The following is a 110780-nucleotide window of genomic DNA, read 5'->3' as shown; positions in this document are numbered from 1 at the left end:
GGCGGACCGAAGTCCGCCGGGCCTGTCCCGGTGCGTGCGGAGGCTAGGCGCCCATGCGCGTCTTGAGGTTGTCGCTGATCGACTCGAGGAACTCCTCGGTCGTCTGGAAGGCCTGCTCGGGGCCGACCAGGAGCGCGAGGTCCTTGGTCATCTTGCCCTCCTCGACCGTCTTCACGACCACGTCCTCGAGGGTGTGGGTGAAGTCGATGAGCTCCTGGTTGCCGTCGAGCTTGCCGCGGTGCGCGAGGCCGCGCGTCCAGGCGAAGATCGACGCGATCGGGTTGGTCGACGTGGCCTTGCCCTGCTGGTACTGGCGGTAGTGACGCGTGACGGTGCCGTGCGCCGCCTCCGCCTCGACGACCTTGCCGTCGGGGGTGGTCAGCACCGACGTCATCAGGCCGAGCGAGCCGAAGCCCTGCGCGACGGTGTCGGACTGCACGTCGCCGTCGTAGTTCTTGCAGGCCCAGACGTAGCCGCCCTCCCACTTGAGGCTGGAGGCGACCATGTCGTCGATGAGGCGGTGCTCGTAGGTGAGGCCGGCCGCGTCGAACTTCTCCTTGTACTCGGTGTCGAAGACCTCCTGGAACAGGTCCTTGAAGCGGCCGTCGTAGGCCTTGAGGATCGTGTTCTTGGTCGACAGGTACACGGGGTAGTTGCGGTCGAGGCCGTAGTTGAACGACGCCCGGGCGAAGTCGCGGATCGACTCGTCCTGGTTGTACATGCCCATCGCGACACCGGCGCCCGGCGCCTGGTAGATCTCGAACGACTGGGCCTCGCCGCCATCGGCCGGCTGGAAGCTCATGGTCAGCGTGCCGGGGCCGTCGAAGGTGAAGTCGGTGGCGCGGTACTGGTCGCCGAAGGCGTGACGGCCGATGATGATCGGCTTGTTCCAGCCCGGGACGAGCCGCGGGATGTTCGAGATGATGATCGGCTCGCGGAAGACCACGCCGCCGAGGATGTTGCGGATGGTCCCGTTCGGGCTCCGCCACATCTTCTTGAGACCGAACTCCTCGACGCGCGCCTCGTCCGGCGTGATCGTCGCGCACTTGACGCCGACGCCGTGCTTCTGGATGGCGTGCGCCGCGTCGATCGTGATCTGGTCGTCGGTCTCGTCGCGCTTCTGGATGCCCAGGTCGTAGTACTCGAGGTCCACGTCGAGGTAGGGGTGGATGAGCGAGTCCTTGATCGCCTGCCAGATGATGCGGGTCATCTCGTCGCCGTCGAGCTCGACGACCGTTCCTTCAACCTTGATCTTGTCCACTGGTTCTCCTGCTTCTCTGCCGTTTTCAGCCGGAGACAGCTTACCTGAGCCAAGCAACTATCTTGACATCGAGACACTTTGCCTCCGGGGTCGCGCACCCCGGAGCCGACTATGCCAGTGTCCCCCGGGCAGGTTACCCTTTCGTCATGGCTGAGTTGAGACTGGAAGAGCTGAGCGCGCGCACCGTGGTCGCGGCGAACGCGCTCACATTGAAGCCGGGGCAGGAGCAGTTCATCGCTCCGGTCTCCTACTCGGCCGCGGCCGCCGTCGCCGACCCCACCACGTCCTGGCAGCGCGTCGTCCTCGACGGCGACGAGGTCGTCGGCTTCATCATGGGCGACTTCAACGCCGAGTCCGAGCACGAGGAGTTCAAGGCGATCCTCTGGCGTATCAATGTGGACGCCGACGACCAGGGTCGCGGCATCGGCACGTTCGCCGTCCGCGCCCTCGCCGACGAGGCGCGTCTGCGCGGCCACGGCCGGCTCTACGTGATCTGGGAGTCGGGCGAGCTCGGTCCCGAGCAGTTCTTCCTGCGCAGCGGTTTCCAGCCCATCGGCGAGACCCAGTACGGCGAGACGATCGGTGCCCTCGAGCTCTGAGCGGGTCCCTGCCGGAGGGGAGGCCGGCGGCGCGGACGGCGCCGCCGACTCGTTCGTCGAACGCGTGCTCGGCGTCGTGGAGTCCATCCCGCCGGGACAGGTGATGACCTACGGGGACGTCGCCGCCGTGCTGGGCTCGCGCGCGGCGCGGATGGTCGGTCAGATCATGGCCTACTACGGCTCGACGGTCCCCTGGTGGCGCGTCGTGCGCGCCAGTGGACACCCTCCCGCCGACCACGAGCACCTCGCCCTGCCGCACTACCGGGCCGAAGGGACGCCGCTGCTCGGCGGCCCGCGCGCGGACGGCACGACGACGGCCTATCGCGTGGATTTGCGTACCGCCCGGTACGAATCGCGCTAACATCATCCTTCCGGCCGATGAAGCGCCCAGCTTGATGGTGTTGACTGATTCGGATCGCATTCCGCCACACCCCAGGAGCTGTCCGTGCCCCGTCCCCGAACCGTCGGCCTCGTCGTCGCGGCGTCCGTCGCCGCCCTCGCCCTGTCCGGATGCTCGGTGATCGCCGCGTTCGCCCCACACGTCGATGCGCAGATCTACGACTCAGCGAAGGAGATGAAGGCCGCGAAGACGTCGACCTTCGGCTCGCCCCAGTTCGTCCCGGATGACGCGACGATCATCCGTGTCGACTACAACACCGAGACCGGTGCGGCGATCATGACCTACACATCGCCCACGCTGCTGGCCAAGGACGTCTGCTCCGGCGAAGTCGCGACGCCTAAGCCCGGGATCCAGGACAGCTGGTGGCCGATCGACGGCGCCCCCGAGAAGGCCTCGAAGTGCCCGGGAGGCTGGTCCGCGTTCGCGATCGGCCAGCAGGTCTACGCCGCACTGCCCGCCAAGACGAAGTAGGCGCTACGAGCGCTCCGAGCGCTCCGAGCGCTCCGAGCGCTCGGGTGCGGCCGTAGGCACCGCGGGCTCACTGTCGGACCGCGGGAGCGGGATACTCAGCTCCAGGATCGTCCCGAGGCCCTGCACCGACCGCAGTTCCGCGCGCCCGTTGACCGCCTCCACCCGGTCGCGGATCCCCTCCAGCCCTCCGCCCGGCTCGAAGCGCGCGCCACCCGCCCCGTCGTCCTTGACCACCACCACCACGGTCTCGTCGCGTTGCGTCACCAGCACGGCGCAGTTGCGTGCACCCGCATGCTTGGCGGCGTTGGCGAGACACTCCGAGACCGAGTAGTAGATCGTCTCCTCGATGACGTTCGCGAACCGCACAGACGTCTCGACGTGCACCTCGACCGGCAGGTGACTGCGCTGGGCCAGCTCCTCGAGGGCCGAGGCCAGGTCGCCGTCGGTGAGCACCGTCGGGTGGATGCCGCGTGCGAGCTCGCGCAGCTCGCGCAGGGCGTCCGCGAGTTGGGCGGAGGCGCGCTCGAGGTCGGCCGCGACCTCGCCGTTGCCGGCGGACTCCGCCTTCGCCGTGGCGATCCGCAGGCTGATCGCCAGCGAGACGAGCTGCTGCTGCGAGCCGTCGTGCAGGTCGCGCTCCAGCCGTCGCCGGGCCAGGTAGCCCTCCTCGACGATGCGCAGGCGGGACTGCCGCAACTCCTGGATGGTGCGCTCCAGCCGATCGCGCAGCCGGTCGTTGTCGACGGAGAGCAGCAGGGCGGAGGAGACGGCGTCGAGCAGCCGGTCGTCCTGGCTGAGGGCGACATCGTGCTCGATGAGGGCGATCGGTCCCTGGTCGGAGTCGATCGCGAGAGTCGAGCGGCCGGGCCGGGCGTCGTCCGGGTCGTCGGGGACGTGGTCGCCGGCGCTGGTCAGGAACCCACGGCGCTGCTCGTCCCACCAGAACACCCGCAGTGAGTTGTCGTGCAGCGTGCGGGCGAGGCTCGACTCCCACAGGCCGCGGTCGACCTTGTCGCGCGCGACGATCACCAGGTCGGCGACGCGGGAGCGCAGCCCTCGGGCGTAGAACACCCCGCCGATGAACGCCGGCGGGATGAGCGCGATGGCGAACGGCGGAATGAACTGCAGCCAGCCGCCGTCCCAGCCGAAGGTGAAGCTCAGCGAGTCCTGGACGGTGCCGTAGCACCACAGCGCGATCGCCAGCGGCATGACGAAGGACACCCGCCTGGCCGGCAGCGAGCTGGTGAACCACCGCACCGCGAGCCGGACCGCGACCGTGATCATCAGGGCGAGACCGACCGCACGCCAGGCGACGCCGAGCCAGAAGTCCGCGTCGTCGCTGGGCAGCACGGCGAACGTGTTGTGCACGCACCCGCAGGCCGACGGCGCGGGCGAGGTGAAGAGCAGGGTGCCGATGAAGCGGACGAGGAACGCGGCGCTCACCGCGAGCACCACGATCCGGTCGAACCGCGCGACGAACCGGCCGGTGGGATAGCAGAGCACGAGGGCGCCGACGAAGACCGCCCAGAGGTCGGTCACTCCCGCCAGCGGCGGCCACAGCCAGCCGATCCCGCGGGTGAGCGGGTACCAGGCCCCGGCCGACCAGAACAGGGCGGCGCCGATCATCAGCCACCCCGGGACCGGGCTGCGGACGACCCGCCAGGCCACGACCGCGCAGACGACATAGATCACGGCGACCGCGACGAACACGATGGCCCAGCCGAGTCCGGCCGGTCGCGGGCCGTAGTTGCCGGTCACCCCGCTGGCGACCTGGGCCAGGACGTTCGACGTGACCGTGACGGTCACGGCGAGCGCGCGGAGCCAGGTGCGCGCCACGTTCACTGTGCTCAGCCGTCCTTGCCGAGGAATCGCAGGACCGCGAGCACGCGGCGGTGGCCCTCGGCCGAGTCCTCGACACCGAGCTTCGCCATGATGTGCCCGATGTGCGACTCCACCGTCCGCAGGCTGAGGTGCAGCTCGGCGGCGATGCCGACGTTGGACTTGCCCTCGGCCATCCGGCTCAGCACGTCGCGTTCGCGCGCGGAGAGCGACTCCACCGTGCGCTCCGACGAGCGCGACGACACCAGGAGCTGCACCACCTCGGGATCGACGACCGAGCCGCCTGAGGCGACCGTGCGGACCGCGTTGACGAGCGACTCGCCGTCGGCGACCCGCTCCTTGAGCAGGTAGCCCGTTCCGCTGCCCGCCGTCATCGCGCGGATGGCGTAGGCCGCGGTCGTGTACATAGACAGCAGCAGCACGCCGACCGTCGATCCGTCCGCGCGCAGCGCTTCCAGGGCGCGCAGCCCCTCGTCGGTGTGGGTCGGCGGCATCTTGATGTCGAGCACGACGGCGTCGATCGCATCGTCCGCCGCGACGAGGCCGAGCACCTCCTCGGCGGTGTCGACGGAGGCGACGACCTCCACACCGCCCGCGCGCAGGATCTGGCCGATGCCTTCGCGGAGCAGAACCGCGTCGTCGGCGATCGCGACCCGAAGCGGGCGGGAAACAGTGCTCTCTCCCGCTACCACGGGCTTACCGTAGCAGACTGCGGATCGCCGGGCCGGTCAGGTCCCCTTTCGTGATGAATCCCTCTGCCCCGCTGTCCGCCACACGCCTGCCGTAATCGCGGTAGGAGCGGCTGGAGGTGAGCACGACGGCGGCGCCGGTGGCGTGCATGTCGGCGACGAGATCGAACCCGCTCGCGTCGGGCAGGCCGACGTCGAGCAGAACGACGTCCGGGGCCAGGCGACGGCTGAGCTCGACCCCGCGAGCCCCGGTGTCGGCGTCGCCGACGACGGCGAACCGTTCCAGCTGGAGCAGTTCCGCCGCCTGTGCACGGAAGCGCGCGTGGTCGTCGACGATCACAACGCGGAGGTACATGCACCCATCCTTGCTCCCACGTCGCGCCTCCTCATCCGTGGACGCACGCAATCGGTTCGGGTGGCCCCCCGGATGCGGGCCATCTCCGCCCCCGAGGATCATCTGAGACAAGCTCAACAATCCCGAGGAGAACCCGATGCCCGCCGTCACCCGAACCGCCGACCCGACCGGAGCCGTCACGGCCCCGGCGGCGGGGACGGCGGGCGACACCGGCGACCTCCCCCTCGTCGTGATCGACGTCGAGCGGGCGGCCGGACGCTACCTGGGGCTGCGCGACGCCTTCCCCTGGGTGGACGTGCACTACGACGTGGCTGCGCTCTCCCACCCGGCCCTCCTGGACGCCATCGCGGCCGCTCAGGGCGCCTTCGAGGTGGCGCACCCCGCGGCCCTCGACGCGGTCCTCGCCCGGGAGGCGCACCCGAGGCTCCTCCACACGGCGCCGATCGGGCAGTCCGGCGACGTCGACGCGGCATACCGCGCCGGCGCGCGCCGCTTCGTCATCGACGGACCGGACGAGCTGGAGGCGTTCGCCGCCTCCCCCGAGGACGTGCGCGTCCTCCTGCGGCTGCGCCCGGTCGCCGCCGCGGGTCCGGCGCATCGCGCGGTACGGGGACTGAGGCCCGACGAAGTCGTCCGCACCCTGCGCGCGGCGTCGGAACGGGGTGTGTGCGTCGGCGGCTTGTCCCTCCAACCGCCGACGCACTCCTCTACGGCCGGATACGTCGCCGAGATCGCCCACGCCGCCGCCGTCGCGGCCGACGTCCGTTCGGCGAGGGGCACACGGTTCGAGGTCCTGGACCTCGGCAGCGGGTTCCCCGGTCGCGCCGCCACCCGGGAGGCCGAGCGGGACGAGCTCGCACGCGCCATCCGTGCCATCGTCGCCCCGGCGACGTCGCACATCTCGATCATCGCCTCGGCCTCGCGCGCAGTCACGGCCGGCTGCCTGAGCCTGGACGCCGGCACCGGCCGGCGCGAGGTGGAACCGGCCGAGGCGAGCGAGTGCATCGATGCCGGGGCCGACGTGCTGGTGCTCGTGGACGATCTGCGCTCCGGCCTCCGCGAGCGCCTCTCCTTCTTCCGTGGCGGCGCCGAGCGGGGACATCGCGTCCTCCGCCCGCGCCGCGCACGAGCGACCTGGTCTCCCGCGGGCTGACAACCCCTACCGTGGGGGATCACGGCGGAGGGGCGACGCGTACCATTACGCGCCGCCCCTCCGGAACCACGGCCTCCCGGCCCGGCCCTCCCGGCTAGACCAGGGAGTCCCGCCAAGCCGCGTGCAGCTGGGCGAAGCGGCCGGTGCCGGCGATCAGATCGTCCGGAGTGCCGTCCTCGACCACGCGACCGTGCTCCATCACGAGCACCCTGTCCGCGATCGCGACCGTCGAGAGACGGTGGGCGATGATCACGGCGGTGCGGTCGGCGAGCAGGGTCTGCAGCGCCTCCTGCACCAGGCGCTCGCTGGGGATGTCGAGCGAGCTCGTCGCCTCGTCCAGGATGAGCACCGCCGGGTTCGCCAGGAACGCCCGTGCGAACGAGATCAGCTGACGCTGACCGGCGGACACCCGGCCGCCGCGCTTGTTCACGTCGGTGTCGTAGCCGTTCGGCAGACCCTCGATGAACTCGTGGGCACCCACCGCCTTCGCGGCCTCCACCACCTCGTCGCGCGTCGCGTCCGGCTTGCCGAGCGCGATGTTGTCCGCGACCGAGCCGCTGAACAGGTACGCCTCCTGCGTGACCATCACGATGGCACGACGCAGATCCTTCGGATGGAGGTCGCGCAGATCGACGCCGTCGAGCGTGATCTCACCCGCGCTGGGGTCGTAGAACCGCGAGATGAGCTTGGCGAGGGTGGACTTGCCCGCACCGGTGGACCCGACGAGGGCGATGGTCTGCCCGGCCGGCATGTCCAGACTGAACTCCGGCAGGATGACGCGGTCCTCCTTGTAGGCGAAGGTGACGCGATCGAATCGCACGTGCCCCTCCGCCGTCCACAGGTCGACCGGCTTGACCGGGTCCGGGACGCTCGGCTCCTCCTCCAGGACGCCCGAGATCTTCTCGAGCGCGGCCGCGGCCGACTGGTAGGAGTTGTAGAACATCGCCATCTCCTCCATCGGGTCGAAGAAGCGCCGCGTGTAGAGCAGGGCCGCCAGCAGCACGCCGATGGCGAGCTGCCCCTCCGCCACGCGGAACCCGCCGACCAGGAGGACGACGCCGACCGTCAGGTTGCCGATCATCACGAGCCCGGGGTCGAAGATCCCGAACAGCTGGATGACGCGGGCGTTCACGTCGCGGTAGTCCTCGACGAGGTCGCCGAACTCCTTCTCGTTGCGCTTCTCCTTGCGGAACGCCTTGACCGCGCGGATGCCCGTCATGGTCTCCACGAACTGCACGATCAGCTTCGCCGACGCCACCCGCGAGATGCGGAACAGCACCTGCGAGCGCTTCTGGAACCAGCGCGTGAGCAGGTAGAGCGGCACCAGCGAGCACAGCAGCACGACGCCGCTCACCCAGTCCATGACGAACAGGGCGATCCCGATGAACAGCATGTACAGGAACCCCTGCACCAGCTGGTTGATCCCGGAGTCCAGCAGCTCGCGGATCGAGTCCAGGTCGCTGGTCTGCCGCGAAATGATGCGGCCGGACGTGTACGACTCGTGGAACTCGAGCGAGAGCTTCTGCGTGTGCAGGAACACCCGCTTGCGCAGGTCGATCAGGATCGCCTGGCTGATCCGCGCGCTCAGGATCGTGTACCAGGCGATCAGGACCGCGCCGATGATGCCGGTCAGCAGGTAGGCGACACCGGCGGCCGCGACGGGCAGCCAGTTCTGCGAGCGCAGAGCCGAGATGCCGTTGTCGATGCCGAACGCGATGATCGCCGGTCCCGCCACCTGCCCGGCCGTGCTGATCACGACGACGATCGCCGTCAGGATCAGTCGGACGCGCAGGGGGTGCAGCAGCGAGCCCAGCAGACGCAGCGAACGTCTGCGGACCTGCCTGCTCTCGGCTTTGCTGAGGTCGTTGCGCTCTTCGCCTTCGACGCCCAGGACGGTCGTGCTGCTCACAGGTTCACCTCCTGCAGGATCTCTTCGTTCTCGTCGTCCTCCAGGCTGGAGATGACGAATCGGTAGTGCTCGCTCGAGGCGAGCAGGTCGTGGTGCGTTCCGACGGCGGTGATGCGACCGTCCTCGAGCAGCGCCACCCTGTCGGCGAGCATCACCGTGGACGGGCGGTGCGCGACGATGAGGGCGGTGGTGGAGGCGAGCACCCGTCGCAGTGCAGCCTCGACGAGGGCCTCCGTGTCGACGTCGAGCGCCGAGAGCGGGTCGTCGAGCACGAGCACCAGCGGAGCCGCGGCGACCGCACGCGCGAGCGCGAGCCGCTGCCGCTGGCCGCCGGACAGGCTGAGCCCTTCCTCGCCGACCTTGGTCTCGAGCCCCTCGGGCAGGTCATACACGAAACCGGCCTGGGCGATCTCGAGCGCCTCGGTCAGCACGCGCTCGGCCTCCGGCGACGCCGGGTCGAGGTCGTCACGGCCGAGGAGCACGTTGTCCCGCACCGACGCCGAGAACAGCGTCGCGTCCTCGAACGCCATGGCCATCGCCTTGCGGAGGTCGTAGCGCGTCAGGTCGCGCACGTCCACGCCGTCGATCCGCACCGCTCCGCCGGTCACGTCGTAGAGACGCGTCGTCAGGGCCGTGAGGGTCGACTTGCCGCTGCCGGTCAGGCCGACGAGGGCCATGGTCTCCCCGGGCTCCACCGTCAGGCGCACGCCGTCCAGCAGGTCGGGGAACCGCTCCGGCGAGTCCTGGTAGCGGAAGTGCACGTCGTCGAAGACGAGTTCGCCCTTCGGATCGGTGATCGTCTTCGGCTCGACCGGGTCGGTGATCGTGTTGACCTCGTCCATGACCTCGAAGAAACGGTCGGCCGCGGTGCGCGTGTCGAACGTCATCGAGAGCAGGAAGCCGATCGACTCGATCGGGAACCGGAGGACCGTCGCGGTCGCGAAGAACGCGACGAGCTCTCCGACCGACAGCTGCCCCTGCGCGGACAGCCAGACGCCGACCACCAGGCTGATGCCGAAGGCGACGTCCGGGATGAGCAGGAGCCACAGCCAGATGCCGGCGATGGCCTTCGCCTTCTCGATCTCCGTGCCGCGCAGCTGCTCGGCCTGCGACTCGAAGTTCTTGAGGGCGTGCTTGCCCCGGCCGAACGCCTTCAGCACGCGGATGCCGTGCACCGACTCCTCCACCGCGGTGGCGAGGTCGCCGGCCTGGTCCTGGCTGCGCCGGGCGATGACCGAGTACTTCGCCTCGAACACGAACCCGTAGATCCACAGCGGGATCGAGCAGACCAGGAAGATCAGGCCGAGGATCCAGTTCCAGCTGATCAGGATGGCGAAGCCGATCACGATGGTGACGACGTTGACCACGAGCAGCACGATGCCGAACGATAGCCAGCGCCGGATCAGCCCCAGGTCGCTCACCGCACGCGACAGCAGCTGGCCGCTCGGCCAGCGGTCGTGGAAGGCGACCGGGAGGTCCTGGAGCTGCTCGTACAGGCCGTTGCGCATGCGCGCCTCGACGTGTGTGCCCGGGGTGAGCACGAACCAGCGGCGCAGCGAGATGAACACGGCCTCGGCCGCGCCGAGACCGACGACGAGCAGCGCCGCCGGCCAGACCGCGGACGGGTCGCCGGTGGACAGGGGGCCGTCGACCAGCCAGCCGAGCACCTGCGGGATGCTGAGGGCGACCAGGCTGGCCAGCAGCGCCGCGACCATGCCGAGCACGATGCGCGGAGCCGCCGATTTGGCGAACGGCAGGATGCGCAGCAGGGTGCGGATGGTCCCCTGGCGCTTCTTCTTCTCTTCTCTTTGAGGTGGATGCTGATGCGTTTCAGCCACTGACATGAGACTTCCGATTTCTTGAGTGTGCTTTTCCGACGTCATTGCCGGGTCACCGAAGACCCGCTTGAGGATGCTGAGAGGTCGCCGCCGGGGGTCGCCGAAGGCACACCGAAGTGTGCTCGACCCCCGAGAACAGTGCCATCAGAGGATGGCCGGCGACGATCAGCCGGAGACGCGAACCTTCCTGGGACCTACCAGGCGGGAGCCGGCTCCGAAGACGCGCGCGCGACAAGCCCGAACACCGTCACGATCCGTGCGTATCCAGTCTTATTCATTGCGTCCTCCCGGCCTCGATGCGTTCACGATTTTGCCGCGACAAGGCAGCCCTACAGCCTATTGCCAGGGTTGCCGATTCCGCAACCATCCATTCGAGCGCATGGATGCGACGAGGGGCACGTCGTGGCGCTCATTCCGGCGGAATGACGACCACGACGTGCCCCTCGGCGCGCCCAGGCCAGCGGAAGCGGGTCAGCGGATCCGGATGGAGAGACAGGTGACGCAGCCCTCGAGCTTCTCGAACTCGGAGATGTCCACCGGAATGGTCGTGTAGCCCAGGTCGTTCAGCAGCTCGGCCGTCTGCGGCGCCGCCGCGGAGATCAGCAGGGTCTCGTCGTCGAGCACGACGACGGCGGTGCCGTGCGCCTCGGGGACGGGGAGGAAGCGCTCGAACAGACGGGGCTCGTCGACGAGGGGCTCGTAGCCGATGACCGTGCCGTCGGGCAGCGCCGTGACGGCGGTCTTGAGGTGGAGCGCCTTCGTGACCGGGACGCCCACGACCGTGTAGCCGAGCGGCGCGACGATCGCGCGCAGCTGCCGGATGCCCTCGCCGTTGGTGCGGCCGCCGCGGCCGACGTAGACGGTCGAACCGATCTTGAGCACGTCGCCGCCCTCCAGGGTGCCCGGCTCCTCGATCCGCTCGAGGTGCAGGCCCTGGGCGCGCAGCGCGGCCTCGGTGCCGGCGACCTCGGGCTTGCGCGAGTCCGCGCCCGGACGCGTGATCACGGCGGTGTCGCCGAAGACGACCGCGGTGTCCTCCACGAAGACCGAGTCGGCGAGGGTGTCGGCGGAGGTGACCTCGACGGTCTGCCAGCCGGCCTGCGAAAGGGCGTTGACGTAGCCGTCCCACTGGGTGTCGGCGAGCTCGGCGTCCACGGTCGTGCGCTCGAGATGGGTGACGAGGCCGTCCTGGAGGTTCTTGGCCGGGATGCGCACGAGCGCGATCTTGCGGTCGGTCTCGAAACGGCTGCGGACACCCTCGAGCGCCCGGAACAGCCACCGGCCGAAGGTCGGGGTGAGCGCCGAGACGGCCACCGCGTACAGCAGGTTGATGCCGAGGAGGGTGCCCAGGACGGCGACGATGAGCTCGCCGCTGAACGGCGAGCCGCCGGAGGTCGCCGTCACGAGGGTCCCGACCGCCGGCGAGAGGAACCCGGCGACCAGGCCCGCGATCAGGGCGGTCCACCAGCGGTCGAAGGCGCCGACGACGCCCGCGATGAAGAGCAGCACGAATGCGATGACGCTCGTCAGCGAGAAGTAGTTGCTGACGGCGACGATCAACGCCCCCGATGGGGCCGACGACCCGGCGAGACTTCCCACGTAGAACGCGGCGATCATCGCCGCGTGCACGACGAGGGCCACCACGAAGGCGGCGACAAGGGATGCGATGAGCCGGCGGCCCCACGAAGACGTCATGGGAACCAACCCTATCGGAGCGTTTCTATGCGTTCGCTGGTTCGCGCAGGCGGGCGAGGGCGAGCTCGTCGGCGGCCTCCAGCGTGGTGATCCCGCGCTGCTCGGCGACCGCGAACACCTCGGCGACGATGTCGCCGATCCGCTCCACCCGCTCGGCCGTCGCCTCGGCGGACGGGTGCTCGTCGTTCATCATCGCCAGGAAGATCACACCCCCGGCGTTCACGACGAAGTCCGGCGCCCACAGGATGCCGCGCGCGGCGAGCCGGGCCGCGCCCGAGCGGGCGGCGAGCTGGTTGTTCGCCGGCCCGACCACGGCCTTCACCCGCAGCTCGTCGATGACGGCATCGGTGAGCACGCCTCCCACGCCGGCAGGGACGAACAGGTCGCCGTCGACGCGGTGCGCCTCGCCCGGCTCGACCCAGGTCGCGCCGAGCGCCTCGGCGAGCGTGCGCTTGGCCGGGTTCACGTCCGTCACGGTGAGCACGGCGCCTTCGGCGGCGAGACGCATCGCGAGGATGGACCCCACATGCCCCAGGCCGAGCACGGTGATGCGGCGCCCGGCGACGTCCCGCGTCCCGACGGCGCGTTCCAGCGTCGCGAGCAGGCTCGCATAGACGCCGGCCGCCGTCGCATCGCTCGGCTCCCCCACGCCGCCGTCGGCCGACGGGAGGCCGCAGACATGGGCGGTGCGCGTGGCGACGACCGCCATGTCCTCGGCGCTGGTGCCGACGTCCTCCGCCGTCATGTAGCTGCCGCCGAGGGTCTCGATGGCGTCTCCGAGGTCGAGCATCGCCTCGTAGCGGAGCGTGGGCGTGAGCTCGACGCCGCGCGGGACGTAGACGACCGTCTTGCCGCCGCCGCGGTTCAGGCCCGCGGCCGCGTTCTTCATCGTCATCCCCTCGGCGAGGCGCAGCGAATCCGCCACCGCCTCGAGCCAGGAGTCGTACGTCCACACCCGGCAGCCGCCGAGGGCGGGGCCGAGGACGGTGGAGTGGACGGCGATGCTGATCGTGAGACCGCTCCGCCTCCCCTTGACCACATGCAGTGTCTCGTGCGGAAGGTCTGTTCCGGTGGTTTCGACCAGAGCGGCGGGCAGGACGGACATCGGTGTCTCCTCGTGGGATCGCGGTGGAATCTGAGCGGTCTTGTGGACCGCCCTCCATTCTCCCGTGACCCCACGAGGGGCGCAACGTCAGTGGAAGAAGTGACGCTCGCCGGTGAAGTACATCGTGACGCCGGCCGCCTTCGCCGCCGCGATCACATCCTCGTCGCGGATGGAGCCGCCCGGCTGCACGATCGCACGCACGCCCGCGGCGATCAGGATCTCCGGGCCGTCGGCGAACGGGAAGAACGCGTCGGAGGCGGCGACCGATCCGGACGCCCGCTCGCCGGCACGGCTGACGGCCAGGTTGCACGAGTCCACGCGGTTGACCTGTCCCATGCCGACGCCGACCGAGGCACCGTCGTGCGCGAGCAGGATGGCGTTGGACTTCACGGCGCGGCAGGCCTTCCAGGCGAACTCGAGGTCCGCACGCGTGGCCGCGTCGGCCTCGTCGCCCGAGACGAGCGTCCAGCCGGCCGAGTCGAACTCGTCGAAACGGTCCGCGTCCTGCACCAGCACACCGCCGGAGATCTGACGGAACTCGGTGGTCGCGCGCGCGTAGCCCTCGGGGAGCTGGAGGATGCGGAGGTTCTTCTTCGTCTGCAGGAGCTCCAGCGCCGCGGGCTCGTAGCCGGGGGCGATCAGCACCTCGGTGAAGATGCCCTTGACCGTCTCCGCCATCGCGAGCGTGACGGTGCGGTTGGCCGCGATCACGCCGCCGTAGGCCGACACCGGGTCGCACTCGTGCGCCTTGCGGTGAGCATCCGCGATGTCGTCGGCGACCGCGATGCCGCACGGGTTCGCGTGCTTGATGATCGCGACGGCGGGCTCGGCGAAGTCGTAGGCGCTGCGGAGGGCCGCGTCGGCGTCGACGAAGTTGTTGTACGACATCTCCTTGCCGCCGAGCTGGGTCGCCTGCGCGATGCCGCGGCCGGCCGGGTCGGTGTAGAGCGCCGCCGCCTGGTGGGAGTTCTCTCCGTAGCGGAGCGCGTGGGACAGTTCCGCGCGCACCTCGAAGCGCTCGGCGAAGTCGTCTGTGCTCGGCACCTCTCCGGCGAACCAGGCGGCGACCGCGCCGTCGTAGGAGGCCGTGTGCGCGAACGCCTGCGCGGCGAGCGCCCGGCGCTGCTCGAAGGTGGTCCCGCCCGCGGCGACCGCCTGGGCGATGTCCGCGTAGTCGGACGGCGACACGACGATCGCGACGTTGGCGTGGTTCTTCGCCGAGGCGCGGACCATGGCCGGGCCGCCGATGTCGATCTGCTCGACGACGTCGTTGCCGACCGCACCCGAGGCGACGGTCTCGACGAACGGGTAGAGGTTGACGACGACCAGCTCGAACGGCTCGATGCCGAGCTCCTTCAGCTGATCTTCGTGGGAGGCGAGGCGCAGGTCGGCGAGCAGCCCCGAGTGGATGGCCGGGTGCAGCGTCTTCACCCGCCCGTCGAGCGACTCCGGGAAGCCCGTCACGCTCGCCACGTCGGTGACGGGGTGGCCCGCATCGCGGATGGTCTGAGCGGTGGAGCCGGTCGAGACGATCTCGACACCCGCCTCGGCGAGCGTCTGCGCGAGGTCGAGGAGCCCGGTCTTGTCGCTGACCGAGATCAGCGCGCGGCGGATCGGGACGACGTCCCGTTCGCGGTAGAGGCTGGCGTCGTGGCGGGGTCCGCTCATGCTCGGGAAAGCTCCTTGAGATCGATGTGTCCGTTGGCGATGTCGAGGACGGCGTCGATGAGAAGCCGTCGCTCCACGGGTTTGATGCGGTCGTGCAGGGCGGCCTCGGTGTCGCCCGGCAGGATCGGCACGCGCTCCTGGCTGATGATCGGACCGGCGTCCACTCCGTCGTCGACGACGATGAGGCTGGCACCGGTCTGCGTGGCGCCGGCGGCGAGCGCATCCCGCACGCCGTGGGCGCCGGGGAACTCGGGCAGGTAGGCGGGGTGAGTGTTGATCAGGTTCGGCGAGAACGCCTCCACGACGCGCGGCGGAACGAGGCGCATGAATCCGGACAGGATGACGAGGTCCGGCTCCCACTGCCGCAGCTGGGCGAGCAGCTCGTCGCCCCACTCCGCGCGGCCGTCGAACGACGAGTACGGAACGGTGAACGACGGGATGCCGAACTCCTCCGCGTGGGCGAGGCCGTCCGCGTCGCGGTCGGCCCCGACGGCGACGACCCGGGCGGGGAACTCCGCATCCTGGGACGCCTCGAGCAGTGCGCGGAGGTTCGAGCCTCCACCGGAGATCAGCACGACAATCGAGAGCACGCGACCAGCCTACCGGCGCTCGGATGAGCAGTCAGACCAGCCGGAGCCGCCAGCGGGCGGGGGCGATGGTGTAGATCTGGCGGAAGAGCGCCGTCCCGACGAGCACGCCGAGCGCGATGGACACGATCGAGCCCAGGAGGTTCGGGATGCTGCTGGCGTCGAAGTCGACACCGGTGGCGCTCTGGGTGAGCCGGATCAGGCCGGTCGCCCCCGGGACCAGCAACCAGAACGCCGGCAGGAAGCAGACCACCGCCGGTGGGGCACCGGGCACCGACTGGACCAGATAGGCGACCACGGTCAGTGCGAACGCCCCGAAGAACCCGCTGAAGACGTTGCCCATCAGCACCGCCCCCAGCAGCTGACCGCCGTAGGCGACCAGCAGGACCAGGGTCAGGAAGTACAGGGAGCGCCGGGGCCCGCAGTAGTACAGGAAGATCCCGACGGAGAACAGGACGACCCCGGCCCAGGGCTGGAACGCACCGAGCGGCGGCTGGGTGCTCAGCAGCGCGGCCGAGGCGGGGACCCCGGTGATCGTGAGCGCGGCGAGGATCCCGATCGCGAGGAAGCCCAGCTGGGCGATGCCGGAGACGAGCCGGCTCGCGCCGGCGACCATGTCGCCGGCGGCCAGCTCCTGGATGCCGGTGGTCAGCAGTGCCCCCGGCAGCAGAGTGACCAGGGGCGGGATGAGCACCTGCAGCGGCTCTCCGACGACCACCGTCTTGCCGAGGGCGAAGACCACCAGGGCCAGCAGGAAGGCGGTCGCAACGGGGAGGAGGATCGCGGCGTAGGTGCCGGGCCGCACGAGCAGCTTCGCGGCGCCGACCAGCATCCCGAGCGCGAGCGCGTAGAGCATGCTCGTCGTCTCGGCGCCGAGCAGGACGAGGGCGACCCCCGCGGAGGCGAGCCCGTGCCCCAGCACGCGCACCCAGCGGGTGAAGCGTGGCTTGGCGGCGACGACCTCCTGCACGGCCGTGATCCCGTCCGCGGCCGAGATCGTGCCGGCCAGTGCGCGGTCCACGATCCCGTAGACCCGCGCGGCACGGTCGAACCGCACCTCTCCCCCGGTGGGCATCGCCACCTCGAACCGGGTCTGCGTCTCCCCGGGCATCCCGACGAAGATCAGGGTCGGGAAGACGATGAGGCTGGCCTTCGGCGATCCCAGCGCGACCGCGACCCTGGTCAGGGTGTGCTGGATGTCCGTGGAGGCGGTTCCGACGGCCAGCAGGGCGCTGCCGAGCAGCACGAGGAACTCCTGGAGCTGGGCGGACGGGGTCTCGACCACCTGCTCCGCGTCCACGGACCGCCGACGGAGGGTGAGCCTCGGGAGGCGGAACCGCGGAGGCCAGAGGCTCATCTGCGCGTCCGCCCTCCCGCCAGGAGCCCGATGACCGCCGCGACGGCGACCTCCGCCGCCGCGATCGCACCGACCAGCCACGGGTTCGGCCCCACGTCGTGCAGCCGGCCGGGGCCGAGCGCACCGGAGGACCACCAGGCCAGCAGTCCGAGCTCGATGCCCGCAACGATACCGATCCCGACGGCGGTGGCCAAGAGCCCGAGCGCGCCCTCCGGGAGGAGCCGTCCGGCACGGGAGCGCAGGAGCACCGCGGAGAGGAAGCCGGCGAGTAGGGGCACGACGATGCCGACCAGGCCGAAGGCGAACCCGCCCGGCGGGATCACGCCGAACAGCGGGAGCGCCGGCACCGGCCCGAGGGCCGTCCCGATCGGGCTGACGGAGGATCCGGTGCCGATCGCGAAGCCCGGCCCGACGAGCCACGACGCCATCCAGATCACCAGATTGGGCAGGAACGCCAGCTGGCCCAGGGTGAGCGCGATTCCGCCGACCGCGCCGGCCTGCAGCTGCTCGTACATCGTGATGATCGTGCCGTAGTTGCCGACGATCAGCAGCGTCAGGATGAGGGCGGCCGCTCCGATCACGATCGCGGTGGCGGAGGAGCCGGCACGGACGGCCCCCAGGGCGGCGGACCGCCAGAGCACCGGCACGGCGGCGAGCCGTTCGCGCGCCGCGCGGAGCAACGGGGCCACTGCGGCGGGTCGGGGGCCGTCGTCGGCGCCGCCCGCCTCGGCGCCGGAGCGCCCCGAGCGCAGGGCCGCGAATCCGAAGCCGATCGCGATCCCGACGGCGTAGACGAACGGCGGGAGGACGATCCCCTGCCACACGGACGGCCGCACCGGCGCGCTTCCCGCCGTCAGAGTGACGAGCACCGCGATCGCGGCGAAGGCGGCGAGAGCGCTCAGCGCACCCGTCAGCCGGAACGGTGTCTCGGCGGCACGGGAACCCGTGCGCACACCGAGTCCGGCCGTCAGGACGGCGAAACCGAGCAGGGCGATGGTCACCTGGAACGGCGTCCCGGCTCCCGGGAGCCCGAGCGTCGCCACCGTCTGCGGGTCGAGCGCGACGGTCAGGTTCGTCCCGTGTCCCACCAGCCAGATGTCCGCCGCGGCGCGCCAGACGACGAGCCAGTCGGCGCCGAGCTGATACTGCGCAGCCCAGAGGATCGTCAGCGGGACCACCGCGATCGCGAGGCCGATCGCGGCCACGATGACCGCCTCCAGTGCGGCGAGCAGGGCGACGGTTGTGCGATTCATGACCGGATGGAGCCTACCGGGCGCCGACCGCCGCCCGTCCGCGACACTTCGGCGGTCAGGAGACGGTCATCACCGGTGTGTCGTCGCCCGCGTTCTCCGGCACCGTGATGACGGGGCGCTGGACGAGCTCCAGCACCGCGATCACGAGGGCCGAGACGACCAGGGTCCACACGATGAGCGGCGTGGTGAGCGGACGGACGAAGAGCACGAGCGCGGCGGCGATCAGCGCGACCAGGACGCGCAGCAGCACCCGCTGGGCGTAGATCCACTCGCCCGTGCGTCCCGTGCTGATGCCGTGCCGCTCGGCCGACTCGCGCACCCAGGTGACGCCCGCCCCGAAGAACCCGCGGAGTCTGCGTGGGACGGCGAACGGCCCGGAGTACCAGCCCACCAGGGCGACCACGATCGCCAGCACCAGGACGGCCACGCCGGTGTCCTGCATGGCGGTCGTCAGCGTGCGGTAGATGGTGTCCGCGACCGCCGCAGGCAGGAGCGACGGCGACACCGAGCCCACGAACACCAGCCGCCCGATGCCGATCCCGGCCACGACCACCACCATCGACAGGGCGAGCGCCACGGCGGCCCAGACCAGGGCGAGCGACCGCCGGCGCGCGACGACGACTCCGAGGACGAGGAAGGCGAGCGAGATCCAGATCAACCAGGCGCCGGCGGCGACCGCCACCCCGTAGAACAGCTGGATCGTCGGGATCGAGGAGTTCTGCGCGATCGTGATCGTCCGGTCGATCGTCGGGATCTGGGAGGCGAAGGTGAGGCCCTGATCGACCAGCAGCTGCTTGACCCGGTCGATGATCGGGCCGAGCTGCACGCCGACGGAGCCGTCCGACCCGACCGCGACCGCCGCCTTCGGGTCGTTCTGCATGGTGGCGATCAGCTGCGCGTGGGTGGTCCGCAGCGCCTCCTCCCACACCTGGGAGAACGCATCGGACGAGACGAAGTTCGCGATCGTGGTGTGGACCAGCGAGACGATCCCCTGGGCGAGCGGACCCTTCAGCGCCTCCAGCGCCTTGGTCGCCACGGGACCGGTGCCGAGCTCGGTGATGCCGTCGACGACCTGGGACGTCACCTGGGGGATGTCGACGTTCTCCTGGATCACCTTCACGGCCTGGTCGGTGACGTAGGCCTGCACCGAGGCGTTGTGGGACAGCGGGGCGTACGTGTCGACGAAGCTCTGCGTGTCCGTCAGCTGCGCCTTCGCCCAGGACGCGACGACGGCGACCGGGGCGAGGATCGCGCCGATCACGATGAGCACCGTCGCGAGCAGCGTCCAGGCCCAGCTGCGTCCGTGCGGACGGCGGGGGGCCGATGCCGATGCCGATGCGGCCGCTGCGGCGTCGGGCGTGGTCGAGGCGTCGCCCAGCTCGTCGCGCAGTGCGGCGTTCTCCGCCTCCAGGGCGGCGACGCGCTTCAGCAGGTCGGCGTTGGTCGATCGCGGCATGGCGGCCCCTTCGTCCGGACGGATACAGCTCGGATCGTGCTCACTGTAGCGCCGGGTGCGTGCGCAGCGTCAGAGGGCTGTTCACCGGACGACGCGGCGACCGGGTGCTGCCGGCGGCGACCCGGTCGGGCGGGGCGGACACGCGGAGAGGCCGGACCCTCCAGGGATCCGGCCTCTCCGGTCGTGCGTGCGCCGCGGCGCCGCGGCTCAGAGCGCCGCGTACACCTCGCGCAGCAGAGCGGCGGTCTCGGACGGCGTCTTGCCGACCTTCACGCCGGCGGCCTCGAGGGCCTCCTTCTTGGCCTGCGCCGTGCCGGCCGAGCCGGAGACGATGGCGCCGGCGTGGCCCATCGTCTTGCCCTCGGGCGCGGTGAAGCCCGCCACGTAGCCGACGACCGGCTTGGTGACGTTGGCCTTGATGAAGTCGGCCGCGCGCTCCTCGGCGTCGCCGCCGATCTCGCCGATCATGACGATCGCCTTGGTCTCCGGGTCGGCCTCGAACGCGGCGAGCGCGTCGATGTGGGTGGTCCCGATGATCGGGTCGCCGCCGATGCCGATGGCGGTCGAGAAGCCCAGGTCGCGCAGCTCGTACATCATCTGGTAGGTCAGGGTGCCCGACTTGGAGACGAGGCCGATCGGGCCCTTGCCGGTGATCGTCGCCGGGGTGATGCCGACCAGCGACTCGCCCGGGGTGATGATGCCGGGGCAGTTCGGGCCGATGATCCGGGTCTTGTTGCCCTTCTCCTTGGCGTAGGCCCACGCCTCGGCGGAGTCCTGCACCGGGATGCCCTCGGTGATGACGACGAGCAGCGGGATCTCGGCGTCGATGGCCTCGACCATCGCGTCCTTGGCGAACGCCGGCGGGACGAAGATGATCGACACGTCCGCGCCGGTCTTCTCGATCGCCTCGACGACGGTGCCGAACACCGGCAGCTCGACGTCGCCGTGGGTGACCGTGGTGCCGGCCTTGCGGGCGTTCACGCCACCGACGACATTCGTGCCGGCCTTCAGCATCAGCGCGGTGTGCTTGGTGCCCTCGCCGCCGGTGATGCCCTGGACGATGACCTTGGAGTCCTTGTTGAGGAAGATAGACATTCTGTATCGCGCCCTTACTTCGCAGCCAGCTCGGCGGCCTTGTCGGCGCCTTCGTCCATGGTGAGTGCGAGGGTGACCAGCGGGTGGTTCGCCTCGGTGAGGATGCGGCGGCCCTCCTCGACGTTGTTGCCGTCGAGACGCACGACCAGCGGCTTGTTCGCCTCGGTGCCGAGGATCTCGAGCGCCTTGACGATGCCGTTCGCGACGGCGTCGCAGGCGGTGATGCCGCCGAAGACGTTCACGAACACGCTCTTGACCTGCGGGTCGTTCAGGATGACGTCCAGTCCGGCCGCCATGACCTCGGCCGAGGCGCCGCCGCCGATGTCGAGGAAGTTGGCGGGCTTGACGCCCTGGTGGTTCTCGCCGGCGTACGCGACGACGTCGAGGGTCGACATGACCAGGCCCGCGCCGTTGCCGATGATGCCGACCTCGCCGTCGAGCTTGACGTAGTTGAGGTCGGACGCTTTGGCCTTGGCCTCGAGCGGGTCGGCGGCGTCCTTGTCCTCGAGAGCCTCGTGCTCGGGGTGGCGGAACGCGGCGTTCTCGTCGAGGGTGACCTTGCCGTCGAGGGCGATGATGTCTCCCTCCTCCGTGAGGACGAGCGGGTTCACCTCCACGAGGGTGGCGTCTTCGCCGGTGTACACGGCGTAGAGCTTCACGAACACGTCGGCGACCTTCGCGACCAGCTCGTCCGGGAATCCGGCGGCCTTCGCGATCTCGGTGGCCTTCGCGATGTCGAGGCCGCCGCGGGGGTCGACCTCGATGCGGGCGAGCGCCTCCGGCTTCTCGACGGCGAGCTGCTCGATCTCCATGCCGCCCTCGACGCTGGTCAGCGACAGGTAGGAGCGGTTGGCCCGGTCGAGGAGCACCGAGAAGTAGAACTCGCGCGCGATGCGCGCGCCACCGGCGACCATCACGCGACGGACCACGTGGCCCTTGATGTCCAGCCCCAGGATGGAGCGTGCCGCGGCCTCGGCCTCGTCCGGGTTCTTGGCGACCTTGACGCCACCGGCCTTGCCGCGCCCACCGACCTTGACCTGTGCCTTCACGACGGTCACCCCGCCGAGCTTCTCGGAGGCGGCGCGCACCTCCTCCGGGGTGTCTGCGACGATGCCCGGAAGTACCGGGACCCCGTACTTCTCGAACAGGTCTCTGGCCTGGTATTCGTATAGATCCACGGTTATCCAATCCGCTGCTGGTCCGGGCTCGCTGTGGCGATTCCGGTCGTCATCTGCTGGCGGTCGGCGCGAGAGAATAGCTCGACGCCGAGATAAATTCGCCAGTGAGAACTTTAGCGCCTCCGACTGTGCGACCCGTAAACGGGAGGCGTCACGTTCTCCCCAGATCGCCCCGAGTCCGCAGTCTCCACCGGTTTCGCGGAACCCGCCGCTGCCGCCGTCCACCCGGCGAAGGTGGTGGTCATGACACACCGCATCAATCATCTCCTCACCGCTGCGGCCCTCTCCGGACTGGCCGTCTTCCTGGGCGTCCTCCAGGCCCTCGTCCCTTCCGCCGGGGCTCAGGCGCTGACCGGTATCGGGCACGGGCCGGGCTACCTCTCGGCGGACGGCTGGTGGCTCGGCACCTATCGGCTGGACGACGGGGCGCAGGGGTTCTGCCTCAACGCGGGCCGGCAGAGTCCGACCGGCCACGAACTCGACTACACCGACGGAGACGCGCTCGGCTGGTTCTCCGAGGAGCAGGCCGCTCGGCTCGCATACATCTCGCGGACGTGGGCGGGCACGGACGACCGGATGACCGCGGCCGCCGGGCAGATCGCCACCTGGATGGTCTCGGGCCTGAACGGCCATACGCCGGAGAGCTACGCGGCGCGGGCGGGAGGCGAGGCCGCGGCGGTCCTCGCGCTGGCCCACTCCATGGCGGAGGAGTCCGCGCGTCTCGCAACGACCTCCGTGCGTGCGGAGGCGGTGGTCGAGCTCGCCGAGACCGGACCGGGGCGTGTGCGCGTCGAGGTCACCGCCGACCGCCTCTCCGGAAGCGAGCTGCTTCCCGCGGCCGCCCACTCCGCCGACGTCGTGCTCACGGGTGCCCGCTTCGCCGACGGCAGCACCACGGCGACGATCGAGACCGGTCGCGACATCGCCATCGTCCCGAGCGGGCAGGAGGCGAGCGTGTCCGTGCTCGCGACGGCCACCCTCGACCGGCTGCCCTACGGCACCGGGCTCCGGATCGCCGTGCCACGCTCGGATGTGCAGTCCCTGCTGATGGCGGTCCCCGCGAGCACGACGGCGAGCGCGGGCGCGAGTGTCGCCGGTCCGTCGCCATTGCCGTTCCAGCCCCGGGTGGAGACACGAACGAGCACGGCGACCGCCACCGTCGGCGACCGGATCACGGACCTGCTGCGGGTCTCGGTCGACAGCGGCGAGGGGCTGCTCCCGACCTGGGGCGTGCACGCCTCCGACGACGGCTTCCTGCCCGTCGAGGTCATCGTGGAGAGCACGCTTCTCGGGCCGTTCGCGGAGCCGATCGAGCCGGCGGAGTCCGCGCCGGAGGGCGCGCCGATCGCGTGCACCGTCGAGACCGTCGTGGCCGGCGTCGGCGACGCGGAGACGCCATCCTGCGTCCTGACCGCGCCGGGGTACTACGTGTGGGTCGAACGGATCGACCCCGAACGACTGACACCCGATCGGGGCGGCGAACGGGTACGGCCCTGGCGCTCGACGTTCGGAGTGGCGTCCGAGATCACGCAGGTGCTGCCGGTCCCCGTTCCTGCCCCGGTTGCGCCGGTGGGCGCCGCCCCGGCGACGGCGCTGGCACGGACCGGCGCGGATCCCGTCTCCGCACTCGGATGGGCGACCGCCGCCGTCGCCTCGGCGGGTCTCGGTCTCGCGGCGGTGGTGACGGGGACCCGCGGCGCTCGCTCACGGCGGATGCGGCACGGAGCGCACAGCGCATGAGCGCCGTCCGTTGCGCACTCTCGCAGAGTCCCCGGGCAGGATGGCCGTGTGGTGAAGCGAACACGGAGCCCGGGGACGGCGACCGCACCGGTCGACCTGCGGGTCGTCGCCGCCGAGGTGCTGCCGCTCATCGGCGGCGGGCGGGCGCTGCTCCTGCAGGTCGCACTGCCCGCCGTCGGGCGCGGTGTGGTCGAGCACAGCGACTTCGCCGAACGGGCCATGGATCGTCTGCACGCCACGATGACGTTCATGTGCGCGGCCGCCTTCGCCTCACCCGACGATTTCGCGGTCGTCCGGCGCCGGGTGAACCGGGCGCACGCGCCGGTGCGCGCCGACGCCGACGGGACCGGACCGGCCTACAACGCCTACGACCCCGCGCTGCAGCTGTGGGTGGCGGCCACCCTCTACCGTACGATGATGGACCTGCACGAACGGGTGTTCGGCTCGCTCAGCCCGGCGGAACAGGAAGGCGTCTACCAGGAGTACGTCCGCCTCGGCGCGAACCTGCAGATCCCACCGTCGAGCTGGCCGCCCACTCGCGCCGCGTTCGACGACTACTGGGACGCGATGCTCGGCCGGTTGGAGGTCGGGGACGCGACCCGCGCGCTCGCCCGGCAGATCCTCTACCCGCGCAACGTCCCCCTGTGGATCCGCCTCCTGCTGCCGGACGCCCGCCTGGTGACGGCCGGGCTGCTGCCGGCCGCCGTCCGCGAGGCCTTCCGGCTCCCGTGGGACGACGAGCGGCGACGACGGTACGAGCGGTGGATGCACCGGTTGGCCCGCTGGTACCCCCGGGTGCCGCAGCGACTCCGGCACGCACCCCGCGACGCCTACCTCCGCCGGGTGCAGCGGCTGGTGCGCGAGGAGCGCGCCGCGGCCGGCGCACGTGCAGGAGCCTCCGGGCGGTAGCGCCGCGACCGCTACGCGGCGAGGCCCCTCGCCCGTTCGAGCGCACGGGCGAGCAGGACGAGCACGATGCCGATGCCGGCGCCGAGCACCGTCTCCAGCACGCGGTCGATGACCAGGGTCTCCAGCGGGGCGGGGCTCGCGAGATGCGACACGGCGAGCGCCATCGGGGTGATGAAGACCAGGGCCGATCCGTAATGGCGGCCGACGAGCATCTCGGCGAAGAACTGGCACACGACGATCACGAGGATCACCACGAGCGCCGGGGGCGACCAGAAGAGCAACGCGGCCGTCACCGCCACGCCGACGATCGTTCCGATGATGCGGTGCAGCGACCGCGAGATCGAGTGCGCCGCGCGAGCGGGCGGGATGACGGCCACCAGGCTCACCACCGCCCAGTACGCGTGGCCGAGCCCGAAGACGAGGGCGGCCCCGCCGGCGAGGAGCACGCCGACGACGTTCTGGGCGACCGTCAGCCAGACGCGCGGATCGCGGAGGACCGTGCGGTCGACCGCGGGGCGCCTGCGCAGCTCCTTGAGCAGGGCGGAACGCCGGTCGCCGGCGAGCCGTCGCACCAGCCAGCCCGACATCGTGAGCGCCCACGAGAAGGTGGCGACGACGGCGGCGAGCCCGATCCGCGGCCAGGCGTCCACGCCGGCGGTGGGGATGTTCGCGCACACCAGGAGCGCGAAGACGAAGAAGAGCGGCTGGGCGGGCAGGAGCTGGAGTGCGGTCACGAACAGCGTCCCGCCGGCGACGATGACCACGAGGGCGATCGCCAGCAGACCGAGCGGCTCGCCCAACACGGCCAGCCACACCCCGAGCGCGATACTGGCGAGCAGCGCGAGGCCGGCGACGGAGACGCTCCGGATGCGCAGCCGATACGGCTCGTTGCGGCCGTACAACGCGGTGAAGGCACCGAAGGTGGCGTATGCGGCCAGGTCCAGTCGCCCGGCCCACCACAGCAGCAGCAGGGGGACCGCGACCGCCGCGGCCGCACGGAAACCGACCTCGATGCTCACCGAGGCGAGCCCGGACGGCTTCACAGCTTGTCGATCGGCGCGATCTTGATGAGGAGCTTCTTCGCGCCCACCTTCTCGAACTGGACGTGCGCGACGCGCTTCGCCCCCTCGCCCGTGACCGCGGTCACCCGGCCCGGGCCGAAGTCGGCATGGCTGATCCGGTCCCCCGGCGCAAGCTCGAGGTCGCCGTTGTCGCGCACCTTGCCGGTGACCCGGTTCGGCCACTCGGCCTTCGGCCGCTCGGGCGCGGAGAAACCGCCCGAGCCGAAGCTCTCGTTCCAGCGGGAGCCGCCCGAGCCCGAGCCCAGGCCCGGCTTACGTGCGTTCAGCGCACGCGACTGGGTGCCGCCGCGTCCGTTCGCCGAACCGGGCGACTGCCGCCACTCGACCAGATCGGCGGGGATCTCTTGCAGATAGCGGCTCGGCATCGCCACCGCGGTCTCGCCGAACTGAGCACGGGTCATGGCGAGGGAGAGGAACAGGCGCTTCTTGGCACGGGTGATGCCCACGTAGAACAGGCGACGCTCCTCGGCGGGGCCGCCCGGCTCGTTCGCCGACATCCGGTGCGGCAGCAGGTCCTCCTCCACCCCGGTCAGGAACACCGCGTCGTACTCGAGACCCTTCGCCGTGTGCAGCGTCATCAGCGAGACCGAGCCGCTCGAGTCGTCGATCTCGTCCGCCGCCGCGACCAGCGACACCTCGGTCAGGAAGTCGACCAGCGTGCCGTCCGGGTTGTTGCGGGCGAACTCTCGCGTGACCGCGACGAGCTCCTCCACGTTCTCCGCCCGCGCCTCGTCCTGCGGGTCGCGGCTGTTGCGCAGCACGTCGAGCAGGCCGCTTCCGTCGAGCAGGAAGGTGAGCACGTCCGCCACCGGGGAGACACCGGCCGGGTTCTCCGGGTCGGTCTTCGCCGACGCCTCGTCGAGCAGCGACGAGAGCTGCAGGATCGCCGCGGTCACCTTCGGGCCGAGTCCGAGGGACCCGGCGTCGCGCATGGCCTCCCGGAACGTCATGCCGTTGTCGTCCGCGTAGCTCGCCAGCTGGGTCTCGGTCGCCGGGCCGATGCCGCGCTTCGGCGTGTTCAGGATGCGGCGCAGCGCGAGCGTGTCCTGCGGGTTCGCGACCGTGAGCAGGTACGCCATCGCGTCCTTGATCTCGGCGCGCTCGTAGAACTTCGTGCCTCCCATGACCCGGTACGGCAGCGCCGAGCGGATGAAGATCTCCTCCAGCGCACGTGTCTGCGCGTTGGTCCGGTAGAAGACCGCGATGTCCTTGTAGTCCATCCCGGCGCCGTGCAGCTTCTCGATCTCGTCCGCCACGAACTGGGCCTCGTCGTGACCGGAGTATCCGGTGTAGCCGACGATCTTCTCGCCGTCGCCCACGGCGGTCCACAGGTTCTTGTCCTTGCGGTCGAAGTTGTTCGCGATCACGGCGTTCGCCGCACTCAGGATGTTCTGCGTCGACCGGTAGTTCTGCTCGAGCAGGACGACCTTCGCCCCCGGGAAGTCCCGCTCGAACTCCACGATGTTGCGGATGTCGGCGCCGCGGAACGCGTAGATCGACTGGTCGGAGTCGCCGACGACGGTCAGCGACGCCCCCGGGATGACGCCGACGGCGTCGCGCATGCGCTCGACGTGGTGGCCCTGCGCCTCCAACTCGTCGGCGATGTCCGGTGCGATCGGCATGGTCAGCTCGCGGATGAGCGAGTACTGGGCGTGGTTGGTGTCCTGGTACTCGTCGACCAGGATGTGCCGGAACCGGCGCTGGTACAGCGCGGCGACCTTGGGGAAGGCCCGGAACAGGAACACCGTCTCGGCGATGAGGTCGTCGAAGTCGAACGCGTTCGCGGTGCGGAGCGCGCGGGTGTACTGACGGAAGATCTCGAGGAACATCACCTCCTGCGGGTCGCTCAGGTTGGCCGAGCGGGCGAAGGCCTCGATGTCGGTGAGCTCGTTCTTGAGCTTCGAGATGCGACCCGCGGCCCCTGCCACGGTGAAGCCGAGGGTGTCGGCCGAGAGCTCCTTGATGATCCGCTTCAGCAGGGCGCGGGAATCGCCGGAGTCGTAGATGGTGAAGCTCTGGGTCTTGCCGATCGTCTCGGCCTCCCGTCGCAGGATGCGCACGCAGGCCGAGTGGAACGTCGAGATCCACATGCCCTGCGCCTTGCCCCCGAGCAGCCCCTCGACCCGCTCGCGCATCTCGTTCGCCGCCTTGTTGGTGAACGTGATGGCCAGGATCTGGCTCGGCCACGCCTCCCGGCTCTCGATGAGCCCGGCGATGCGTCGGGTGAGCACGCTCGTCTTGCCCGAGCCGGCCCCCGCGAGGATCAGCAGGGCGGGGCCGCGATACTCGGCAGCGATGCGCTGCTGCGGGTTGAGCCCGGCGAACAGGCGGTCGTCCGCGTCGGCTCCCCCGGGGGCGGCACCTCCGCCGCGCGAGCCGCCGGAGCGGTCGTCGCCCTCCCAGCCGTCGAGGATGATCGGCACGGAGGAGGAGGGGCCGGAAGGGGCGTCGGGAAGGCTCGTCATGTCTCCACCGATTTTAGCGGCCTCCACCGTCATCCGGCTCCGGACGCCGACCGGGACCAGGCGTCAGAGCCCGTCCCGCACGGCGACGGCGAGATCGGGGTGATCGGCGAAGACGCCGTCGACGCCGGAATGCAGCAGGATCGAGAACAGCCGGCGCCAGTCGCCCCACTCGTCGTCACGCCCGCCGCTGCGGAACTCCGGCGGCAGCATGGCGTTCTCGGGCCGCAGCGTCCACGTGTAGACCGAGACGCCCGCCGAGTGCGCGAGGTCGACGAGATCGGAGGTCACCGCTCCGATGTCGAGGCTCCCGTCGTCGTCCTCGAAGAGGGAGACGGCGACCGACCCGGACGCCAGCACCAGCGAGGTCTCCACGCTGATGCCGTCGACGCGTTCCGCCGCGGAGGGCGCACCGGATCCGAGCGCGTAGAGGCCGCGGAGGGTGAGATCGGTGTCGTACCCGGCGGCCGCCGACCCGGCCGACGCGACGCGGTCCGCGGGTGCACCCGTGTCCTCCAGCAGGTAGACCCGCCGTCCGGGGAACCCGCGGTCGTGCAGCTGCCGCAGCACCGTCGGCTCGAAGCTCTCGATGATCAGGCCGGACCGCTCGGTCCAGCCGGCGTCGGCGAGGTCGCGCATCACGAGCTCGTCCAGAGGCAGGCCGGCCGCCGCGAAGTGGGTCGCGTGCTTGATCTCGGCGACGACCCCGAGCGGCCGTCCCGCATCCTCCGAGACGCGGTCGACGAGGTCGAGCAGATCGCGGAAGCGGAGCAGCGGGGAGCGGTCGTCGAAGGTGGCGCTCGCCTGCCGCAGCCGGGGCAGCCGCTCCCTGGCGTGCAGGGTCGCCAGCTCCGCCCAGGTGAAGTCCTCGGTGAACCACCCGGTGAGCGGCTCGCCGTCCACCTCCCGCGTCGTGCGGCGGTCGGCGAACTCCGGCCGGTCGGCGACGTCGGTGGTCCCGGAGATCTCGTTCTCGTGACGCACGACGAGCACGCCGTCCTTCGTCGCGACGAGGTCCGGCTCGACGGCGTCCGCGCCGAGCGCGAAGGCGAGCTCGTAGGCCGCGCGGGTGTGCTCGGGGCGATAGCCGGGCGCGCCCCGGTGACCGATCACGAGTGGGGCGGGGCGAGCACGCATGGAGCGATCCTAGCCCGCGGTCGGGGGCTGACGACGGCCCCACTGCGGATGACAGAATCGACGGGTGTCCGCCGCCGAGAGCGCCCCCCGAACCGGCCCCTGGCGCGAGCCGGCCTCGATGCTGCCGCTGCGCTGGGGCTCGTATCGTCCGCGACTCGTCACGGGCATAGTCATGCTGGTCGTCGGCACCGGCTGCATCCTCGTGACGACCGCGTACAGCCTCCCCTTCCTGCTGGTCGGCTCCCTGATGCAGCCCGGCGCCTGGGCCGTGCTCCCCTCGACCATCGGCCGCCGCGTCGCCGTCGCCGTCCCGGTGCTCGGCTTCACCTGGCTGATGCTCGGCGGCTCGGGCTTCGCCTGGTGCTACGCCGTCACCCTGGCGGCCTGGCTCCTGGTGCGTCTGCGCCCGCTCGTCTCGTTCGCCGCCCTCCTGCTGCCGATCGCCTCCAGCGTCGTCATCCCCTTCTTCGTCACCACGTACGAGCAGGGCTGGATCACGATCGTGGCCAGCACGGTCGCCGTCGTCGCCGGAGCCTGGGCGGCACGCGCGCTCGCCGTCGGGTGGGATTCCCGGCAAGCTGTCAGAACTCTCAGAAAGTCGACCGACTAGATTGGTCTGACGAGACCATTCCCCACAGAACGAGGAACCCCATGGCACTCACCAACCCGGCGTTCTCGACGAACCCGGCATTCAAAGAGAACGGGCAGTCCGCCGCGACGGCCACGCTGAGCGCCGAGAAGCTCGAGCAGATGTACGACGCGCCCTCGGCGACGTCGACCGACACCGACCGCATGACGGTCGAGGACACGATCGTCAAGACCGCCGTGTGCTTCGCGTTCCTGCTCGCCGGGGCCGTCGTCGGCTGGATCGTGCCCGCCCTGGCCATCCCCGCCGCCCTGGTCGGTTTCGTGCTGGCGCTGGTCAACATCTTCAAGAAGAAGCCGAGCCCGGCCCTCATCCTGGCCTACTCGGCCGTGCAGGGCGTGTTCGTCGGCGGCATCTCGTTCGTGTTCGAGTCGCAGTGGCAGTCCATCGTCATCCAGGCGGTGATCGGCACGCTCGCCGTGGTCGGCGTGACCCTCGCGCTCTTCGCCTCCGGCAAGGTCCGGGCCTCGAAGAAGGCCACCAAGATCTTCCTGATCGCCATGTTCGGCTACCTGGCCTACTCGCTCGTCAACGTGATCCTGATGTGGACGGGCGTGACGAGTGGCACGTTCGGGCTGAGCAGCGACGTCCGCATCTTCGGAATCCCGCTCGGTGTCGTCATCGGCATCGTCGTGGTGCTCCTCGGCGCCTACTCGCTGGTGCTCGACTTCGATGCGATCAAGCAGGGCGTCGCCAACCGCGCGCCGCGCATCTACGGCTGGTCCGGTGCGTTCGGCATCATGGTCACCGTCATCTGGCTGTACCTCGAGATCCTGCGTCTCCTCGCCATCGCGCGAGACTGAGACGGCGAGGCCCGTCCGCCGCCGGACAGCGGCGACGGGCCTCCACAGAGAAGAGCCCGGGATGCGAACGCATCCCGGGCTCTTCTCATGTCGCGGGGATCACTCCCACTCGATGGTCCCCGGCGGCTTCGACGTGACGTCGAGCACCACGCGGTTGACGCCGTCCACCTCGTTCGTGATGCGGTTGGAGATCTTGGAGAGCAGGTCGTACGGCAGGCGCGTCCAGTCGGCCGTCATGGCGTCCTCGCTGGAGACCGGGCGCAGCACGATCGGGTGGCCGTAGGTGCGGCCGTCGCCCTGCACGCCGACGGAACGCACATCGGCCAGCAGCACGACGGGGCACTGCCAGATCTCGCCGTCGAGGCCCGCCGCCGTGAGCTCCGCGCGCACGATGGCGTCCGCGTCGCGCAACAGGTCGAGACGATCCTGGGTGACCTCGCCGACGATCCGGATGCCCAGCCCCGGGCCGGGGAACGGCTGACGACCGACGATGACCTCGGGCAGGCCGAGCTCCCGGCCGATCGCACGCACCTCGTCCTTGAACAGGGTGCGCAGCGGCTCGACGAGCTCGAACTGCAGGTCCTCCGGCAGGCCGCCGACGTTGTGGTGGCTCTTGATGTTCGCGGTGCCCGTGCCGCCGCCCGACTCCACCACGTCCGGGTAGAGGGTGCCCTGCACGAGGAAGCGGATGGGATCTCCCTCGCCCGCGGCCTCGGCGATCAGGTCGGCCTGCGCCTGCTCGAAGACGCGGATGAACTCGCGGCCGATGATCTTGCGCTTGGTCTCCGGGTCGCTGACGCCGGCGAGGGCGTCGAGGAACTGCTTCTGCGCGTTCACCGTCACGAGACGCACACCGGTGGAGGCGACGTAGTCGACCTCGACCTGCTTCGCCTCGTCCTTGCGCAGGAGGCCGTGGTCGACGAAGACGCAGACGAGCTGGTCGCCCACGGCCTTGTGCACGAGCGCCGCGGCGACCGCGGAGTCCACGCCGCCGGAGAGGGCGCACAGCACCCGGCCGGTTCCGACCTGGGCGCGGATGGCCGCCACCTGGTCGGCGATCACGTTGCCGCTGTTCCAGTCGGCGGGGATGCCCGCCGCCCGGTGCAGGAAGTTCTCGAGCACGGCCTGGCCGTACTGGGAGTGTTTGACCTCGGGGTGCCACTGCACGCCGTAGAGCTTGCGCTCCTCGTTCGCGAAGGCGGCGACCGGGGTGTCCTCGGTGGACGCGAGCACCTCGAAGCCCTCGGGGGCACGGGCGACCGAGTCGCCGTGGCTCATCCACGCGGTCTGCTCGTCGGGCTGACCGGAGAGCAGGCCGTTCGCCTGCTCCGCGGCGCCGTCGACGACGCGGACGGCGGTCGAGCCGTACTCGCGACGGCCCGTCTTGGCGACCTCGCCGCCGAGCGCCGTGGCCATCACCTGGAAGCCGTAGCAGATGCCGAGCACGGGGACGCCGAGCTCGAGGATCTCCTCGTCGAGGCGCGGGGCGCCCTCCTCGTAGACGCTCGACGGGCCGCCCGAGAGGACGATGCCCGCCGGACGCTTCGCGGCGATCTCGGCGGCCGTGACGGTGTGCGGCACGATCTCCGAGTAGACGTTCGCCTCGCGGACGCGTCGGGCGATCAGCTGCGCGTACTGCGCGCCGAAGTCGACGACGAGGACGGGACCGGTCGGGTTCGCGGCGTCGGCCGCTCCCAGCAGGTCGGTGAAAGGTGCGTCGGTGCTAATTTGTCGCCTCCACGAGGTTCGCGGCCTCGGCCTCGCGGCCGGCCAGATAGGTCTTGACCTGCTTGGTGATCCGGGTCTCCACGAAGAACGACAGGAACGGCACGACGCCACCGAGGGCGATCATGACGAACTTCGTGAAGGACCAGCGCATCAGACTCCACAGGCGGAAGTCGGAGAAGAGGTACACCACGTACAGCCAGCCGTGCGCGATGAGGATGCCGGTGCTCAGGTCGACACCGGTCGGGGCGACGGCGGTCTTCACCGGGACGAACGTGAGCGCGCCGTAGTTGCTGAACGCGAAGAGTTCGTAGCCGAAGCCGTACTTGACGATCATCTCCGCGCAGAGCAGCAGGAGCATGATGCCGGTGACGTAGGCGAACACCTGGTAGAACCGGAGCGCCCCGCGGATCTTCGGGAAGTCTTCGAGTTTGGGAGCGAGGGGCATGGGGCTATTCTACTTTGCCCGCGGCGGCCGACGACCCGGCGCCTTCCGAGGGCTCGGCGGCCACGGCCTCCTCCAGGGAGCGGATCTCGTCCTCGCGCTCCTTGGCGTCCTTCACCAGCCGGTACCAGAGGAAGATCGCGAAGCCGGCGAAGATGATCCACTCCGCCGCGTAGAAGATGTTGAGCCAGTTGAGCTCGGTCTCGGCGATCGGCGGCGGCGAGTAGATGGCGTCGAGACCGTCCACGCCGCCCCGCTGCACGACATAGGCGGAGTACACGTCCATCCCGTCGACGCCGGTCCACAGGTTGTAGAGCGCTCCGACCCCGACGGTGCGCATCTGCGTGGGGTCGCTCTTGTCCTGCGGCACTTCGGGCTGCTCGTCCGGGAGGATGCGTCCCACGATGCTCATGGGGCTCTCCGGCTCGGCGGCGAGCCGGGCGACGGCGGACTTCGCGGTCGCCTCGTCGGGCGCCCAGCCGCGGGCCACCGCCATCGCGACCTCGGTGCCGTCCGACGCGGTCAGATTGGCGTGCCCGACGACCCACCAGCCCGACCTGCCCTCGTTGAGGCGGCCGTTCAGCAGCTGGTAGTCGCCCGGCACGAAGGTCCCGGTGAACTCGACGAGCTGCCCGACGGCCTTGTCGGTGATCGGGCCGCCCGGCTGAGCGATGCCGGCGAGCGGCAGCACCGTCTCGCTCGGAGCCTCGACGGCCTTGCCCGACTCGATCGCGCGTTCGAGCTGCCACTGGCCGAGCGCGGCGAATCCGGCGGCGAGCGCGAGCGCGAAGACGAGCGCTCCGATCCAGCGCGGTCGGAGCATCATCTGGAACAGCGTGGTCCCGCCCGTCGTCGACGGGTGGTCGGGGGTGGTGTCGATGGGTCAGTCCCGCTTTCGGTCGCCGCTCGTGTCTTCTTGTCCCATGGCCTGCTGCTGCATGGCCTGCTCGACGATCCGGTCGACCGCTGCGCGCGTGTGGTCCGCGCTGGAGTCGTCGCGGCGCGCATCGGAGTCGAGATCGGCGGTGGCCGCCTCGACGAGCGCGATCTCCTCGTCGAGCATGGGATCGCGCTTCTTCTTCCGACCGCGTCGCTTCGGCTTGCCGGTCCGTAGGATCATCGCACCGATCCGCTCGGAGTTCGCTGCGAGGATGGGGCCGAGCACGGCCATGATGAGCACGTAGAGGCCGGCGAACGGCTGGATGCGCTCGTCCAGCCCCGCGCTCAGCGACAGGGTGGCGAGGATGAGCGCGAACTCTCCGCGGTTCTGCAGGATGACGGTGGTGTTGATGCCTGCCTGCGCGCCCATGCCGTTGATGCGTGCCACGAACTGCCCGGCGAGCACGTTGAGCACGATCGTCATCGCGACCGCGATCAGCACCGGCCCGAGGACGGAGGGGAACTTCGCGGGGTCGAGCTCGAGACCGAAGTTCAGGAAGAAGAAGGCGGCGAAGACGTCCCGCAGCGGGATGGCGATGTGCTCGATCTTGTTGCGGAACTTCGTGGCGCCGAGCACCAGACCGATCAGGAACGCGCCGATCGCGTCGGTGACGCCGAGGATCTCGCCAACACCGGCGAAGAGCACCGCGAGCCCGAAGAACAGGATGGTGAAGAGCTCGTCGTCCTTGGTGCGGAACAACCGGGAGACGAACTTGCCTCCCCACCGCGCGAGCGTGAACATCACCACCAGGAAGGTGAAGGCGATCGCGAGCTTGCCGACCACCGGCCACAGCTCGGTCTCACCGCTCAGGACGACGGAGATGATCGCCAGGTAGATGGCGAGGAAGATGTCCTCCACGACGGTCACGCCGAGGATCATCGGCGTCTCGCGGTTCGGGAGCCGCCGCAGCTCGATGAGCAGTTTGGTGACGATCGCCGAGGACGATGTGGCCGTCATGCCCGCGATGATGAGCGCTTCGCGCGTGCCCCAGCCGACCCAGAAGCCGAAGGCGAGCCCGACACCCATGTTGATCAGGATGTACGAGCCGCCGGAGATGATCAGCTTGCCGAAGTTGCCGAAGAACTCGTCCTGGTCGAACTCCAGTCCGAGGTTGAACAGCAGCAGGATCAGGCCGAAGACGGCGATCAGTTCGATGTAGTGGCTCTCGAAATCGAGCGGGAACCATCCGGTGTGCGGGCTGGCGAGCAGCCCGACGATCATGTAGATGGGAATCGCGGGGAGACCCACCAGCTTGCCGAGGCGACCGAGCACGTACGCGACGAGCAGGAGGAGGCCGAGAACGATGAGGTCTTCGCCGAGATGCATCGGTTCAGCCTCCCGGCGGAGCGTCGGCGGTCACACGGACGGGCATCTCACCGGTTCGGAAGAACGCGAACGCCTTCGCCACCTTCTCCGGCGTCCCGGCGACGACGAGGGTGTCGCCCGGGAAGACCTTGAAGTCGGGAGCGGGAGCCGGGTTGGCGGAGTCCCCGCGCACCACGGCGACGACCGTGAGGCCGACGAAGCCGCGGTCGCCGGGCGCGCCGAGCTGCTGGCCGGCGATGTGGTCCTCGTAGTCGACGGTGAACCAGTCGATGCTGAGCCCGGGGATCTGGTCGAGCGCGGTGAGCGACTCGGTGATCTGGGTGCCGCCGAGGAGCTCCGCGAGGGTGTGCGCTTCGTCCTCGTTCAGACGCAGCGACACTTTGGTCACGTCCGCGCCGTCCTCGTCGTCCGAGAACGTGATGAGGTCGCTGTGCCCCGAGCGGTGGGCGATGACGCCGACCTTGCCCCCGTCGTCGGTCACGAAGGTGTGGAGCACCCCGACCCCGGGTAGCTTGACCCGTCGAACGTCAACCATGGTCCGTCTCCGATCCGTCTGAGGCGATGCCTCCAGCCTACCGGAGGCCGCCGCGGCGGTTCCCCGTTGTCGCGGAGAGCGAACGGGCGCACCAGGACGACGACGGACCGGCGGGACATCGCACCGCCGGCGTCGGCGCGCCGGCGGTCGGAGAGGATGCCGCTCCCGTCGTCACCGGCATCCGGTTCCGGCGGGAGCAGCCCTCGACGGGCCGGTCGCGCGCGTCAGCCGTCCGTCGGCGTCGGCTTCGCCGTCGCCTTCGGAGCACGCGTGCGCGGTGCCGACTTCGTGCTCGGTGCCGCGGCGTTGGCCGCCGCCGCGGCCATGTCGACGTCCACGATGTCCGGCGCCTCCAGTCGCACCCGGTCGGCCGACTGGTCGTCCGGCTGCAGCTGGCTCTCCCGTTCGGCGATGACGCGCTTGAGGTAGGTCTGCACCTCGCGCTCCTCGCGCGCCGCGTCCCAGCCGAGGACACCCGCCAGCAGTGAGGCCGCGACCGGCGCCGCCGAGACCCCGCGGTCCCACGCCTCGATCGAGATGCGGGTGCGCCGGGCGAGCACGTCCTCCAGGTGCAGGGCGCCTTCGTGGGTCGCCGCGTAGACGACCTCGGCTCCGATGTAATCGTCCGCCCCGGGAAGCGGCTCGGCCAGCGACCGGTCGCCCCGGATGAGGTCCAGGATGTCCTCGGACATCGTGCCGTAACGGTTGAGCAGGTGCTCGACCCGCGCGATGTGCAGCCCGTTCTCGGCCGCGATCCGCCCGCGGCGGTTCCACGCGGCCTGGTATCCCTCCGCACCCACGAGCGCGATCTCGTCGGTCGTGCTCTCGGGGATCTTGCCGTCGAGGGCGTCCACCGCGGCGTCGATCGCGTCCTTCGCCATGATGCGGTAGGTCGTCCACTTGCCGCCGGCGATGACGACGAGCCCCGGGACCGAGTGGGCGACGAGGTGCTCGCGCGACAGCTTCGACGTCTGCTCCGACTCTCCGGCGAGCAGCGGCCGGAGTCCGGCGTAGACGCCCTCGACGTCCTCGCGGGTGAGCGGGACGTTGAGCACCTCGTTGACGTGCGCGAGCAGGTAGTCGATGTCGGCGGCCGTCGCCGCCGGGTGCGCCTTGTCGAGGTGCCAGTCGGTGTCCGTCGTGCCGATCAGCCAGTGCCGGCCCCACGGGATGACGAAGAGCACGCTCTTCTCCGTGCGCAGCAGCAGGCCCATCTTCGACTGGAAGCGGTCGCGCGGCACGACGAGGTGGATGCCCTTGGAGGCACGGACCTTGAACTGGCCGCGCTCCCCCACCATCGACTGGGTGTCGTCGGTCCAGACGCCGGTGGCGTTGACCACCTGCTTGGCGTGGATCTCGAACCGCTCGTCGGTCTCGAGGTCGCGCGCCTGCACGCCGACCACCCGCTCGCCGACCTTGAGGAAGCCCTCGACGCGGACCCGCGGCGCCACGTGGGCCCCGTAGTGCGCCGCCGTGCGGGCGAGGTTGGCGACGTACCGGGCGTCGTCCACCTGGGCGTCGTAGTAGGTGATGCCGCCGACCAGCGCGTCCGGCGCGATGCTCGGGATCGCCTTCAGCACCTGCCGCCGGCTGAGGTGGCGGTGGTGCGGAACGCCCGGGGGACGCAGGCCCGTGTACGAGAAGATGTCGTACAGCATCATGCCGGCGCCGATGTAGAGGCGCTCGAACACGCGCTTGTGCAACGGGTAGAGGAATCGCACCGGCTTGACCAGGTGCGGGGCGACGCGCTGCAGCAGCAGGCCGCGCTCGATGAGCGCCTCCCGCACCAGCCGGAAGTCGAGCTGCTCGAGATAGCGGATGCCGCCGTGCACCAGCTTCGAGGAGCGGCTGGAGGTGCCGGCCGCGAAGTCCCGCGCCTCGACGAGTCCGACGGAGAGTCCGCGGGTGACCGCGTCGACCGCGCTCCCGGTGCCGACGATGCCGCCGCCGACCACGAGGATGTCGAGCTCGTTCTCCTTCAATGCCGCGATCGCCGCGGCGCGCTCGGCCGGTCCGAGCCGTGACGGGTACGTCACGGCGGGGTCGGACGTGGATCGTGATTCAACCATCGTTGCCTCCCTCTCCTCGGCCGCCTTCGGCCGCGGGTCTAGTGCGCTTGGTACGGTGCGACGACCACCTCGACGCGCTGGAACTCCTTCAGGTCCGAGTATCCCGTCGTCGCCATGCTGCGGCGCAAGGCTCCCACCAGATTCGCAGTCCCCTCGGCCACGGGTGCCGGACCGTACAGGATCTCCTCCAGCGGGGCCACCTGGCCGACCTGGACGCGGTTGCCGCGCGGGAGGTGCGGGTGGTGCGCCTCCGCACCCCAGTGCCAGCCGCCGCCGGGGGCGTCCGTCGCGCGGGCGAGCGTGGAGCCGAGCATGACCGCGTCGGCGCCGCAGGCGATCGCCTTGACGATGTCGCCCGAGCTGCCGAGGCCGCCGTCCGCGATCACGTGGACGTACCGGCCGCCCGACTCGTCCATGTAGTCGCGGCGCGCGCCGGCGACATCGGCGACGGCGGTCGCCATCGGCGCGTGGATGCCGAGGGTCGAGCGGGTGGTGGAGGCGGCGCCGCCGCCGAAGCCGACGAGCACGCCCGCCGCGCCGGTGCGCATCAGGTGCAGGGCCGCGGTGTAGGTGGCGGCGCCGCCGACGATGACGGGCACATCGAGCTCGTAGATGAACTTCTTGAGGTTGAGCGGTTCCACGTTCTTCGAGACGTGCTCGGCCGAGACGGTCGTGCCGCGGATGACGAAGAGGTCGACACCGGCTGCGACGACGGTCTCGTAGAGGTCCTGGGTGCGCTGCGGCGACAGTGCCCCGGCGACGGTGACCCCGGCCTCCCGGATCTCGGCGAGACGCCGGGTGACCAGCTCCGGCTTGATCGGCTCCGAGTAGATCTCCTGCATCCGCGCCGTGGCCTTCGCCGCCGGGAGCTCGCGGATCTCGGCGAGCAGCGGCTCCGGGTCCTCGTAGCGCGTCCAGAGGCCCTCGAGGTCGAGGACGCCGAGGCCGCCGAGCTGGCCCATCATGATCGCCGTGGTGGGCGAGACGACGGAGTCCATCGGGGCGGCGAGGAACGGGATGGAGAACTGGTACGCGTCGATGCCCCAGGACACCGAGACGTCCTCCGGGTCGCGGGTGCGCCGGCTGGGCACCACCGCGATGTCGTCGAAGGCGTACACGCGGCGGGCGCGCTTGGCGCGTCCGATCTCAATCTCCATGCTCACCCGTCCAGTCTATGGCCCACCCCTCGGCCGCCCCACCTGTCGTCTCTCGGGCGGGCCTGGCAGAGTGGAGGGATGAGTGTCGACGCCGAGCCCCTGGACCGACTCCGCCGGCGCACCAGCGAGAAGTGGCGCGCCTACCCGTCGGACGTGCTGCCGCTGTTCGTGGCCGAGATGGACTACCCGCTGGCCGAGCCGATCGCCGCCGCGCTGCACGCGGCGGTCGACCGCTCCGACACCGGCTACGTGGGACCGGAGCGCGGGATGGAGACCGCGTTCGCCGCGCATGCCCGCGACTCCTGGGGCTGGGAGGTGGACCCGGCGCGGGTGCGGACCTCCACCGACATCGGCGTCGTGGTGGTCGAGGCGCTGCGCCGGCTGATCGGCCCCGGAGACCCGGTGGTCATCACGCCCCCGGTGTACCCGCCGTTCTTCTCCTACATCCCCGAGGCCGGCGGCGTCGTGGAGGAGGTGCCACTGATCGACGACGGGGCGGCGTGGTCGCTCGACCTGCCCGGGATCGAGCGCGCGTTCGCCGCCGGCGCGCGGGCGCTGCTGCTGTGCAACCCGCACAACCCGCTCGGGCTGGTGCATCCGCGCACGCAGCTGGAGGCGGTCGCCGAGCTCGCCGCCCGCTACGACGCGCATGTCGTCGCCGACGAGGTGCATGCGTCCCTCACCCACCGGGACGCCGCCTTCACACCCTTCCTCAGCGTCTCGGACGACGCCCGCCGAGTCGGCATCGCCGCGCACGCCGCCAGCAAGGCCTGGAACCTGGCCGGCCTCAAGTGCGCCTTCTTCGTCGCCGCCGGCAAAGCGATGGCGGAGGTCGTGCACGGCCTCCCGGTGGAGATCGAGGAGCGCACCAGCCTGTTCGGCCGGATCGCCACCGAGGTCGCCTACCGCGACGGCGGCCCCTGGCTCGCCGGGGCGCTGGAGGCGATCGAGGCGAACCGGCGCCTCCTCGCAGATCTGCTGGCCGAGCACGTGCCGGAGGCCGGATACCGCGCGCCGCACGCCAGCTACCTCGCCTGGGTGGACCTCCGCCCGCTCGGCTGGGGGGACGATCCGGCGCAGCACATCCTCACCGAGGGGAAGGTCGCTCTCGGCAACGGCCCCGCCTTCGGCCGCGAGGGCGCCGGCCATGTGCGGATCAACCTGGCCTGCTCGCCCGCGGTGCTCACGGAGGCGGTGACCCGCATGGGCCGGCTGCGCGCGGCCGACTAGCGCGCCCGCGTCACCCGCTTCTCGTCCCAGACCGGCTCGTCGGCCTCGTAGACCTCGCCGTCGGCGCCGAACACCAGGAAGCGGTCGAAGCCGCGGGCGAACCAGCGGTCGTGCGTGACGGCGATCACGGTGCCCTCGTAGCCGGCCAGGCCCTCCTCGAGCGCCTCCGCGGACACCAGGTCCAGGTTGTCGGTCGGCTCGTCGAGCAGCAGCAGCGTCGCGCCGGAGAGCTCGAGCAGCAGGATCTGCAGGCGTGCCTGCTGGCCGCCCGAGAGCGACTCGAACGCCTGCTCCGCCGATCCGGCGAGCCCGTACCGGTCGAGCACGCGGCTCGCGGCCTCCCGCGGCATCCCGTCGCGGCGATCGTCGCCGCGGTGCAGGATGTCCAACAGGCTGCGCCCGACCAATTCCGGATGCTCGTGGGCCTGGGCGAAGAGCCCCGGCGCCACACGCGCGCCGAGCTTCGCCACGCCGGTGTGCGGCACCGGTGCACCCGCGTGCTCGGCCGCGGCGAGGTGCCCCGCCCCGGGGTCGGGATCGGTCCCGCCCGCGGCCAGCAGACGCAGGAAGTGCGACTTGCCGGAGCCGTTGGAGCCGAGCACGGCGACGCGTTCGCCGAACCAGATCTCGCCGTCGAACGGCTTCATCAGCCCGGTCAGCTCCAGACGGTGCAGTTCGGCGACCCGTCGGCCGGTCCGCGCACCCGTCAGACGCATCCGCACGTTCTGCTCCCGGGGGCGTGCCTCGGGCGGGCCGGCGGCCTCGAACCTCGCCAGGCGCGTCTGGGCCGCCTGGTACGCGTTGGCCAGATCGGAGTTGTACTTCGCCTTCTCCTTGAAGCGCAGCACGAGGGCCTTCAGCTTGACGTGCTCCTCATCCCAGCGGCGGCGGAGCTCCTCCAGGCGCGCCATGCGCTCCTCGCGCGCCCGGTGATACCCGCCGAAGCCGCCGCCGTGCGTCCAGGTGCTGTTGCCTGCCGCGCCGAGTTCGAGGGTGACGATGCGGTCGGCCGCGTTGGCGAGCAGCTCTCGGTCGTGCGAGACGAGCAGGACCGTCTTCGACGTCGCGCGCAGCTGCTCCTCCAGCCAGCGCTTCGCCGGCACGTCGAGGTAGTTGTCCGGCTCGTCGAGCAGCAGCACCTGCTCGGGCCCGCGCAGCAGCGCCTCCAGCACGAGCCGCTTCTGCTCGCCGCCGGAGAGGGTGCGCACGGAACGGTACTGGGCACGCTCGAACGGGACGCCGAGCGCCGTGACCGTGCAGTTGTCCCAGACGACCTCCTGGTCGTAGCCGCCGACGTCGGCGTACTCGGCGAGCGCGGTCGCGTAGCGCAGCTGGGTGTCCGTCTCGTCGCGCTCGATGATGGCCTCCTCGGCCGCCGCGAGCTCCTCCGCGGCCCGCCGCACGGCCGCGGGGGCGACGCCGACCAGCAGGTCGCGCACCGTGCGGTCGTCGCGCACATGGCCGACGAACTGGTCCATGACGCCCAGACCCCCGTCGATGACGACCCCGCCCGACTCCGGCCGCAGCTCGCCGCGGATGATGCGCAGCAGGGTGGACTTGCCTGCGCCGTTCGCGCCGATCAGCGCGGAGACGGTGCCGTCGCCGACGCGGAACGCGACGTCGTCGAGCAGCGGTCGCCCATCGGCGAGTGTGTATGAGACGCCGGAGACGTCGATGTGACCCACGGTGGAACTCCTGGAGGACGGGTGACGATACGCCTCGCCGGTGGGCAAAGCCTTCCAGGATAAACGACACCGCCGCCCGCGTCGAGCGCGGGCGGCGGTGTCGGGGACGGCGTCTAGCGGCGGTAGTTCGGCGCCTCGGCGACCATCTGGATGTCGTGCGGGTGCGATTCCTTGAGCCCGGCCGGGGTGATCCGGACGAACTTGCCCTTCTCCTTCAGCTCGGCGATGGTGCGGGCGCCGACGTAGAACATCGACTGACGCAGGCCGCCGAGCAGCTGGTACGCGACGGCGGAGAGCGGGCCGCGGTACGGCACCTGGCCCTCGATGCCCTCGGCGATGAGCTGCTCGTCGCTCGGCACGTCCGCCTGGAAGTAGCGGTCGCGCGAGTACGAGGTCTTCTTGCCGCGGGTCTGCATCGCGCCCAGCGAGCCCATGCCCCGGTAGTTCTTGTACTGCTTTCCGTTGACGAAGACGAGGTCGCCGGGCGACTCCGTGGTCCCGGCCAGCAGCGAGCCCAGCATCACGCTGTCCGCACCGGCGACGAGTGCCTTCGCGATGTCGCCGGAGTACTGGAGGCCGCCGTCGGCGATGAGCGGGACACCCGCGGGGCGAGCCGCCAGAGACGACTCGTACACCGCGGTGACCTGAGGCACGCCGACGCCCGCGACCACGCGGGTGGTGCAGATGGAGCCCGGTCCCACGCCGACCTTGATGGCGTCCGCCCCGGCGTCGATGAGGGCCTGGGCGCCGGACCGGGTCGCCGCCTGCCCGCCGATCACGTCGACGTGCGACGCGCGCGGCTCGTGCTTGAGTCGGCTGATGATGTCGAGCACGCCGCGGCTGTCGCCGTTCGCGGTGTCGACGACGATGACGTCAACGCCCGCGTCGACCAGGGTCATCGCGCGCTCCCAGCCGTCGCCGAAGAAGCCGATCGCGGCGCCGACGCGCAGCCGGCCCTCGTCGTCCTTCGTGGCGTTGGGGTACTGCTCGCTCTTGTCGAAGTCCTTGACCGTGATCAGGCCGCGGAGCTTGCCGTCGGCGTCGACCAGGGGCAGCTTCTCGATCTTGTGCTCGGCGAAGATCGCGATGGCCGAGTCGGGGTCGATCCCCACCGGCGCGGTGATCAGCGGCGAGCGGGTCATCACGTCGCGCACCAGCGTCGTCGAGCGTTCGAAGGGCGAGACGAACCGCATGTCGCGGTTGGTGATGATGCCGACGAGGGTGCCGTCGCCCTCCACGACCGGGAGGCCGCTGACGCGGAACTGGCCGCACAGGATGTCGACCTCTTCGACGGTGGCGTCGGGCGTCGTGGTCACCGGGTTGGTGATCATGCCCGACTCGGAGCGCTTGACCTTGTCGACGTGCGCCGCCTGGTCCTCGATCGAGAGGTTGCGGTGGATGATGCCGATGCCGCCCTGGCGCGCCATCGCGATCGCCATGCGCGACTCGGTGACGGTGTCCATCGCGCTCGAGAGCAGCGGGGCGGCCATGCTGATGCGCTTGGTCAGGCGCGTGGAGGTCTCAGCCTCGCTCGGGATGACGTCGGTGTGCCCGGGGAGCAGCATGACGTCGTCGTAGGTCAAACCGATGAATCCGAACGGATCCGCCTGGTCCATTTCACCCCTATCAAGATGCGCGTATGTGGATGTCCCATGGTAACGGCTTCGCCTGGTGCTCTATTCCGAAACGGCTGGGCGCACGCCCCGGAGTCCGTCCGGGGTGCGCCCTCAGAGCACGCGCGAGAGGAAGTTGCGCGTGCGCGGGCTGGTGGCGCCGTCCACGGTCAGCTTCTCCGACGCCCCGGTCTCGACGATGCGGCCGTTCTCCATGAAGACGAACCGGTCGCAGACCTCACGGGCGAAGCCGATCTCGTGCGTGACGATCACCAGGGTCATGCCGGTGGAGGCGAGCCCCTTGATCACGTCCAGCACCTCGCTCACCAGCTCGGGGTCGAGGGCGCTGGTCGGCTCGTCGAAGAGCATGAGCTTCGGGTGCATCGCGAGGGCGCGCGCGATCGCGACGCGCTGCTGCTGGCCTCCCGAGAGCTGGGCGGGGTAGGCGTCGGCTTTGTGGTCGAGGCCGACCTGCTGCAGGAGTTCGTGCGCCTCGGCGAGCGCCTCCGCCTTCGGCCGGCGCAGCACGCCGACGGGGGCCTCGATCACGTTCTGCAGCACCGTCAGGTGGGCGAACAGGTTGAAGCTCTGGAAGACCATCCCGATCTCCTGGCGCTGGCGGGCCTCTGCCCGGCCCGAGAGCTCGCGCATGACGCCCTTGCGTGGTCGCCAGCCGAGCTCCTCGCCGTCCAGGACGATGCGGCCGCGGTCGATGCGCTCGAGCATGTTCATGCATCGCAGCAGGGTGCTCTTGCCGGCGCCGGACGGACCGAGGAGGACGACGGTCTCGCCCCGTTCCACCTGGAGGCTCACATCGTCGATGACCGTCACTCCGTCGTAGCGCTTGGTGACATCGGTCACCTGGAGGAAGGGGCTCATGCGCGGTTCTCCTTCGGCGCGTCGGTGGCGCCGGCGGCGCCGGCCTCGGCGGGGGTGGCGGCATCCGGCAGACCCGGCTCCGCGTCGATGGTGCGCCGGCCGACGCGCGACGGCGACGAGCGCAGCGCCCGCTCGATGAAGTACTGCCCGATCGACAGGATCGAGACGACCACCATGTACCAGAGCGTCGCCACGATCAGCAGGGGCACGATGCGGAAGTTCGACGAGTAGATCTGCTGCACGGAGTACATCAGGTCCGGCACGGCGATGAAGGCGACCAGGGAGGTCGACTTGAGCAGGTTGATGGTGTCGTTCGCGATCGGCGGCAGCGCGACCCGGAACGCCTGCGGGAAGACGATCTTCATCATGGTGCGCGTGCGCGTCATCCCCAACGCGGCGGCGGCCTCGCGCTGACCGACGGGCACCGACTGGATGGAGGCGCGCAGCACCTCCGACGTGTACGCCGCCTGCTGCAGAGAGAAGGTCACGATGGCGGCGACCATCGGATTGATGAGCTCCTGCGTGTTGATCGAGAGGAACACCGGCCCGTACGGGATGCCGATGTCGATCGTCGGCCAGAGCAGCGACAGGTTGAAGGTCAGCACCAGCAGCACCAGCAGCGGGACGGAGCGGAAGAACCAGACGTAGAGCCAGGAGAGCCCGCGCAGCACCGGATTGTCCGACAGCCGCATCGTCGCGAGCAGCGCTCCGAGGATGACGGCCACGACGATGGAGACGGCGGTGATGAGCAGCGTGCGGCCGAGCCCGGCCAGCACGTCGTAGTTCAGGAAGTACTGCCCGATGGTCGGCCAGTCCAGGGCCTGGTTGAACGCCAGGCCCTGGAGCCAGCCGAGCAGGAGGAGCACGAGCAGGGCGGCGATCACCCAGCGCGCGATGTGGCGGTTGGGGATGTGCGGCGCGAGGGCCGCCGATCCCTGTTCGTGTTCGGGCATGAGGGTGCTGTTACTTTCCGACGTTGGGGTCCGGGTTGACTTCTGCCTTGTCGATGGCGTCGCCCTCGACCCCGTACTTCTCGAGGATCTTCGTGTACTCGCCGTTGGCGATGAGCTCGTTGATGGAGTCGGCCAGCGCCTGGGCCATCCCGTTGCCCTTCTTCGTGGCGATGCCGATGAGGACGAACTGGTACTTCGGGCCACCGATGGTGAACTGACCGGACGACTGCTTCGAAATGTACCCGAGGTTGGTCAGCGTCGCGGTGGTCGCGTCGACCTGCTTGCTGCTGACCGCGAGCGTCGCGGCCCCTTGGTCGGCGAACGTCTGGACGTTGATCTCCTTCTTCCCCGCGGCCGTGCACTTCGTGGACTGCGCCTGGAGCACCGGGATGGCACTGTCGGCGGCGACCACCGAGATCTTCAGGCCGCACAGATCGTCCAGGCTGGAGCCGAGGTCGGCGCCCTTCAGCCCCATGAACTGGTAGTGGTCCTCGAGGAAGGAGACCTGATCGAACGTCTTCTCGCGCTCGGCGGTGACGTCGGCGCCGAACGCGCCGAAGTAGGTGCCGCTGTTGACGCCGAGGAGCGCGTTCTCGAAGGAGTCCTGCTTGAGGGTGACCTTCGTGCCCCAGGGGCCGCCGACGGCGGTGGCGAGGTCGGTGCTGATGCCGACGATCTTGCCGCCGTCGAGGTAGGCGTAGGGCGGGTAGCCGGTGACGGCCGGAGCCACCAGGTCCTTGCCCGCGAACGACGACGGCAGCTTCACCGTCGCCGCGGAGGGCGTCGAGGAGCCGGAGCCGGACGAGGAGGCGGGTGTGCTGCTGCAGCCGGTGAGCAGCGCGGCCGCTGCGGCCGCGATGCCGATGCCCGCGGCGAGGGGGCCGCGGAGCCGTGAACGTGTGATCGTCATTCGATTCTCCCGATGGTGAGTCGCTTCAGTCCGATGGTGCGGGTCTCCTGGCACGCCGCGGCGAACTCTTCGAGTCCGCTGGTGATCGACGCCCAGATGGTGCAGGGGGTCCAGCCGAGGGGGCCGAAGATCCGGCCGCCCTTGCCGTAGAAGATGCCGACCTCCCACAGTTCGAAGTCCAGCCCGGCCATGAGCTCCTTGGGCTGGAAGAACCAGACCAGGTCGCCCGCGGCGGGGATGACCTGCTGGTTCTCCGCCGGGAGGGCGGTCGGGTCGAACGTCTGCGCGCTCTGCGGCAGCCCGAACATGATCTCGGGTCCGGCGTACATCGCGTGCATCACGTCGTCGCTCACGGGCGACTCGAGCGCGCTCCAGATCGCCTCGGCGGTCTTCGGCGCGGCATCCAGCAGCAGCGTGGCTTCGGCGCGCGGGCCTCCCTCGAACTCGAGGTAGATGCGCTTGGGGGTCGTGCTCACACGGACTCCTTCTCTCTGGGGGTGTGGGGGTCGTTCGGGGTGGAGGCGCGCCGGCGGTACTCGCCGGCGGCCGCGATCAGGGGTGCGAGCAGTCGCGTCGCGTGGGCGCGCCCGTCCGCACCCGGCATCTTCTCCGGGTGCCATTGCACCGCCCGGAGGAAGCGTGCGGGGTCCGTCCCGGCCACCGCCTCGACCGTGCCGTCCTCCGCACGGGCGGCGACGACCAGCCCGGTGCCGAGACGGTCGATCGCCTGGTGGTGGATGGAGTTCACGACTCCGTCGGCGGCGAGGGAATCCGCGACCCAGCCGGCAGCGTCCACGATCCGATGCCGGCTGAGCCGCTCCTCCCCGCTCCCGACGGCGGGGTGGTCGGTGGTGCCGGGGAGGTCGTCGACGAGCGTCCCGCCCCGGTGCACGTTGAGGATCTGCAGCCCGCGGCAGATGCCGAACACCGGCATCCCGATCCGCTGCGCCTCGTTCAGGAGCGCGTGCTCGGTGGTGTCGCGCGGGCCGGAGGCGACATCCTGCCCGCCCGACAGGAGAACGCCGTCGACGCGCGCGAGCAACACAGGGATGTCGGGGTCGGCGGTGTCCGGGACGAGCACCGGGATGCCGCCGGCGGCCTGCACGCTGTCCGCGTACTCCCCGCCGAGCGTGTACAGATCGGTGCATTCCCCCAGCCCGGTGGCGAGCGGTCGACGCCAGACCGTGACCGCGATGACCGGCCGGCTCATGCGCCCAGCTCGATCCACGTGCTCTTCACGTCGGTGTACTTGTCCACCGCGTGGGCGCCCTTGTCGCGACCGAAGCCACTGTCCCCGACACCGCCGAACGGCAGCGACATGTCGCCCTCCTCGTAGCAGTTGACCCAGACCGTCCCGGCGCGGAGGCGGCGGGAGACCTGGTGCGCGGACGCGAGGTCGCGGGTCCAGAGGCCGGCGCCGAGGCCGAACGGCGTGCCGTTGGCCACCGCGATCGCCTCTTCGACCGAGTCGACCGCGAGCACGGAGAGCACCGGGCCGAAGACCTCGACCTGGGCGATCTCCATCTCGGGGCGCACCTCGGTGAGGACGATCGGAGCGACGTAGCTGCCGCGGCCGGTTCCGATGTCGAACCGGGACGGGGAACCGGCGGCCAGCGACGCACCCGCGGCGAGCGCGCGGTCCACGAAGCCGAGGATGCGCTCGAGCTGGCGCTCGGTGACGACGGCACCGCTGGCGGCGGTCCCGCTGAGCGGATCGCCGGGGATCATGGCGGCGGCCTGCGCGACGGCGGCCTCGACCGCGCGGTCGTGGGCGTCACGGAGGACGATCAGGCGCGACGATGCGCTGCACATCTGGCCCTGGTTGTAGAACGCGCCCCACGCCGTTGTCCGGCCCGCCGCGTCGATGTCGGCGTCGCCCAGGACGACCGAGGCGGACTTGCCGCCGAGCTCGGGCCAGACGCGCTTGCCGTTGGACTCGGCGGAGTAGCCGAGGAAGCGGCGGCCGACGCCGACCGACCCGGTGAAGGTGAGCACGTCCACGTCCGGGTGCCGGCCGAGGGCTTCGCCGACGGTGTCGCCGCGGCCCGGGACGACGTTGAGCACCCCAGCCGGAAGCCCCGCCTCCAGCGCGAGCTCGCCGAGACGCAGCGCCGAGACGCTCGTCTGCTCGGCCGGCTTGAGGACCACGCTGTTCCCGGCGACCAGCGCCGGCCCGAGCTTCCACGCGGTCATCGTCAGCGGGAAGTTCCACGGCACGACGGCGCCGACGACGCCGGCCGGTTCGCGGGTCACGAGCGCGAGCGCGTCGGGCGTCGCCTGCGGCGCCTCCCCCGGCAGCTTGTCGGCGAGCTGGCCGTACCAGCGCAGGCACTGTGCGACGGCGCGCATTTCGACACCGAGAGCGTCCTGCACCGGCTTGCCCATCTCGAGCGAGATGCGCAGTGCCAGTTCGCGGGCGTGCTCCTCGACCAGGTCGCCGAAGCGGACCAGGACGCGGCCCCGCTCGATCGCGGCGGCACGGGACCAGACGCCGCTGTCGAAGGCGGCGCGAGCGGAGCGGACGGCGGCATCCACGTCGGAGGCCGCACCGTCCGCGACCACGGCCAGCACGGCGCCGTCGCGCGGGCTGACCAGGTCGAAGCCCGTGGTCGCATCCGAGAGCAGCCGGCGACCGCCGACGAGCGGCTCGGTTGCCCAGCTCAGGCTCTCCGCCTCGTGCTGCCAGGTGTCTCGCATTGCCGCCCTCTCTCCATTGGTTGAAGTGAGGTTATGCGTTAACGGCCACTCTCGCAATCACAAATTCAAGTTTCGGCCACTTCTGCAACACAATGTTTACAAATCAGCCACATTTGCCATCTCGGAGACGAGCATCGGACCACGCCGCACCGGGGCGAGGACGACCGACGTCTGCGCCTGCGTCACCCCGAGCGCGGCCACGTCCTCCGTGAGGAAGCGGTACAGGGCGTGCTCGTCCGCGACCACCGTGTCGACGAGCACCTGGGTGGCGCCGGTGCAGGCCGCGCAGAAGCGGACGGACGGGTGCCGGCCGAGGGCCTCGCCCACCTCCTGCACCCGATCGGGCGGGACCTGGAGCCAGGTGAGCGCCTCCACGCGCAGGCCGTGCAGCGCCGGGCTGATCTCGGTGCGCACGTGCAGCACACCCGCGGCGAGCAGCGCATCGAGCCTCCGCTTCACGGTGGGCGGCGTGACGCCGATGCGCTCCGCCACCTCGCTCGCGGTGGCGCGGCCGTCCTCGGCCAGGATCGCGACGAGCCGGTCGTCGTCGGCGGACAGGGCCACCCGCCCCACCGGACGCGGCGCCGGGCCCTCCCCCTTGCGCAGCTGAGCGAGCACCGCGGGGGCGAGCGGGATGGCCGTCCAATCGAATCCCGAGCGGAAGTACTTGAGCACCGTTCCGACGCGCACCGACACCAGATGGTCGAGCTCGGGCAGATCCTCCACCACGAGCCGCGCGCTCTCCTCGGGCGTGCGCGGCATCAGCTGGCAGATCACGTCCGCGCCGCTCTCGAGCACCGAGACGCTGGAGGCGTCCGGCCGGGTGGCGAGCGCGCGTGCGACGGCGAGGGCGTGCCCGGGTCTCGTCCCGATCTGGATCACCAGCGGGCGTGCGTCCCCGACCATCGTGGTGTCCAGGTAGGTGGACACGCGGACGGCGCCGCCGTCGAGCAGTCGCTGCCCGCGGCGCGCGATGGTGCGGACAGGAGCGTCGAGCACGGTCGCGATGAGCCCCCAGCTGGCGCGCCCGTTCGCCTGGAGCGCCGCCGCGATACGGGAGTCGAGTTCGTCGAAGTCGGTGGAGATGGCCACGCCCCTACGCTAGCCGGGCATCCCGCCGCACGGCGCGCGCGGAGGCGATCATGTCGACGCTCAGCACCACCAGCGCGAGCCACACGATCCCGAACCCGAGCCAGCGCTCCGGCGGCATCGCCTCGTGCAGGACGAAGACGCCGACCAGGAACTGGATGAGCGGCGTGACGTACTGCACGAACCCCATGTAGACCAGCGGAAGCCGGCGCGACGCGGCCGCGAAGAACAGCAGCGGCACCGCCGTCACCACGCCGGCCCCGGCGAGCGCGACCGCGTGCACGGCGCCGTACGCGCCCAGCGTGATCCCGGTGGTCACCCCGACGACCACGAGCTGGACGATGGCGACCGGAGTGAGCCACATGGTCTCGAGCGTGAGACCGGAGACCGCGTCGACCGACGGCCCGACCCGCTTCTTGATCAGCCCGTAGAAGCCGAACGAGAACGCCAGCACGAGGGCGACCCAGGGGAATGCGCCGTACCCCACGGCCAGCACGACGACCGCGACGGCGCTGAGCCCCACAGCGACCCACTGGGCCGGGCGCAGGCGCTCCCGTTGCACCAGCACCCCCAGGAGCACGGTCACGATCGGGTTGATGAAGTAGCCGAGCGCCGCCTCCACGACGTGTCCGGTGACCGTGGCCAGCACGTAGGTCTGCCAGTTGACGTAGATCAGGGCGCCCGCGAGCGCCATCGTGAACAGCACCCGCGGCGAACGCAGGAGCGCGACGAACGGACGCCAGGCCCGCGTGACCGTCAGCAGCAGCGCGCAGAAGACCAGCGAGAAGATGACCCGCCAGGCGACGATCTCCCACGCCGTCGTGGGGGCCAGGGCGATGAAGTAGAGCGTGAGCACGCCCCAGAGGACGTGCGCCGAGAGGGCGAAGACCAGCCCCGACCGGCGGTGGTCTGTCGAGGGAGGAGGTGCTGTCACCCGACGACTCTAGCGACACGGCCCGACAAACGACGTCGGCCCGGATGCCGTGAGGCATCCGGGCCGACGTGAAGCGGGGTGCGTCAGCGGACGACGACCGCGAGAACGTCGCGGGCCGAGAGGACGAGCAGGTCCTCGCCGCCGAACTTGACCTCGGTGCCACCGTACTTGGAGTAGATGACCTTGTCGCCGACGGCGACGTCGAGGGGGATGCGGTTGCCGTTGTCGTCGATGCGGCCGGGGCCTACGGCGACGACCTCGCCCTCCTGCGGCTTCTCCTTGGCGGTGTCGGGGATGACCAGACCGGACGCAGTGGTCTGCTCAGCCTCGACCTGCTTGATGACGATGCGATCTTCGAGCGGCTTGATGGAGACCGACACGTTGACCCCTTTCCTTGACGAACGGTGTCTTGACAGAAGACGTGAGTTAGCAGCCTCGCACTGCGAGTGCTAACGAGAGTCTAGAGGGTGCGTTAGCAGTCCCGCAACGTGAGTGCCAAGAGGTAGCGTGAGGGTCATGGAACGGTCCGAATTCGTCGAGTTGCTGAGCCCCGAGGGCCTCCGGCTGCTCGACTCCCTGCCCCCGTACCGGACCGAGAAGGACGTGGTGCGGCTCGTCAGCGACCTGCGCAAGCAGGGGCACACCCCCGGTCTGGTCGCCGCCGTGCTCACCCAGTCGAAGCTGCGGCGCAAGGCCGTCACGAAGTTCGGCGACTTCGCCTCCCGGATGCTCTTCACCGAGGCCGGCCTCGAGCAGGCCACCCGGCTGGCCGTCGCCGCCCGGCACGCCGGCCGGTTCCGGAGCGCCGGGGTGCGACGGGTGGCCGACCTCGGCTGCGGGATCGGCGGCGACGCCCTCGCCTTCGCCGCGATCGACCTGGAGGTCACCGCGGTCGAGGCCGACGAGGTGACCGCGGCCATCGCCGCCTACAACCTCGCCCCGTTCCCCACCGCCACCGTCGTGCACGGCCGCGCCGAGCAGACCGACCTGCGCGCCATCGACGGCGTGTTCCTCGATCCCGCCCGCCGCACCGCCGGGCATGCCCAGACCGAGCGGCTCACCGACCCCGACGACTACACGCCGTCGCTCGGCTTCGCCTACGAGCTCGCGACCGCGCGGTCCGTCGGCCTCAAGCTCGGCCCGGGCTTCGACCGCGATCTGATCCCGTCGAACGCCGAGGCGCAGTGGATCTCGTCCGAGGGTCAGGTGGTCGAGCTCGGTCTCTGGTTCGGTGCGCTCGCGCGCCCGGGCATCCGGCGTGCGGCGCTGGTGCTGCGCGGCGACGACGCGCACGAGCTGACCGCCGAGACCGACAGCGAGGACGCCGAGACCGGCGATCTCGGAGAGTTCGTCTACGAGCCGGACGGCGCCGTGATCCGTGCCCGGCTCATCGGCGATCTCGCGCGCTCCCTGAGCGGGCGCATGGTCGCCGACGGCATCGCCTACATCACCGCCGACGCCGCGATCGAGACGCCCTTCGCCGCCGGCTTCCGCGTGCTCGAGACGCTGCCGTACGCCGAGCGGGACCTCAAGCGGGCTCTGCGGGAGCGCGGGATCGGCACACTGGAGATCAAGAAGCGCGGCGTCGACGTCGACCCTGCTGCGCTCCGCAAGCGCCTCGCCCTCACCGGCGACCGCTCGGCGACCCTGATCCTCACCAGGATCGCCGGACGGCACACCGCGCTGCTGGCCGAGCGGCTCTGACGCCGCCCGCCAGCGTCAGTACGTGTTGTAGTTCGCGCTGAAGCTGGCGAACAGGACGGCCAGGCCGATCCAGACGATGATCGCGATCGCGATGCTCACGAAGCCGAGGATCAGACCGGTCAGCCAGAAGCCCTTGGCCTGCGGCTCCTTGCTGCGACCGAGGAAGCCCAGCACGACCGCCGCGATCCCGAAGATCACGCCGACACCCCAGGCGATGTTCAGCAGGATGCCGACGATGCCGCCGATGAGCGACAGGATGCTCAGGATCGGTGTCTTGGCCGGCGCGGCGTACGGCTGCGCGTACCCGGGCGCGGGCTGACCGTAGGCGGGGGCGCCGTAGCCCGGCGCCGGAGGCTGCTGACCGTACGGCGCCTGCGGCTGGCCGTACGGCGCCTGCGGCTGCTGGCCATAGGGGGCCTGCGGCTGCTGACCGTAGGGCGCCTGCGGCTGCTGACCGTAGGGCGCCTGCGGCGCGGGCGGCTGCTGGCCGTACGGGGGCTGCGGCGCCTGCGGCTGCTGGCCGTAGCTCGGCGGGACGGGCGGGGCGACGGGCGGAACGGCACCGGCGTCGGGCGCCGGAGCGGCCGGGGCGACGGGCTCCGCGGGCGAGGCCGGGACGACGGGCTCCGCGGGCGGGACCGCTCCGTTCTGGGCGTCGGGGTCCGTGGGGCCGGCGGGCACGTTCGGATCGGTCATCTTCCGCATCTCCTTCTTGCTACGGGAATTTCTGAGAACTCCCTGGGCCCTCCCATCGTCCCAGCGCCGCCCCGGGGTGTCAACGATGCATCGCCGAGGGCGCGCGCACCCGTCGACTCAGCGGGCCACCAGTATCTCGGTGACCGGGAGCGTGGAGTCGGCGGAGAAGGTGAGTGCGCTCGGCTCGTGTCCCGCCATCACCAGCTGTGCCCCCAGCGCGGCGATCATCGCCCCGTTGTCGGTGCAGAGCGAGAGCGCCGGGATGCGCAGCTCGATGCCGGCCTCGCGTGTCCGCTCCGCCGCCAGCTGGCGCACGCGGGCATTGGCCACCACGCCTCCGCCGAGCAGCAGCCGCGGCACGCCGTGGTCTCGACAGGCGGCGACCGCCTTGGTGAGCAGCACGTCCACGACGGCCTCGCGGAAGGAGGCGGCGACGTCGGCGACGGGCACCTCCTCCCCCGCGTCCTGCCGCTGCTCCACCCACCGGGCGACGGCGGTCTTCAGACCGGAGAATGAGAAGTCGTAGCGGTGGCGCTCGAGGTCCTTGGGCTTGGTGAGCCCGCGCGGGAACCGGATCGCCCGAGGATCGCCGTCGACCGCGACGCGGTCGATCTGCGGGCCGCCCGGGTAGGGCAGCCCGAGCACACGGGCCACCTTGTCGAACGCCTCGCCGGCGGCGTCGTCGATCGTCTCGCCGAGCAGCTCGACGTCGGAGACGAGGTCGCGCACCAGCAGGAGGGAGGTGTGACCTCCCGAGACCAGCAGGGCGATGGTCGGCAGCTCGACCGGATGGCCGGGACCGCCCGACGCGTCCAGGAGGTCCGCCCCCACGTGGCCGACCAGATGGTTCACCGCGTAGAGCGGCTTGCCGAGGGACACGGCGAGCGCCTTCGCCGCCCCGACCCCGACCATAAGTGCACCGGAGAGCCCGGGTCCGCTCGTCACGGCGATCGCGTCGACGTCGGCCAGCTCGATCCCGGCGTCGGCGACGGCCGTCCGCAGCGTCGGGGTGAGCGCCTCCAGGTGCGCACGGGCGGCGACCTCCGGCACGACGCCGCCGTAGCGGGCGTGCTCCTCCATCGAGGAGGCGATGGTGTTCGCGAGGAGGGTGGTCCCGCGGACGATGCCGACCCCGGTCTCGTCGCAGGAGGTCTCGATGCCGAGCACGAGGGGTTCGTCGCGGTTCATGCGATCGTCGTCTCCGGGGTCGGGACGGTGAGACGCATCACGACCGCGTCCACGCCGTCCGGCTGGTAGTACTGGGGACGCACGCCGATCTCCTCGAAGCCGAGGGAGACGTAGAGCGCCTGAGCGCCGGGGTTGTCGGCCCGCACCTCGAGGAAGACCTCTCGCGCGCCGCGTGATCGCGCCTCGGCGATCAGGGCGTTCATGAGCGCGCGGGCGACCCCATGCCGGCGTGCGTTCGGCGCCACGGCGATGGTCTGGATGTCGCCCTCACCCGCGCCTCGCGGTGCCAGCAGCCCGGCGTATGCGTCGATCCGCTCCGGCTCCCCGGGCGGGAAGGCGACGAGGTAGTACCCGTGCGGCCCGGTGACCTCCGAGCGCATGGACCGCTCCGACCAGGCGTCGTTCACGAACAGGGCCTTCTCCAGCTCCATGATCGCCGGGACGTCGGACTCGGCGGCGCGCCGGAACTCCCAGGCCGTCACGCGCTGACCCGCTTGGGCCCGGCGGAGAGGGTGACATCCGGCGAGCGCAGGTACAGCGGCTCGTCGGGGTCGGCCGGGCGACGGTTCGCGAACCGGATCTCGGCGATCATCCCGAGCCGCCCCGCGCTCACCGCGGTCGCGTCGAGGCGGGCGATCGCTGCGTGCGGCAGCTCGTCGGGCCGCGCCAGGCCCGGTCCGTCGAGGCGCACCGGCAGCCCCCACTCGTCGACGCCGGAGTACGCGGTCCAGTAGCGTTCGCGACGGCGCGCGTCCGTCACCACGAGGAGCGCGCCCTCCGCACCGGACGCGTAGTGCTCGGCCGCGATGGCGTCGTGGCTGACCACGGGAACCAGCGGTCTGCCTGCACCGATGGCGAAGGCCTTCGCGGCGGCGATCCCGACCCGGAGTCCGGTGAAGGGACCGGGCCCCATCCCGGCCACCACGCCCGACAGCGCGGACACGGGGACGTCGGCGCGGTCCAGGGCGTCGCCGATGAGCACGCCGATCACCTCGGCGTGGCGCATCGTGTCGGCCTCGGCGACCTCGGACAGCACGCCGGCGTCCCGGTCGACCACGGCGACGCTCGTCCCGGAGGAGGTGTCGATGGCGAGAAGCATGGCTCCAGCCTAGGCGGGTCCAGCCGCCCAGCGCGGCCCGACGCCGGTGACCGTGACCGTGCGCGGCTCCTCCGCGTCGAGGTCGGACCCGGTCTCCGCCTCCGCGGCCCGGTCCGGATCCGATGCGGCGCTCGACGCGTCCGCCCCGGTCGGCCGCTCGATCGCGACCTCGAGCCACGACTCGGCGATGCCGTCCAGCAGGCCGGCTCCCCACTCCACCACGACCACCGAGTGGGCGAAGTCGATGTCGAGGTCGTCCAGCTCGAGTGCGCTCGCGAGCCGGTACGCGTCGACGTGGACCAGGGGCGCTCCCCCGACGAGACTGGGGTGGGTGCGGGCCAGGACGAACGTCGGGCTGGTCACCGGCCCGCGGACCCCCAGCCCGTCACCGATGCCGCGGGAGAGCGTGGTCTTCCCCGCGCCGAGCGGACCGGACAGCACCAGCAGATCGCCCGGGCGCAGCAGCGCCGCGAGCTCGACGCCGAGGTCGTGCATCTCGGCGCTGGTCGGCACCACCCGGATCGCCGGGGGACGGAGGGACGCGGACGCGCTCACGGTTCGTCCCGATCGCCGCGCCCGCCCCGGAACGTGCGCTGCACCCGGCCGTCCAGGCGGGTCACGATCTCCCAGCTGATGGTGCCGCACGCCTCCGCCCAGTCGTACGCGGACGGCACGCCCGTCTGCGGGTCGCCGAACAGCACGACCTCGTCGCCGACCGCGACGTCCAGGTCGCCGACGTCGACCACGAACTGGTCCATCGCGACACGTCCCGCGATGCGGAAGGTGCGCCCGCCGATCACGACCGGAGCGGAATTCGACGCGCTGCGCGGGATGCCCTCCGCGTAGCCGAGGGGCACGAGCGCGAGGGTCGTCTCCCGCTCGGTGCGGTAGGTGTAGTCGTACGAGACGCCCTTGCCTGCAGGGACCCGGCGGACCGCGGCGACGCGACCGCGCACCGTCATCACCGGGCGCAGGCCGAGCTCACGGCCCGAGGCGGCACCGTAGGGCGAGAGGCCGTAGATCGACAGCCCCAGGCGCACCAGGTCGTATCGGGACTCCGGCAGCGCGATGGCGGCGGCGCTCGCGGCGATGTGCCGCAGCTCGGGATGGACGCCGGCCGCCGCCGCACGGGCGAGCCCGCGCTCGAACACGGCGATCGCCGCACGGTCGTCGTCGTCGGACGCATTGGAGAGGTGACTGAAGATCCCGCGGACGTGGATCGCGCCCGCGGACTCGAGCTCGCGCGCGCGGGCGAAGACCGCGTCCCACTCCTCCTCCGCGACGCCGTTGCGGCTCAGGCCGGTCTCGACCTTGATGTGCACGGCGAGCGGGACGGTCGTGCGGGCGGCCGCGGCCGCTTCCAGCTGGGCCGGAGAGGAGATCCCGACGTCCACGCCCGCCTCGGCCGCCCGCCGGAAGTCCTCCGCGGGGTCGTGCAGCCACGCGAGCACGGGCGCCTCGATGCCGGCCTCCCGCAGCTCCAGCGCCTCGTCGAGGTCGGCGACACCCAGCCAGTCCGCGCCGCCGGCGAGGGCCGCGCGCGCCGACGCCACGGCGCCGTGGCCGTAGGCGTTCGCCTTCACGACGGCCATCACGTGCGGCGTGCCGACGTGCTCGCGCATCCGCGCGACATTGGAGCTGAGAGCGTCGAGGTCGACCGCGAGCTCGCGGAAGGCGGTCATGAGGCCGTCTCCGCGATCACGAACGCCGTCGCGATCCCCGCGTCGTGCGACATCGAGACGTGGATGTGCGCGATCCCGCGCTCGCGCACCTGGCGCTCGACCACGTTGTGCAGCACGAATCCCGGGTTCCTCTCCTCATCGGGCACGATCTCCAGGTCGTGCCAGCGCACTCCCTCGGAGCCGCCCAGCGCCTTGATCAGCGCCTCTTTGGCTGCGAAGCGCGCCGCCAGCGAGTGCACCGGCAGCCCGCGTTCGGCCTCCGTGAACAGACGCTCGCGGAGTTTCGGGGTCCGCTCCAGCGAGCGGGCGAAACGCGCCAGGTCCACCACGTCGACGCCGATTCCGGCGATCACGCTCCGACCACCCGTCCCTACTCGACGGTGACGGACTTGGCGAGGTTGCGCGGCTGGTCCACGTCCAGCCCCTTCGCCGCCGACAGCTCCATCGCGAAGATCTGCAGCGGCACCACCGCGAGCAGCGGCTCGAACAGCGGCGCGGCCAGCGGGATGCGGATGACCTCGTCGGCGAACGGCAGCACCGCGGCGTCCCCCGCCTCGGCGATCGCGATCACGCGTGCGCCGCGGGCGCGGATCTCCTGGATGTTGGAGACGACCTTCTTGTGCAGCTCGTCCGACCAGCGCGGGCTCGGGACCACGACGAAGACGGGCTGGCCCGGCTCGATCAGGGCGATCGGTCCGTGCTTCAGCTCGCCCGCGGCGAAGCCCTCCGCGTGGATGTACGCCAGCTCCTTGAGCTTGAGCGCACCCTCGAGCGCGATCGGGTACCCGACGTGCCGGCCGAGGAAGAGCACCGACCGCGTGTCCGACATCCAGCGGGCGAGCTGCGCGATCGTCTCGTGCGACTCCAGCACGCTGGCGATCTTCTCGGGGACGGTCCCGAGCTCCTCCACCGCGTCGCGCTGCTGCACGTCGGAGAGCGTCCCGCGCACGCGGGCCAGGTGCAGTCCGAAGAGGTAGAGCGCGGTGATCTGGGCGACGAACGCCTTGGTGGACGCGACGGCGACCTCCGGCCCGGCGTGGGTGTAGAGCGCGGCGTCGGACTCGCGCGGGATGGTGGCGCCCTGGGTGTTGCAGACCGAGAGGGCCTTCGCGCCGGCCTCGCGGGCGTACTTGACCGCCATGAGCGTGTCCATCGTCTCGCCGGACTGGCTGATCGAGATGACCAGCGTGCCGTCGGAGATCACGGGCTCGCGGTAGCGGAACTCATGGCTGAGCTCGACGGTGACCGGCACACGCGCCCACTTCTCGATCGCGTACGAGCCCACGAGGCCGGCGTACGCGGCCGTGCCGCACGCGACGACGGTGATGCGATCGATGCCCGTGAAGAAGTCGTCTCCCAGAGCGTCGAGCTCGGGGATGTGCACCTCGCCGTCGGCCACCCGGCCGCGCAGCGTGTTGGCGACGGCGTCCGGTTCCTCGGCGATCTCCTTCGCCATGAAGGAGGACCAGCCGCCCTTCTCGGCGGCGGAGGCGTCCCACGCGACCTCGAACGGCTCGACCTCGACGGGGGCCCCGGCGAAGTCGGTGACGGTGACGGCGTCCGGCGTGATGGTGACGATCTGGTCCTGGCCGATCGCCATCGCCCGGCGGGTGTGCTCGACGAATGCGGCGACGTCGGAGCCGAGGAAGTTCTCGCCGTCGCCCAGGCCGATCACCAGCGGCGAGTTGCGGCGGGCGCCGACGACGACGTGCGGCTGGTCCTTGTGCAGCGCGAGGAGGGTGAACGCCCCCTCCAGGCGCGAGACGACGCGCTGGAACGCCTCGCCCAGATCGCCGGTGGCCCGGTACTCGCGGCCGAGCAGCACGGCGGCGACCTCCGTGTCCGTCTCGGACTCGAACGTGAAGCCGTCGGCGAGGAGCTCGTCCTTGAGCGTGTTGAAGTTCTCGATGATGCCGTTGTGGATGACGGCCAGCTTGCCGTCGTCGCCCAGGTGGGGGTGCGCGTTGCGGTCGGTCGGCCCGCCGTGCGTCGCCCAGCGGGTGTGACCGATGCCGGTGCTCCCGTTCGGGATGGGGTGCGCGTCGAGGTCGTCGGCGAGGACGGCCAGTTTTCCGGCCTTCTTCGCGGTGCCGAGTCGACCGTCCGGGCCGATCACGGCGATGCCGGCGGAATCGTACCCGCGGTACTCGAGACGCTTGAGCCCGCCGAGGAGCACCTCGAGGCTCTTATCGGTACCGACGTACCCCACGATTCCACACATGGACCCGATTCTAACCTGGGGCACCCCCTAGACTTGTCGCCTATGCGTGACAACGGCGCCGGTCGCGGCGAACCCTCAGCCGGCGACTCCAGCACTCCTTTCGTCGAGCTGGACCGGGCCGATTGGGCCGAACTCGCCCAGAACACCCAGCTCCCGCTGAAGGAGACCGAGATCGTGCAGCTGCGCGGTCTGGGCGATCCGCTCGACATGCGCGAGGTCGAGCAGGTCTACCTGCCGCTGAGCCGCCTGCTCAACCTCTATGCCGGCGGAGCGCGTCGCCTCCACCAGGTGACGAGCGACTTCCTCGGCGAACGGGCGCAGCGCACCCCGTTCGTGATCGGCGTGGCCGGATCGGTCGCCGTCGGCAAGTCCACCATCGCTCGTCTGCTGCGGGAGCTGCTGTCGCGCTGGGAGGACACCCCGCGGGTCGAGCTGGTGACCACCGACGGGTTCCTGCTTCCGAACGCCGAGCTCCAGCGACGCGGCCTCATGGAGCGCAAGGGGTTCCCGGAGTCGTACGACCGCCGCGCCCTGCTGCGTTTCGTGACCGCGATCAAGAGCGGGGCCGCCGAAGTCCGCGCTCCCTTCTACTCGCACCTGAGCTACGACATCGTCCCCGACGCCGAGGTCGTCGTCCGCCGCCCGGATGTGCTGATCGTGGAGGGGCTGAACGTGCTCCAGCCGGCCGGCGGCGGCAACCGGCTCGCGGTCAGCGACCTCTTCGACTTCAGTGTCTACGTCGACGCGCGCACCCGCGACATCGCCCACTGGTACCAGGAGCGGTTCCTCAAGCTGCAGCGCGGCGCCTTCGCCAACCCGCAGTCGTACTTCCACCGGTTCGCCGACCTCACGGAGGAGGAGGCGCGGGCCCGTGCCGCCTCGATCTGGTCCGCTATCAACGAGCCGAACCTGCTGCAGAACATCCGGCCCACGCGGTCGCGGGCCAAGCTGGTCCTCCGCAAGGACGCCGATCACACGGTCAGCTCGGTCCTGCTGCGCAAGCTCTGACGGGCGACGGAGGCCCCTGCGCCTGAGGCGCCTGCCACTCACGCGCGCGGACTCTGGCCCGTCGAGGATCGCTCGCGTAGGCAAGAGGCATGGCCACACCGCGATCGAATGCCGCACGTCTCTTCGGCGAACGCGTCCGCGCCGCCCGCGTCGCCCTCGGCATGAGCCAGGAGGACATCGCGAACCTCGCCGACATGCACGTGACGAACTACGGCCGGATCGAACGGGGTGAGGCCAACTCGGAGCTGCACACCATCGTCCGGCTCGCCACCGCTCTCAACACCGATCCGGCCCGCCTGCTGGGCGGCCTCTACGGCGACGGGATGCTGCCGGCGCGCGAGCGCGCGTACTCGGTCTCGGACTTCATCGCCGCGCGTAAGGCGCGGGAGAGCTGACCCGACCGCGGCATGAACGCCTCAGGCCTCTGGGCCCACGGCCCACAGCCACTGGTCAGGGAGAGTCGGGGAGCGGAGGCTGAGAGCATGCCACGTCAACGCTCCGAAGCCTCCCGCGCCTTCGGCGAGCGACTGCGGGCGCGCCGCATCGAACTCGGCTGCTCGCAGTACGACATCGCGCACCTCAGCGGCGTCGACCTGGCGAACTACGGCCGGCTCGAGCGCGGGGACGGCAACCCGACCCTGACGACCATCGTCCAGCTCGCGATGACGCTGTCGGTGGATCCGGGAACGCTCCTGACCGGACTGGACGCCGACGGGATGCTCCCGGAGAAGGAACGCGCCTATTCCGCGCTCGACTTCATCGCCGCGCGACGGCAGCAGGAAGGCCGCTGACCGGCCCGGTCAGACCGCTCAGACCGCTCAGGCCGATCAGGACTGTCCGACGGTTCTGAGAGCTCAGACCGTCAGGCGGTCCCGGACGACGTCGGCGAGCTCGTTGGCGAGGCGCTCCGCCGTCGTCTGGTCCGCCGCCTCCACCATGACGCGCACCAGCGCCTCCGTGCCCGACGGGCGCAGCAGCACGCGGCCGGTGTCGCCGAGCAGCTGCTCCACCGACGCGACGGCGGCCTTCAGTTCCTCGTCGGTGTGCACGGCGTGGTGGTCGACGCCCTTCACGTTCACCATCACCTGCGGGTAGATGGTCATCGCCTTCGCCAGTTCCGCGAGCGGCTTTCGCTGGCGCGCCATCTCGCTGAGCAGGTGCAGCCCGGTGAGGATGCCGTCGCCGGTGGTCGCGAACTCGCTCATGATGACGTGACCCGACTGCTCGCCGCCGAGGGCATAGCCGCTCTTGTTCATCTCCTCGAGCACGTAGCGGTCGCCCACGGCCGTCTCGACCACGCGGATCCCCGCGTCGCGCATCGCCAGTTTGAGGCCGAGGTTGCTCATCACCGTCGCGACGAGGGTGTCATCGGTGAGGGTTCCGCGCTCCTTCATGCCGAGCGCGAGGATGGCCATGATCTGGTCGCCGTCGACCACCGTGCCGTTCGCGTCGACCGCGAGGCAGCGGTCGGCGTCGCCGTCGTGCGCGATACCCACGTCCGCGCCCGCGGCCAGTACGGCCGCGGCGAGGTTGTCGAGGTGCGTGGAGCCGACCCCGTCATTGATGTTCATGCCGTCCGGGGAATCCCCGATGACGGTGACGCGGGCGCCCGCGTCGGTGAAGACCTCGGGCGAGATCCCTGCCGCTGCGCCGTGCGCGCAGTCGAGGACGACGTGGATGCCGTCCAGCCGGTTCGGGAGGCTGCCGAGCAGGTGCAGGACGTAGCGGTCCTCCGCGTCGGCGAACCGGCGGATGCGTCCGACGTCGGCACCGGTGGGGGTCAGCTTCTCGAGCCCCAGATGCTCCTCGATGCGGTTCTCGACCTGGTCGGGCAGCTTGGTGCCGCCACGGGCGAAGATCTTGATGCCGTTGTCGGGGGCGGGATTGTGCGAGGCGGAGACCATCACACCGAAGTCGGCGTCGAAGTCGGCGATGAGGAAGGCCGTCGCCGGCGTCGGGATGACCCCGGCGTCGTAGACGTCGATCCCGGAGCTCGCCAGGCCCGCGGCGACTGCCGCAGACAGGAATTCGCCCGAGACGCGAGGGTCGCGGGCGACGATCGCCGTCGGCCGTTTGCCGGCGGCACGCCGCGCCTCCGCGCTGCGGCCTCGCGTCAGGACAGCGGCAGCTGCCTGAGCGAGGCCGAGCGCGAGGTCGGCGGTGAGACTGCCGTTTGCGAGTCCGCGGACTCCATCGGTTCCGAAAAGACGGGGCATGTTCGGCAGCCTAGGCGCTCGGAGTCGTTAGCGCTTGGAGAACTGCGACGCCTTGCGGGCCTTCTTGAGACCGGCCTTCTTGCGCTCGGTGACGCGGGCGTCGCGCGTGAGGAAGCCGGCCTTCTTGAGGGTCGGACGGTTGTTGTCGCGGTCGATCTCGTTGAGAGCGCGCGCGATGGCCAGGCGCAGCGCGCCGGCCTGACCCGAGGGGCCGCCACCGGTGATGCGGGCGACGACGTCGTACGAGCCGAGCAGGTCGAGGACCTTGAACGGGTCGTTGATCAGCTGCTGGTGCAGCTTGTTCGGGAAGTAGTCGGCGAACGCACGGCCGTTGACCGTGATGGTGCCGGAACCGGGGACCAGGCGCGCACGCGCGATGGCCTCCTTGCGTCGGCCGACGGCCGCGCCGGGAACGGAGAGGACGGCGCGCGGGGCGGCCGGGGCCTCAGTGGCCGGGGTCTCGGTCGAGTAGGACTCGACGTTCTCGACCGGGGCCGACTCGATGCTGTCTGCGATCTTCGCCACGATGGTGATAATCCTTTGTCTCTGTCAGTCGTGAAGGTCTGGGACGCCTACTGGGCGACCTGGCCGAGCGTGTACGGCTTCGGCTGCTGGGCGGCGTGCGGGTGCTCGCTTCCGGTGTAGACCTTCAGCTTGCGAAGCTGGGCACGACCGATGGAGTTCTTCGGGAGCATGCCGCGGATGGCCTTCTCGACGGCGCGGGTCGGGTTCTTCTCGAGCAGCTCGGCGTAGGTGGTCGCCTTGAGGCCGCCCGGGTAGCCCGAGTGGCGGTAGGCCTTCTTCTGAACGGCCTTCTGGCCGGTCAGAGCGACCTTGTCCGCGTTGACGATGATGACGAAGTCGCCCGAGTCCATGTGGGGGGCGAACGTCGGCTTGTGCTTGCCGCGCAGGAGGGCGGCGGCGTGGCTGGCGAGACGGCCGAGCACGACATCGGTCGCGTCGATGACGACCCAGTCGCGCTGGATCTCGTCTGCCTTCGGGGAGTAAGTGCGCGTCACAGTAGTGGCTGCTTTCTGTATCGAACGGAGGAGTTCGTGAATCCCACTCCGATGGGGGTTCCGCTCTCGAGGAGAGGGGAACCGTGCCGGTGGAGGGCTCACGTTCGCATGCCGCGCCGCAGTAGGCGCGGACACCAAGGGTCAATACTACGCGACACGCCCGGGGGCGGTCAAACCCGTGCGCCTGCGGGGTCGACCGGCTCCGCCCTGGGGAGGATTTAGCGTGGATTCCGACCACGGCCGGTCGCCGTCACTCTAGCGTGACGGGTATGAGTGCGTTCCTCCTGCGAAGCCGCTGGCTCCTCGAACCGACCATCGCTGTCGCGTATTTCAGCTTCTGGGCCGTCGCCGAGGTCGGCCGGCATCAGCTCGGTCCAGGCATGCTGCGCAATACCGTTCCCTTCTGGGCGGCGCTGCTCCTCGTCGCCGTGGCGATCGGGATCTCCCGCCTGCAGCCGATCCTCTCGATGGCCATCGGAACGGCCGTGCTCCTCGGGCAACTCCTCTTCCCCGGTGGAATCTTCGACGAGCCGCTCGCCTACCTCGGATACGCCGTCATCATCCTGGTGGTCTCCGCTTCGGTCGAGGGGCGGATGCGGGTCGGCGCTTTCGTCTTCGCGGTCGGTGCGGGGCTCTCGACCGCCGGCCTGCTGGCATGGTGGCTCGGCGTCGCACGTGGCGATCCGGGTGCCCGGACGATGTTCTTCGTGCTGTGCGCCGCAGCAGGTGCGGTCGCATGGGTGGTCGGCACCCTCATCGGGGTGTGGGCCAGGAAGCGCGACGGCGACCAGGAGCTCGCTCGGACCACCTTCGAATTGCGCACGGCCGAGGTGGCCACGACGGTGGCCGGAGAGCGGGAGCGGATCGCCCAGGACGTGCACGACATCATGGCCCACTCGTTGTCCGTCATCCTCGCCCAGGCTGACGGCGCACGATCACTGGCGGACGAGCGTCCGGAGGCGATGTCCCAGTCCCTCGCCACGATCGCCGCCTCGGCGCGCACCTCGCTCACCGAAGTGCGGATGCTGATCGAGACCCTCGTCTCCGAACCGGACGGGCGCTCGCTCCCGGCGATCGAGGACCTCGATCCGATGATCGACCGGATGCGCGACGCCGGCCTCGCCGTCGCCGTCGAGCGCTACGGAGAGCCGGACGGGCTGACCGCGACCCAGGAGCTCGCCGTCTACCGGATCGTGCAGGAGGCGCTGACGAATGCGCTCAAGCACGGCGGCGCCGCGGCCAGCGCCCGCGTCGTGCTCGACGCCCGGGGCGGCGGGATGACGATCGCGGTCTCGTCGGGCGGCGGCGCTGCCGCCTCCGAGGCGGCCCCGCCGGAGCAGGGCGGAGGACGCGGGCTGCACGGCATGCGGGAGCGCGCCCGGCTCGCGGGCGGCTGGCTCGAATCCGGACCCGACGACAGCGACGGCGTCGCGGGATATCTGGTCACGGCATTCATCCCGGCCGCGCAGGCGGTGCTCGCATGACGATCCGCGTCGCCGTCGTCGACGACCAGCCGTTGTTCTGCTCCGGTATCGGGATGCTGCTGGAGTCGCAGCCCGACCTGGAGTTCGCGGGAGCCGCGCACGACGGCGCGGCCGGTGTCGCGCTGGTCCTGCGGGATCGCCCGCAGGTCGTGCTGATGGACCTGCGCATGCCCGTGCTCGACGGCATCCGGGCCACCGAGCGGATCCGCGCGGAGGCGACCGGCGACGACGCACCCCGCATCGTCGTCCTCACCACCTTCGAACGCGACGAAGCGGTCGCCCGCGCGATGCGGGCGGGCGCCGACGGCTTCGTCATGAAGGACACGACGCCCGACTTCCTCCTCGCCGCCATCCGGACGGTCCACGCCGGGCACGCCGTGATCGCACCGAAGGAGACCGCCGCGTTGTTCGGCGGCGAACGGGTGCCTGCGCGCACCGAGGCCATCGCCGCGCTCTCCGCGCGGGAGAAGGAGGTGTTCCTGCTCGCTGCCCGCGGGCTCAGCAACGCGGACGCGGGACAGGTGGCCTTCATCTCCGAGACCACCGTCAAGAGCCACATGCGCAGCATCCTGCAGAAGCTCGGCTTGGCGTCACGCGTGCAACTGGTCGCGTTCGCCTACGAGAACGGGCTGGTGCGCTGAGCGAAGCCTGAGCGTCCGCGAACGTTCCTGAACGGTTCCTCAGCCGGTCGGCCGTCGTTCCCGTTCCGTCCCCTCGCTCGTCACGCCCGCTCCGTAGCGTGCCGGCATGCACTCCCCCGTCCGTGTCGTCGCGGTGATCCCCGCCCGCGCCGGCTCGAAAGGCATCCCCGGCAAGAACCTGGCCCCGATCGCCGGGCGCAGCCTGGTGGCCCGTGCGGTGCACGCGGCCCTCGCCGCCCCTCTCGTCGACGCCGTCTACGTGAGCACCGACGGAGAGGGCATCGCGGCCGAGGCGATCGCCGCCGGGGCGCAGACCATCGCGCGGCCCGCCGCGCTGTCCGGAGACACGGCGTCCTCCGAAGAGGCGCTGCTGCACGCCCTCGACGTACTGGACGAGCGTGGCGTGCGCCCGGAGGTGCTCCTCTTCCTGCAGGCGACCTCTCCGTTCATCGACCCGGCGGATCTCGGCCCCGCGGTCGCCCGGGTGCTCTCCGGCGAGGCCGATGTCGTGGTCGCCGCGGCCCCCTCGCACGCCTTCCTCTGGCGGATCGGCGACGACGGCGCGGCGGTCGCCGTCAACCACGACGCGGCCGTCCGCCCGCGCCGGCAGGATCGGGCCCCGGAATTCCGAGAGACCGGCGCGTTCTCTGCGCTGCGGGCCGACGGATTCCGCCGGGCGCGCCACCGCTTCTTCGGGCGCGTGGAACTGGCCGACGTCGACCCGCGGGGGGCGATCGACATCGACGATCCGACGGACCTGCTGGTCGCGACCGCCGTCGCCGCCGTGCTCGACCCGCTGCTCGACCCGGCACCCGACCCGGTGCCCGCGATCGACGTCGACGCCGTCGTGACCGACTTCGACGGCGTTCACACGGATGACCGCGCCGCGGTCGCCAGCGACGGCACCGAGACGGTCGTCGTCAACCGCCGCGACGGGATGGGCGTCCGGATGCTGCGGGAGGCCGGCGTCCCCCTGCTCATCCTCTCCACCGAGACCAACCCGGTCGTCGCGGCCCGCGCGGCGAAACTGCGCGTGGACGTGCTGCACGGCGTCGCCGACAAGGCGACGGCGCTGCGCCGCTGGTCCGCCGAGACCGGCATCGCCCTCGACCGCGTCGCCTACCTCGGCAACGACGTCAACGACCTGGGAGCGCTCGACGCGGTCGGCTGGCCCGTCGCCGTCGCCGACGCCCACCCCGCCGTCCTCGCCGCCGCCCGGCACGTCCTCACCCGCCGCGGCGGCGACGGCGCCGTGCGGGAACTCGCAGACCTCGTCCTCACCCACCGGAACGGAGCATCATGACCGTGCAGATCGGCCGCACCCCCATCGGCGGCGGCCACCCCGCCTACCTGATCGGCGAGATCGGCCTCAACCACAACGGCGACGTCGAGATCGCCAAGCAACTCGTCGACGTGGCCGCGGACGCCGGCATGCAGGCGGTGAAGTTCCAGAAGCGCACGCCCGAGATCTCCACCCCGGAGCACATGAAGGCGGTCCCGCGGAGCACCCCGTGGGGTGACATGAGCTATCTCGAGTACCGCTACCGGGTCGAGTTCGACCGCGACCAGTACATCGAGGTCGGCGACCACGCGACCCTGCGCGGCCTCGACTGGTTCGCCTCGCCCTGGGACGAGCCGGCGGTCGCGTTCCTGGAGGACCTCAACGTCGTCGCCTACAAGATCGCCTCGGCGTCGGTCACCGACCTCGGCCTCCTCTCGGCCGTCGCCGCGACCGGCAAGCCGGTGATCCTGTCGACCGGGATGTCGACGCTCGACCAGATCGACCGCGCCGTCGAGACCCTCGGAACCGACCGTCTCGTCATCCTGCACGCCACCTCCACCTATCCCCTCCCCGCCGAGGAGGCCAACCTCCGCACGATCGGCACACTCGCCGCCCGGTACCCCGGCATCCCGATCGGGTACTCCGGTCACGAACCCGGGCTGCAGATCTCGCTCGCCGCGGTCGCCCTCGGCGCCACCGCGGTGGAGCGCCACATCACCCTCGACAGGACGATGTGGGGGTCCGACCACGCGGCATCGCTCGAGCCGCACGGCGTCCGGACCCTCACCCGCGACATCCGCATCATCGAGACCGCCCTCGGCGACGGCGTCAAGCGCGTCTTCCCCGGCGAGCTGGCCCCGCTGTCCAAGCTGCGCCGGGTGGGTGCGTGAGGTGACCCGCCGCGTCCTCGGCGTCGTCGACACGGACTCCTTCGCCAAGTGGGGCGCTCACCTGCTCGCGGCGGCGCCGGAGGACTGGAGGCTGGAGCTGGTCCCGGTCGCGACCCCTACCGCCGCAAGCCGCGACCAGTTGCGCTCCGCCTTCCACGGCCTCGACGACCGGTTGTCCGCCCTCGCCGACGACCCGCCGACGGCCGTCCCGATGGACGCGATCGTCGACCGGGTGCGCACCGACCCGCCGGACGCGGTGCTGGTCGCGACGCTCGGACCGGTCGCGGAGCTGCTGATCGACCAGCTCCATCGCCGTGTGCGGGACCGCCCCGTGATCGTGACGGGCCTGCCCGGCATCTCCTACCCGGCCAAATGGAAGGGGCTGTTCCTCCGGGCACGCGCCGACCTCTTCGTCCTGCACAGCCGCCGGGAGGTGCGCGAGTACACCGCCCTCGCCGAGTCGGGCGGAGTCGAGCCGCACTTCGCACTCGCGACGCTGCCGTTCCTCCGCACCGATGGTCCGGCGCCCTCGGCGGAGGCCGGCACCCGATCGGCCACAGTCCGCCGCGACGCCGTCGTCTTCGCCGCACAGCCCAGCGTGCCCGCCGCGGAGGAGGACCGCCGGGCTCTCGTCGGCTGGCTGGCTGCGGCCGCCGCCGCCCACCCCGAGTGGCGCGTCGTGATCAAGACCCGTGCGGTCCGCGGCGAGCAGCAGACCCACCGCGAGACCCATCCCTACGCCGATCTGGTCCCGGAGGACGCCCCGGCGAACCTCACGGTGGAGACCGGGCCGATGGACGCGCATCTCGATCGAGCGCTCGCACTCGTCACGGTGAGCTCGACAGCGATGATCGAGGCCGTCGGCCGCGGCGTCCCCGTGCTGACGCTGACCGACTTCGGGGTCTCGCGCGCGCTCATCAACGAGGTCTTCGTCGGAAGCGGCACCGAGGGCACCGCCGCGGAGCTGGTCGCCGGCCGATTCGGGTCGGTGGATCCGCACTGGCGGGACGACAACTACTTCCACCCCGTCAGCGACGACGACTGGGCGCGACGGGTCGAACGGCTGATGGTCGCACGCGACGCCGCGAGGCTGGCCGATCGGCCCCCGGCTCGCCGCAACCGCGGCGGGGCGCTCCGCCGTGCCTGGGAGCGCAAGATCGCGCTCGGACCGCACGACCGCAGCGCGCTCGGCCGGGTGGCGCTGATCATCGGGACGCCGATCCGGGCCGGGAAACGGCTGGCCCGTCGGCTGCGCCCGGTCAGAGCGAACGCCGAGCCCGGGTCTGCTCCGCGCGCAGCGACAGCTCCGCCCCCTCCGGGTAGCCGACGTCCAGCAGCGTCAGACCGCGCGCCGGCATCACCTTGAACGCGTTGGTGCGCCGCTCCTCGTCGCGCAGCCCGACGAGGTCCCCCGGTTCGAGCTTGCCCTCGCCGACCTCCACGCACGCCCCCACCAGTGCCCGCACCATGCTGTGGCAGAAGGCGTCCGCGACGACCTCCCCGACGAGGACGCCGTCGGCGTCCCGCCGCCACGAGAAGGCCTGGAGCGTGCGGATCGTCGTCGCCCCCTCCCGCGCCTTGCAGTAGCTCGCGAAGTCGTGCAGACCGAGCAGACCGTGCGCGGCCATGTCCATCCTTGCCACGTCGAGCTCGGACGACACCCACGCGATGCGGTGGCGCTGCAGCGGATCGCGGAAGGAGTCTCGATCGGCGACCCGGTACTCGTAGCGCCGCCACAGCGCCGAGAACCGCGCGTCGAAACCGGCCGGCGCCTCGCTCGCCCGACGGATCACCACATCGGGGACAGGGCCGAGCACGCCGTTGATGCGGCGAGCCAGGGCCTCCCCGGCGGGCAGCGGCGGCCGCTTCCCGTGCGGCTTGCGCAGCACCGCCACCTGGGCGGCCGTCAAGTCGACATGCGCCACCTGCCCGACGGCATGGACCCCGGCGTCCGTCCGCCCCGCGACCGTGAGCGCCGGAGCGTCCCCGGCGCGGCGGAAGATGGTCGCCAGCGTCTCCTCCAGCACCCCCTGCACCGTGCGGAGGCCCGGCTGCCGGCCCCAGCCGTTGAAGTCGGTGCCCTGGTAGGCGATGTCCAGCCGATAGCGCGTCGACAGGTCGGTCATCCCTCGATTCTAGGGACGGCGGGAGGACGGCGGCGCGCCCGGCGGGGTGAGGCGACTGTCAGCCGCGATTGCTATCGTGGGCGCTTCCGTGCCCGCAGCGGCACGGCATTCTCCCGCCCCCGCCCCCGATCGCTTCAGAGACTGTCTTGCCACTTCTCACCGTCCGGCCCGCCGTGACCGTCCGACCCGATGCTCCCGCTCCACGGGCGGCGACGCCGGGCAGCGGTCCGTCGACTCCGTCGGCGATCCGCTACGCGGGACTCGACGGGCTGCGTGCGTTCGCGGTGGCGGTCGTGCTGGTCTACCACCTGTTCCCGGGCGTCCTCCCCGGCGGATTCATCGGCGTCGACGTCTTCTTCGTGATCAGCGGCTTCCTGATCACCAGCCTGCTGGTGCGGGAGCGTCGCGCGACCGGACGGATCGATCTGCGGCGCTTCTGGATACGACGCGCGCGCCGCCTGCTCCCCGCGATCGGGCTGCTCGTGATCGTCTGCTCGAGCGTCGCCTTCGCCCTCGGCGGCGACGTGCTGGTCGGGCTGCCGCGGCAGGTCCTCGGCGCCGTGACCTTCAGCGCCAACTGGCTCTCGGTGGCCGCCGACTCGAGCTACTTCGCTCAGGGCGCGCCCGAACTCTTCCGCAACCTCTGGTCGCTCGCGGTCGAGGAGCAGTTCTACCTGGTCTGGCCCCTCGTCCTGCTCGCGCTCGCCCTGCTGAAGCCGTGGTGGGCACGTTTCACCATCGTCCTGGCGGCGGCCGTGGGCTCGGCCGTCTGGATGGCCGTGCTCTACGTCCCCGGCGAGGACCCGACGCGTGTCTACTTCGGTTCCGACACCCACAGCTTCGGGCTCGCGCTCGGCGCCGCGCTCGCCCTCCTCGTGCTGCGCATGCGCCCGCTCGACCTCGACGCCGGCGAGAGCCGGTTCCAGACGTTCGTGCGCCGCTGGCTGCCGCCGCTCGGGGCGCTCTCGGTCGTGGGGCTGGTGGTCTGCGCGTACGCGATGACGTCCGACTCCGCGTTCACCTACCGCGGTGGTCTCGCCCTGGTGAGCCTGCTGAGCGCGATCGCGATCTGGGCCGCGATCACGCCCCGCTCCTCCCTCGGCCGCACGCTCGATCTCGCGCCGCTGCGATTCGTCGGCGCCCGCTCGTACGGCCTGTACCTGTGGCACTGGCCGGTCTTCGTCCTCGCGTGCGCGTTCGTGCCCGACGAGAACGAGCCGGTCGCCGCGCTGTTCGTCGGCCTGGGCTCGCTCGCCGTGACCGGCGCCGCGGCATCGCTGTCGTACCGCTACCTGGAGCAGCCCATCCGCACGCACGGACTGCGTGGAGCGTTCCGGCGGGCCCGCGTCCGCATGCGCCTCTCGCGGTCCACGCGGGTCGCCGGGATCGCGGGAACCGTGCTCGCCGCCGTCCTCGTGCTGCTCACCGTCGCGGCCATGGTCGTCGCGCCGACGGCCACGGCCGCCCAACGGATGATCGAGCAGGGGGCCGCATCGCTCCACGGCCCGGGCCCGGTGACCGCCACCGCGCCCGCCACCCCCGCGCCGTCGTCCGCCCACCGGCGCGTCCCCCCGGACCCGCACCCGATCGCGAAGGGTCCGGAGATCTCGGCGTTCGGCGACTCCGTCATGCTCGCCTCCGCACCGGCCCTGCAGGAGACGTATCCAGGGATCGCGGTCGACGCGGTCGTCTCCCGCCAGATGAGCAAGGCCCCGGAGATGATCGCGGCGGCCGCGTCCTCCGGGGAACTGCGCGACGTCGTCGTCCTCGGGCTCGGCACCAACGGATCCATCGCGGCGGACAGCCTGCAGGAGGTGCTCGATGCGATCGGGCCACGCCGTCACCTGGTGCTGGTGAACGTCCAGGCACCGCGCTCGTGGACGGACGGCGTCAACACGACCCTCGACGGCTTCGCCGCGGCGCACCCCGGGCGAGTGTTCGTCGCCGACTGGAAGAAGGCGATCGCCGAGCACCTGGACCTGCTCGCCGACGACCAGATCCACCCCGGGCACCGCGGCGGACTCGTCTACGCCGAGGCGCTGGGCGCGGCCTTGCACACCCTCGCCGAGCACTCCTCCGTCCGTCCCGCGAACCCCTGGGACAAGGCCGGGCCCCGCCCTCAGTAGGCGCGCACCAGGCCGGTCTCCCGGGTCGCTCCGACGAAGCCGAGCCGGGTGTACAGGCCCAGGGCGCCGGTCGGATTCTCCGCATCCACGTCGAGCGTCACCCGCTCCCAGCCCCGCTCGGCACACGCCGACAGCGTCGCAGCGAGGAGCGCGGGCGCGATCCGCCGGCCCCGATGCGCGCGCGTCGTGCCGAGCATCGCCACGTACGCCCCGGTGAAGCCCTGCGATGTCCAGTCGTCCTCGTTCACCTGGCTCATCACCACACCGACGACCTCCTCGCCGTCGGTCCCCGGCGCGAGGGCGACGAAGGACAGGTCGGCGCGGAAGGTGCCGCCGAGGAAGGTCTCCCACTGCTCGTCGCTCATCGGCTGACTCCCCCAGTGGTCACCGAACGCTTCGTCGCGTGCACGATGCGCGGCCTCCGAGAGCGCGGGGGCGAACGGGACGACGCGCACGCCGTCCAGGGGGACGACCGTCGGCACGGGGGCGGCGAGATCCCGCTCCAGCCCCAGGAAGTAGCGGACGGGCTCCAGTCCGCCCGCCCTCAGCAGGTTCTCGCGCCGGGGTGCGCGCTCGTCCGCATAGCCGACCAGCCAGCCCGGCAGACGTTCAGTGGAGGCGGCGAGCTTCTGCTCGCCACGCGCGAGCTGCCACGCGAGCAGCTCGCGTCCGATCCCGCGCCCGGCGAACTCCGGATGAACTCCCCCGTTCAGGAACTCCCGCACCAGCGTCTCTTTGCCCGGCGGCTCGACGACGACGCCGACGGCGACGACGCGACCGTCCGCGGTCTCGGCGAGCAGCGAATCGTGCTCCAGGTCCACGAAGCTGTAGCCCAGCTCCTCCGCGACCTCCTCGCGCGTGGCGAGGTAGTTCGGGTGCTCCAGGGCGTCCGCCGCGCGCACGACCTCCCACACGGCATCGACGTCCTCCCGGGTCGCCGGACGCCAGCGGGCGATCAAGGGATGCCGCGGCGTGTACGTCGGTGGTGCGGTCACCCGTTCGTTCAGCGGAGGCAGGTCCTCGTCGATGCGATCCATCCTGTCAGCCTACAAAGCGGAAGACCCCGCCTCCCAGAGGGATGCGGGGTCTTCCGTACGGGGTGCGAGAGACTTACGCCTTCTCGGCCTCCGCCTCGGCGGTGGTCTCCTCGGCGGCCTCGGCGTCGGCGGTCGACGCCTCGACGACCTCGGCCTCGGCGGCCGCGGTCTCCTCGGTGGCGACGTCCTCGGCCGGGGTCTCCTCGACCGGGGCCTCCTCGGCCGGAGCGGCCTTCGGGGCGGCGGCCTTCGAGGACTTGGCCGGCTTCGCCTTCGGGGCGACGGGCTCGAGCACGAGCTCGATCTGCGCCATGGGCGCGTTGTCACCCTTGCGGTAGCCGAGCTTGGTGATGCGGGTGTAGCCGCCCTCACGCTCGGCGACCAGCGGCGCGATCTCGGTGAAGAGCTCGTGGACCACGGACTTGTCGCCGATCACGGCGAGCACCCGACGACGCGCGTGCAGGTCGCCACGCTTCGCGAACGTGATGAGCCGCTCGGCGTAGGGACGCAGGCGCTTCGCCTTGGTCTCGGTGGTCTTGATGCTCTTGTGCGTGAACAGCGCGGCAGCCAGGTTGGCGAGCATGAGGCGCTCGTGCGCGGGACCGCCTCCGAGGCGGGGGCCCTTGGTGGGCTTAGGCATGATCGGTTATCTCCAGTTGTGAAACGTCGAAAGGCTTGTCGGGAACGCCGAGGCCTCAGATGGTGGTCTCGTCCTCTTCGTACCCGCTGTAGAAGTGGGCGCCGTCGAACCCGGGGACCGAGTCCTTCAGCGACAGGCCCATCTCCGTCAGCTTGTCCTTGACCTCATCCACCGACTTCTGACCGAAGTTGCGGATGTTCATGAGCTGCGTCTCCGACAGCGAGACGAGCTCGCTCACGGTGTTGATGCCCTCGCGCTTGAGGCAGTTGTACGAACGGACCGACAGGTCGAGGTCCTCGATCGGCATCGAGAGCTCGGAGCTGAGGACCTGGTCGACCGGCGCGGGGCCGATCTCGATGCCCTCGGCCGCGCTGTTGAGCTCGCGCGCCAGACCGAACAGCTCGACCAGCGTGCGCCCGGCGGACGCGATCGCGTCGCGCGGCGTGATCGCCGGCTTGCTCTCGACGTCGACCACGAGGCGGTCGAAGTCGGTGCGCTCGCCCGCACGGGTCGCCTCGACACGGTAGGTGACCTTGAGGACCGGCGAGTAGATCGAGTCGATCGGGATCTGGCCCGCCTCGCTGTACTCGTTGCGGTTCTGCTGGGCCGACACGTAGCCGCGGCCACGCTCGATGGTGAGCTCGACCTCGAACTTCGCCTTGTCGTTGAGGGTCGCGATGACCAGCTCGGGGTTGTGGATCTCCACGCCCGCCGGAGCCGAGATGTCGGCAGCGGTGACCTGACCGGCGCCCGTCTTGCGCAGGTAGGCGGTGATCGGCTCGTCGTGCTCGCTCGACACCACGAGACCCTTGATGTTCAGGATGATCTCGGTGACGTCTTCCTTCACACCCGGGACGGTGCTGAACTCGTGCAGCACACCGTCGATACGGATGCTGGTGACGGCGGCACCGGGGATGGACGAGAGCAGGGTGCGACGAAGCGAGTTGCCGAGGGTGTAACCGAAGCCGGGCTCCAGGGGCTCGATGACGAACCGCGAGCGGAACTCGGAGATGTTCTCTTCGGTGAGCGTAGGACGCTGTGCAATGAGCACTGTTGATTCCTTTCGGCTAAGTGTCCGCTATATGACACTTGCGTTGAGTGAGGTGGGGTTCGTCACGCCGTCAGGCGGCGGCCCGGGCGGACCGCCGCCTGACGGGCGACGTGAAGAGAACTAGACGCGACGACGCTTGGGCGGGCGGCAACCGTTGTGCGCCTGCGGGGTGACGTCGTTGATCGAGCCCACCTCGAGGCCGGCGGCCTGGAGCGAGCGGATCGCCGTCTCGCGTCCGGAGCCCGGGCCCTTGACGAAGACGTCGACCTTCTTCATCCCGTGCTCCTGCGCCTGGCGGGCGGCCGACTCGGCGGCCAGCTGCGCGGCGAACGGGGTCGACTTGCGCGAGCCCTTGAACCCGACGCCGCCGGAGGAAGCCCAGCTGATGACCGCACCGGTGGTGTCGGTGATCGAGACGATCGTGTTGTTGAAGGTGCTCTTGATGTGGGCCTGGCCCACAGCGATGTTCTTCTTTTCCTTTTTGCGCGGCTTGCGAGCGGCCGACTTGGGTGCTGCCATTTTTTCTCCTGAATCCTAGAGCGTGGGGCCGCGGGCCTTAGCGCGCCTTCTTCTTGCCGGCCACGGTGCGCTTCGGGCCCTTGCGGGTACGAGCGTTCGTCTTGGTGCGCTGGCCGCGGACCGGGAGGCCCTTGCGGTGGCGGATACCCTCGTAGCTGCCGATCTCGACCTTGCGGCGGATGTCGGCCGCGACCTCGCGGCGGAGGTCACCCTCGACCTTGAAGTTGCCCTCGATGTAGTCGCGGAGTGCGACGAGCTGCTCGTCGGTCAGGTCCTTGACGCGGATGTCGCCCGAGATCTCGGTCTCGGCGAGCGTCTTGAGCGCACGCGTGCGCCCGACGCCGTAGATGTAGGTGAGTGCGACCTCCACACGCTTCTCGCGCGGGATGTCGACGCCTGCTAGACGTGCCATGTGTTGGCTTCTCCTGTGATGAGTGGAGGTCTGCAGCGATCCCGGTGCCCCGGCCTCCTCCGAGGGTGTCCCCCGCGCCGGCTGGCGGCGCGGGATCTGGGATCGCCTGTGTTCGTTGTTCGGTTATCGGCACTGCTCGCCGGAGCGAGCTGCGATCAGCCCTGGCGCTGCTTGTGGCGCGGGTTCTCGCAGATGACCATGACCCGTCCGTTGCGACGGATGACCTTGCACTTGTCGCAGATCTTCTTGACGGAAGGCTTGACCTTCATAGTGTTTCTTTACCTTTGTTCGCTGTCCTCGTACTCCACCAGGGGCTACCCGATGGTGGGGCCGTTACTTACAGCAGACCTTTACTTGTAGCGGTAGACGATCCGGCCGCGGGTCAGATCGTAGGGGCTCAGCTCCACGATCACGCGATCCTCAGGGAGGATGCGGATGTAGTGCTGGCGCATCTTGCCGGAGATGTGGGCAAGAACCTTGTGGCCGTTGGTCAGCTCGACGCGGAACATCGCGTTGGGCAGCGCTTCGACAACAGATCCTTCGATCTCGATGACACCGTCTTTTTTGGCCATAGCCTCACTGTCGCTAAAAGTAGTGGTTTGCTGGTCGTGCGTTGACTGGTGTCAGGCATGCGAAAAACGCGCCCAAGACACCAAGGATCAATCTTATGGGATGCTCACCCGTTTCGCCAACTCTGGGCTATCATCTGCGCCCGCTCTGAGCGAACGCACGTCAGGCGATGGGCGCGGGGGTGATTCCGAACGGTGCGAGACCGGCCGCTCCCCCGTCGGACGCGGTGAGCACCCAGATACCGCCGGAGTGGACCGCGACGCTGTGCTCCCAGTGAGCCGCGGCGGCGCCGTCCTCCGTGGCGACCGTCCAGCCGTCGTCCTTCACGTAGGTCTCCTGATCGCCGAGCACGACCATCGGCTCGATGGCGACGACGAGGCCCGGCTTGACCTCGGGCCCCTTCGCCCGCACCCGGTAGTTGAAGACCGGGGGCTCCTCGTGCATCCGGCGCCCGATCCCGTGCCCGATGTAATCGGTCAGGATGCCGTACTCGCCCTGGGACAGGATGTAGTCCTCGACCGCCTCGCCCACCTCGTTGAGGTGCCGGGCGGTCGCCAGCCGGGCGATGCCGTGCCACAGCGACTGCTCCGTGACGTCCGACAGTTTCTGCCGCTCGGCCACGACCTCGGGGCGAGCGGGGTCCGGCAGCACGAAGGTGCCGGCGGAGTCGCCGTTCCAGCCGTCGAGGATCGCGCCGCTGTCCACCGACAGGATGTCGCCGGGCTGCAGCACCCGTGCTCCGGGGATCCCGTGCACGACCTCGTCGTTGACCGACGCGCAGATCGTGTGGTGGTAGCCCTGCTCGAGTTTGAAGTTCGGCTTGCCGCCGGCCTCCTCGATCGCGCGCTCGGCGATCGCATCGAGCTCGAGCGTGGTCATGCCGGCGGCCACCGCCGACGCGACCGCATCCAGAGACGCCGATGTCGCCCGGCCCGGCGCCACCATCAGGCGGAGCTGGGCGGGCGACTTGTAGATCGACCGCTTGAAGACCATCGGTGCGGCTACGCCACCGGCTCGGAGATCGGCTCGATTCCCCGCTCGGCGAGGGCGGCGCGAACGCGGGAGGCGACCTCGTCGATCTCGCCGAGGCCGTCGACCTCGACCAGCAGGCCGCGCGAGTTGTAGACCTCGACGAGCGGCGACGTCTCCCGCAGGTAGACCTCCTGGCGGTGGCGGATCGCCTCCTCCGAGTCGTCCGCCCGGCCCTGCTCGAGTGCGCGCTTGGTCAGCCGCGCCACGATCTCGTCCTGGTCGGCGACCAGCTGGATCACGGCGTCGAGCTTCTGCCCCTGGGCGGCGAGCATGTCGTCCAGGTAGTCCACCTGGGCGAGGGTGCGCGGGTAGCCGTCGAGCAGGAACCCGTTCGCCGCGTCGTCCTCCGAGAGCCGGTCGGTGACCAGCTGATTCGTGAGGCTGTCCGGAACGTAGTCGCCCGCGTCCACGATCGCCTTGACCTGCGTGCCGAGCGGCGTCTCGTTCTTGATGTTGGCCCGGAAGATGTCGCCCGTCGAGATGTCGGGGATCCCATACGCGGTGGTGATGCGGGAGGCCTGCGTGCCCTTGCCCGCTCCGGGGGGTCCGACGATCAATAGACGGGTCAACGCAGAAGCCCTTCGTAGTGTCGCTGCTGGAGTTGCGAGTCGATCTGCTTGACCGTCTCGAGACCGACACCGACGATGATCAGGATGGACGTGCCGCCGAACATGAAGTTCTGACTCGCCCCGATCAACGCGAACGCGGCGAGCGGGATCAGTGCGATCAAACCCAGATAGATCGAGCCCGGCAGCGTCACGCGGGTGAGCACGTAGTCGAGGTACTCGGCGGTCGGGCGCCCTGCGCGGATGCCGGGGATGAAGCCGCCGTACTTCTTCATGTTGTCCGCGACCTCCTCCGGGTTGAAGGTGATCGCCACGTAGAAGTACGTGAAGCCCACGATCAGGAGGAAGTACAGGAGCATGTAGAGCGGGTGGTCGCCCTTGGTCAGGTAGTTCGTGATCCAGGTGACCCACGGCGCCGGGGCCTTGCCCGCGGCCGGCTGGTTGAACTGCGCGATCAGAGCGGGCAGGTACAGCAGCGACGAGGCGAAGATGACGGGCACGACGCCGGCCATGTTCACCTTGATCGGGATGTACGTGTTGTTGCCGCCGTACGTCCGCCTGCCCACCATACGCTTGGCGTACTGGACCGGGATGCGGCGCTGCGACTGCTCGACGAACACGACCGCCATCACGATGAGGAGGCCGATCGCGATCACGACCAGGAGGATCTCGATGCCCTGCGCCTGGGCGATGGCCCCGAGCGAGTTCGGGAACTGCGCGGCGATCGAGGTGAAGATGAGGAGCGACATGCCGTTGCCGATACCGCGCTCGGTGACGAGCTCGCCCATCCACATGATGAGGCCGGTGCCGGCGGTCATGGTCACGACCATGAGCATGATGGCGTACCACGAGTCGTCCGTGATGAGCTGCGTGCACTGCGAGACCGACGTGGTCCCGAACAGCGCGCCGGAGCGGGCGACGGTGATGAGGGTGGTCGACTGCAGCACACCGAGCGCGATGGTGAGGTAGCGCGTGTACTGCGTCAGCTTGGCCTGACCGGCCTGACCCTCCTTGTAGAGGGTCTCGAAGCGCGGGATGACCACGCGCAGGAGCTGGACGATGATCGACGCGGTGATGTACGGCATGATGCCGAGCGCGAAGACCGAGAGCTGGAGGAGAGCACCACCGGAGAAGAGGTTCACCAGGGAGTAGAGGCCCGAGGTGTCCTGGTTCGCGTTCAGGCAGGTCTGCACGTTGCCGAAGTCGACGAACGGCGCGGGGATGAACGAGCCCAGTCGGAAGAGGGCGATGATGCCCAGGGTGAAACCGATCTTCCGACGGAGGTCCGGTGTGCGGAAGATCCGCGCGACGGCGCTAAACAAAGTGCGTCCTGCTTTCCTGTAAGAGTCAGTCGGGTGGCCGGTCCCCCGGCCACCCGACTGCGCTGCTTTACGGGTGGTTACTTGATGGATCCACCTGCGGCGACGATCTTCTGCTCAGCAGAGCCGGAGACCTTGTCGACCGCAACGTTCAGCTTAACCGCAATGTCCCCGTTACCGAGAACCTTGACCTTCTCGTTCTTGCGCACAGCGCCCTTGGAGACCAGGTCGGCCACCGTGACGTCGCCGCCGGACGGGTACAGCTCGGCGAGCTTCTCCAGGTTCACGACCTGGTACTCGACCCGGAACGGGTTCTTGAAGCCGCGCAGCTTCGGCGTCCGCATGTGGAACGGAAGCTGGCCACCCTGGAAGCCGGGGCGGACCTGGTAGCGGGCCTTCGTACCCTTGGTACCGCGGCCGGCGGTCTTACCCTTGGAACCCTCACCGCGTCCGACGCGGGTCTTGTCCTTCTTGGCACCCGCGGCCGGGCGAAGGTGGTGCACCTTCAGGACCTGCTCGCGGGGGGCCGCGACGTCCTTCTTGGGGGCGGCCTTCTTCGCGGCCGGCTTGGCGGCGACCGTGTCGTCGCTCGTCGAGGCGGCGGCCTTGTCGGCAGCGGCCTTCGCCGGAGCCTTCGCGGCCGGAGCCTTCTTCGCGGCAGCCGGCTTGTCGGCGGCGGCCTTGGTGGTCGCGGCCTTGGCGGTCGCGGGCTTCTTGGCGGCCGGCTTCTCGGCAGCCTCGTTCTTCGGCTTGTCGTCAGCCATTAGTCAATCTCCTCGACCTTTACCAGGTGAGCAACGGTCTTGACGTACCCGCGGTTCTGCGGGGTGTCCTCGCGGACGGTCACGTCGCCGATTCGCTTCAGTCCCAGACTGCGCAGCGTGTCGCGCTGGTACTGCTTCTCGCTCACTTTCGACTTGATCTGCGTGATCTTCAGTCGCGCAGCCATCAGGCACCTGCCTTCGCGGTAGCGGCGGCCTCAGCCGCACGGGCCTCGATCTGCAGCAGCTTCTCGGGGGCGACACGGTCGTAGTCCAGGCCACGACGGGCGGCCACTGCGCGCGGCTCTTCGAGCTGCTTCAGGGCGGCCACGGTCGCGTGGACGATGTTGATCGTGTTCGACGAGCCGAGCGACTTGCTGAGAACGTCGTGGATTCCGGCGCACTCCAGGACGGCGCGCACCGGGCCACCGGCGATGACACCGGTACCGGCGGCGGCCGGACGGAGAAGGACGACACCGGCGGCCGCCTCGCCCTGCACGGGGTGCGGGACGGTGCTGCCGACGCGCGGGACGCGGAAGAAGTTCTTCTTCGCCTCCTCGACGCCCTTCGAGATCGCGAGCGGGACCTCGCGGGCCTTGCCGTAACCGACGCCCACGAGACCGTTCCCGTCGCCGACGACGACGAGAGCGGTGAAGCTGAAGCGACGACCACCCTTGACGACCTTCGACACACGGTTGATGGTCACGACGCGCTCGAGGAACTGGCTCTTGTCCGCGTCGCGGCTTCCGCGGTCGCGGTTCGGGTTGCGCTCCCGGCCACCCCGACGAGGCTCACGCTCGTTCGAGTTCTTGGTCGAGGCTGCGGTCTCGACCGGCTGCGCGGTCTCCACGGCCTGCTCTGCCACGGTCTGCTCCTTGTTGTTTTCGTCGCTCACAGGTTCAATCCACCCTCTCGAGCTCCCTCGGCGACAGCAGCGACGCGACCCGCGTACTTGCTGCCACCACGGTCGAACACGACGGCCTCGACACCGGCGCTCTTCGCGCGCTCGGCGACGAGCTCACCGACCTTGCGGGCCTTGGCGGTCTTGTCGCCGTCGAAGCCGCGCAGGTCCTGCTCCATGGTCGACGCGGACGCGAGGGTGTGCCCCTGCGCGTCGTCGACGATCTGGACGAAGACGTGGCGAGCGGAACGCGTCACGACCAGGCGCGGACGAGCCGCGGTGCCCTCGATCTTCTTGCGAAGGCGGGTGTGACGGCGGTCGCGTGCGGCCGCCTTGCTCTTTCCTCTGGTACCCAGAGCCATGATTACTTACCAGCCTTTCCGGCCTTGCGACGCACGACCTCGCCGGCGTAGCGCACACCCTTGCCCTTGTAGGGCTCGGGCTTGCGGATCTTGCGGATGTTGGCGGCGACCTCACCGACGGCCTGCTTGTCGATGCCGGTCACGGTCAGCTTGTTGTTGCCCTCGACCGTGAACGTGATGCCGACCGGCGGCTCGACCGTCACCGGGTGCGAGAAGCCGAGCGCGAACTCGACGGCCGCACCCTTCTGCGCGACGCGGTAGCCGGTGCCGACGATCTCGAGGCCCTTGGAGTAGCCCTCGGTGACGCCGATGATGTTGTTGTTGATCAGGGTGCGGGTCAGGCCGTGGAGCGAACGCGAAGCGCGCTCGTCGTCCGGACGGGTGACCAGGACCTGGCCCTCCTCGAGCTTGACCTCGATGGGGGTGGCGACGGTGAGGCTGAGCTCGCCCTTCGGCCCCTTGACGGTGACGGCCTGGCCGTCGATCTTCACATCAACGCCCGTGGGGACGTCGATGGGCAGTCTTCCAATACGCGACATGGCGGGTTACCACACGTAGGCGAGGACTTCCCCACCCACGCCCTTCTTCTCAGCCTCACGGTCCGTCAGAAGGCCGGAGGAGGTGGACAGGATGGCGACGCCGAGCCCGCCGAGCACCTTGGGGAGCTCCGTGGACTTCGCGTAGACGCGAAGGCCGGGCTTCGAAACGCGCTTGATACCGGCGATGGAACGCTCGCGGTTCGGACCGAACTTGAGCTGCAGAGTCAGGGTCTTGCCGACGCGGGCGTCAGCGACATCCCAGCCGGAGATGTAGCCCTCGGTGGTGAGGATCTCGGCGATGTGGGACTTCAGCTTCGAGTGCGGCATCGACACGGTGTCGTGGTGAGCCGAGTTCGCGTTGCGCAGTCTGGTCAGCATGTCTGCGACCGGATCTGTCATTGTCATTGCGGTTTTTCCTTCGTACACCAGGTTTCGTTCAGCCGTTACACGACTGACGACCTGTGGTGGAAGTGGGCCGGCCGGGACGGCCGGCCCACAAAGAGAGAAGCCTACTAGCTTTAGTTGGCAGCCTCTGCCGAACGGAAGGGGAAGCCGAGCTGCTTCAGAAGCGCGCGACCCTCCTCGTCGTTCTTGGCGGTGGTCACGACCGTGATGTCCATACCGCGGACGCGGTCGATCCGGTCCTGGTTGATCTCGTGGAACATCGACTGCTCCGTGAGACCGAACGTGTAGTTGCCGTTGCCGTCGAACTGCTTGTCCGAGAGACCGCGGAAGTCGCGGATACGGGGCAGAGCGAGCGACAGCAGGCGGTCGAGGAACTCCCACATGCGGTCGCCGCGCAGCGTGACGTGCGCGCCGATCGGCTGACCCTCGCGCAGCTTGAACTGCGCGATGGACTTGCGGGCCTTCGTGACCTGGGGCTTCTGGCCGGTGATCAGGGTGAGGTCGGCGACCGCACCATCGATGACCTTGCCGTCACGAGCCGCCTCGCCGACACCCATGTTGACGACGATCTTCACCAGACCGGGCACCTGGTGCACGTTGGTGAAACCGAAGTCGCCCTGGAGCTGCTGGGAGATCTCGTTCTTGTACTTCTGCTTCAGGCGCGGCTGGATTTTGCCAGCAGCGGTTGCAGTGTCGGTCATTACAGGTCCTTACCAGACTTCTTGGCGTAACGAACGCGGACCGTCTTGGTGACGCCGTCCTTCGTAACGGTCTCGGTGCGGAAGCCGACGCGGGTCGGCTTCTTGGTCTCGGGGTCGACCAGGGCCACGTTCGAGACGTGGATCGAGGCCTCGTGGGTCTCGATGCCGCCGGTCTTCGTGCCACGCTGCGTCTGGCCGACGCGCACGTGCTTGGTGACGAAGTTGACGCCCTCGACGATCACGCGGTTCTTCTCGACCAGGACCTCGATGACACGACCCTGCTTGCCGCGGTCACCACCACGGGCCTGCGAGCGGCCCGTGATGACCTCGACGAGGTCGCCCTTCTTGATGTTCGCCATGGCTTACAGCACCTCCGGAGCGAGCGAGATGATCTTCATGAACTTCTTGTCGCGGAGCTCGCGGCCGACCGGTCCGAAGATGCGGGTTCCACGGGGGTCGCCGTCGTTCTTCAGGATGACGGCGGCGTTCTCGTCGAACTTGATGTAGGAGCCGTCCGGGCGGCGGGTGTTCTTCCGCACGCGGACGACGACCGCCTTGACGACGTCGCCCTTCTTGACGTTGCCGCCGGGGATCGCGTCCTTGACCGTGGCGACGATGACGTCGCCCAGGCCGGCGTAGCGACGGCTCGAGCCGCCGAGCACACGGATGGTGAGGAGCTCCTTCGCACCCGTGTTGTCGGCGACCTTGATCCGGGATTCCTGCTGAATCACTTGGCCTTCTCCAGAATCTCAACCAGGCGCCACCGCTTGCTGGCGCTCAGGGGGCGGGTCTCGTTGATGAGAACGAGGTCGCCGATGCCGGCGGAGTTGTTCTCATCGTGCGCCTTCACCTTGGAGGTGCGGCGCAGGACCTTGCCGTACAGGGGGTGCTTCACGCGGTCCTCGACCTCGACGACGATGGTCTTGTCCATCTTGTCGCTGGTCACGTATCCGCGACGGGCCTTGCGGTACCCGCGGACGAGGGCCTCGTCGGCCACCGTCTCCTCGGCCTTGGCGGCCTTGGTGGACTCAGCCATTACTTGGCCTCCTCAGTCTCGTTCTCGGCGACCTCGGCGGCCTCAGGGGCCTCCTTCTTCGCCTTGCTCTTCTTGGTGGCCTTCGCGTCTGCGACCTCGGCCGGAGCCGGGGTGGCGCGGATGCCGAGCTCACGCTCACGGATGACCGTGTAGATGCGAGCGATGTCGCGCTTCACGGCGCGCAGGCGGCCGTGGCTCTCGAGCTGGCCGGTGGCCGACTGGAAGCGCAGGTTGAACAGCTCTTCCTTGGCCTTCTTCAGCTCGTCGACGAGACGCTCGTCTTCAAAAGTGTCGAGCTCGCTCGAGGCGAGCTCCTTGGAACCGATCGCCATTACGCGTCGCCCTCCTCGCGCTTGATGATGCGTGCCTTGAGGGGCAGCTTGTGGATTGCACGGGTCATGGCCTCGCGAGCGAGGTCCTCGGAGACGCCCGAGACCTCGAAGAGGACGCGACCCGGCTTGACGTTGGCGACCCACCACTCGGGCGAACCCTTACCGGAACCCATTCGGGTCTCGGCCGGCTTCTTCGTGAGCGGACGGTCGGGGTAGATGTTGATCCACACCTTGCCGCCGCGCTTGATGTGACGCGTCATGGCGATACGAGCGGACTCGATCTGACGGTTGGTCACATAAGCGGGCGTCAGGGCCTGGATGCCGAACTCGCCGAAGGAGACCTTCGTGCCACCGGTCGCCTGGCCGCTACGGCCGGGGTGGTGCTGCTTGCGGTGCTTGACTCTACGTGGGATCAACATGGTTATGCCTCAACTCCTGCTGCGGCCGGCGCGGTCTCCGCGGCAGGGGCGTTGCCCCGGCCACCGCGACGCGGACGGTCGTTGCGCTCGCGCGACGGCTTGGCGTTGGCCTGCTCGCGCGCGAGTTCCTTGTTCGTGATGTCGCCCTTGTAGATCCACACCTTGACACCGATGCGACCGAAGGTGGTCTTGGCCTCGTAGAAGCCGTAGTCGATGTTGGCGCGGAGCGTGTGCAGGGGAACGCGGCCCTCGCGGTAGAACTCCGAGCGGCTCATCTCGGCGCCGCCGAGACGGCCCGACACCTGGATGCGGACACCCTTGGCGCCGGCGCGCTGAGCGCCCTGGAGGCCCTTGCGCATCGCGCGGCGGAACGCCACACGAGCAGCGAGCTGCTCGGCGATGCCCTGCGCGACGAGCTGAGCGTCGGCCTCGGGGTTCTTGACCTCGAGGATGTTCAGCTGGATCTGCTTGCCCGAGAGCTTCTCGAGGTCGGAGCGGATGCGCTCGGCCTCGGCGCCACGGCGACCGATCACGATGCCCGGACGGGCGGTGTGGATGTCGACGCGGACGCGGTCGCGGGTGCGCTCGATCTCGATGCGGGACACACCCGCGCGGTCGAGCGACGTCTTCAGCAGGGTGCGGATCTTGACGTCCTCAGCGAGGTAGTCGCTGTAACGCTGACCCTTCTTCGTGCTGTCCGAGAACCAGCGCGACACGTGGTCGGTCGTGATTCCCAGACGGAAGCCGTACGGGTTGACTTTCTGACCCATTAGTTGCTCGCCTTCTTCGTAGCCGTGGCGTCCTCGACCTCATCCGGCGTCGCGAGGACGATCGTGATGTGGCTGGTGCGCTTGTTGATGCGGAAGGCCCGACCCTGTGCTCGCGGCTGGAACCGCTTGAGGGTGGTGCCCTCGTCCACGAAGGCGCGGCTCACGTAGAGGTCCTGCTCGTCCAGGTAGGTGTTGGACTGGTCGGCCTTGACCCGGGCGTTCGCGATCGCCGAGGCGACCAGCTTGTACACCGGCTCGCTCGCGCTCTGCGGCGCGAACTTCAGGATGGCCAGGGCCTCCTGGGCCTGCTTGCCGCGGATCAGGTTGACGACGCGGCGGGCCTTCATGGGGGTGACGCGGATGTGTCGCACGCGTGCGATCGACTCCACCATTTCTCTCCTCCTTTTCGCCTCCGCGTTAGCGGCGGCGACCCTTCTTGTCGTCCTTCACGTGGCCGCGGAAGGTACGCGTCGGCGCGAACTCGCCGAGCTTGTGACCGACCATGGTCTCGGTGACGAACACCGGGATGTGCTTGCGACCGTCGTGCACCGCGATGGTGTGACCCAGCATGGCCGGGACGATCATCGAGCGGCGCGACCAGGTCTTGATCACGTTCTTGCTGTTGGCCTCGTTCGCGGCGACCACCTTGCGAAACAGGTGCTCGTCGACGAAGGGGCCCTTCTTGAGACTGCGTGGCATCTTCTCGAACTCCTACTTGCGCTTCTTGCCGGCGTTGCGGCGGCGAACGATGAGCTTGTCGCTCTCCTTGTTGGGGTGACGCGTGCGGCCTTCCTTCTGGCCCCACGGGCTGACCGGGTGACGACCACCGGAGGTCTTGCCCTCACCACCACCGTGCGGGTGGTCGATCGGGTTCATCGCGACACCACGCACGGTCGGGCGGACGCCCTTCCAGCGCATGCGGCCGGCCTTGCCCCAGTTGATGTTCGACTGCTCGGCGTTGCCGACCTCGCCGATGGTCGCGCGGCAGCGCGCATCGACGTTGCGGACCTCGCCCGAGGGCAGGCGCAGCTGGGCGTAGGGGCCGTCCTTCGCGACGAGACGCACCGAGGCGCCCGCCGAACGGGCCATCTTCGCGCCGCCGCCCGGCTTCAGCTCGATCGCGTGGATGACCGTACCGGTCGGGATGTTGCGAAGCGGCATGTTGTTGCCCGGCTTGATGTCCGAGCCGGCGCCCGACTCGACCACGTCGCCCTGCTTCAGGCCCTGCGGCGCCAGGATGTAGCGCTTGGTGCCGTCCAGGAAGTGGAGGAGGGCGATGCGAGCGGTGCGGTTGGGGTCGTACTCGATGTGCGCGACCTTGGCGTTCACGCCGTCCTTGTCATTGCGACGGAAGTCGATGACGCGGTACTGGCGCTTGTGGCCACCACCGATGTGACGGGTCGTGATGCGGCCCTGGTTGTTGCGGCCACCGGTCTTCGACAGCGGACGGAGAAGGGACTTCTCCGGGGTCGAACGGGTGATCTCGGCGAAGTCGGCGACCGAGGAGCCGCGACGACCGGGGGTCGTGGGCTTGTAATTACGAATAGCCATGTCTGTTTTCCTCTAGTCCTTCGCTCAGCCGACGGCCGTGAAGATGTCGATGGAACCGGACTTGAGCGTGACGATCGCACGCTTCGTGTCCTTGCGCTTGCCGAGACCGAACTTGGTGCGGCGGGTCTTGCCCTGACGGTTCAGGGTGTTGATCGACGCGACCTCGACCTTGAAGATCGACTCGATGGCGAGCTTGATCTCGGTCTTGTTCGAACGCGGGTCGACGATGAACGTGTACTTGCCCTCGTCGATCAGGCCGTAGCTCTTCTCAGAGACGACCGGGGCGATGATGACGTCGCGCGGGTCCTTGTTCAGGGCGGCCATTACGCGTTCACCTCTTCCTTCTTGGACTTGGCGGCGATGAAGGCCTCGAGCGCAGCCTGGGTGAAGACGATGTCGTCGCTCACCAGCACGTCGTAGGCGTTCAGCTGGTCGTACGTCAGCACGTGCACGTTGCGCACGTTGCGGACGCTCTTGAAACCGTTGGCGTCATCGTGCTCGAGCACGACGAGGACGTGCTTCGAGGTCGCGATGCCGTCGAGCAGCTCGACGACGGCCTTGGTCGAGGGGGTCTCGCCGGCCGTGAGCGCCTGAACGGCGTGGAGGCGGCTGCCGCGGGCGCGGTCCGAGAGGGCGCCGAGCAGAGCAGCGGCGATCATCTTCTTGGGGGTGCGCTGCGCGTAGCTGCGGGGGGTCGGTCCGTGGACGATGCCACCGCCGGTCATCTGAGGGGCGCGGATCGAGCCCTGACGAGCGCGACCGGTTCCCTTCTGCTTGAACGGCTTGCGGCCGGCGCCGGAGACCTCGCCACGGCTCTTCACCTTGTGGGTGCCCTGACGCGCCGCGGCGAGCTGGGCGGTGACCACCTGGTGGATCAGCGGGATGTTGGTCTGGACGTCGAACAGGGCTTCAGGGAGCTCGATGGAGCCGGCCTTCTTGCCCTTGAGGTCGAGGACGTCAATCGAGGTAGCCATTTACCTTAGGCCCCCTTCACTGCGTTGCGGACGAAAACGATGCGGCCACGAGCACCGGGAACGGCGCCCTTGACCAGCAGCAGGCCCTTCTCGGCGTCGACGGCCTGCACCTTGAGGTTCAGGACGGTGACACGCTCGCCACCCATGCGACCGGCCATGCGCATGCCCTTGAAGACACGGCTCGGGGTCGAGGAGGCGCCGATGGAGCCCGGCTTGCGGTGGTTGCGGTGCGCACCGTGCGAAGCGGAGACACCCTTGAAGTTGTGACGCTTCATCACACCGGCGAAGCCCTTGCCCTTCGAGGTGCCGACGACGTCGACCAGCTGGCCGGCCTCGAACGTGCTCTCGACGGTGAGCTCCTGGCCGGCGCTGTAGTCGGCGGCGTCCGCGGTGCGGACCTCGGTGAGGTGACGGCGCGGCGTGACGCCGGACTTGTCGAAGTGGCCGGCGGCCGGCTTGTTGACCTTGCGCGGGTCGATCTGGCCGTAGGCGATCTGGACGGCGTTGTAGCCGTCCGCCTCGGGGGTGCGGACCTGGGTCACGACGTTCGGCGTGATCTCGATGACGGTCACGGGGATGAGCTTGTTGTTCTCGTCCCAGACCTGGGTCATGCCGAGCTTCTTGCCGAGGAGGCCGCGCGAGGTCTTGCTCTCGTTGGCGGTGCTGTTGGAGTTTGGCATAGCGACACTCCCCCTTAGAGCTTGATCTCGATGTTGACGTCCGCCGGCAGGTCGAGACGCATGAGCGAGTCGACGGCCTTCGGGGTCGGGTCGATGATGTCGATCAGACGCTTGTGCGTGCGCATCTCGAAGTGCTCACGGCTGTCCTTGTACTTGTGGGGCGAACGGATGACGCACACCACGTTCTTCTCGGTGGGAAGGGGCACCGGGCCGACGACGGTCGCGCCGGCACGGGTCACCGTGTCGACGATCTTGCGCGCCGAGGTGTCGATGACCTCGTGGTCATACGACTTAAGCCGAATGCGGATCTTCTGTCCCGCCATGTCTGACTCTCTCTCTTGTTATGGCGTCGTACGGGAGGCTCCTCTCGGAACCACTCCGCATTGGACGCGGTGCGACGATCGCAGGGGAACGCCACTATTCTTCTGTCAACTCTCCGACCCCCGCGCTCGGGCGTGTCGCCCGCATCGAGGACAGGGATAACCCCTGGTCCCGAGGGTGGTCGTTTGTGAGCACGTTCTGCTGCCTGCGGCCTAACCATCGTCCCGCGGCCTCGAGAGGCTTCACGGTGGGCTATGCACTGCCTGGCAGTGATCCGGCCGAGACGCGCGTGAGCACAGTCGTCCGGAATGTTGAACTAGACAAGTTTGCCAGATCCGGAGCCATGCTGCAACCCGGGCGTGTCGCGCGGCGCGCCGAGCCTCCCGCCGGCGTCGATTGCGGTCTTCTGGGACGACTGCGCACGGTCGCTGCGCCGCAATCGTACCTAGGCGCAGCACTCACTCCACGAGGTGCGATGATCGACGGGGAGACCCACGGCTTCCAGGCGGGCCCCGAGGGCGCGGGCGTCCATCGCGGTCGTCCAGCGCCAGCGGACGACACGCAGTCCGAGTGCCCGCAGCCGGTCCTCTCTCACCTTCTCGTCGAGCACGACCCGCTCAGCCGACCGGCCACCGCGAAGACCAGCATCGAGGTACTTGGCGTCACCGTCCGCCTCGCCGACGATCCCGAACGCCGGCCATGCGAAGTCGACGCGTCCGATCAGACCGGCGCTGTCCGAATACGGCACCTGAAGGGCGGGCTGCGGCACTCCCCCGGCATGCATGCTGACCCGGCTCACGGACTCGAGCGGCGACTCCGCCCGCCCATCCGCGAACGCGATCACCTCCTGGGCTCGCCGGTGGCCGCGCATCGGTTGGGCGCGCAGCCAGGCTTCGAGGAGGGCGAGTCGGGGCGAACCGTCGCGGACGATGGCGTCGGCCACCACGACCGCGTCGGGCCGGGGCATCGTGGCAGCGAGGTCGATGCCCGTGCGGAGGAGCGACGTGGAGCGGAGCCCGTCCACCTCCACGATGTCCTCGATCCCCACCTCGCGGGAGTGCGCGACCACGCCCCGTGACGAGCGACCCCCACTCGTGCGCCCGACGCTCACATGGATGCGCTCCGGGCTGTCGGCGATCAGCGGAAGGCCATGCAACACCGCCGCCGATTGATGGGAGAACAGTGGCGGGTACTTCCGGGTGCGAGCGAAAGCGACCATCCGAAGGCGGTAGCGATCGAGAGCGTTGAGCTCGTCCCATATCCCTCGACGGACGTACGCGCCTCTTCCGACACGGACTTCACTGCCCGCGACGGCTGCCCGTGCGTGCTGGTGCCGGGTATCCGCCAGGTTGCGCAGATCGCGGGTGAGGACAAGGGGCGTGTGTTCACGGTGGATCGTCATCGATCCGGTCTACCGGCGGCTGGGGGTGTGCGACCCCTCCCGCTGCGCTCTGTGGAGAACCGTCCACCGGCTCCGCCGTGTGAGCGATTCGGTAACTGCTGCGCCACGATACGTGCGCGTGTGGGCGAGCGGGGGCGGACGCACCAGGGAGCAGCAGTCGGGCGGGAACGAGGGAGCGGGCCCGGCGTATCGCCGAGCCCGCTCGAGCAGCGCCTCGCGCCGCTGCTCCGTTGGTTTCAAGACCGCTTACGCGGTGTCCGAACTCTCCGTCCGTGATCCGGTCAGCGGCTTGGGCTGGTTTGCGAGGTCTTGGATTGCCATAGGCGTCTCCCTCCATCGACGGATCCGGTCCGGTTGGAACGGTGAGTCCATACTGCGCCTCCGGAGCGCCGAGGTAAACCCCGCGTTAACGAAAGAGGGCCGGGCCCGAAGGCCCGACCCTCTCACGAGTCAGTCGTGGAGAACGACTACTTGATGATCTTCGTCACCGTACCGGCGCCCACGGTGCGGCCACCCTCACGGATGGCGAAGCCGAGGCCCTCCTCCATGGCGATCGGCTGGATCAGCTCGACCGTCATGTCGGTGGTGTCGCCGGGCATGACCATCTCGGTGCCCTCGGGCAGCGAGATGACGCCGGTGACGTCGGTGGTACGGAAGTAGAACTGCGGGCGGTAGTTCGTGTAGAAGGGGTTGTGACGGCCACCCTCCTCCTTCGAGAGGATGTAGGCGGTGCCCTCGAAGTTGGTGTGCGGCGTGACCGAACCCGGCTTCACGACGACCTGGCCGCGCTCGACGTCCTCGCGCTTGGTGCCACGGAGGAGCAGACCACAGTTCTCGCCGGCCCAGGCCTCGTCGAGCTGCTTGTGGAACATCTCGATACCCGTGACGGTGGTCTTCTGCGTCGGGCGGATGCCGACGATCTCGACCTCGGAGTTGATGGCCAGCGTGCCACGCTCGGCGCGGCCCGTGACGACGGTTCCACGACCGGTGATCGTGAAGACGTCCTCGATCGGCATCAGGAACGGCTTGTCCTTGTCGCGCACCGGGTCCGGAATGGACTCGTCGACGGCCTCCATGAGCTCGACGATCGACTGGACCCACTTCTCGTCACCCTCGAGAGCCTTGAGGCCCGAGACGCGGACGACGGGAGCGTCGTCACCCGGGAAGTCCTGGCTGGAGAGGAGCTCGCGGACCTCGAGCTCGACGAGCTCCAGGATCTCCTCGTCGTCGACCATGTCGGACTTGTTCAGAGCCACGAGCAGGTACGGCACGCCGACCTGCTTCGCGAGCAGCACGTGCTCACGGGTCTGAGCCATCGGGCCGTCGGTGGCGGCGACCACGAGGATCGCGCCGTCCATCTGAGCAGCACCGGTGATCATGTTCTTGATGTAGTCGGCGTGACCCGGGGCGTCAACGTGCGCGTAGTGGCGCTTCGGCGTCTCGTACTCGACGTGCGAGATGTTGATCGTGATACCACGCTGACGCTCTTCCGGAGCCGAGTCGATCGACGCGAAGTCGCGCTGAACGTTGGTCGCCGACGGGTACTTGTCAGCAAGCACCTTGGAGATCGCCGCGGTGAGCGTCGTCTTGCCGTGGTCGACGTGACCGATGGTTCCGATGTTGACGTGCGGCTTAGTCCGCTCGAACTTGGCCTTAGCCACTGTGGGTCCTCCTCAGGACTCTCGTGTAGATGCCCCGGTCGACGGATTTCGACCGGCGGATCTACGGTTTGGTTTCTTATGTTACGGGATGTTGCCCGAGCCGAATGACCGAGGTCACTCGCCCTTGCTCTTCTGGACGATCTCGTCGGCGACGGCCTTCGGGACCTCGGCGTAGCTGTCGAACTGCATCGAGTACACCGCGCGGCCCGACGTCTTGGAACGCAGGTCGCCGATGTAGCCGAACATCTCGGACAGCGGGACGTTGGCACGGACGACCTTCACACCGCTGGCGTCCTCCATCGACTGGATCTGGCCACGGCGCGAGTTCAGGTCGCCGATGACGTCGCCCATGTACTCCTCCGGCGTACGCACCTCGACCGCCATGAGCGGCTCGAGGAGCACCGGGTTCGCCTTCCGAGCGGCCTCCTTGTAGGCCATCGAGCCGGCGATCTTGAACGCCATCTCCGAGGAGTCGACGTCGTGCGATGCGCCGTCGACGAGGATCGCCTTGACGCCCACCGTCGGGAAGCCGGCGAGCACGCCGACCTGCATCGCGTCCTGGATGCCCGCGTCGACCGAGGGGATGTACTCGCGCGGGACGCGACCGCCGGTGACGGCGTTCACGAACTCGTACGACGTCTCCGGGGTGACCTCGAGCGGCTCCAGGGTGATCTGCACCTTCGCGAACTGACCGGAACCACCGGTCTGCTTCTTGTGGGTGTAGTCGTACTTCTCCACCGTGCGGCGGAGGGTCTCGCGGTAGGCGACCTGCGGCTTGCCCACGTTGGCCTCGACGTTGAACTCGCGCTTCATGCGGTCCACGAGGATATCGAGGTGGAGCTCGCCCATGCCCTTGATGACCGTCTGACCGGTCTCCTGGTTCTGCTCGGTGCGGAACGTCGGGTCCTCTTCGGCGAGCTTCTGGATCGCGGTGCCCAGCTTCTCCTGGTCGGCCTTCGTCTTCGGCTCGATGGCGACCTCGATCACCGGCTCCGGGAAGGTCATCGACTCGAGCACGACCTGGTTGTCCGGGTCGCACAGGGTGTCACCGGTGGTGGTGTCCTTGAGGCCGATCACCGCGTAGATGTTGCCGGCGGTGACGAAGTCGACCGGGTTCTCCTTGTTGGCGTGCATCTGGAAGATCTTGCCGATGCGCTCCTTGCGGCCCTTGGTCGAGTTGATGACCTGGGCGCCGGAGTCGACACGGCCCGAGTAGACGCGCACGTAGGTGAGGCGACCGAAGAACGGGTGCACGGCGACCTTGAACGCCAGAGCCGAGAACGGCTCGGTGGCGTCGGCGTGACGGAGGATGACCTTCTCCTCGTCGCGAGGGTCGTGCGCCTCGATGGCGGGCACGTCGAGCGGCGACGGGAGGAAGTCGATCACGGCGTCGAGCATCGGCTGCACGCCGCGGTTCTTGAACGCCGAGCCGCAGAGGACCGGGTAGATCTCGCTGTTGATCGTGAGCTTGCGGATGGCGCCCTTGATCTCGGCGATCGTGAGCTCCTCACCGCCGAAGAACTTCTCGAGCAGTGCGTCGTCGGTCTCGGCGACGGTCTCGAGCAGGACCTGACGGTACTCCTCGGCCTTCTCGACCAGGTCGGCCGGGATCTCCTCGACCGCGTACTTGGCGCCCATCTGCACGTCACCCTTGGCGTCTCCACGCCAGGTCAGGGCACGCATCTCGATGAGGTCGACGACGCCCTCGAAGTTGGACTCCGAGCCGATCGGCAGCTGCAGCACGAGCGGCTTGGCGCCCAGGCGGCTGACGATGGTGTCGACGGTGTAGTAGAAGTCCGCGCCGAGCTTGTCCATCTTGTTGACGAAGCAGATGCGCGGGACGTTGTACTTGTCGGCCTGGCGCCAGACGGTCTCGGACTGGGGCTCGACGCCCTCCTTGCCGTCGAACACGGCGACCGCGCCGTCGAGCACGCGGAGCGAGCGCTCCACCTCGACGGTGAAGTCCACGTGACCGGGCGTGTCGATGATGTTGATCTGGTTCTTGTTCCAGAAGCAGGTCACGGCCGCGGACGTGATGGTGATGCCGCGCTCCTTCTCCTGCTCCATCCAGTCGGTGGTCGAGGCGCCATCGTGCGTCTCACCGATCTTGTGGTTGACGCCCGTGTAGAACAGGATGCGCTCGGTCGTGGTGGTCTTGCCGGCATCGATGTGGGCCATGATGCCGATGTTGCGGACCTTTGTCAGGTCGGTGAGCACGTCCTGTGCCACAGGGTTCCTCCGAAAGAGTAGAGAGTGGAAGGGGTGCCGTCCGGGCGGCGCCCCAGGGGGTGCAACGCCCGGACGGCGAAATTGTTTACCAGCGGTAGTGCGCGAAGGCCTTGTTCGACTCGGCCATCTTGTGGGTGTCCTCACGACGCTTCACGGCGGCGCCGAGGCCGTTCGAGGCGTCCAGGATCTCGTTGGTGAGACGCTCGGTCATCGTCTTCTCACGACGGCCCTTGGCGTAGCTGGTGAGCCAGCGCAGCGCGAGGGTGTTCGCGCGGTGCGGCTTGACCTCGACCGGCACCTGGTAGGTCGAGCCACCGACGCGGCGGCTGCGGACCTCGAGGGTCGGGCGGATGTTGTCGAGAGCCTTCTTGAGCGTGGTGACCGCGTCATTGCCCGACTTGGAGGAGACGCCCTCGAGCGCGTCGTAGACGATGCGCTCGGCGAGGCCCTTCTTGCCGTCGAGGAGGATCTTGTTGACGAGCTGGCTGACGACCGGCGATCCGTAGACCGGGTCGGCGACGACGGGACGCTTCGGAGCGGGACCCTTGCGAGGCATTACTTCTTCTCCATCTTCGCGCCGTAGCGGCTGCGAGCCTGCTTGCGGTTCTTGACGGCCTGGGTGTCCAGCGCGCCACGAACGATCTTGTAGCGGACGCCGGGGAGGTCCTTCACACGACCGCCGCGGACGAGCACCATCGAGTGCTCCTGCAGGTTGTGGCCCTCACCGGGGATGTACGCGGTGACCTCGGTGCCGTTGGAGAGCTTGACGCGCGCGACCTTGCGGAGCGCGGAGTTCGGCTTCTTGGGGGTGGTGGTGTAGACACGGGTGCACACGCCGCGCTGCTGGGGGTTCGCCTTGAGGGCGGGAGCCTTGGTCTTCGTGACCTTCGGCGTCCGGCCCTTTCGGACCAACTGCTGAATGGTAGGCACTACTTCTCCTTATATGGACTGCACGGTGACAGTTGTTGCTTGTCCCATGACCGACCCACCCGCCTGGCGGGTGATTCAGTCGTCTGGGGAATCGGCCGACGATCGAAAGGCCGCCGCCGATATGCCGTGGGGGCCGGGATCCCGTGCGGTTTCCCTGCCCATCGGATGAGTACGTGCCGGCCCGCTCGCTCCTCCATCGCTGGGCCCATTTCTGGGCACGGAACGAGCGCGCAACAGAGCGCACACCCGATAAATGTTATCGCCCGCGCCCTTCCCGGTCAAATGAACGGGGCTGTGCTAGGTCGTCGTCCGCGCAGGGCGAAATGCGCCCGCGCCGTCACTCGTCGTCGTCGCCCTCCCACGGCCAGCGGGGGCGGCCCCGCTGGCGGAAGCGACCGACCAGGACCAGCTGATAGAGCAGGACGACGACGAACGCGGCGATCCCGACGAGTACGGCGTACCAGCTGCCGAACTGTCCGGCGGCGAAGAGCACGGCGCGCAACGACTGCGACGGGTCGCCCGCGATGCCGGCCACTGCTCCGGCGACCACGTAGACGAGGTAGCAGACCACTCCGATCACGAGGGCGGTGCCGGGCGCGACGCGTTGGCGCTCCGCGGGCACGCGCGTCCCTATCCCGATCAGGGCGAGCAGCAGGGCCAGCACCGCCGCACCCGCCATGACCGGCCCCACCAGGGTCCCGACCGCCGGATCGGCGACCACCTCGGTGTTCGTCGCCAGCGAGAGGAGGCCGAACCCCGCGACGATCAGCGCGAGGTAGAGCCCCGCCGCGAACACCGCCACGACGGTCGCATACGCGCGTTCGTCACGCATGACCGCCCGATCAGTACCCCTGCTGCGAGGCGTACGCGGCGACCGCCTGGTTCTGCGCGTCGGCCAGCTGCTGCTCGTAGTCCGCCTGCGCTTCGGCGTTGCGTGCCTTCAGCTTGCGGCCGCGCGCAGCGAGCCAGGCACCGGTCCACACCGAGATCTCGCGGGCGATGACGCCGGCGAGCACGGCGAACGGGTTGAGCCAGGCGCTGCGGAGGAGGATGGCGAACTCCTCGGGCGTCCGCTCCCAGTAGTGGGCGTCGATGAGGTACGCGCCGATGAAGGCGAAGTAGACGAACACCGCCACGACGAGGCCGCCGAGGATGTATGCCCACCAGCGGGCGCGGTTCAGGATCTGCACCAGGACGACCATGCCCACGAAGAAGGCGATGATCGGCACCCAGCCGGCGAAGACCTGGGTGAAGGACTCGAGCAGCACCTTCAGCAGGTCATTGCTCGGCGTCAGCAGCGAGTCGACCACGACCACGGCGACGCACCACAGCAGGGCGAACGCCACCGTTCCGACGAGGACGATGAGGATCCCGGTCCCCCGATTGCTCTTGCGCTTCGGCGGTTCGGGACGCTGCAGGAAGATCGGTGCGACCGGCTGCGGCTGCAGCGGGACGGGGGCGCCCGTGGGCTCCGGCGCCCAGGTCGCACCCGCGACGGGGGCGGCCCCGTAGGCGGGCGCGGTCCCGTAGGCGGGCGCGGTCCCGTAGGCGGCGGTCTGTGCCTCTGCGGCCGCGCCGGCGGCCACGACCGGAGCGGCGGCCTCGGCGGCCGAGGCGGTGTCGACCGTGGCGGTGCCGGCTGCCGTGGCACCCGGCTCTCCCGGCTGGGCGGCGGTCCTGGCGACCGCGGCGGCGATGTCGTCCTCGGTGCTCACGACGGGCTCGGGCGCGGTGACGGCGGCGGGCGCGGGCGCCGCGGCGGGAGCGGGTGCCGCAGCAGGAGCGGGCTCCGACGTTTTCGCGGACGCCTGCTCGTCGGCGGCCTCGGCAGCCGGGCGGTTCACGTGCCCGCGGGCCGAGACCGGACTCGACGGCGGATCGGCCACCTCCGGGTCGGTGTCGTGCGGCTCGGCGGCGGCGGACGACGCCGCACCCGTCGCGGGCTCCACGGGCGTCGCCCGCTGCTCTCCCGTGTCCGCGGACGCGGGATCAGGCGTCGTGTCGCTCATCGTGGCACCTCCAGCGGCCCGGCGGGCCATCGTGGTGCCCACTGTAGCAACGGGCCGCGGGATGTGAAGGGAGGCGGAGCGGGCGGAGGTCAGCCTTTGCTCGCGGATGCGTCGGCCTGCGTCGGTGCGTTCGTGGGCGGCGCCGGGATGGGTGTCGAATCGACGATGGAGTAGATCAGCCCAGAGACCGTGGCGTCGAACGTTCCCGCGGCGCTCGGATCGGTCGTTGCCGAGGTCTGCACGTTCGTCACGAGGAACAGGCGCTTCCCGGTCTGGAGACCTTTGATGAACTGGAGCACATTGGCGTATCCGCCCTCGACGGTCACCGTCAACGGTGTCGCGACGAAGTTCTGTTCAGTCACCAGTCGGTTCGTCACGGGAGGCGTCCCCGCCTCCGGCGTTGCCGCAGGGGACGGTGTCGCACCCGAGGTGGGAGCGGGCGTCGAGGTCGCCGTCGAGGTCGGAGACGTCGCGGAACTCCCAGTCGAAGCCGTGACGTATGGCAATGAGGCAGCTGTGGTGTAACCGGTAAAGGATGCTCCGGTCGATGCGCAGAGGTCCGTCACTTGATCGACGAACGAGGGCAGGTCGGTGCCCTCGGGAATGGACTCCCGCAGGCTCGCCAGGTCGGATTTGAGTTCCGGCAACCGCGCATAGGCGGTCTTGAGCTTCGCGAGCGTAGCCGTCTGCCGCGCGTTCTCCGCCACGACCTGCGCACGCTGGGCATCGGCGGCCGCCGCATTTGCGAGTTGTGGCTGGATTCCGAGGAACCACCCGCCGGCAACGATGGCCACCATCACGAGCGCTGCCCCGATGATCCACAGCTTGTTCTTGTCCACGGCTACTTCCCCTTGCCTGCGAAGCGGCTGTCGAACGCTGCACTGTTGACATGCATCGTGATCTTGGCCGTGTACTGATCGGTCGTCTTGTCGAGAGTGACCGCATCCGGAGTCGCGTCCGCGAAACCAGGAAGAGTCCCAAGCGAGGCCAGCCACTGTGGCAGCTGAGGGAGCACGGGGCTGGTGACTTCAAATGTCACCGTCGCTACACGCGGGCCCTGCAGGGGGACGGTCGACTGGGCGAAGGCCGCGAGCGGAGTCGACGATTCGATCGTCACCGACTGGATCGCCACCCCGGACGGCAATGTTCCTTGGACCTTGTCCAGGTAGTCCTTCCATTGGATCTCCGTCGACGCACCGACCTGCTGGCCTGCCTGCACCACGGCGACGTCGTTCTGTACCTTTTTCACCTCGAGGAACTTCTTCTGCTGGACCAGGATGCTACCGGTCTCCAATTGAGCAGTGACCAGATCCACCTGCGCTTGAGCGGCGGCGATGGTCGACCCTCCAGCAGCGACCGCCGTGACGACGGCGACGGCGACCACCGCGTAGACGAGCATGCGTCGCGTGGACCGGCCCCGCTGGGACGCGCGAACCTCCGGCGGTAAGAGATCGACCCTCGGCTCACCGCCGATGACCAGTTCGACCGGCTTCTGACTGCTCATGCTGCCCTCCACAGTGCGAGGCCGAGCGCGACGGCGATCGACGATCGGTGGGTGCGGAGCTGCCCGGCATCGACCCGTCGCGAGAGCCCGATCGACGCGAACGGATCGCCGACCTCGACGGGAAGCCGAGTCATCTCGGCAAGGGCCGATGAGAAACCGGGGAGATCTGCTCCACCGCCGGTGAGCACGATCCGGGCCATCCTGTCACCGGGTCGCGTGTTCGCATAGTAATTGACGGTGTTCCGAAGGCTGCTGAGCAGCTCGCCGGTCACCTGATAGATGACCTCAAGGGTGCGCTGCTCGTCCGGCGAGTTGGCCTCCGCGGCCAGCCCGAGCGCCCGCTTTCTGGCTTCCGCGTCGGCGGCAGGAATGTCGAAGGTCGACCGGAGTGCCTCGGTCAGCTCGGAGCCTCCCGTCGGGATGATCCTGACGAATTGGGGGGCGCCGTTGGACGAGATCACGACGCTCGTCGTGTTAGCTCCGACGTCAACGAGTACCACGGTGTCCGAGACGTCTTCGCGCGCACCGACCAGGAGCCGGTTCAGAGCGAAAGGAATGAGGTCGACTCCGACAGGGTGCAGTCCCGCGAGCTCGATGGCCTTGATGTTGCCGAGGACGACCTCCTTGACCGCCGCGACGAGAAGACCGTTGACGACAGGGCCGCTCTCCGCTATCCCCTCCGAGACCGGATAGAAGTCGAGAAGCGCCTCGGCCACGGGGACAGGAAGCAGATCCTGCACATGGAAGGGCAACGATTCCCTGATGTGCTGCAACGGCCCCTTCGGCACGGTCAGATCTCGAGCGAGAACCCGCTGGTTGCCGACGCCGAGCGCAACATCCTTGGTGCGGAACCCTCCCCGCCCCCACATCTGCCGGAGAATCGCCGCGACGGTGTTCGGCTCGAGGACCTCTCCCCTGCTCACCGCGCCTTCCGGGAGCACGGCTTCCTGGAATCGCACAAGCTGCGGTTTCGCCTTCGATAACTCGGAAACCTCGACCGCTCTGACTACGGAGTTGCCGATGTCGAGGCCGACGATGCTGTTCGCCATGATCTCTCTCCTTACTGCCCGAAACCGATAAGCGACATATAGCTCGACCACACCGTGTCACCGGCGAGAACGCCGATCCAGGCGCCGACGAGCATCCACGGCCCGAAGGCGATCCCGGAACGCCGACCCGCTCTGCGCAGTACGACCAGGGCGATCGCGAACACACCGCCGAGAACGAAGGCCGCGAAAAGGCCGACGACGAGTGAAGGCCAACCGACGAAGCCCAGATACAGGCCGAGGACTCCGGCGAGCTTCACATCACCGAACCCCATGCCGGCGGGATGTACGAGCCAGAGGACAAGGTAGAGCGTGAACGCGATCACCATGCCTGCGACCATCGGCACCAGCATTCCGGGTCGGCCTGAGACCAAGGCCGACGCCGCGAGAAGGACGAACCCGATGAGGTACGAGGGCAGCACGATCGCATTGGGAAGCCGGTGCGTATCGATATCGATAAGAGCGAGCGCCACGCTGATCGCAGCGAGATAAAGGTAGGCGACCATCGACAGGAGTCCGCCGAGTGACGCACCGGACGCCGTCGGATGGAGGATCGAGGCGGAGAACGCGATGGCGACGACGAGGAAGAATGCGCCGGTGCCGGCCTCGACCAAGGGGTATCGAGGCGAGATCGCCGTGCGGCAACTCCGGCATCTGCCACGCAGCAACAGCCACGACACGATCGGCACGTTGTCCCTGCGTTTGATCTCGGCGCTGCACGTCGGACAGGAACTCGCCGGTCGGACGATGGACATCCCGAGTGGCACACGGTAGACGACGACGTTCAGGAACGAACCGATGAGGACCCCGAGCGCCGCGAGTCCCGCCGCGAGAGCCATCACGGTCGAGGCAGCACCCGCAGCGCCTACGGCGATCATCGAGCCGCTCCCGTCGAGCTGAAGGCCGAGGCTACCTCCGCGTACTGCGTCACTCCGTATGTCGTCGACACGGCCTGCAGGAACTTCGGCGGTGCGATGTTGCGCAAGCGTACGTCGTACTTGTAGTTCTTCGTGTACCCCGTCGCCCGGGAGCCCACGGTGCCGACCGTCCCACGGAACTTCTGAGCGATCGCCCCGAGAACGTTGAGGTTGCCACGCGTCGTGCCTTTGTCGTAGTTCTGAACCTGGAACGTGTGTGAGACCGAGAGCATCGCGGCATTGATCGTGCGCGCGCTGTCCGTCAAGTAGTTGGACGAGCTGCCCGTGGAGCAGGTCGTCCCCGACCGCCCAGTCGAGCAGGTCGTCGTGGAGATGATCGGGTTCCAGACCCAGATGGCATTCTGTCCGACCAACCCGAGGATGTCGCTCGCCTGGTCTGTGTACACGATGTTGCCGGTGATCCACACGTAGTTCTCCGCCGCGATCGTGAGCTGACCCTTGAGCTGACCCTTGACGAAGACGTCGCCCGCGGAGCACCCGTAGTAGTTCGTTCCGGTGCCTGTCGCTGTGATCGACTCCGTCGTGGTCGTCCCATTGGTCGTCGGGTTCGATCCTGTGGTGGTCGTATACGGGTATCCGATCCCGTTTCCGTTGGCTGCGCACGCGAATCCGGCGTATGGCAGAGCACCGGGCGCCCAATAGTTGGGGTCCGTCGAGACGGCGGGCACGGTCTGGACGTAGACCAGGTTCTGGGCCGGCACGGTGATCTTCTGGCCGGCGTCCGATCCGAGGGTCGTCCCATCGTTCGCCCCGCGCCCAGGCGTACCGCAAGCGGCATTCGTCATGCCCCCGGTCGCGCTGGTGTTGACGAACTTCGTCCAGGGGGAACGGACGGTCATGGTGCCATCCGAATTGAAGACGATCGACGTCGGTCCCGTGTAGAGGCATCCTGGACGTGGGACGTCCGTGGTGGTCAGGTCGCCTCGAGTCTCCTGCTTCATCTGTGTGTTCGTCGGGGGCATCACGAGTTTGTCGGCCGGCGCAGGGGCGCCCTGCTCGAAGGTGGCCGCACCGCAGTTCCTGTAGTAGGGAGCGGTTTGGTAGTTGCTCGTCACCTTTCCCTTGAAGTCGCCGCCGCAGATGTAGAGAGCGTCATTCGAGTGGAGTGGCCCATCGACGACTTCGCTGGCGCCGAACTGGATCGCCCCTCCGCAATCGGAGTCGACGCGCGCCGGATAGTACTTCTCACACGCAGACTGGGAATAGCCGGTGATAGCGGGGTCCTGGACCTCGTAGTCCGTGAAATACAAGAAGTCGATGAAGCCTTTCTGGCGGACGGTTGCGAGGATGCTCCGCGTGACAGCGCCCGATCGTCCAGTCGCGAGCACCCGGATGATGCCCTGGGTCGAATACTTCGAGTTGTCGATCTCATAGCGGAAGCCCCTGTTTCCCGTCGCGCCGGGGATGGTCGCCCAGGAACCACCGTCGATCCAGCCGAACGCCGGATTCGTCAAGGCTCCTGTGGGCAGGACGAGAGTCGTGCTCCCGGTCGACGCGCTGAATGGCGCGGACTTGTCGCCGTACTTCTGGTAGGTGTTGTCGTTCGTGAGCCGGCTCTGGTAGTCGGAGATCCCTGCGTAGGCTGCGGCGCCGGCCGCATCCCAGTTCTCGTCGGTCGACGCCGTGTTCGACGACGTCGCCGCGACGGCGAGCCCCATCGTGACCATCACCACGAGCACGGCAGACATCCCGAGGACGCTGACCAGCGCGACCCCGCGATCATCGCGGGCAGCGCGTCGACGGAGACGGAGGAGGCGCAAGCGGTGGATCGACATTGTTCAGTTCCCCAATCCCAGGTTCGGGAGTCCGACGGTGTTCTGCTCCTCGGCCCCGGTCGCGCCCGCGTACCCACTTCCGTTGACGCGGATCGTCACCAGCACCGACACGATGCTGTTGCGCTGGGTGAGGGTCAGCCCCGACCCGCCGACCGTGATCGGGCCGGTTGCCGAGTTGAACACGAAGAGGGGCGGTTTGCCGGACGGCGTCGCCCCGATCGGGCCGGCGATGGTGCGGGCCCAGGTCGGGGTCGCAGTGGCGTAGTTCGGGAAGCTGAAATAGCCACCGGTACTGGACGTCGCCGCCCAGCGCTTCTCCATGAGTTGTCGCGATGTGGGATCGACGGAGAACTGCATGATCATCGGGCTGGTACCGGTCACCGCCGCGTCGGCATAGGAGTAGATCGTCACGGATTCGGCTGTTCCGGCGAGCACGACCGGGTCCGGGAGCGAGTTGTTCAGAACCGGGTTCGGGGCTCCCGAGCGAATGACCTTGGAGACCTCCATCATTGCGCTGGACACGGTTCCCGCGTCGAGTGCCGTGTTTCGGGACTGCATGATGGCCGTCGTGCCGCGGAAGAAGAAGCTCGAGACCATCACCAGGACGATCGCGGTGACGAAGGCCGCGATCACCAACTCGGCGGCGGTCATCCCCTCGTCTCCCTGCGCACATCGTCGATCTGACGTCACGGCGTCACCAACTGGCGGGGGTCCAAGGTGACAACGGCGTCGCCATTCGCGGTCCCGAGCATGCCACGTGTGACAAGGGCCAGCTGTGACGCGGTGACCTTCGTCGTCTGCGAGCCTGCCGTCGTGCCACTGGTCATCTTCCACGATCCGAACGGGAGCGCGATGGTCGCCGTTCCCGTCGCGGGCAGCTTGATGAGGTAGGTCTTCGGCACTGCACATCCCGGGTTGCCCGAACCTGAGGGCCCTGTGGTCTGCGCGGCGGCGGCGAGGTATCCGTTCGCCGGACCGGACACGGTGACTGCCCCCATCGGTACGTACGCGTCCGCCGACCCTCCTGGGGCGGCCGCGACCGCGTCCGGACGCTTTCCCGCCCACGTCCCGGTCGAATCGGTCGTCGCGGGCCAAGCACCAGGATCGACGGCAAGGCAATTGGAAGCGGTCCCGCCGTTGACGCCGAGAGCTCCCGCGAGCACCGTGTATCCGGCCGTGAACGGGTGGAGTCGGGTCGGGGTGGACGTCGTGGTGAAGATGCCGTAGGTGTTCACGAACGTCGTGTCCATCGTCAGAGGGAGGACGACGGTGCCCGTGACGTTGCTGGCGTAGTGAGGGATGAACGTCGCGGACTGGTCGAACTGGAACGGCGCCGTCGCCGTGGCTCCAGCGCTCACATCGACGGTCTGCTTCGGCGAGGTGGACTGCGTGATATCGACCGAGGGAGTCGAGGTCCCGCCCTTGGTGATGGAGACGTCGTACTTGCCCGGCGTGACGTTCAGGACGTACCCGCACCCCTGCGCGTCGGTCGGATCGATCGTGCCTGAGATGGCCGAGGCACCGTTGGGCGTCGTGGGATTGGGAACGACGGAGATCGCGACGGCGGAGTTGCCGGCACCCTGGGCGTTCTTGACGGAAACGATGATCACACCCTTGTTGACGTCGCTGATCCGGCTCTTGGGTGCCACGACGGTGTCCGCTTCCGCTGGAAGAGATGAGGCGGCCATTCCGTCCCACGAGACGACGACTTTGACCGCCTTGTTCAAGAGCGGCCCCGTCCCGGAACTGCATTGGGCGTCGGTCCCGGACCCCGCACCGGTCCAGCGCACGATGGTGGAGACGTGATAGACGCGCCCCGCCACCGAGACATCCGTCGGAGCGGATGACGAGTCCAGCGCGGTCAGATCGGTGATGGTCCTGACCTGGTCGATCTGGCCTGCGGCCAGGCTGCTCGCCGTCTGACGGGCGAGTGAGTCGCTGGAGACCTGCATGGTCGTGAGGAGAGCGGAGGCGAAAGCGAGGGAGACGACGGCGAAGATGAACATCGCGACCATGACCTCGATCAGGGAGAAGCCGGCGTCCGAAGAAGAACAGGGGCGGGGGCTGAACTGAATGCGGAACATCGGTCACCTCCCTCGGATCGGGTTCGGGTGGTGGGTGGGACGAGGACCTATGCAGCGGGGGCGGGGCGCCGAGCTCGGCTCCCCGCCCCCGCTTCGCAGGGTGAAGTTACGGGCAGGAAGTGGCAGTGGCGGGCGCCGTGGTATCGGTGACCTTCCACGAATTTCCGTTGTTGCCGGTAGCGCAAATGGTGAACGTCGCGGTCGACCCCGTGCCAGACGAGCTGAGCTTCGGGGTGACGGTGTAGTTGTCGCCGTTGATGGTCACCGAACTGGTGAGATCCGTGATCGACGTGGGCAGTGCGCCGCTGTGCGACGTCTCGAAAGCAACCGCGGCCGTTTTGAGGTTGGTGAGGTCGGCCTTGACGGCGTTGTCCTTCGCGCCGCTCTGGACCCCGAGATAGACCGGGATCGCGATTGCGGCGAGGACGCCGATGATGATGACCACCACGAGGAGCTCGATCAGGGTGAACCCGTTCTCGTTCTCCTCGAGCATGCCTTTGCGGCGAGCGTTCAGCTTGCCCATGAGTCGGAAGTACATTTCGGTTTCCATTCGGTCGGGGGAATCGATACGGAAGGGTGCGAGTCCCCGTCCGGTGGCTTGATGGTAATTCGGAGCAAAATCTCGGCAGAATCCCACGATTGGGGGGTTTTTCTCCCAAGAATTACCCCAGTTAGAGGGATGAATTTTGCAACTGACCCCCAGGTTGGGCACGTCTACTTGACCACTGTCGCAATCTGGAAGATCGGCATGTAGAGAGCGATCACCATGCCGCCGATGATCACGCCGAGGAAGGCGACCACGAGCGGCTCGATCATCGCCGTGAGCTGCTCGGTCGCCGCCGCGACTTCTTGCTCGTAGAAGTCGGCGATCTTCGAGAGCATCGTCTCCAACGACCCCGAGTCCTCGCCGACCGCGACCATCTGCGTCACCATGGCGGGAAAGACCGGTTGCTGGGCCAGCGGAGCAGCGATCGCCTCGCCTTGGCGAACGCCTTCTCGTACTGCCCCCAAAGCGTTCTCGATCACCCAGTTGCCGCTGGTCTCACCGACGATCTGAAGCGCCCTCAGGATGGGCACACCGGCCCCGATCATGTTGGAGAAGTTTCGGGCGAATCGTGCGATCGCGATCTTCTTGAGCAGCATCCCGAAGACGGGGAGCCGGAGCTTCAGCGGATCGATCCGGCGGCGTACTCGCTCCTCGTTCTTGTTCTTGTTCCACCAGACGGCGAAGATGACGCCCCCGACCAGAAGCACGGGAACGACCCAGACCATCGCATGGGAGAGGAGGACGAGGATCTGCGTGGGAAGGGGGAGCTCCTTCCCGAAGCCTTTGAACATGTTCTCGAACACCGGCACGATGAAGATCAGCATCGCCACCACGGCGACGATCGACATGATGAAGACGATGATCGGATACGTCAGGGCGGACTTGATCGTGGCGCGGAGCTTCACCTCTTTCTCGAAGTTCGCCGCGACCGACTCAAGCGCACCGTCGAGAAAGCCTCCGGTCTCACCCGCACGCACCATGTTGACCATCAGCGGTGTGAAGATCGCCTCGTCCTTGCGCATGGCGTCGGCCACCGACACGCCCGTCTCGACATCGTCTCGAACTCTCCCGAGCACGGTCGCGAGCTTCTTGTTCGCCGTCTGATCCGCGAGGATGTTCAACGTCTTGAGCAACGAGAGTCCCGCGCCGATCATGGTGGCCATCTGGCGGCTGGCCACGGCGAGGTCCTTCAGTCCGACACCGCTCCCGAGACTCAGATTGATCTCACGGTTCAGCCCGGTCGCCTCCGGCGCCTTCTCGATGGCGATCGGTGAGAGACCCATCGTTCGCAGCCGTGCGGCCACCGCGGCTTCGCCGGGTGCGTCGAGCTTGCCCTTCACCACCTTGCCGTCGGCGTTCCGCCCCTTGTAGACGAACGCAGTCGCATTCGACATCACCGCACCATCCCTGAGTACGAGTCCCCGTAGTCCGGGCCGCCCGATGCCATCGCACGCCCCGAAGCGTCGCCCGGCGACTCCACGCGCTGGATCAGCCGCGTGATGCTCTCCAGGTCGTGCGCCTTCTCCAGCGCGGCCTTACGAGTGATCGCGCCCACGTTGACCAGCTCCGCCAGATGCTGGTCCATCGTGTGCATCCCGTCCCCGCGACCCGCCTGCATGGCGGACGCGATCTGGTAGGTCTTGCCCTCGCGGATCAGGTTGGCGATCGCCGGGGTCATCATCAGCACCTCGGTCGCCACCACGCGGCCGCGGCCGGAGGCGCGTTTGACGAGGGTCTGGCAGACGACGCCCTGCAGGGTGCCGGCGAGCTGGGCGCGCACCTGGTCCTGCTGGTGGGGCGGGAAGACGTCGATGACGCGGTCGATCGTCTGCGGGGCGTCCTGGGTGTGCAGGGTGGCGAACACGAGGTGGCCCGTCTCGGCCGCGGTCAGGGCGACGGAGATCGTCTCCAGGTCGCGGAGCTCGCCGATGAGGATGACGTCCGGGTCCTGGCGGAGGACGTGCTTGAGGGCGTTGTTGAAGCTGTGGGTGTCGTGGCCGACCTCGCGCTGGTTGACGATCGAGCGCTTGTGGGTGTGCATGAACTCGATCGGGTCCTCGACCGTCACGATGTGGTCGGCGCGGGTGGAGTTGACGAGGTCGATGAGGGCGGCCAGCGTCGTGGACTTGCCGGAGCCGGTGGGGCCGGTCACGAGGACGAGGCCGCGGGGAAGCGTCGAGAAGCCGCCGATCTGTTCCGGGACGCCGAGCTCGCGCAACTGCTTGATCTCGGTCGGGATGAGACGGAAGGCGGCGCCGACGGAGCCGCGCTGCTGGTAGAAGTTGACGCGGAAGCGGGAGTTCGCCGAGATGGTGAAGGCGAAGTCGAGCTCGAGCTCGCGCTTGAACAGCTCGGCCTGCCGCTCGGTGAGGAGGCTGGTGAGCGCGGCAAGGGTGCGCTCGTGTCCCCATGGCTCCGCGGGGCCGGCAGGTGTCAGCGCGCCGTCGATGCGGACCATCGGCGGCGCGCCGACGGTGACGTGGAGGTCGGAGGCGCGTTGGAGCACGACCTCCCGCAGCGCGGCGACGAGCTCGGGGTCCGCCTTCTCGAGGGCCTCGCGTTCGGCGGCCGTCAGGGTGGCGACCTCGGCGTCGTAGTCGATGTCGGGATGCGGGACGGGTTTCGTCTGAGCGGCGGCTGCCTGCTCCGCGACGACGGCCGCCCGACGGCCCGCCGGGACCAGACGAGGACCGGCCGGAACCTCGTCGAGCGAGTAGAGGGTGGGGGCCGGGAACTCCGCGGCGGGCGGGGCCGCCGGCTGCGGCGCGGGAGGGAGCGGCGCCGCAGCGGGTGACGCCGCGACCGGAGGGAGCGCGGCGATCGGCGACGCGAGCGGCGCAGCCGGCGGCGTGAGCGGCGAGGCCGGCGGCGCAAGCGGCGGCGCCGGCGGGGCCACGTAGGTCGGCGGCTGCAGCGGCACGCCGGCGCCGGGGGCCCAGCCGTCAGCGGTCGCCCCGGGCGGGACGACGGGGATCTCGTACAGCGGCTTGGCCGTCGGCGCGGGATAGCCGCCCCAGGCGTTGTCATCGATCGTCATGTGCCCTCCTAGGCCACCACTCGAAGGATCTCTTCCACGGACGTCAGGCCGAGCTTGGCCTTCTCCCAGCCGTCGGCGCGCAGCGTCAGCATCCCCTGTGCCTGCGCCACCCGGGCGATCTCAGCGCTCGATGCGCGCTGCACGGCCAGCCGCTCGATCTCCTCGGTGACGGCCATGACCTCGTGCACCGCGATCCGCCCGCGGTACCCGGTGTTGGAGCAGGTGGGGCAGCCGACCGGCATGAAGACGGGCGGGACCGGCTGATCGTCCGGGAGGGGGAAGCGGAGGCGGCGCAGATCGTCGGCGCTGTAGGCCGCCGGCTGCTTGCACCGGTCGCAGAGCCGCCGGGCGAGACGCTGGGCGACGACGCAGTCGAGGGCCGAGCCGACGAGGAAGGGCTCGATGTCCATCTCGGTGAGACGGGTGACGGCGCTCGGAGCGTCATTGGTGTGCAGGGTGGAGAGCACGAGGTGGCCGGTCAGGGAGGCCTCGATCGCGATCTGCGCGGTCTCGTGGTCCCGGATCTCGCCGAGCAGCACCACATCCGGGTCGCTGCGCAGGATGCTGCGGAGCGCGCTGGCGAAGGTGAGGCCGGCCTTCGGGTTGACCTGCACCTGGTTGACGCCGGGCATCCGGTATTCGACCGGGTCCTCGACGGTGATGACGTTGATCTCGGGGCGGGCGACGGCGTTCAGCGTCGTGTAGAGGGTGGTGGACTTGCCGGAGCCGGTGGGCCCGGTGACCAGGATCATCCCGTACGGCTTGGAGTAGGAGGCGCGGTAGGTCTCGAAGTTGCGCTCGAGCAGGTTGAGGTCGCGCAGGGTCATGCCCGTGTTGGTGTTGTCCAGGATGCGCATGACGACCTTCTCGCCCCAGACGGTCGGCAGGGTCGCCACGCGCAGGTCGATCTGCCGGCCGCCGTGCACGACCGACATGCGGCCGTCCTGCGGTTTGCGCCGCTCGGCGATGTCGATGTCGCTCATGATCTTGAGGCGCGAGATCACGCCGTTCTGGATGGCCTTCGGCGCGCTCTGCATCGCGTGCAGCACACCGTCGATCCGGTAGCGGACGCGCACGTCGTGCTCGGCGGGCTCGATGTGGATGTCGGAGGCGTGGTCCTGGATGGCCTGGCTGACGAGCAGGTTCACGAACCGCACGATCGGGGCGTCGTCGTCGCCCGAGTCGGCGAAGGACGTGTCCTCGACGGGCGCGCTCTCCTCCTCCAGCGTCGTGGTGAGGTCGCTCAGCTCGTCGTCGGCGCGCACGTAGCGGTCGATCGCGGCGAGCAGGTCCGGGACGTCGGCGACCGCCGGTGCCACGCCCATCCGAGAGGCCGCACGCACGTCGTCGATGGCGAACACGTTGCCCGGGTCGGCCATGGCCAGGACGACCGTGCCGTCCCGGACCCCGATCGGCAGGACGACGTGCCGCCGGCAGAGCGTGCCAGGGATGAGCCCGACCGCGGCGCGGTCCACCGGGTAGTCGGCGAGTTCGACGAACGGGAGGCCGGACTGCGCAGCCCGCGCCCGCGCCACCTGGCCGGCCGTGATCGCCCCGCGCGCGAGGAGGTCGCGCACGGTCGACTCGTCGGCAGCGGGCTCGCTGGACACCGTGTCCAGGTACTCGATCGGCAGATGGCCGTGGAGGATCAGGATCTCGGTCATGGACGCCACAGGGACCTCCTCGGGGGGAAGGCCGACCGGGTCGGGGGCCCCGGGCGGACCGCGCCGCTCCCGGGCGAGATACCGGAGGCGGCGAAGCGATGTCACCGTATTCCCAGCTGTCACACACGTGACAGCCCCGCTTACAGGTGCCCCGCCCACGGGTGCCACGCGCCCGGGGGCCAGCGGCGGCGCGCCGGCGGCGCGAGAAGTGAGAAGGTGCGGGTGCGTCACCCCGTGGACCCGCAACGACTCACGTCTCGCGGGCGTCCGGGTCGCTCAGCGGCGGCGGAGGTCTCCGCGGCGGCTCGCCAGGTAGACCAGCACGCCGGCGATCACGGCGCAGCCCATGGTGGTCAGCCAATACGGGAGGGAACCCGCGGCATGGCCGGAGGTCGCCTGCACGATGCCGAGCACGAAGCTGACGACGGCGATCACGAATACGACGCCGGCGCAGCCGACCATCGCACGGCCGGTCGAATCGGTGTACTCGAGGAGCTGGCGCCACATGCTCCCATTCTCCCCCACGTTCCCCGCCGCTGCGGACGCCCGCGGCCGGGAACGAGGAAGGCCCCCGGCGCAGAGCGCCGAGGGCCTTCGATCGTACGGGACCTCAGTTGTAGGTTCCGGGGGTGTAGTCGTCCGAGCTGAAGCTGTCGAAGTCTACGAAGCTCAGGTCGTTCTCGCTGAACGCGGAGTCGTCGGCGAAGATGCGGTTGGGGTACCGCTCCGCCTTGGCCTCCTCCGTCGCCTCCACGGTGACGTTCCGGTAGCGCTGCAGGCCGGTACCGGCCGGGATGAGC

General features: G+C 69.5%; 117 protein-coding genes (1 of these 117 cut by a window edge). 19 read left to right on the top strand and 98 right to left on the bottom strand.

The genetic code is table 11. The features are described from left to right. Window positions 1–43: 43 nt before the first annotated feature. Window positions 44–1261 carry an NADP-dependent isocitrate dehydrogenase gene (locus U870_RS0106955; protein ID WP_025156684.1) on the bottom strand — a complete coding sequence of 406 codons (1218 nt, stop codon included), beginning with the start codon at window positions 1259–1261 and terminating at the stop codon, window positions 44–46. Window positions 1262–1407: 146 nt separating this feature from the next. Here U870_RS0106955 and U870_RS0106950 point away from each other — a divergent pair, with 146 nt between their 5' ends. The 3 genes from U870_RS0106950 to U870_RS0106940 all read left to right on the top strand — a co-directional run bounded on the left by U870_RS0106950 (window position 1408) and on the right by U870_RS0106940 (window position 2731). Then, complete coding sequence (locus U870_RS0106950) at window positions 1408–1860, top strand: GNAT family N-acetyltransferase (protein ID WP_025156683.1); 453 nt, start codon at window positions 1408–1410, stop codon at window positions 1858–1860. After that, window positions 1844–2221: an MGMT family protein gene (locus U870_RS0106945; protein WP_029947303.1), complete on the top strand. Its 378-nt coding sequence runs from the start codon at window positions 1844–1846 to the stop codon at window positions 2219–2221. The genes U870_RS0106950 and U870_RS0106945 overlap by 17 nt, the downstream gene beginning before the upstream one ends. Before the next feature lie 84 nt (window positions 2222–2305). Then, on the top strand, window positions 2306–2731 hold the full coding sequence (locus U870_RS0106940) for a hypothetical protein (RefSeq protein WP_025156682.1): 426 nt from the start codon (window positions 2306–2308) through the stop codon (window positions 2729–2731). 3 nt (window positions 2732–2734) lie between these two features. Here U870_RS0106940 and U870_RS0106935 read toward each other — a convergent pair whose 3' ends face one another. The 3 genes from U870_RS0106935 to U870_RS0106925 are packed head-to-tail and all read right to left on the bottom strand — an operon-like array spanning window position 2735 to window position 5614. After that, window positions 2735–4573, bottom strand: a complete 1839-nt coding sequence (locus U870_RS0106935; RefSeq protein ID WP_025156681.1) for a sensor histidine kinase — start codon at window positions 4571–4573, stop codon at window positions 2735–2737. A 5-nt stretch (window positions 4574–4578) separates the two neighbouring features. Further along, window positions 4579–5262, bottom strand: a complete 684-nt coding sequence (locus tag U870_RS0106930; protein ID WP_025156680.1) for a LuxR C-terminal-related transcriptional regulator — start codon at window positions 5260–5262, stop codon at window positions 4579–4581. A gap of 4 nt (window positions 5263–5266) precedes the next feature. After that, window positions 5267–5614 (bottom strand): response regulator, encoded by a 348-nt coding sequence (locus U870_RS0106925; protein WP_025156679.1) that lies wholly within the window; start codon window positions 5612–5614, stop codon window positions 5267–5269. Window positions 5615–5750: 136 nt separating this feature from the next. Here U870_RS0106925 and U870_RS0106920 point away from each other — a divergent pair, with 136 nt between their 5' ends. Then, window positions 5751–6767 carry a hypothetical protein gene (locus U870_RS0106920; protein ID WP_025156678.1) on the top strand — a complete coding sequence of 339 codons (1017 nt, stop codon included), beginning with the start codon at window positions 5751–5753 and terminating at the stop codon, window positions 6765–6767. A 94-nt stretch (window positions 6768–6861) separates the two neighbouring features. On the opposite strand, the gene U870_RS0106915 is transcribed toward U870_RS0106920, so the two are convergent. The 11 genes from U870_RS0106915 to sucC form a co-directional block, all read right to left on the bottom strand. Further along, the gene (locus U870_RS0106915; RefSeq protein ID WP_025156677.1) at window positions 6862–8676 is read right to left on the bottom strand and encodes an ABC transporter ATP-binding protein; all 1815 of its coding nucleotides are present in this window, start codon (window positions 8674–8676) and stop codon (window positions 6862–6864) included. Further along, window positions 8673–10391 (bottom strand): ABC transporter ATP-binding protein, encoded by a 1719-nt coding sequence (locus U870_RS0106910; RefSeq protein ID WP_430623520.1) that lies wholly within the window; start codon window positions 10389–10391, stop codon window positions 8673–8675. The genes U870_RS0106915 and U870_RS0106910 overlap by 4 nt, the downstream gene beginning before the upstream one ends. Window positions 10392–10985: 594 nt before the next feature. Continuing rightward, window positions 10986–12209, bottom strand: coding sequence for a dimethylargininase (gene ddaH / locus U870_RS0106905; protein ID WP_025156675.1), 1224 nt, complete (start codon window positions 12207–12209; stop codon window positions 10986–10988). 25 nt (window positions 12210–12234) lie between these two features. Next, window positions 12235–13314: a Glu/Leu/Phe/Val dehydrogenase family protein gene (locus U870_RS0106900; RefSeq protein ID WP_025156674.1), complete on the bottom strand. Its 1080-nt coding sequence runs from the start codon at window positions 13312–13314 to the stop codon at window positions 12235–12237. Window positions 13315–13401: 87 nt separating this feature from the next. Next, on the bottom strand, window positions 13402–14982 hold the full coding sequence (gene purH / locus U870_RS0106895; RefSeq protein ID WP_025156673.1) for a bifunctional phosphoribosylaminoimidazolecarboxamide formyltransferase/IMP cyclohydrolase: 1581 nt from the start codon (window positions 14980–14982) through the stop codon (window positions 13402–13404). Continuing rightward, window positions 14979–15572, bottom strand: coding sequence for a phosphoribosylglycinamide formyltransferase (gene purN / locus U870_RS0106890; RefSeq protein ID WP_025156672.1), 594 nt, complete (start codon window positions 15570–15572; stop codon window positions 14979–14981). Before purN ends, purH begins: the two co-directional genes overlap by 4 nt. 31 nt (window positions 15573–15603) lie before the next feature. After that, window positions 15604–16926: a threonine/serine ThrE exporter family protein gene (locus U870_RS0106885; protein WP_025156671.1), complete on the bottom strand. Its 1323-nt coding sequence runs from the start codon at window positions 16924–16926 to the stop codon at window positions 15604–15606. After that, on the bottom strand, window positions 16923–18179 hold the full coding sequence (locus U870_RS0106880; protein WP_025156670.1) for a cell division protein PerM: 1257 nt from the start codon (window positions 18177–18179) through the stop codon (window positions 16923–16925). Before U870_RS0106880 ends, U870_RS0106885 begins: the two co-directional genes overlap by 4 nt. Before the next feature lie 55 nt (window positions 18180–18234). After that, window positions 18235–19635 (bottom strand): hypothetical protein, encoded by a 1401-nt coding sequence (locus tag U870_RS0106875; RefSeq protein WP_025156669.1) that lies wholly within the window; start codon window positions 19633–19635, stop codon window positions 18235–18237. A gap of 207 nt (window positions 19636–19842) precedes the next feature. Further along, window positions 19843–20730, bottom strand: a complete 888-nt coding sequence (sucD, locus tag U870_RS0106870) for a succinate--CoA ligase subunit alpha (RefSeq protein ID WP_025156668.1) — start codon at window positions 20728–20730, stop codon at window positions 19843–19845. A gap of 14 nt (window positions 20731–20744) precedes the next feature. Further along, on the bottom strand, window positions 20745–21908 hold the full coding sequence (sucC, locus tag U870_RS0106865) for an ADP-forming succinate--CoA ligase subunit beta (RefSeq protein ID WP_025156667.1): 1164 nt from the start codon (window positions 21906–21908) through the stop codon (window positions 20745–20747). A gap of 243 nt (window positions 21909–22151) precedes the next feature. On the opposite strand from sucC, the gene U870_RS0106860 reads away from it, so the two are divergent. Together U870_RS0106860 and U870_RS0106855 are read left to right on the top strand one after the other, a co-directional pair. Beyond that, on the top strand, window positions 22152–23648 hold the full coding sequence (locus U870_RS0106860; protein ID WP_025156666.1) for a hypothetical protein: 1497 nt from the start codon (window positions 22152–22154) through the stop codon (window positions 23646–23648). A 48-nt stretch (window positions 23649–23696) separates the two neighbouring features. After that, window positions 23697–24557: an oxygenase MpaB family protein gene (locus U870_RS0106855; protein ID WP_025156665.1), complete on the top strand. Its 861-nt coding sequence runs from the start codon at window positions 23697–23699 to the stop codon at window positions 24555–24557. A gap of 11 nt (window positions 24558–24568) precedes the next feature. Here the strand turns inward: U870_RS0106855 and U870_RS0106850 are convergent, their stop codons facing one another. The 3 genes from U870_RS0106850 to U870_RS0106840 form a co-directional block, all read right to left on the bottom strand. Then, on the bottom strand, window positions 24569–25600 hold the full coding sequence (locus tag U870_RS0106850; RefSeq protein ID WP_025156664.1) for an FUSC family protein: 1032 nt from the start codon (window positions 25598–25600) through the stop codon (window positions 24569–24571). Beyond that, window positions 25597–28104 (bottom strand): ATP-dependent helicase, encoded by a 2508-nt coding sequence (locus U870_RS0106845; RefSeq protein ID WP_025156663.1) that lies wholly within the window; start codon window positions 28102–28104, stop codon window positions 25597–25599. Before U870_RS0106845 ends, U870_RS0106850 begins: the two co-directional genes overlap by 4 nt. 63 nt (window positions 28105–28167) lie before the next feature. Further along, complete coding sequence (locus U870_RS0106840) at window positions 28168–29238, bottom strand: glycerophosphodiester phosphodiesterase family protein (RefSeq protein ID WP_025156662.1); 1071 nt, start codon at window positions 29236–29238, stop codon at window positions 28168–28170. Between the two features lie 64 nt (window positions 29239–29302). Between U870_RS0106840 and U870_RS0106835 the strand changes: the two genes are divergently transcribed. Together U870_RS0106835 and U870_RS0106830 are read left to right on the top strand one after the other, a co-directional pair. Next, on the top strand, window positions 29303–29848 hold the full coding sequence (locus U870_RS0106835; protein WP_025156661.1) for a hypothetical protein: 546 nt from the start codon (window positions 29303–29305) through the stop codon (window positions 29846–29848). Between the two features lie 41 nt (window positions 29849–29889). After that, a complete protein-coding gene (locus U870_RS0106830) occupies window positions 29890–30687 on the top strand; it encodes a Bax inhibitor-1/YccA family protein (protein ID WP_025156660.1) in 798 nt (265 codons plus the stop codon). Window positions 30688–30786: 99 nt separating this feature from the next. On the opposite strand, the gene guaA is transcribed toward U870_RS0106830, so the two are convergent. The 7 genes from guaA to U870_RS0106795 all read right to left on the bottom strand — a co-directional run bounded on the left by guaA (window position 30787) and on the right by U870_RS0106795 (window position 38884). Continuing rightward, window positions 30787–32385 (bottom strand): glutamine-hydrolyzing GMP synthase, encoded by a 1599-nt coding sequence (gene guaA / locus U870_RS0106825; protein WP_029947297.1) that lies wholly within the window; start codon window positions 32383–32385, stop codon window positions 30787–30789. Window positions 32386–32410: 25 nt separating this feature from the next. After that, entirely contained in the window at window positions 32411–32860 is a 450-nt protein-coding gene (locus tag U870_RS0106820) for a DUF3817 domain-containing protein (RefSeq protein WP_025156658.1), read from the bottom strand. Between the two features lie 4 nt (window positions 32861–32864). Next, entirely contained in the window at window positions 32865–33683 is an 819-nt protein-coding gene (locus U870_RS0106815) for an SURF1 family protein (protein WP_025156657.1), read from the bottom strand. A 57-nt stretch (window positions 33684–33740) separates the two neighbouring features. Then, on the bottom strand, window positions 33741–35123 hold the full coding sequence (locus tag U870_RS0106810) for a cation:proton antiporter (RefSeq protein ID WP_025156656.1): 1383 nt from the start codon (window positions 35121–35123) through the stop codon (window positions 33741–33743). Window positions 35124–35127: 4 nt separating this feature from the next. Then, entirely contained in the window at window positions 35128–35658 is a 531-nt protein-coding gene (locus U870_RS0106805) for a cation:proton antiporter regulatory subunit (RefSeq protein WP_025156655.1), read from the bottom strand. 224 nt (window positions 35659–35882) lie between these two features. Further along, window positions 35883–37727 (bottom strand): glycerol-3-phosphate dehydrogenase/oxidase, encoded by a 1845-nt coding sequence (locus U870_RS0106800; protein ID WP_052357584.1) that lies wholly within the window; start codon window positions 37725–37727, stop codon window positions 35883–35885. A gap of 38 nt (window positions 37728–37765) precedes the next feature. Further along, on the bottom strand, window positions 37766–38884 hold the full coding sequence (locus U870_RS0106795) for a GuaB3 family IMP dehydrogenase-related protein (protein WP_025156653.1): 1119 nt from the start codon (window positions 38882–38884) through the stop codon (window positions 37766–37768). A gap of 78 nt (window positions 38885–38962) precedes the next feature. Between U870_RS0106795 and U870_RS0106790 the strand changes: the two genes are divergently transcribed. Further along, the gene (locus U870_RS0106790; protein ID WP_025156652.1) at window positions 38963–40114 is read left to right on the top strand and encodes a MalY/PatB family protein; all 1152 of its coding nucleotides are present in this window, start codon (window positions 38963–38965) and stop codon (window positions 40112–40114) included. On the opposite strand, the gene U870_RS0106785 is transcribed toward U870_RS0106790, so the two are convergent. The 11 genes from U870_RS0106785 to groES all read right to left on the bottom strand — a co-directional run bounded on the left by U870_RS0106785 (window position 40111) and on the right by groES (window position 51254). Beyond that, window positions 40111–41799, bottom strand: a complete 1689-nt coding sequence (locus U870_RS0106785) for an ABC-F family ATP-binding cassette domain-containing protein (protein WP_025156651.1) — start codon at window positions 41797–41799, stop codon at window positions 40111–40113. The two genes, U870_RS0106790 and U870_RS0106785, sit on opposite strands and share 4 nt — an antisense overlap. Before the next feature lie 113 nt (window positions 41800–41912). After that, entirely contained in the window at window positions 41913–43415 is a 1503-nt protein-coding gene (guaB, locus tag U870_RS0106780; RefSeq protein WP_025156650.1) for an IMP dehydrogenase, read from the bottom strand. 111 nt (window positions 43416–43526) lie between these two features. Then, window positions 43527–44291, bottom strand: a complete 765-nt coding sequence (locus U870_RS0106775; protein WP_025156649.1) for an amino acid ABC transporter ATP-binding protein — start codon at window positions 44289–44291, stop codon at window positions 43527–43529. Further along, window positions 44288–45244, bottom strand: a complete 957-nt coding sequence (locus U870_RS0106770; RefSeq protein WP_025156648.1) for an amino acid ABC transporter permease — start codon at window positions 45242–45244, stop codon at window positions 44288–44290. Before U870_RS0106770 ends, U870_RS0106775 begins: the two co-directional genes overlap by 4 nt. A 10-nt stretch (window positions 45245–45254) precedes the next feature. Next, entirely contained in the window at window positions 45255–46154 is a 900-nt protein-coding gene (locus U870_RS0106765; protein WP_025156647.1) for a transporter substrate-binding domain-containing protein, read from the bottom strand. Beyond that, window positions 46151–46630: a DUF3830 family protein gene (locus U870_RS0106760; RefSeq protein WP_025156646.1), complete on the bottom strand. Its 480-nt coding sequence runs from the start codon at window positions 46628–46630 to the stop codon at window positions 46151–46153. The genes U870_RS0106765 and U870_RS0106760 overlap by 4 nt, the downstream gene beginning before the upstream one ends. After that, window positions 46627–47364, bottom strand: coding sequence for a gamma-glutamyl-gamma-aminobutyrate hydrolase family protein (locus U870_RS0106755; RefSeq protein WP_025156645.1), 738 nt, complete (start codon window positions 47362–47364; stop codon window positions 46627–46629). Before U870_RS0106755 ends, U870_RS0106760 begins: the two co-directional genes overlap by 4 nt. Further along, window positions 47361–48851 (bottom strand): aldehyde dehydrogenase family protein, encoded by a 1491-nt coding sequence (locus tag U870_RS0106750; RefSeq protein WP_025156644.1) that lies wholly within the window; start codon window positions 48849–48851, stop codon window positions 47361–47363. The genes U870_RS0106755 and U870_RS0106750 overlap by 4 nt, the downstream gene beginning before the upstream one ends. Window positions 48852–48947: 96 nt before the next feature. Next, on the bottom strand, window positions 48948–49943 hold the full coding sequence (locus tag U870_RS0106745) for an Lrp/AsnC family transcriptional regulator (protein WP_025156643.1): 996 nt from the start codon (window positions 49941–49943) through the stop codon (window positions 48948–48950). Between the two features lie 4 nt (window positions 49944–49947). Continuing rightward, window positions 49948–50874, bottom strand: coding sequence for an EamA family transporter RarD (gene rarD, locus U870_RS0106740; RefSeq protein WP_025156642.1), 927 nt, complete (start codon window positions 50872–50874; stop codon window positions 49948–49950). Window positions 50875–50957: 83 nt separating this feature from the next. Continuing rightward, complete coding sequence (gene groES / locus U870_RS0106735; protein ID WP_021763071.1) at window positions 50958–51254, bottom strand: co-chaperone GroES; 297 nt, start codon at window positions 51252–51254, stop codon at window positions 50958–50960. Window positions 51255–51390: 136 nt separating this feature from the next. Between groES and U870_RS0106730 the strand changes: the two genes are divergently transcribed. Further along, on the top strand, window positions 51391–52578 hold the full coding sequence (locus U870_RS0106730) for a THUMP-like domain-containing protein (protein ID WP_025156641.1): 1188 nt from the start codon (window positions 51391–51393) through the stop codon (window positions 52576–52578). Window positions 52579–52593: 15 nt separating this feature from the next. Here U870_RS0106730 and U870_RS0106725 read toward each other — a convergent pair whose 3' ends face one another. The 8 genes from U870_RS0106725 to glmS form a co-directional block, all read right to left on the bottom strand. After that, complete coding sequence (locus tag U870_RS0106725; RefSeq protein ID WP_025156640.1) at window positions 52594–53274, bottom strand: DUF4190 domain-containing protein; 681 nt, start codon at window positions 53272–53274, stop codon at window positions 52594–52596. Between the two features lie 117 nt (window positions 53275–53391). Continuing rightward, window positions 53392–54462 carry a tRNA (adenosine(37)-N6)-threonylcarbamoyltransferase complex transferase subunit TsaD gene (gene tsaD, locus U870_RS0106720; RefSeq protein ID WP_025156639.1) on the bottom strand — a complete coding sequence of 357 codons (1071 nt, stop codon included), beginning with the start codon at window positions 54460–54462 and terminating at the stop codon, window positions 53392–53394. Then, complete coding sequence (rimI, locus tag U870_RS0106715) at window positions 54459–54944, bottom strand: ribosomal protein S18-alanine N-acetyltransferase (protein ID WP_025156638.1); 486 nt, start codon at window positions 54942–54944, stop codon at window positions 54459–54461. Before rimI ends, tsaD begins: the two co-directional genes overlap by 4 nt. Further along, entirely contained in the window at window positions 54941–55561 is a 621-nt protein-coding gene (gene tsaB, locus U870_RS0106710) for a tRNA (adenosine(37)-N6)-threonylcarbamoyltransferase complex dimerization subunit type 1 TsaB (RefSeq protein ID WP_025156637.1), read from the bottom strand. The genes rimI and tsaB overlap by 4 nt, the downstream gene beginning before the upstream one ends. A 9-nt stretch (window positions 55562–55570) precedes the next feature. After that, window positions 55571–56056, bottom strand: coding sequence for a tRNA (adenosine(37)-N6)-threonylcarbamoyltransferase complex ATPase subunit type 1 TsaE (gene tsaE / locus U870_RS0106705; RefSeq protein WP_052357614.1), 486 nt, complete (start codon window positions 56054–56056; stop codon window positions 55571–55573). 56 nt (window positions 56057–56112) lie between these two features. Then, window positions 56113–57243: an alanine racemase gene (gene alr / locus U870_RS0106700; protein ID WP_025156635.1), complete on the bottom strand. Its 1131-nt coding sequence runs from the start codon at window positions 57241–57243 to the stop codon at window positions 56113–56115. Next, window positions 57240–57596 carry a holo-ACP synthase gene (locus U870_RS0106695; protein ID WP_025156634.1) on the bottom strand — a complete coding sequence of 119 codons (357 nt, stop codon included), beginning with the start codon at window positions 57594–57596 and terminating at the stop codon, window positions 57240–57242. The genes alr and U870_RS0106695 overlap by 4 nt, the downstream gene beginning before the upstream one ends. 17 nt (window positions 57597–57613) lie before the next feature. After that, entirely contained in the window at window positions 57614–59464 is a 1851-nt protein-coding gene (glmS, locus tag U870_RS0106690) for a glutamine--fructose-6-phosphate transaminase (isomerizing) (RefSeq protein WP_025156633.1), read from the bottom strand. A 42-nt stretch (window positions 59465–59506) separates the two neighbouring features. Here glmS and coaA point away from each other — a divergent pair, with 42 nt between their 5' ends. The 3 genes from coaA to U870_RS0106675 all read left to right on the top strand — a co-directional run bounded on the left by coaA (window position 59507) and on the right by U870_RS0106675 (window position 61263). Then, a complete protein-coding gene (gene coaA / locus U870_RS0106685) occupies window positions 59507–60472 on the top strand; it encodes a type I pantothenate kinase (protein WP_025156632.1) in 966 nt (321 codons plus the stop codon). An 89-nt stretch (window positions 60473–60561) separates the two neighbouring features. Next, window positions 60562–60867 carry a helix-turn-helix domain-containing protein gene (locus U870_RS0106680; RefSeq protein ID WP_025156631.1) on the top strand — a complete coding sequence of 102 codons (306 nt, stop codon included), beginning with the start codon at window positions 60562–60564 and terminating at the stop codon, window positions 60865–60867. An 87-nt stretch (window positions 60868–60954) separates the two neighbouring features. Beyond that, window positions 60955–61263, top strand: coding sequence for a helix-turn-helix domain-containing protein (locus U870_RS0106675; RefSeq protein ID WP_025156630.1), 309 nt, complete (start codon window positions 60955–60957; stop codon window positions 61261–61263). A gap of 63 nt (window positions 61264–61326) precedes the next feature. Here the strand turns inward: U870_RS0106675 and glmM are convergent, their stop codons facing one another. The 3 genes from glmM to rplM are packed head-to-tail and all read right to left on the bottom strand — an operon-like array spanning window position 61327 to window position 63707. Further along, window positions 61327–62688, bottom strand: coding sequence for a phosphoglucosamine mutase (gene glmM, locus U870_RS0106670; RefSeq protein WP_025156629.1), 1362 nt, complete (start codon window positions 62686–62688; stop codon window positions 61327–61329). A gap of 27 nt (window positions 62689–62715) precedes the next feature. Continuing rightward, window positions 62716–63213: a 30S ribosomal protein S9 gene (rpsI, locus tag U870_RS0106665; protein ID WP_081815199.1), complete on the bottom strand. Its 498-nt coding sequence runs from the start codon at window positions 63211–63213 to the stop codon at window positions 62716–62718. Between the two features lie 47 nt (window positions 63214–63260). Then, the gene (rplM, locus tag U870_RS0106660) at window positions 63261–63707 is read right to left on the bottom strand and encodes a 50S ribosomal protein L13 (protein WP_025156627.1); all 447 of its coding nucleotides are present in this window, start codon (window positions 63705–63707) and stop codon (window positions 63261–63263) included. Window positions 63708–63976: 269 nt separating this feature from the next. Here rplM and U870_RS0106655 point away from each other — a divergent pair, with 269 nt between their 5' ends. The 5 genes from U870_RS0106655 to U870_RS0106635 all read left to right on the top strand — a co-directional run bounded on the left by U870_RS0106655 (window position 63977) and on the right by U870_RS0106635 (window position 69370). Further along, window positions 63977–65191, top strand: a complete 1215-nt coding sequence (locus tag U870_RS0106655; RefSeq protein ID WP_025156626.1) for a sensor histidine kinase — start codon at window positions 63977–63979, stop codon at window positions 65189–65191. After that, window positions 65188–65832 carry a response regulator gene (locus tag U870_RS0106650; protein WP_025156625.1) on the top strand — a complete coding sequence of 215 codons (645 nt, stop codon included), beginning with the start codon at window positions 65188–65190 and terminating at the stop codon, window positions 65830–65832. Before U870_RS0106655 ends, U870_RS0106650 begins: the two co-directional genes overlap by 4 nt. A 106-nt stretch (window positions 65833–65938) precedes the next feature. Next, complete coding sequence (locus U870_RS0106645) at window positions 65939–67135, top strand: acylneuraminate cytidylyltransferase (protein WP_025156624.1); 1197 nt, start codon at window positions 65939–65941, stop codon at window positions 67133–67135. Then, the gene (locus tag U870_RS0106640; protein ID WP_025156623.1) at window positions 67132–68004 is read left to right on the top strand and encodes an N-acetylneuraminate synthase family protein; all 873 of its coding nucleotides are present in this window, start codon (window positions 67132–67134) and stop codon (window positions 68002–68004) included. Before U870_RS0106645 ends, U870_RS0106640 begins: the two co-directional genes overlap by 4 nt. Window position 68005: 1 nt before the next feature. Next, window positions 68006–69370 (top strand): DUF6716 putative glycosyltransferase, encoded by a 1365-nt coding sequence (locus U870_RS0106635; RefSeq protein ID WP_162819098.1) that lies wholly within the window; start codon window positions 68006–68008, stop codon window positions 69368–69370. On the opposite strand, the gene truA is transcribed toward U870_RS0106635, so the two are convergent. After that, window positions 69264–70130 (bottom strand): tRNA pseudouridine(38-40) synthase TruA, encoded by an 867-nt coding sequence (truA, locus tag U870_RS0106630; RefSeq protein ID WP_025156621.1) that lies wholly within the window; start codon window positions 70128–70130, stop codon window positions 69264–69266. The genes U870_RS0106635 and truA overlap by 107 nt on opposite strands. A 173-nt stretch (window positions 70131–70303) precedes the next feature. Here truA and U870_RS0106625 point away from each other — a divergent pair, with 173 nt between their 5' ends. Then, window positions 70304–72256: an acyltransferase family protein gene (locus U870_RS0106625; protein WP_025156620.1), complete on the top strand. Its 1953-nt coding sequence runs from the start codon at window positions 70304–70306 to the stop codon at window positions 72254–72256. On the opposite strand, the gene U870_RS0106620 is transcribed toward U870_RS0106625, so the two are convergent. From U870_RS0106620 to rpoC, 50 genes are all read right to left on the bottom strand, one after another. After that, entirely contained in the window at window positions 72250–73293 is a 1044-nt protein-coding gene (locus tag U870_RS0106620; RefSeq protein WP_025156619.1) for a GNAT family N-acetyltransferase, read from the bottom strand. The genes U870_RS0106625 and U870_RS0106620 overlap by 7 nt on opposite strands. A 73-nt stretch (window positions 73294–73366) precedes the next feature. Continuing rightward, window positions 73367–73933, bottom strand: coding sequence for a 50S ribosomal protein L17 (gene rplQ, locus U870_RS0106615; protein ID WP_025156618.1), 567 nt, complete (start codon window positions 73931–73933; stop codon window positions 73367–73369). Between the two features lie 55 nt (window positions 73934–73988). After that, complete coding sequence (locus tag U870_RS0106610; protein WP_025156617.1) at window positions 73989–74984, bottom strand: DNA-directed RNA polymerase subunit alpha; 996 nt, start codon at window positions 74982–74984, stop codon at window positions 73989–73991. 120 nt (window positions 74985–75104) lie between these two features. Continuing rightward, window positions 75105–75503 (bottom strand): 30S ribosomal protein S11, encoded by a 399-nt coding sequence (rpsK, locus tag U870_RS0106605; protein WP_018191944.1) that lies wholly within the window; start codon window positions 75501–75503, stop codon window positions 75105–75107. A gap of 37 nt (window positions 75504–75540) precedes the next feature. After that, a complete protein-coding gene (rpsM, locus tag U870_RS0106600; RefSeq protein ID WP_025156616.1) occupies window positions 75541–75915 on the bottom strand; it encodes a 30S ribosomal protein S13 in 375 nt (124 codons plus the stop codon). 155 nt (window positions 75916–76070) lie between these two features. Continuing rightward, window positions 76071–76184 carry a 50S ribosomal protein L36 gene (gene rpmJ, locus U870_RS0106595; RefSeq protein WP_021759549.1) on the bottom strand — a complete coding sequence of 38 codons (114 nt, stop codon included), beginning with the start codon at window positions 76182–76184 and terminating at the stop codon, window positions 76071–76073. A gap of 81 nt (window positions 76185–76265) precedes the next feature. Continuing rightward, window positions 76266–76487, bottom strand: coding sequence for a translation initiation factor IF-1 (gene infA, locus U870_RS0106590; RefSeq protein ID WP_021759551.1), 222 nt, complete (start codon window positions 76485–76487; stop codon window positions 76266–76268). Between the two features lie 160 nt (window positions 76488–76647). Then, on the bottom strand, window positions 76648–77478 hold the full coding sequence (gene map, locus U870_RS0106585; RefSeq protein WP_025156615.1) for a type I methionyl aminopeptidase: 831 nt from the start codon (window positions 77476–77478) through the stop codon (window positions 76648–76650). Window positions 77479–77486: 8 nt separating this feature from the next. Beyond that, complete coding sequence (locus U870_RS0106580) at window positions 77487–78086, bottom strand: adenylate kinase (RefSeq protein WP_025156614.1); 600 nt, start codon at window positions 78084–78086, stop codon at window positions 77487–77489. Beyond that, the gene (secY, locus tag U870_RS0106575) at window positions 78083–79405 is read right to left on the bottom strand and encodes a preprotein translocase subunit SecY (protein WP_025156613.1); all 1323 of its coding nucleotides are present in this window, start codon (window positions 79403–79405) and stop codon (window positions 78083–78085) included. The genes U870_RS0106580 and secY overlap by 4 nt, the downstream gene beginning before the upstream one ends. 77 nt (window positions 79406–79482) lie before the next feature. Then, a complete protein-coding gene (rplO, locus tag U870_RS23585; RefSeq protein WP_081815197.1) occupies window positions 79483–80166 on the bottom strand; it encodes a 50S ribosomal protein L15 in 684 nt (227 codons plus the stop codon). Then, window positions 80166–80351: a 50S ribosomal protein L30 gene (rpmD, locus tag U870_RS0106565; RefSeq protein WP_025156611.1), complete on the bottom strand. Its 186-nt coding sequence runs from the start codon at window positions 80349–80351 to the stop codon at window positions 80166–80168. Before rpmD ends, rplO begins: the two co-directional genes overlap by 1 nt. Further along, the gene (gene rpsE / locus U870_RS0106560; protein ID WP_043709601.1) at window positions 80351–81058 is read right to left on the bottom strand and encodes a 30S ribosomal protein S5; all 708 of its coding nucleotides are present in this window, start codon (window positions 81056–81058) and stop codon (window positions 80351–80353) included. The genes rpmD and rpsE overlap by 1 nt, the downstream gene beginning before the upstream one ends. Beyond that, window positions 81055–81426 carry a 50S ribosomal protein L18 gene (rplR, locus tag U870_RS0106555; protein WP_021759565.1) on the bottom strand — a complete coding sequence of 124 codons (372 nt, stop codon included), beginning with the start codon at window positions 81424–81426 and terminating at the stop codon, window positions 81055–81057. The genes rpsE and rplR overlap by 4 nt, the downstream gene beginning before the upstream one ends. Before the next feature lie 2 nt (window positions 81427–81428). After that, window positions 81429–81965: a 50S ribosomal protein L6 gene (gene rplF / locus U870_RS0106550; protein ID WP_025156609.1), complete on the bottom strand. Its 537-nt coding sequence runs from the start codon at window positions 81963–81965 to the stop codon at window positions 81429–81431. A gap of 6 nt (window positions 81966–81971) precedes the next feature. Then, window positions 81972–82370, bottom strand: coding sequence for a 30S ribosomal protein S8 (gene rpsH / locus U870_RS0106545; protein ID WP_025156608.1), 399 nt, complete (start codon window positions 82368–82370; stop codon window positions 81972–81974). Window positions 82371–82483: 113 nt separating this feature from the next. Then, window positions 82484–83071, bottom strand: coding sequence for a 50S ribosomal protein L5 (rplE, locus tag U870_RS0106540; RefSeq protein WP_025156607.1), 588 nt, complete (start codon window positions 83069–83071; stop codon window positions 82484–82486). Further along, the gene (gene rplX / locus U870_RS0106535) at window positions 83071–83430 is read right to left on the bottom strand and encodes a 50S ribosomal protein L24 (RefSeq protein WP_021755778.1); all 360 of its coding nucleotides are present in this window, start codon (window positions 83428–83430) and stop codon (window positions 83071–83073) included. The genes rplE and rplX overlap by 1 nt, the downstream gene beginning before the upstream one ends. 3 nt (window positions 83431–83433) lie before the next feature. Further along, a complete protein-coding gene (gene rplN, locus U870_RS0106530; protein WP_025156606.1) occupies window positions 83434–83802 on the bottom strand; it encodes a 50S ribosomal protein L14 in 369 nt (122 codons plus the stop codon). Continuing rightward, window positions 83799–84107 carry a 30S ribosomal protein S17 gene (gene rpsQ / locus U870_RS0106525; RefSeq protein WP_029947289.1) on the bottom strand — a complete coding sequence of 103 codons (309 nt, stop codon included), beginning with the start codon at window positions 84105–84107 and terminating at the stop codon, window positions 83799–83801. The genes rplN and rpsQ overlap by 4 nt, the downstream gene beginning before the upstream one ends. Continuing rightward, the gene (gene rpmC / locus U870_RS0106520) at window positions 84107–84439 is read right to left on the bottom strand and encodes a 50S ribosomal protein L29 (RefSeq protein ID WP_025156604.1); all 333 of its coding nucleotides are present in this window, start codon (window positions 84437–84439) and stop codon (window positions 84107–84109) included. Before rpmC ends, rpsQ begins: the two co-directional genes overlap by 1 nt. Then, window positions 84439–84858, bottom strand: a complete 420-nt coding sequence (gene rplP / locus U870_RS0106515; protein WP_021755781.1) for a 50S ribosomal protein L16 — start codon at window positions 84856–84858, stop codon at window positions 84439–84441. The genes rpmC and rplP overlap by 1 nt, the downstream gene beginning before the upstream one ends. A gap of 2 nt (window positions 84859–84860) precedes the next feature. Continuing rightward, a complete protein-coding gene (gene rpsC, locus U870_RS0106510) occupies window positions 84861–85628 on the bottom strand; it encodes a 30S ribosomal protein S3 (protein WP_029947288.1) in 768 nt (255 codons plus the stop codon). Continuing rightward, a complete protein-coding gene (rplV, locus tag U870_RS0106505) occupies window positions 85628–86020 on the bottom strand; it encodes a 50S ribosomal protein L22 (RefSeq protein ID WP_029947287.1) in 393 nt (130 codons plus the stop codon). Before rplV ends, rpsC begins: the two co-directional genes overlap by 1 nt. A gap of 25 nt (window positions 86021–86045) precedes the next feature. After that, window positions 86046–86327: a 30S ribosomal protein S19 gene (gene rpsS / locus U870_RS0106500; RefSeq protein ID WP_018191964.1), complete on the bottom strand. Its 282-nt coding sequence runs from the start codon at window positions 86325–86327 to the stop codon at window positions 86046–86048. Between the two features lie 12 nt (window positions 86328–86339). Continuing rightward, a complete protein-coding gene (gene rplB / locus U870_RS0106495; protein WP_025156601.1) occupies window positions 86340–87179 on the bottom strand; it encodes a 50S ribosomal protein L2 in 840 nt (279 codons plus the stop codon). 24 nt (window positions 87180–87203) lie between these two features. Continuing rightward, entirely contained in the window at window positions 87204–87503 is a 300-nt protein-coding gene (rplW, locus tag U870_RS0106490) for a 50S ribosomal protein L23 (RefSeq protein WP_025156600.1), read from the bottom strand. Next, complete coding sequence (gene rplD / locus U870_RS0106485) at window positions 87503–88153, bottom strand: 50S ribosomal protein L4 (protein WP_025156599.1); 651 nt, start codon at window positions 88151–88153, stop codon at window positions 87503–87505. Before rplD ends, rplW begins: the two co-directional genes overlap by 1 nt. 5 nt (window positions 88154–88158) lie before the next feature. Then, window positions 88159–88833 carry a 50S ribosomal protein L3 gene (gene rplC / locus U870_RS0106480; protein ID WP_025156598.1) on the bottom strand — a complete coding sequence of 225 codons (675 nt, stop codon included), beginning with the start codon at window positions 88831–88833 and terminating at the stop codon, window positions 88159–88161. 14 nt (window positions 88834–88847) lie between these two features. Next, window positions 88848–89156, bottom strand: a complete 309-nt coding sequence (rpsJ, locus tag U870_RS0106475; protein ID WP_005050520.1) for a 30S ribosomal protein S10 — start codon at window positions 89154–89156, stop codon at window positions 88848–88850. Window positions 89157–89599: 443 nt separating this feature from the next. After that, complete coding sequence (locus U870_RS0106470; RefSeq protein WP_025156597.1) at window positions 89600–90223, bottom strand: hypothetical protein; 624 nt, start codon at window positions 90221–90223, stop codon at window positions 89600–89602. An 800-nt stretch (window positions 90224–91023) separates the two neighbouring features. Beyond that, on the bottom strand, window positions 91024–92217 hold the full coding sequence (tuf, locus tag U870_RS0106465) for an elongation factor Tu (RefSeq protein ID WP_021759595.1): 1194 nt from the start codon (window positions 92215–92217) through the stop codon (window positions 91024–91026). Window positions 92218–92331: 114 nt separating this feature from the next. Then, window positions 92332–94446, bottom strand: coding sequence for an elongation factor G (fusA, locus tag U870_RS0106460; RefSeq protein ID WP_025156596.1), 2115 nt, complete (start codon window positions 94444–94446; stop codon window positions 92332–92334). 85 nt (window positions 94447–94531) lie between these two features. Beyond that, a complete protein-coding gene (rpsG, locus tag U870_RS0106455; protein WP_021759597.1) occupies window positions 94532–95002 on the bottom strand; it encodes a 30S ribosomal protein S7 in 471 nt (156 codons plus the stop codon). Continuing rightward, on the bottom strand, window positions 95002–95376 hold the full coding sequence (gene rpsL / locus U870_RS0106450) for a 30S ribosomal protein S12 (RefSeq protein ID WP_011186743.1): 375 nt from the start codon (window positions 95374–95376) through the stop codon (window positions 95002–95004). The genes rpsG and rpsL overlap by 1 nt, the downstream gene beginning before the upstream one ends. Before the next feature lie 337 nt (window positions 95377–95713). Next, the gene (locus tag U870_RS0106445; protein WP_025156595.1) at window positions 95714–96208 is read right to left on the bottom strand and encodes a hypothetical protein; all 495 of its coding nucleotides are present in this window, start codon (window positions 96206–96208) and stop codon (window positions 95714–95716) included. Window positions 96209–96218: 10 nt separating this feature from the next. Next, entirely contained in the window at window positions 96219–97385 is a 1167-nt protein-coding gene (locus U870_RS24290; protein WP_025156594.1) for a hypothetical protein, read from the bottom strand. A gap of 89 nt (window positions 97386–97474) precedes the next feature. Beyond that, complete coding sequence (locus U870_RS0106435) at window positions 97475–98224, bottom strand: hypothetical protein (RefSeq protein ID WP_025156593.1); 750 nt, start codon at window positions 98222–98224, stop codon at window positions 97475–97477. Window positions 98225–98226: 2 nt separating this feature from the next. Further along, on the bottom strand, window positions 98227–98889 hold the full coding sequence (locus U870_RS0106430) for a hypothetical protein (protein ID WP_029947284.1): 663 nt from the start codon (window positions 98887–98889) through the stop codon (window positions 98227–98229). Beyond that, window positions 98886–99938, bottom strand: coding sequence for a type IV pilus assembly protein PilM (gene pilM, locus U870_RS0106425; protein ID WP_025156591.1), 1053 nt, complete (start codon window positions 99936–99938; stop codon window positions 98886–98888). The genes U870_RS0106430 and pilM overlap by 4 nt, the downstream gene beginning before the upstream one ends. A gap of 11 nt (window positions 99939–99949) precedes the next feature. Next, window positions 99950–100813: a prepilin peptidase gene (locus U870_RS0106420; RefSeq protein ID WP_029947283.1), complete on the bottom strand. Its 864-nt coding sequence runs from the start codon at window positions 100811–100813 to the stop codon at window positions 99950–99952. Continuing rightward, complete coding sequence (locus tag U870_RS0106415) at window positions 100810–102561, bottom strand: hypothetical protein (protein WP_205288740.1); 1752 nt, start codon at window positions 102559–102561, stop codon at window positions 100810–100812. Before U870_RS0106415 ends, U870_RS0106420 begins: the two co-directional genes overlap by 4 nt. A gap of 90 nt (window positions 102562–102651) precedes the next feature. After that, complete coding sequence (locus U870_RS0106410) at window positions 102652–103299, bottom strand: hypothetical protein (protein ID WP_025156588.1); 648 nt, start codon at window positions 103297–103299, stop codon at window positions 102652–102654. Window positions 103300–103334: 35 nt separating this feature from the next. Next, window positions 103335–104732: a type IV pilus modification PilV family protein gene (locus U870_RS0106405; RefSeq protein ID WP_081815195.1), complete on the bottom strand. Its 1398-nt coding sequence runs from the start codon at window positions 104730–104732 to the stop codon at window positions 103335–103337. A 106-nt stretch (window positions 104733–104838) separates the two neighbouring features. Then, window positions 104839–105270 (bottom strand): type IV pilin protein, encoded by a 432-nt coding sequence (locus U870_RS25030; protein ID WP_025156586.1) that lies wholly within the window; start codon window positions 105268–105270, stop codon window positions 104839–104841. Window positions 105271–105446: 176 nt separating this feature from the next. Continuing rightward, complete coding sequence (locus U870_RS0106395; RefSeq protein ID WP_025156585.1) at window positions 105447–106673, bottom strand: type II secretion system F family protein; 1227 nt, start codon at window positions 106671–106673, stop codon at window positions 105447–105449. Beyond that, window positions 106673–108316: a type IV pilus twitching motility protein PilT gene (locus U870_RS0106390; RefSeq protein ID WP_025156584.1), complete on the bottom strand. Its 1644-nt coding sequence runs from the start codon at window positions 108314–108316 to the stop codon at window positions 106673–106675. The genes U870_RS0106395 and U870_RS0106390 overlap by 1 nt, the downstream gene beginning before the upstream one ends. An 8-nt stretch (window positions 108317–108324) precedes the next feature. Further along, entirely contained in the window at window positions 108325–109989 is a 1665-nt protein-coding gene (locus tag U870_RS0106385) for a GspE/PulE family protein (protein ID WP_025156583.1), read from the bottom strand. Window positions 109990–110256: 267 nt separating this feature from the next. Beyond that, window positions 110257–110487 carry a hypothetical protein gene (locus U870_RS0106380; protein ID WP_025156582.1) on the bottom strand — a complete coding sequence of 77 codons (231 nt, stop codon included), beginning with the start codon at window positions 110485–110487 and terminating at the stop codon, window positions 110257–110259. Window positions 110488–110590: 103 nt separating this feature from the next. Further along, window positions 110591–110780 carry the 3' end of a DNA-directed RNA polymerase subunit beta' gene (gene rpoC, locus U870_RS0106375; RefSeq protein WP_025156581.1) on the bottom strand. 3686 nt of this gene lie beyond the right edge of the window, so the window shows 190 of its 3876 coding nt (coding positions 3687–3876); its start codon lies beyond the right edge, outside the window — the gene reads right to left on this strand; its stop codon occupies window positions 110591–110593.

The organism is Leifsonia aquatica H1aii (assembly GCF_000633535.1).
Lineage (GTDB): Bacteria > Actinomycetota > Actinomycetes > Actinomycetales > Microbacteriaceae > Leifsonia > Leifsonia aquatica_A.
Note: the sequence above shows the minus strand (reverse complement) of the source record. Positions and strands in the feature narration are given on the sequence as shown.

What these genes read in the sequence shown, in the direction of transcription:
- U870_RS0106950 (WP_025156683.1), top strand. Translation starts at nt 1,408, where the DNA reads ATGGCTGAGTTGAGACTGGAAGAGCTGAGCGCGCGCACCGTGGTCGCG.
- U870_RS0106925 (WP_025156679.1), bottom strand. Translation starts at nt 5,614, where the DNA reads ATGTACCTCCGCGTTGTGATCGTCGACGACCACGCGCGCTTCCGTGCA.
- U870_RS0106920 (WP_025156678.1), top strand. Translation starts at nt 5,751, where the DNA reads ATGCCCGCCGTCACCCGAACCGCCGACCCGACCGGAGCCGTCACGGCC.
- U870_RS0106910 (WP_430623520.1), bottom strand. Translation starts at nt 10,391, where the DNA reads ATGGTCGCGGCGCTGCTGGCCAGCCTGGTCGCCCTCAGCATCCCGCAG.
- ddaH (WP_025156675.1), bottom strand. Translation starts at nt 12,209, where the DNA reads ATGACGTCTTCGTGGGGCCGCCGGCTCATCGCATCCCTTGTCGCCGCC.
- U870_RS0106900 (WP_025156674.1), bottom strand. Translation starts at nt 13,314, where the DNA reads ATGTCCGTCCTGCCCGCCGCTCTGGTCGAAACCACCGGAACAGACCTT.
- purH (WP_025156673.1), bottom strand. Translation starts at nt 14,982, where the DNA reads ATGAGCGGACCCCGCCACGACGCCAGCCTCTACCGCGAACGGGACGTC.
- U870_RS0106885 (WP_025156671.1), bottom strand. Translation starts at nt 16,926, where the DNA reads ATGAGCCTCTGGCCTCCGCGGTTCCGCCTCCCGAGGCTCACCCTCCGT.
- U870_RS0106880 (WP_025156670.1), bottom strand. Translation starts at nt 18,179, where the DNA reads ATGAATCGCACAACCGTCGCCCTGCTCGCCGCACTGGAGGCGGTCATC.
- U870_RS0106875 (WP_025156669.1), bottom strand. Translation starts at nt 19,635, where the DNA reads ATGCCGCGATCGACCAACGCCGACCTGCTGAAGCGCGTCGCCGCCCTG.
- sucD (WP_025156668.1), bottom strand. Translation starts at nt 20,730, where the DNA reads ATGTCTATCTTCCTCAACAAGGACTCCAAGGTCATCGTCCAGGGCATC.
- U870_RS0106860 (WP_025156666.1), top strand. Translation starts at nt 22,152, where the DNA reads ATGACACACCGCATCAATCATCTCCTCACCGCTGCGGCCCTCTCCGGA.
- U870_RS0106845 (WP_025156663.1), bottom strand. Translation starts at nt 28,104, where the DNA reads ATGACGAGCCTTCCCGACGCCCCTTCCGGCCCCTCCTCCTCCGTGCCG.
- U870_RS0106840 (WP_025156662.1), bottom strand. Translation starts at nt 29,238, where the DNA reads ATGCGTGCTCGCCCCGCCCCACTCGTGATCGGTCACCGGGGCGCGCCC.
- U870_RS0106830 (WP_025156660.1), top strand. Translation starts at nt 29,890, where the DNA reads ATGGCACTCACCAACCCGGCGTTCTCGACGAACCCGGCATTCAAAGAG.
- U870_RS0106820 (WP_025156658.1), bottom strand. Translation starts at nt 32,860, where the DNA reads ATGCCCCTCGCTCCCAAACTCGAAGACTTCCCGAAGATCCGCGGGGCG.
- U870_RS0106815 (WP_025156657.1), bottom strand. Translation starts at nt 33,683, where the DNA reads ATGATGCTCCGACCGCGCTGGATCGGAGCGCTCGTCTTCGCGCTCGCG.
- U870_RS0106810 (WP_025156656.1), bottom strand. Translation starts at nt 35,123, where the DNA reads ATGCATCTCGGCGAAGACCTCATCGTTCTCGGCCTCCTCCTGCTCGTC.
- U870_RS0106805 (WP_025156655.1), bottom strand. Translation starts at nt 35,658, where the DNA reads ATGGTTGACGTTCGACGGGTCAAGCTACCCGGGGTCGGGGTGCTCCAC.
- U870_RS0106800 (WP_052357584.1), bottom strand. Translation starts at nt 37,727, where the DNA reads ATGGTTGAATCACGATCCACGTCCGACCCCGCCGTGACGTACCCGTCA.
- U870_RS0106795 (WP_025156653.1), bottom strand. Translation starts at nt 38,884, where the DNA reads ATGGAGATTGAGATCGGACGCGCCAAGCGCGCCCGCCGCGTGTACGCC.
- U870_RS0106790 (WP_025156652.1), top strand. Translation starts at nt 38,963, where the DNA reads ATGAGTGTCGACGCCGAGCCCCTGGACCGACTCCGCCGGCGCACCAGC.
- guaB (WP_025156650.1), bottom strand. Translation starts at nt 43,415, where the DNA reads ATGGACCAGGCGGATCCGTTCGGATTCATCGGTTTGACCTACGACGAC.
- U870_RS0106775 (WP_025156649.1), bottom strand. Translation starts at nt 44,291, where the DNA reads ATGAGCCCCTTCCTCCAGGTGACCGATGTCACCAAGCGCTACGACGGA.
- U870_RS0106770 (WP_025156648.1), bottom strand. Translation starts at nt 45,244, where the DNA reads ATGCCCGAACACGAACAGGGATCGGCGGCCCTCGCGCCGCACATCCCC.
- U870_RS0106765 (WP_025156647.1), bottom strand. Translation starts at nt 46,154, where the DNA reads ATGACGATCACACGTTCACGGCTCCGCGGCCCCCTCGCCGCGGGCATC.
- U870_RS0106755 (WP_025156645.1), bottom strand. Translation starts at nt 47,364, where the DNA reads ATGAGCCGGCCGGTCATCGCGGTCACGGTCTGGCGTCGACCGCTCGCC.
- U870_RS0106750 (WP_025156644.1), bottom strand. Translation starts at nt 48,851, where the DNA reads ATGCGAGACACCTGGCAGCACGAGGCGGAGAGCCTGAGCTGGGCAACC.
- U870_RS0106730 (WP_025156641.1), top strand. Translation starts at nt 51,391, where the DNA reads ATGGAACGGTCCGAATTCGTCGAGTTGCTGAGCCCCGAGGGCCTCCGG.
- U870_RS0106725 (WP_025156640.1), bottom strand. Translation starts at nt 53,274, where the DNA reads ATGACCGATCCGAACGTGCCCGCCGGCCCCACGGACCCCGACGCCCAG.
- tsaD (WP_025156639.1), bottom strand. Translation starts at nt 54,462, where the DNA reads ATGAACCGCGACGAACCCCTCGTGCTCGGCATCGAGACCTCCTGCGAC.
- tsaB (WP_025156637.1), bottom strand. Translation starts at nt 55,561, where the DNA reads ATGCTTCTCGCCATCGACACCTCCTCCGGGACGAGCGTCGCCGTGGTC.
- tsaE (WP_052357614.1), bottom strand. Translation starts at nt 56,056, where the DNA reads ATGCACGACCTCGGCGTCGAGCTCGCGGCGCTGCTGCGCCCGGGCGAT.
- alr (WP_025156635.1), bottom strand. Translation starts at nt 57,243, where the DNA reads ATGACCGCCTTCCGCGAGCTCGCGGTCGACCTCGACGCTCTCAGCTCC.
- glmS (WP_025156633.1), bottom strand. Translation starts at nt 59,464, where the DNA reads ATGTGTGGAATCGTGGGGTACGTCGGTACCGATAAGAGCCTCGAGGTG.
- coaA (WP_025156632.1), top strand. Translation starts at nt 59,507, where the DNA reads ATGCGTGACAACGGCGCCGGTCGCGGCGAACCCTCAGCCGGCGACTCC.
- U870_RS0106680 (WP_025156631.1), top strand. Translation starts at nt 60,562, where the DNA reads ATGGCCACACCGCGATCGAATGCCGCACGTCTCTTCGGCGAACGCGTC.
- U870_RS0106675 (WP_025156630.1), top strand. Translation starts at nt 60,955, where the DNA reads ATGCCACGTCAACGCTCCGAAGCCTCCCGCGCCTTCGGCGAGCGACTG.
- glmM (WP_025156629.1), bottom strand. Translation starts at nt 62,688, where the DNA reads ATGCCCCGTCTTTTCGGAACCGATGGAGTCCGCGGACTCGCAAACGGC.
- U870_RS0106655 (WP_025156626.1), top strand. Translation starts at nt 63,977, where the DNA reads ATGAGTGCGTTCCTCCTGCGAAGCCGCTGGCTCCTCGAACCGACCATC.
- U870_RS0106650 (WP_025156625.1), top strand. Translation starts at nt 65,188, where the DNA reads ATGACGATCCGCGTCGCCGTCGTCGACGACCAGCCGTTGTTCTGCTCC.
- U870_RS0106645 (WP_025156624.1), top strand. Translation starts at nt 65,939, where the DNA reads ATGCACTCCCCCGTCCGTGTCGTCGCGGTGATCCCCGCCCGCGCCGGC.
- U870_RS0106640 (WP_025156623.1), top strand. Translation starts at nt 67,132, where the DNA reads ATGACCGTGCAGATCGGCCGCACCCCCATCGGCGGCGGCCACCCCGCC.
- truA (WP_025156621.1), bottom strand. Translation starts at nt 70,130, where the DNA reads ATGACCGACCTGTCGACGCGCTATCGGCTGGACATCGCCTACCAGGGC.
- U870_RS0106620 (WP_025156619.1), bottom strand. Translation starts at nt 73,293, where the DNA reads ATGGATCGCATCGACGAGGACCTGCCTCCGCTGAACGAACGGGTGACC.
- rplQ (WP_025156618.1), bottom strand. Translation starts at nt 73,933, where the DNA reads ATGCCTAAGCCCACCAAGGGCCCCCGCCTCGGAGGCGGTCCCGCGCAC.
- rpsK (WP_018191944.1), bottom strand. Translation starts at nt 75,503, where the DNA reads ATGGCAGCACCCAAGTCGGCCGCTCGCAAGCCGCGCAAAAAGGAAAAG.
- rpsM (WP_025156616.1), bottom strand. Translation starts at nt 75,915, where the DNA reads ATGGCACGTCTAGCAGGCGTCGACATCCCGCGCGAGAAGCGTGTGGAG.
- rpmJ (WP_021759549.1), bottom strand. Translation starts at nt 76,184, where the DNA reads ATGAAGGTCAAGCCTTCCGTCAAGAAGATCTGCGACAAGTGCAAGGTC.
- infA (WP_021759551.1), bottom strand. Translation starts at nt 76,487, where the DNA reads ATGGCCAAAAAAGACGGTGTCATCGAGATCGAAGGATCTGTTGTCGAA.
- map (WP_025156615.1), bottom strand. Translation starts at nt 77,478, where the DNA reads ATGGTCTTCAAGCGGTCGATCTACAAGTCGCCCGCCCAGCTCCGCCTG.
- rplO (WP_081815197.1), bottom strand. Translation starts at nt 80,166, where the DNA reads ATGGCTGACGACAAGCCGAAGAACGAGGCTGCCGAGAAGCCGGCCGCC.
- rpmD (WP_025156611.1), bottom strand. Translation starts at nt 80,351, where the DNA reads ATGGCTGCGCGACTGAAGATCACGCAGATCAAGTCGAAAGTGAGCGAG.
- rplR (WP_021759565.1), bottom strand. Translation starts at nt 81,426, where the DNA reads ATGGCTCTGGGTACCAGAGGAAAGAGCAAGGCGGCCGCACGCGACCGC.
- rplF (WP_025156609.1), bottom strand. Translation starts at nt 81,965, where the DNA reads ATGTCGCGTATTGGAAGACTGCCCATCGACGTCCCCACGGGCGTTGAT.
- rpsH (WP_025156608.1), bottom strand. Translation starts at nt 82,370, where the DNA reads ATGACAATGACAGATCCGGTCGCAGACATGCTGACCAGACTGCGCAAC.
- rplE (WP_025156607.1), bottom strand. Translation starts at nt 83,071, where the DNA reads ATGACCGACACTGCAACCGCTGCTGGCAAAATCCAGCCGCGCCTGAAG.
- rplX (WP_021755778.1), bottom strand. Translation starts at nt 83,430, where the DNA reads ATGGCGAACATCAAGAAGGGCGACCTCGTCGAGGTCATCACGGGCCGC.
- rpsQ (WP_029947289.1), bottom strand. Translation starts at nt 84,107, where the DNA reads ATGGCTGAGTCCACCAAGGCCGCCAAGGCCGAGGAGACGGTGGCCGAC.
- rpmC (WP_025156604.1), bottom strand. Translation starts at nt 84,439, where the DNA reads ATGGCGATCGGTTCCAAGGAGCTCGCCTCGAGCGAGCTCGACACTTTT.
- rplP (WP_021755781.1), bottom strand. Translation starts at nt 84,858, where the DNA reads ATGTTGATCCCACGTAGAGTCAAGCACCGCAAGCAGCACCACCCCGGC.
- rpsC (WP_029947288.1), bottom strand. Translation starts at nt 85,628, where the DNA reads ATGGGTCAGAAAGTCAACCCGTACGGCTTCCGTCTGGGAATCACGACC.
- rplV (WP_029947287.1), bottom strand. Translation starts at nt 86,020, where the DNA reads ATGGTGGAGTCGATCGCACGCGTGCGACACATCCGCGTCACCCCCATG.
- rpsS (WP_018191964.1), bottom strand. Translation starts at nt 86,327, where the DNA reads ATGCCACGCAGTCTCAAGAAGGGCCCCTTCGTCGACGAGCACCTGTTT.
- rplB (WP_025156601.1), bottom strand. Translation starts at nt 87,179, where the DNA reads ATGGCTATTCGTAATTACAAGCCCACGACCCCCGGTCGTCGCGGCTCC.
- rplW (WP_025156600.1), bottom strand. Translation starts at nt 87,503, where the DNA reads ATGGCCGCCCTGAACAAGGACCCGCGCGACGTCATCATCGCCCCGGTC.
- rplD (WP_025156599.1), bottom strand. Translation starts at nt 88,153, where the DNA reads ATGGCTACCTCGATTGACGTCCTCGACCTCAAGGGCAAGAAGGCCGGC.
- rplC (WP_025156598.1), bottom strand. Translation starts at nt 88,833, where the DNA reads ATGCCAAACTCCAACAGCACCGCCAACGAGAGCAAGACCTCGCGCGGC.
- rpsJ (WP_005050520.1), bottom strand. Translation starts at nt 89,156, where the DNA reads ATGGCGGGACAGAAGATCCGCATTCGGCTTAAGTCGTATGACCACGAG.
- rpsG (WP_021759597.1), bottom strand. Translation starts at nt 95,002, where the DNA reads ATGCCTCGCAAGGGTCCCGCTCCGAAGCGTCCCGTCGTCGCCGACCCG.
- U870_RS0106445 (WP_025156595.1), bottom strand. Translation starts at nt 96,208, where the DNA reads ATGCGTGACGAACGCGCGTATGCGACCGTCGTGGCGGTGTTCGCGGCG.
- U870_RS24290 (WP_025156594.1), bottom strand. Translation starts at nt 97,385, where the DNA reads ATGAGCGACACGACGCCTGATCCCGCGTCCGCGGACACGGGAGAGCAG.
- U870_RS0106430 (WP_029947284.1), bottom strand. Translation starts at nt 98,889, where the DNA reads ATGAGCAGTCAGAAGCCGGTCGAACTGGTCATCGGCGGTGAGCCGAGG.
- pilM (WP_025156591.1), bottom strand. Translation starts at nt 99,938, where the DNA reads ATGGCGAACAGCATCGTCGGCCTCGACATCGGCAACTCCGTAGTCAGA.
- U870_RS0106420 (WP_029947283.1), bottom strand. Translation starts at nt 100,813, where the DNA reads ATGATCGCCGTAGGCGCTGCGGGTGCTGCCTCGACCGTGATGGCTCTC.
- U870_RS0106415 (WP_205288740.1), bottom strand. Translation starts at nt 102,561, where the DNA reads ATGTCTGCCGTGCTCGTGGTGATGGTCACGATGGGGCTCGCCGTCGCG.
- U870_RS0106410 (WP_025156588.1), bottom strand. Translation starts at nt 103,299, where the DNA reads ATGACCGCCGCCGAGTTGGTGATCGCGGCCTTCGTCACCGCGATCGTC.
- U870_RS0106405 (WP_081815195.1), bottom strand. Translation starts at nt 104,732, where the DNA reads ATGTTCCGCATTCAGTTCAGCCCCCGCCCCTGTTCTTCTTCGGACGCC.
- U870_RS25030 (WP_025156586.1), bottom strand. Translation starts at nt 105,270, where the DNA reads ATGTACTTCCGACTCATGGGCAAGCTGAACGCTCGCCGCAAAGGCATG.
- U870_RS0106395 (WP_025156585.1), bottom strand. Translation starts at nt 106,673, where the DNA reads ATGTCGAATGCGACTGCGTTCGTCTACAAGGGGCGGAACGCCGACGGC.
- U870_RS0106390 (WP_025156584.1), bottom strand. Translation starts at nt 108,316, where the DNA reads ATGACGATCGATGACAACGCCTGGGGCGGCTATCCCGCGCCGACGGCC.
- U870_RS0106380 (WP_025156582.1), bottom strand. Translation starts at nt 110,487, where the DNA reads ATGTGGCGCCAGCTCCTCGAGTACACCGATTCGACCGGCCGTGCGATG.